We start from the raw sequence: 114,683 nt of genomic DNA on the forward strand, positions 1-114,683 counted from the left end.
TGATCATCCTCTCAGACCAGCTAGGGATCGTCGCCTTGGTGAGCCATTACCTCACCAACTAGCTAATCCCACCTGGGTTCATCCAATCGCGCAAGGCCCGAAGGTCCCCTGCTTTCCCCCGTAGGGCGTATGCGGTATTAGCTACCGTTTCCAGTAGTTATCCCCCTCGACTGGGCAGATCCCCAGGCATTACTCACCCGTCCGCCGCTCGCCGGCAAAAGTAGCAAGCTACTTTCCCGCTGCCGCTCGACTTGCATGTGTTAGGCCTGCCGCCAGCGTTCAATCTGAGCCATGATCAAACTCTTCAATTTAAGTTTGGTTGCTTCGAAAAGCGGCTCAATGAATTGCTGAATTAACTGCTGCAACTAAAGTTGCTTTGGTCACTTCATCAGACATTGAAAATCAAAAATTGTTTTTGATGCTCGATGCTGTGAGTGCCCACACAGATTGCTTGATTCAAATTGTTAAAGAGCGACGCAACAGTGTGTTGCTGCGGGAGTGGAATTCTACTCAACCGCCTTCTCGAGTCAAGCCTTATTTTCAAAGGCTTTTCGAGGTTACCGACGAGGTTGTTTGCGTTGCCGCTTGCCCTGTCGATGTGGCGCATTATAGAGATCCAGCTCACATTGGCAAGGCTTTACCGCAATAAAATTGCAAAAAAGTGCAACTTTTTGGTTATTCATATCAACACACAGCCTTTATACAGACTTATCCACAGCCAAGGGTAAAGTGAGGACGTTTTACACCGGATAAATGCCTTATAAGGGTACTGGCTTGGCATTCATCCACCATTGCCGCACTGTCGCGTCTAACGCGCAGCGCCCTCGACATCTTCTATATAAGAAGGCGTATGAGGCATATATAGAAGCGCTTATCCCAATCGAGCCTCTTTGACCCAGCACGCCATCAGCTCGCCAGCGGAAAGATCCCGGCAGCCCGATACATTCTGGCCAGCCCAGAGCGGAGAGAAGCCGCTGTCACCCCTCTTTTCGGCAGTGGCCCGCAGCGGTACCAGTGCACCACTGGCATAGGGGAAGTGAGGGACAAACTCCGAGAGCGGGCCCAGCTCCTTCATAAGACGGTTGACGATACCCCGCGCCGGGCGGCCACTGAACAGATTGGTCAGCGCCGTCTGCTGGCCTTGGGGTGAGTGAAGGATTGCGCGATGCAGCGCCGAGGTGGTCGCTTCATGGCAACAGAGAAAGGCAGTGCCCATCTGCACAGCGCTCGCCCCCATTTGCAGCGCGTTGGCTATCCCCTTGCCATCGACGATACCACCAGCGGCAATCACCGGCAGGTCGGTTGCCGCGAGGATCTGCGCCAACAGGGTCAGGGTGCTCTGCTGCAGCGCGAGATCCTCAGAGAGGAAATGACCGCGATGACCTCCCGCCTCCAATCCCTGAGCGATGATGGCATCGGCGCCGTGTTGAGCGAGCCATACGCCCTCCGCGACCGTAGTGGCGCTGGCAAATACCTTGGCCCCCGCATCCTTCACTTGGGCAAGCAGCTCGGGCGCGGGCAGGCCGAAGTGAAAGCTGACCACCGCCGGTCTGAACTCAGCCACCATGGCGGCATGCTCCTCATTGAAAGGTGCACGACTTGGCACCATCGTGACCGCTGGGGGAAGTATGCCGAACTCGATGTAGTAGGGAACAAGGCACTGCTGCCAGCGGGCCAGAGCAACGGGATCCGGTTCCCGTTGCCGATGGCAGAAGAAGTTGATGTTAAATGGCCCAAGGCCGCTGTGGGCAAGTCGCTCCAGTTCGCTGCGCAGCTCCGCTGGCGTGAGCATGGCGGCAGGCAAGGAGCCCAAGCCGCCCGCACGGGTCACGGCCAGCGCCAGCTCGCTACCCTGCACACCGGCCATCGGCGCCTGAATAATGGGATAACGCATCCCCAGTTCGCTAAAGAGGCTCATCCATTCACCCCTTTTGCAGCGTCCGCCGCCAGATGTGCGCGGGCCAGCGCAATGGCACCGTCGATGGCACTACGCGCCTGCGGGCTGTTCTGCCAGCAAGTCGAGCCCAGCATGCTGGCCACCAGCTGGACGATATGGGTGGTGTCGGCCTCGGCCAATCCGGCCAGGGTATGATAGCCCAGCTGTTCGAGCCGCCCGATAACGGGCGGCCCCACCCCTTTCACTCCGAGCAGCATTGCCCGCTCTTGTGGGGTAAACCGGTTATTGCCATCCATCTGTCAGACTCCTTTCTGATAACCGTGGTTAAACATCAGGCCCGCAAGGGGCCCGATGAAGAGAGTGGAGGCTTAACGCACGCTGCGCAGCAGGAAGTCCGGCTGACCACAGGAGCGGCGCTCGCGCTTTTGCATCTCGGCGGAGCAGGTGACCGCATCCGTCCCATCTTTATTGACGCAGATGTAGATCTCCCGCAGGAAGCGGCCACCATCGGCGCAAGCCACCGTGATGTTGTCGGGGGCCAGCCACTGGTTGGCGCTCGCCAAATCGGCCTTGAGCTGGAAGCTGGTTTTGCGCAGCGGCTCTTCCGGGGATTGATAAGCCGCCGGGATCTTCACCTTCTGGCGCAAATCACTCGCCAGCTGATGGAAGGCCTGCTGGCTCAGGCCGGAGCAGGTGCCATGTTTCTCCCACTCATGGCGATAGAGGAAACGGCTGGGGTAGAGGTCGGCAAACTCGCTCTCCATATCGGGATCGAGCCGTTCGCGAGTGCAGTTGCTGGGGTAACCGCGATCGTACTGGGGCCAAAGACCATGCAGCACAAAGCCCAGCTTGCGGGAACACTGGTCCCGATCCGCCGGTTTGACGGCGCAGTGCTCGGGCGACCAGGAGAGCGCCATGGCGTAATAGTCAAACTCCCCCGCCTCCCCTTTGGCCTGCACGGCCGAGGAGAGCAACAAACCACCCGCCAACAGGGCAATCATCTTCTTCATCTATATATGTCCATTTCAACCAACTCGGGAATGGCTGCAATGCTCCCATATTCCAGCGCGCGGAAACAGTGGTCCCGCCAAGGCTTGCGACAAGGGTCAGACCACTTCGGGGTTTCACCGGATAATAACGAGGCGTAAGCTGGCATCCTGGCGCCGGGTGCGCCACCGCATCATTTCAAGCAACCACAGGATGTAACATGATCCGCAAGAATCCCTCCGGCCATCTGCCTGTCATCGACGAATCCGCCTATATCGACAAGACCGCCATCATCTGCGGCAAGGTGATCATCAAAGAGAATGTCTTTGTCGGCCCCTATGCGGTGATCCGTGCCGACGAGGTGGATGAGAGTGGAGATATGGAACCCATCGTCATCGGCGCCAACTCCAATATCCAGGACGGGGTGGTGATCCACTCCAAATCCGGCGCCGCCGTCACCATCGGCGAGTACACCTCCATCGCCCACCGCAGCATAGTCCACGGGCCGTGCGAAGTGGGGAACCGGGTCTTTATCGGCTTCAACAGCGTGCTGTTCAACTGCCATATCGGTGACGGTGCCGTGGTGCGTCACAACTCGGTGATCGATGGCTGCGATCTGCCGCCGGAGTTCTACGTCCCCTCCACCACCCGTATCAACCAGCAGAGCGATCTGACCCATATCCCGCGGGTTTCGGTAGATGCCGCCGAGTTCTCCGAGGACGTGGCCCACACCAATATCGATCTGGTCAAAGGGTACAAGGCGCTCTCCAACGAGTTCTGATCCCTTTCTTTATTACCAGAGAACAAAACGGGCGCCGAGGCGCCCGTTGCTGTTTCTATCTCTACTTATATATGTGCTGGTCAGGAGCACCTCTTCAGGCTGATATGCCAGTTGGCGCCGGATTGCACCTGATGCTTGGCGGCGAAGCTGTCCATGTTCAGCGCCACCGACACCTGCAGCAGGCTGTTGAGGTAGACCAGCGGCTGACCTTCCGGCACGTCACCGAAGCTGCTGACGTAAGGCGCCTTGCCGTCATATTTGACCACATCCCCTTCGCGGATCTTGATGCAGGCGTTATCCCCCTTGTTGATCCCCGCCTTGGTAAGCAGGGCATCGTCGATATTGGTCCAGACGTTGCCGTACTGCACATCGAGGATCGGGATGGTGCCCTTGAGGGTGCCATCCTTCTCTGCTACCGCAGGCTGATAGGGGATCTTCACCACCTCGGCGGGCAGCTGCGGGCCGACCTGCTCGTAGCTGATGGCACCGGAGGCGAGCCGTGCGCCGGTATAGGCGTACACATCGCGGCCATGGAAGGTGTAAGACTTCTCGGATCCCTTGAGGCGGTTGAGTTTCTCGTCAATCTGGCGCACCGCCTCGATGCCGAAGTGCTCGGCCACTAGGGTCAGGGTGCCGTTGTCCGGGGTCACGATGTAGTGGCCGCTCTTGGTCTTGAGCACTACTGACTTGCGCTCGGTGCCGACACCGGGATCAACCACGCTGACAAACACAGTCCCCTTGGGCCAATACTGCAGGGTCTGGTAGAGGCGGTAGGAGGCTTCCCAGATGTTGTAAGCCGGGATCTCGTGGGTCAGGTCATAGAGCGGCAGGGTGCGATCCACCCCGAAGGCAACCCCCTTCATGGCCGACACAGCGCCATCTTTGAGGCCGAAATCGGTCTGGATCACCAGCGCTTCGTTGGCGGCGGCGATGCCGCTTGCCAGCATGAGGGCGAGCGCGATGGCGCGGGGAGCGGTGCGAATATCCATATCTGAACTCCTGAATCATCTGAGGATAACGAAACGGCGACAGCCATTTAGACATCCAGACTGCCACCAATGGATTTTTTTGCAAGGGATTTGCAACAAAGTGAGGGACGACTCGCAGAAATTGTGCTCGCCAAACGTCGGCGGCGGGGGTATCAAAGGCAGAACAGGAAAACGTTTACAATACAGGAGCTCAGCACCATGACACAACCCGTACCGGAGATGATGACCCTGCTGCTGGAGATTGGTGAACAGAGCAGTCAGCTATGGCTGAGCCTGCCAGATGCGGCCCCGTCACACTACCCGCTGGCCTTTGGCACCCACGCCATCCAGCCCGGACCGTTTCGCCACGCGCCGCCCACCCCGCTCGAACTGGAGCGGGCCATCATGGTGGTGGAAGATGAGCTGATGCGCATCGCCCCACAGATCCCGCCCGGCTTGCAGCTGACCCTGCGCAGCCAGCCATCGCTGGCCGAAGCGCTGGGGGACAATGAACTCAGCCGGGATCTGGTGGAGCAAGCCTTTGGCCAGCTGGCCGCGATGGCGGAAGGGGATCCCCTCACCGCCAGCTTGCTGCCACGCGACGAGCACTTTGCCGCCGTGCTGCTGATCGTCAGGGAGTGGCTGCACCATCTGGCCAGCGAGAGCGTGCTGATCGTGGAGTAGTGTCATGGCTGATGCCCCTTGCACTGCCGACTCGCGGTAAAACAGAAGCGCGGCGACGAGGTCCTGCGCCACCGCCATGCGCAGCATGCAAAACCGGGAGCTATGCGCCCTTGCTCATCATCGCCTTCTGCCGCGCCCCCAGCTTCTGTTACCATCGCGGCCACGATCACTCATTGCATCGCGGCCGCTGGCCACGATAACCCCGACTGGTGCCCCTATGTCCACAGCCTCCTTTGCCGAACTGGCCCTCTCCCCCCGTCTGCAGCAGACCCTGACCGAGCTCGGCTATGCCGCCCCCACCCCCATTCAGGCTCGTGCCATCCCCGTCATTCTGGCAGGGCGGGATCTGATGGCGGGGGCCCAGACCGGCACCGGCAAAACCGCCGCCTTTGTGCTGCCGCTGCTGGAGCAGTTGCTGGCGCAGCCGCAAGCAGAATCCCCGCGCCCAATCCGTGCGCTGGTGCTGGTGCCGACCCGCGAGCTGGCGGTGCAGGTCGCCGAGAGCGTCGCGCACTACGGTCAGGGCACCGGTCTCACCAGCACGCTGGTCTACGGCGGGGTGAGCATCGCGGCGCAGGTCGAGGCGCTTCAAGCCGGGGTGGATCTGCTTATCGCCACCCCGGGCCGTCTGCTCGACCATCTGCGGCAGGGGGCATTGAGCCTTGATAGCCTGCGCCATCTGGTGTTTGACGAGGCCGATCGCATGCTCGACATGGGCTTTATGGACGAGATCAAGGCGCTGCTCAAACAGATCCCGGTGGATCGTCAAACCCTGCTCTTCTCCGCCACCTGCGACGACAACCTGTTTGCCCTCTGCAAGGTGCTGCTGCGCGACCCCGAGCTGATTGAAGTAGCGCCGCGCAACACCACGGCGGCCGAGGTGGAACAGCGGGTCTACACGGTGGACAGCGATCGCAAGCTGGCGCTGGTCGAACATATGCTGAAAGTGAAAGGGTGGGCACCGGCGCTGATCTTCAGCCGCACCCGTCAGGGGGCCGACAAACTGGCCCAGCAGCTTGGCAAGGCGGGCATCAATGCGCTGGCCTTCCACGGCGATCTGTCGCAAAGCGCGCGAGAAAAAGTGCTGCTGGAGTTTCGCGCCGGCACCCTGCAGGCGCTGGTTGCCACCGACGTGGCGGCCCGCGGCCTCGATATCAGCGATCTCAACTATGTGATTAACCTCGAATTCCCGTTTGTGGCCGAGGATTACGTCCACCGTATCGGTCGCACCGGTCGCGCCGGCAACAAGGGGCTCGCCATTACCCTGTTCAGCCCGGAAGATGCGCCCCTGCTGGAGAAGGTGGAAGCTGTGCTCGACACCCGTTTGCCCCAGCAGTGGTTCCCGGGCTTTGAGCCGGATCTCACCCGCTTCGAGCCCGAGCCGCGCCGCAACAGCAAGGCGGCCCAGAAGCAGCGCGCCAGAAAGCAGGCCCTCGCTGGCAACAAGGGTGGCAAGGGCAAGCGTTAAGCCTGCCCAGCGCCGCCAATAAAAAAACGCCCGCACGGGCGTTTTTTGTTATCTGACAGGAGCCTGCTCTTGGCGAGTGATCCCCTAGCGGGTCGCCAGCACCAGTGGCAGGGATCGCAAGATCTGCCGCTCCGCCAGGGTCGAGAGGATAAACATCACCATATAACCGAGGCCCAGCGCCACGATAATTGCCACCACGTTGGCGGTGAACTCGGCCACCAGATAGTAGGCGGCGACCAGCGCCACTATGCCCGCCAGCCGGATCAGCAAACTCTGGGTAAAGTGACCGTGAGCCTTGATATAGGCGAGCTGATAGCCGTTAAGCATCATAAAGATGAAGAAGATGGAGAAGTGGAACAGCACAGGCACCGCCCCCACGTAGTCGGCGGGGAAGAACAACAGCACCAGCGGCTTGCCCGCCAGCAACATCAAGCCAAAGAAGGCCAGACTGACGATGGCGGAGAGACGGAAGATCCAGCGGCGAATAAGCCTTATCTGGCGGTGATCGCCGTTGCGCAGATTGACCGCCAGCTCAGGCAGCACAAAGCGGTAGATAGGGAAGACAAACAGGGTGGTCATATAGGTGAAGATGGGGCGCACCACCACCTGAAAATCCCCCAGCTCGTCGATGCTGAAGTGGCGGATGGTGAGCAGCACAGTGATGTAAATCATCAGGATGCTGGCCCCCGCCTCCAGCGAGGCGGTAAAGCTCTTCTTCACATAGCTCACCATCTCGGGGCCGAGCGCCACCTTGGCGAGCGGCTTGGTGGCGATGGCCCGGCGGCGCGAAACATACATATAACCGGCGATAGCGAGCGACGAGAAGGTCAGCCCGTAGAAGAGCGAAGCGAGCGCATCCATCCCGAGCCCAAAGTAGCAGGCCATAAACAGCAGACCGTTGGCCAGCGGCTCCAGCCAGGTGACCTTGTTGGAAATGTCATACATGCGGTACATGGCCACCAGATTGGTGAAGTAGACCTTGAGCCCCAGCCCGAAGATGACCCCCACCAGTTGCAGATACTCCACCCGGATATGGAGCCCGTGCTTGATATAGGGGATCACCGCCCCCCAGGTGAGCAGCACGATGCCGATGAGGAAGTAGCGAAAGATATTGATGATGTCCCGATCGTTTTTGGTCTGGGAGTAACTCACCACCATGGAAGAGCGAAAACCTGTCATCAGGATAAAGGAGAGGGAGATCAAATCCACCACGCTGTTGAACAGCGCCAGCTCCCCCTTGGCGACCCACTGCGCCAGCCATACCTTGAAGGCGAAGCCGATAACGATGCTGACCAGCGAGGCCCACATCCCGGTGATAAAGGCCTGCTTGAGGCGCGCGAGAGAGGCGTATTGCATAACGAAAATGGATAACTTTCAGGGAAAAGAGAGAGGGCCATCTTATGAAAGCCCACCCCCCTTGAACAGCCTTAATCTCGCAGTGCCAACGCCCGCAATAAGTGGCCGCAGAAAAGCCGCAACAGCAAAACCCCGCTTATTTCCTGAAAGCGGGCGTTTTGTGGTGTGCCGTTATGGCTGCTGATTGCAGCGATGGCACGGCTTGCTGCCAGTCTGTCGCGCAACCCTTATGACTGCGGCACCGCCTTGATCAACTCTTCATAGTGATCAATCAGCTCGGGGCCGTGCAGCGGCGAGTCGTGCCCGCCAATCACCGTCTTGATCGGCAGCTTCATCGCCTTGAGCCGCTCGATGGTCTGCGGATAGGCCTTCACATTGGCAAAGCTCAGGTTGCCCAGCTTCTCCTTGAGGATGCAGTTGCCATAGAGCACCTGCTCGTCGGGGAAGTAGACAAAGATGCCGTCCGGCGTATGGGCCGGGCCCGCGTAGAAGGCGCGCACCTTGCCCTCTTGCAGCGTGAAGTCGCCATCGTGCACCACGTTGGGCAACACCAGCGGCAGATCCGGGAACTCCGGCAGCCCCTTGCGGGTAAAGGCGACAATCTCGGCCCAGTCGCTCTTCATCAGATCCCGGGTCTGGCGCGTCGCTACCACCTTGGCCCCGATGGACTTCCAGTAGGCATTACCACCCACCCGGTCGGTGTGGTAGTTGGTGTTGATCACCTCCAGCACCGGCTTGCTGCTGACCCGTTTAATGAGCTTGTGCAGCTCGCGGGCGGTATCCGGCGTCCAGGTCGCCCCCACCACAGTCACCCCCTTGGCCCCGAAATAGACCATGGAGTTCTCTTTGACGTAGTAGTTGTCCTCCACCACATAGACAGGGCCGCTTACCTGCTTGAGCTCGATCCCCGCTGCCCGCACGCTGCCACCCCAGAAACTCGCCATCAGCACCACGGCCCCGGCCAATGTGCACTTCATCCAACCTTTCATCATCTTGCTCCCTCGAACCAACCGCCCCCTCGCCACCCCTGTGGCAAGCCGGGCCTTTTAAGCAGTGGGCAGAAGATACGGGGGATTTGTGAGGGGAAAATGAGGTTGTGTGAAGAGAAAGTGAAGTCTGGGGGAATTCAGAAAAATCAGGGGGAATCGGCGGCCTCTCGGCCACGATCTATTCGCAAACGTCCGAATACGCTTCGCTATTCGAACCTGCAACACAGATAGCGGCCCCTCACCCTAGCCCTATTCCGAGGGAGAGGGGATGGCCCGAGCCAATTCCACGCTGCTCATATTCACCCGAACCACAGAGCCAACACACAACTAGCGGGGCATATCTGCTCCCTTCTCCCACTTTTGATCACAAACAAGGGGAGAAGGGCTGGAGATAACAATAACTCCCACAATGTAGGGTCGATTAGCGCAGCGTAATCGTCCGTTTATCGCCACGCCTCGAGTCATGGCAAGGCCAACAGGAAACTCTGAATATCACCTGCTTCTCGGCCACTACTTGTTCGCGTTCGTCCGAATACGCTCACTATTATAACCAATGCCCTAAAGCTAAAGCAGACAGTATATACGGTCTATATCAACCGATTATCTCGTAACCAAGTTGATCTAGGGTTATATATGAGATACATATGTTATTGTCTTTTTCACTTTGACTTATTCTTTCTTTTTCATCGGCCTTCAATTCTGAATTCAATACCAAAATGAGATGTATTTCTGGTTTATGTCCAGTGATATCCTCATGAATTTGACATGCGTTTTTAATTCTACTAATGGAGAAGGCTAGGTATGCGGTCAACTGACTTGGATTCCTCAACCATTTCACTTCGAATATCTTGTTGTTTTTATTGTCTTTACTGGAAATGAATCCATCAAACTCTACAAATTTATTGTTTTGTGTTATCCGTACATTACGCTCTATCTCACCATGTGTTTGAGATACTAAATTCAAAGCCTTCTCTTCAATGTCCAATGCAAGCCTCATAGTAGCACCATGGCCTTGTTCATTAAGCTTTGCAATATTAATTGATGTGCTTTTAAATTTTTGTGGTGATGTGGGGGGAACCACTGATGCTATTTCTTCGGCTACAGCCTCTTCGACCTTTCTACGTAGATTATCTTCTTTGCTCAAAACTTCTTTTTTAAAATCAAAGTAATTTTTATCTTTGCTTATTATAGCGGCAAGATTTTGTAAAAACTCTAGTTCAGTGACTGCTGTTGCCACTATAAATATAGCTGCGAAGTATGTGGTCCAGTGAGAAGAGAAAAATGCAATAGATGTGACCAACATAATAGAGAACAGCTTTGTAGCATGGCCTCTTTGCTTTTCCATGAAGGTAATGCATAAACAAATGGCTGCCACTAGTAATGAGGCGGTTCCAATAAAATTTGGGTATGTATCTGGCGGAGGGAAATAGTTCATATTAAAAATAACCCCATAAATATATTCCCTTATCAGATTAACTATCTATAGTGGTGTTCAAATAGGCTCTATTGAAGCCTTTTATACGCGAAATTTATTGTTTTTTCTATAAGGATTTCAGTAATAAAATTAAATCTCAGATATCTTTCACACTTTTCTCAGCGCAAGGGGATTGGTCTCAATACTGGACCATCAGGAGGATAAAAAACCACCCGCATAGCGGGTGGTTTTGTGTTCGTTATCACAAGAAAAACTACTAATATTCAATCCCTGATGGCACTCACCCCAACGGCGGCGTGCGTGGCGGCACCATACGCTTGCTGCCGGTGGACTCGAAGGCCGAAGCAAAGCGCAGCAGGTTGTTGTCGTCATAGGCGCGACCGGCGAAGGTCAGGCCCACCGGCATACCGATATCGGCCATCACCCCCATAGGGACGGTAACGGTCGGCACGCCGAGATGGCGAATGGCGAGGTTGCCGTTGGCAACCCAGATGCCGTTGCTCCAGGCGATATCGGCGGAGGCCGGATTCACATCCGCATCAGCCGGGGCGACGTCAGCGACGGTCGGGAACAGCACGGCGTCGAGCTTGAGCCCGTCCATCCAGTCCTCCAAGTCCAGCTTGCGAGTTTTCTCCAGACCGCGCAGGCCGTCCGGCACTGTGGCGATCTCGTCCCAGGATTTCAGGCCGCGCTTGGCCATATTGACGTACTCGTCCATGCCCGCCGCCAGATCGCCCTCGCGGTTCGGCAGGGTGCCCGGGTCGTGGGGGAAGATCTTCGGCCCATCGACATCGGCCAGCTTGTTGAGCTTGGGATCACCGTTGGCGCGCAGGAAGTCGTCGAACGCCCAGCCGGAGAGCTCCCACAGCTCGTCGTTGAGAAACTCCGGGCTCACGATGCCGCGATTGAACACGGTCGGCGCGCCGGGTCTGTCCCCTTCGCAGTTGGATACCAGCGGGAAGTCCACTTCGATAACTTCAGCGCCCGCGGCTTCCAGCGCCTGACGGGCCTGCTCCCACAGCGCGATCACGGTCTCGCGGGTATGGATGCGCTGACCGGTCGGGCCGCCGATGCCGGGGTTTTCGCTGGTGCCGGCCAGTTCATCCTTGTTGATAAACATGCGCGGCACGCCGAGACGCTTGCCCTTGAGGGCATCGGCCTTGGCTGCCAGCTCCAGATAGGAGGCCGGACGCACCTCGGAGGCCTTGGGCAACTGCACCCAGGGCTGCATGCGCCACAGATCGCCACGGGTGTCGGTATCGTCGGCGACCACTACGTCGAGCACTTCCAAGAGATCGGCCATGGTGCGGGCATAGGGCACCACCACATCCATGGTCGGAGTCAGCGGCCAGTTGCCGCGCACCGAGATGACGCCACGGGACGGGGTGTAGGCACACAGACCGTTGTTGGAGGCCGGGCCACGGCCGCTCGACCAGGTCTCTTCCGCCAGACCAAAGGCGGAGAAGCTGGCGGCGGTGGCGGTACCGGCACCGTTGGAGGAGCCAGAGGCAAACGGTGCGGTCAGGTAGTCGGCGTTGTAGGGGCTCTCGGCACGGCCATAGACGCCGCGCTGCATGCCACCATTGGCCATCGGCGGCATATTGGTTTTGCCAAGGCAGATGGCACCGGCGGCGCGCAGGCGCTCAACGGTAAAGGCATCGCGCTGGGCCACCAGATCCTTGAAGGCCGGGCTGCCGGAGGCGGCAGTCAGCCCCTTGACCAGATAGCTGTCTTTGGCGGTGTAGGGGATGCCGTCGAGCGGGCTCAGGGTCTCGCCACGGGCACGGCGGGCATCGGAAGCCTCGGCTTCTTTCAGCGCATCGGGATTGGCGACCACCACGGCATTGAGTTTGGTGGCAGTCTCGGGGCCGTTGTAGGCCTCGATCCGGGCCAGATAGGCCTTGACCAGTTCGACCGCTGTGGTGCGGCCTGATTCGAGCGCGGCACGCAGCTCGGCAATGGAAACCTCGGTCACTTCGATCATGGGGATCTCCTGTAAAAGGGTGACTGTTTGTCATGATGATCGCCGCATCAGCGCCGGCGACCATCACACCATCAAGGGATAAAACCCCACTGAGTGGGGTTTTGAATTTCTACACTCTTCGACCAGCTTACTGACCTGAAGGGATCTGCTGGGTAATGCAGTGAATATTGCCACCGCCCAGCAGGATCTCGCGAGCCGGTACGCCGATCACGGTGTGCTCAGGGAAGATCTCTTCCAGAATGCGCTGGGCTTCGCCATCGGTGGCGGCATCCAGCAGCGGGTAGACGATGCGATCGTTGGTGATGAGGAAGTTCACGTAGGAACCGGCCAGACGGCCTTCTGCCTCGCGCGGCACACCGGTACCACTCTCGACACCGGCAGACTCCTCTTCGGTGCAGAACAGCGGGCCCGGCTGGGGCAGCTTCCACACTTTCAGCTTGCGACCCTTGGCATCGACCGCCGCTTCCAGCACCTTGAGAGCGGCTACGGAGCGGGCGTACTGGGGATCGTTCTGGTCGTCAGTCCAGTGCAGGGCCACTTCACCCGGACGCACGAAGCAGCACATGTTGTCGATGTGGCCGTCGGTTTCGTCCATGTAGACACCTTCGTCCAGCCAGATAAAGCTGGTAACGCCCAGATAGTCGCGCAGGTACGCTTCGATCTGCTCTTTGGTCAGGTGCGGGTTGCGGTTTTCGTTGAGCAGGCACTCGGCGGTGGTCAGGCAGGTGCCTTCGCCATCGACGTGGATGGAGCCCCCTTCCAGAATCAGCGGCGCATCGTAGCGAGCCATCTCGTGTTGGGTCAGCATCTGGGCTGCCACTTCCTCATCCTGATTCCACGGGTAGTAGAGACCGCCCTTGTGGCCGCCCCAGGCGTTGAAGCCCCAATCCACCCCACGGCACTCGCCAGCAGCGTTGGTCACAATGGTGGGGCCGGTATCGCGGGCCCAGCAGTCATCGCTGTTCATTTCAACCAGAGTGACGTGGGCGGGCATGATGGCGCGGGCCTGCTCCATAAACTGGGCTGGTACACCCATAAAGACCGGGGTGGCACCGCCGATGGCATCCGCCACCTTGGCGAAGGTCTCTTGCGCGAAGCGACCGGCTACGCGCCAGTTGTCCGGGCGAAATGGCCAGATCATCCAGACGGCCTGCTGGTGCGCCCACTCGGCGGGCATGGTGAAGCCGTCGGCGGCCGGCGTGGAGTTAATGGTCTTGATGCTCATCGCAAGGCTCCTTGCATGGATTGAGGCCCCGTTTACGCCAGATGCGGCGCGGGAACCCGGAAAAATAAGAGTGGGTCGCAGATTAAGACGTTGCGCCCCCATCCATCAAATGAATAGGATGGATTGTCCCATAAACACGGCGAATAATCCCCCCATGAAACTGCACCAGCTCGACCTCAATCTGCTGCTCGCGTTTGACGCCCTGATGACGCAAGGGAGCGTCACCCGCGCCGCCGAAGCGCTCTTTATCAGCCAGCCCGCCATGAGCCACTCCCTTAACCGGCTGCGCACCTTTCTCGGCGACCCGCTTTTGGTTCGCACCCCGCAGGGGATGCTGCCGACCCCGCGCGCCCAGCGGTTGCATCTTGGTGTACAGCAGGCGTTGCGGCTGCTGGAGCAGCAGCTCAGCGAAGAAGAGGAGTTCGAGCCGCGCCAGTCGAAGCGGCGCTTCGTGCTCTGCACCACAGATTACGTGGAATGTGTGCTGATCCCGCCGCTGATCCAGCGGCTCAGAGGGCTGGCACCGGGGGTCACCATCGAGATCCGCATCCTGCGCGACACCCTGCCCGAAGCCGAGCTGGCGAGCGGCGAGATCGATCTGGTGCTGGGCTTTGACGAGTACATGCAGGTGCCGGGGTATCTCGGCAAAGAGACCTGGCTCACCGAGCCGCTGGCCGGGCTGGTGCGCGCCGATCTGCCGATTGCCAAATCGGCCCCCGCCGGGGCCGAGGATGACCCCTCCCAGTGGCTGGAGCGCATCACCCTGCAGCAGCTCATCGCCATGCCCCATGTGTTCCACTCGCCGCTCGGCACCTCGGAGGCGAGCCTAGACCGCTATCTGAAGAGTCAGGGCTTTAGCCGCACCATCTCGGTCAACAGTCAGAGTTATATGTCCGCCGCCGCCATCGTCAGCCAGAGCGATCACCTGCTGGTGCTGCCCAGCATGGTGGCCGACCTGCTCGCCACCCACTGGCCGCTGAAAAGCCTGCCGCTGCCCGAGGATGTGCCAGATTATCACCTCAACTGCGTCTGGCATCCCGTGCATGCCCAGCAACCCGCACTGGTATGGCTGAAAGATTTGATGAAAGAGCTGGTGGGGCCGAGGTGAGGCCGCAGCGTCTGGCATACCCCATCGGCGCATACGCAACAACCGGCGCAGGTGTGGCTCAAGGATTTGATGAAGGAGCTTGTTGACCGACCATGATGCCCAAACCGAACCTCGATCAATTCCCTCTCCCTCTGGGAGAGGGTTAGGGTGAGGGCTGCTCCTGCTCCATCCCCTCATCCCCAGCCCTTCTCCCGCAAGGGGAGAAGGGAGCTGATCCAGTACAATCGGCAACATCACGGGTAACCAACTAGCAGGGCAATGCCCATCCACTCATCAGCTCATCAGCTCATCAGCTCATCAGCTCATCAGCTCATCAGCTCATCATTACCAAACACAACGATAGCTCGGTTGGGGTCAACAAATCCTGACAGCACCTAGATCTGTTCCCTCTCCCTTTGGGAGAGGGCTAGGGTGAGGGGACGCAATATCCAACCGGTAAACACAAAGGAAGCTGGCTATATCTATAGGGCCAAACAGAACTGGAGCCCTTTATGGAAAGCAACCGCTTTGCCAAACGACTGAGACGTGATGCCACGCTGGCAGAGCAGAAACTGTGGCAACACTTGCGCAATCGCCGTCTGGCGGGAGTGAAATTTCGCCGCCAAATGCCCATCGGCCCCTATGTGGTGGATTTCATCAGCCTTGAACAGGGATTGATCATCGAAGTGGATGGTTCGCAACATGGAACACTAGCGAACCAGATGCATGATGAGGCTCGGACAGCCTATCTCAATCAGCAGGGATTTCGGGTGATACGAGTGTGGAATAACGATGTACTGGGCAGGCTCAACTCCGTGCTGGATTTTATCCTGTTCTCATTACGTCAATCCGATTGACCCCTTCCCCTCAATTCAAAAAGCAAAAACGGAGAAGGGGAAACCTAACTTACGCCCGCAGGGCCCGCATCAGCTGGGCGACTACATCGTCGAGCAGGGGGCGATCGGGGCGGCACTGGGCGAAGGTAATAAGACCCTGCAGGTTGATCAGCAGCAGGGCGGTGAGGGTGTGGATATTGCTATCCGGGGCCAGCTCGCCCTTGGCCTGCGCCTGCGTCAGCAACTCGGCCAGATCCTGCTCCAGCTCGCCATAGATCCCCTTGACCCGCTGGGTCAGCTCCTCATCCTGCTCGCTCAGCTCCATCATGGTGCGAGTCACCAGACAGGAGCCGCAGAGCGCCTCCCCCACAATCCGGTCGAGATAGGCCGCAAGGCCCGCCAGCGGGCTCGGGTTGTCGAGCAGGGAGCGGCGCAGGGTGCGTTTGCCCTCGACATAATGATCCACCGCCGCCAGCAGCAGGCCTCGCTTGTTGCCAAAGGCGCCGTAAATGCTGCCCGGATGGAGGCCTGTGGCGGCCACCAGCTCCTGCATGGTGGTCTTGGCATATCCCTTGGCGCGAAACGCTTCCATGGCATTTCGCAGTACCTCGTCCCGATCAAACTCGGCTATGCGCATGGTTCCTCCCGTGGGAAATGGTTCACCGGCAAGGGGCAACAGGGCCCGCCGATAAAGAGTGGCTGGAAAGGGCGGCAAGTTTACCCCAGCCGCCTGCTCGGGCCAACCTTCTTGAACGCTCATTCAAAAAAAGCTTGCGCCCGACGTAAAAAACGTCTTGAATGCACGTTCAAGAATAACCCGTTCAGGACAACCTATCATGAATACCCTGTTTCAGCCGTATCGACTCAATGACACTCTGACCCTGGCCAACCGTTTCATGATGGCCCCGCTCACCCGCTGCATGGCAGGCCCAGGTCTGGTGCCGACCGAGCAGATGGCTGCCTATTACGGCCGCCGCGCCGACATCGGCCTGATTGTTTCCGAGGCCGTCATCATCCGCCCCGACGCGCAGGGCTACCCCAATACCCCGGGCCTCTTCACCCAGGCGCAGATCGATGGCTGGAAGAAAGTGACCAGCGCCGTACACGCCAAGGGCGGCAAGATCTTCGCCCAGCTGTGGCACGTCGGCCGCCTCTCCCACCCCTTCTTCCATCAGGCTGAAGTGTTGGCCCCCTCTGCCGTGGCGCACGAGGGCACTGTGCCCCGCATGCGCGAGCTGACCTATCAGGTGCCGCGTGCCCTGACCGAGGCGGAAATCGCCCAGCTGGTGCTGGATTACGCCCAGGCCGCTGCCAACGCCATCGAGGCGGGCTTTGACGGGGTAGAGATCCACGGTGCCAACGGCTACCTGATCGACCAGTTCCTGCACCACTCCACCAACCTGCGCACCGACAACTACGGTGGCAGCCCGGAAAAGATGAGCCGCTTCGCGCTGGAAGTGGTCGATGCCATCAGCGCCCGCATCGGTGGTGATCGGGTTGGCATTCGTCTCTCCCCTGGTGCCTATGTCCATCTGGCGGGCAGCCCGGAAGATCGCGCCGTGTTCGACTATCTGCTGGGCAAGCTCAACGATCGCCCGCTGGCCTATATCCACCTCGGCATCTTTGATGACAACCTCACCTTCGATTATCTGGGTGGCCGCGCCTCCGACTATCTGCGCGCCCACTACAAGGGCAATCTGGTCGGGGTGGGCAACTACGACGCCGAGCGCGCCGCAGCGGCCATCGAGGCTAACCGCTTCGATCTGGTGGCTATCGGCCGTCCGCTTATCGCCAACCCGGACTACCTCACCAAGGTGAAGAAGGGCGAAGCGCTGGTGCCCTACGCCGACACCATGCTGGCCGAGCTGGTATAACCGCAAAGCCATCACCAGACGACAGGCAATAAAAAACGAGGGGAGCGATTGCTCCCCTCGTGCTATCTGGCTGATGCGCTGATCAGCTGGTGCAGACTTAATTGGTGCGGATGCTTAATTGGTACGAAATAGCGCCTCGATGGAGAGCCCCTGGCTCAGCAGGATCTCCCGCAGACGGCGCAGCCCCTCCACCTGGATCTGGCGTACCCGCTCGCGGGTCAGGCCAATCTCGGCCCCCACATCCTCGAGGGTGGCCGGCTCGTAACCCAGCAGACCAAACCGGCGTGCCAGCACTTCCCGCTGTTTGGGGTTAAGCTCCTCCAGCCAGTGGACAATGCTGCTGCGCATATCATCTTCCTGAGACTCCAGCTCAGGCCCCATGCCGCGCTCGTCGGAGAGCACATCCAGCAGCGCCTTGTCGCGATCGCCACCGATGGGGGTATCCACCGAGGTGATCTTCTCGTTGAGCTTGAGCATGCGGTTCACGTCATCCACCGAACGATCCAGCGCGAAGGCGATATCCTCGGCGGTCGGTTCATGATCGAGACGGTGAGAGAGTTCGCGCGCGGTGCGTAGGTAAACGTTTAACTCCTTGACCACATGAATGGGCAGACGGATGGTGCGGGTCTGGTTCATGATGGCCCGCTCGATGGTCTGGCGGATCCACCAGGTAGCATAGGTGGAGAAACGGAAGCCGCGCTCGGGGTCAAACTTCTCGACAGCGCGGATAAGACCGAGGTTGCCCTCTTCGATGAGATCCAGCAGCACCAGGCCGCGGTTGTTGTAACGGCGGGCGATTTTCACCACCAGTCGCAGGTTGGACTCGATCATGCGCTTGCGGGCGGCTTTGTCACCTCGCAAGGCACGACGGGCGTAGTAGACTTCCTCTTCGGCAGTGAGCAGCGGGGAGAAACCTATCTCCCCCAGATAGAGTTGCGTGGCATCCATCACCTTGTTCAGCTCAGGTGCCAGCAACTCATCAGAGATAGTCTCGTCCGCCTCGGCGGCTACCTCCTGCAACTCTTCTACTTCATGAGATTCGGGTTCAGCGTCAAACTCTAACTCTGCATCCTGCATTACCAGTTGTTCTTGGCTCATGGTGTGTCTCCCTGACGTTACCAGAGTAAGACGGTCTCTCTGGGGTTAACGCTTTGGCAAATAGCTCATCGGATTGATCGACTTGCCTCTGTACCGGATCTCGAAATGCAATCGCACATCCGGCGCGTCCGTGCTACCCATGTTGGCAATGACCGAGCCCCCCTTGACGCTGTCCCCTTCCTTCACCCGCAACTCGTCGTTGTGTGCGTAAGCGGAGAGATAGTCATCATCATGCTTGAGGATAATCAGCTTGCCGTACCCCCTTAAAGCACTGCCAGCGTATACCACTTTACCGCTGCTGGCGGCGTAGACGGGTTGCCCCTTCTGGCCGGCTATGTCGATCCCTTTGTTACCCTGTTCTGCAACAGAGAACCCCTCGACAATCCGGCCTTTTGCGGGCCAGTGCCAAGCAAGTCTCGACTGGGAGTTGTTTATTTTTTGTTCTTTGGACTGAGCGTATTCCTTCGGTGCTGCCGGAGCAACGGATTTCTGAGAGATGAACGGCGTGGTCTGACCAGATCCACTCGGCTCGGCCAACGGACGCGGACCGCTGCTCGGACGGCTCACGGCCACCGGCGTCACGGTTGCCGGACGAGTCGCAGCCACCATCTGGGTCGAACCGCCGCCTGCGGTCTGGACATTGAGCACCTGACCCGGTTGCAGCGCATAGGGGGCGCTCAGGTTATTGCTCTGGGCCAGCGCCTGCGGCGTCATGCCGAACTGGCGGCCGATGCTGCTCAGGGTATCGCCGCGGCGCACCTCATAGGTACCGGCACTGCGGCTGCTGCCAACACTGGCGCTGGAACCATCGAGTCGCAGTCGCTGCCCCGGATAGATGTTGTAGGGCGGGCTGATGTTGTTGAGGCTGGCCAGCGACGGCACGTCGTTGCCGGAGTTGAAGGCGATGGAGTAGAGGGTATCGCCCCGTTTCACCACATAGCTGCCGCCCTGAATGGGGGCGCTGACCTGGGCACCGCTTTGGCGAGCCGGAATGGTCGAGACAAACTGCCCCTCATCAACACCATCTACCGGAGCTGCATTTTTACTGGAGGAGCAGGCAAGCAGCAGCCATGACAACACCACGACACTGCTTCCTTGCCAAATACGCGAACGCATAATGGATCCTTAACGACTAAACCAGAAATAGGCCACCACGGCCAGACCAATACAGAGCCAACCGAGCACATCTACGTAGTGCATCAGTTTGCGTTCCATCTTCTCGCCACCCCAACGCATCAGGCCCGCAACCAGGAAAAAGCGCATGCCACGACCGATGAGGGAGGTGATGATGAAGGGCAGCAGAGCCATTTGCAACAACCCTGCCGTCACGGTAAACACCTTGTAGGGGATAGGGGTGAAGCTGGCAATGAAAATGACCCAGATCCCCCACTGCTCAAACCAGTTGCGAGCAATCTCGATCTTGTCCTGATAGCCCACAGACTCCACCAGTGGCAGCACGACCGGATCCCACAGCGCATAGCCAAGGGCATAGCCAAACAGGGCGCCCAGCACAGAGAAGAGGGTGGCCAGCGTGGCGTAGTGCCACGCCTTGTTTGGCTTAGCGAGCGCCATCGGTGCCAGCATCACGTCCACCGGGATGGGCCAGAATACCGACTCGATGAAAGCGGTGATGGAGAGATACCAGGGGGCATGCTTGTGGCGAGCCCACTGCATCACCAGTACGTACAAACGGGAAAACAACTTCACTCAACATCTCCGTCAATCAGGGGAACAAATCGTACCGGCTCCAGAATACGGCTGGTCAGCTGGGATCCGGATCGTTCGATCAGTTGCAGGGTCTGCTGGCTGTCACCCACGGGCAACACCAGTCGGCCCCCTTCGGCCAGCTGATCGGTGAGTGCCGTCGGGATCTCGCTCGCCGCGGCCGTCACCAGAATGGCATCATAAGGCCCCTTATTGGGCCACCCCAGCCAGCCGTTGCCGTGCTTGGCCGAGACATTGTGCAGATCGAGCTGGCGCAGTCGGCGTCTGGCCTGGAACTGCAGCGACTTGATCCGCTCCACGGTATACACATGCTCCACCAGATGGGCGAGGATCGCCGTCTGGTAGCCCGAGCCAGTGCCAATCTCCAGCACATGGGCCGGATTGTTTTGCATCAGCAACTCGGTCATTCGCGCCACCATATAGGGCTGCGAAATGGTCTGGCCGTGGCCAATGGGCAGGGCGGTGTTATCCCACGCCTTGTGCGCCATGGCCTCGTCCACGAACAGCTGGCGCGGCACTTTCGCGATGGTCGCCAGCACGCGAAAATCGCGAATATCCTGCGCAATGAGCTGATTTAACAGGCGCTGTACTATCACACCACCCTCATCCCTGCAGATCTAACCAGGCCCCCAGACCGGCGAGACTGTCATAGGCAGTCATATCGATGGTCAGGGGGGTAATCGAGACATAGCCCTGCTCGATGGCAGCAAAATCGGTGCCTTCACCGGCATCCTGCTGGCTACCGGGGGGGCCGATCCAGTAGATGGGCTGGCCACGGGGATCCTCGGTGCAGATCACCGACTCCGCCCGGTGGCGATTGCCAAGGCGGGTGGTCTTGATCCCCTTGATCTGCTCGAGGGGCAAGTCCGGCACGTTGACGTTGAGGATCTGATCGGCAGGCAGGGGGTGCTTCATCAACCCTTTCACCAGCAGGGCCGCATAGTGGGCCGCAGTGGCGAAGTGGGTCTTGCCCACCAGCGAGATGGCGATGGAAGGGTAGCCAAGATGGCGCCCCTCGGTGGCCGCGGCGACCGTGCCCGAATAGATGACATCATCCCCCAGGTTGGCACCGTGGTTGATACCGGCCACCACCATGTCGGGTTCAGGGCGCACCAGCTCGTTGACCGCCAGATGCACGCAGTCGGTCGGCGTCCCCTTCACCGCATAGCTCTCGCACCCATTAAAGCCGTTTTCTGCAATGCGGGTAACCCGCAGCGGTACTTCCAGCGTCAGGGAGTGACTCGCGCCGCTGCGGTTGCGATCCGGTGCCACCACAATGACCTCGCCGCAGGCGCGCAGCGCCTCGCTGAGGGCACGAATGCCCTCGGCATGCACACCATCATCATTACTGACCAGAATTCGCATCGGTCTGATTCCTGAAACCGTGATCGGCCTCTTCGGCCTGCATTAACTCGCGCACCACGCTGGTGGCAAACGCGCCCGCCGGCAGGAAGAAGGAGAGGGTCAGCGCCTCGCCGTCCAGCTGCCAGCTCATCTGCTCCGGCTTGAGCAGCAGCGGGCGGCGATCCTGCTCCAGCCCGGCTTTCTCCAGCCCGTCACACCAATCGCTGTAAGGAGCCAGCACGCCCTGTTCGAACTCGGCAGCGGCGCCCTGACTGGCCAGACGGCCACGGCCCCACTGGGGCGCAGTAAGCTGCACGTCGCCGGAGGCAAGACGCGCTTCCAGCTCGGGGGTCACGCTCTCTTCGCTGAAGATGGAGTGGCTGCCCTTGAGCATCACGCAATCACCGGCCAGCAGCTGATGAGCCAGCCCCTGCTCGATACGGGCGCTGACGATGGCGTTGAACAGCATGCTGCGGGCGGCAGAGAGGTAGAGGGAGCGCTTGTTGCGATCCTTGATCCGCTTGCCGGCAAACATCGCCTTGGCCGCTTCCAGGTTGTTGCCATCGCGGCCAAAACGCTGCTCACCATAGTAATTGGGTACGCCCTGAGTGGCGATGGCCTGCAGGCGCGCTTCCAGCCCGTCGGCCTGTTCCAGACCGGTGAGACGCAGGGTGAAATGGTTGCCCTTGAGGTAGCCGACCCGCAATTTGCGGTTGTGACGCCTGGCTTGCAGGATCTGGATGCTGTCGCTCTCGATAACCGACAAGTCCGGTTCGGCCTTGCCCGGCAGGTGAATGCCGAACCACTGCTCGGTCACCGCGTGGCGATCCTTCAGGCCCGCCCAGGTCACCGCATTGCGGTTGACACCGGCCGCATCGGCCAGCAGACCCGCCACCCAGGCGGTGTTCTCGCCGGTTTTGCGCACCCGGACGAAGATATGCTCCCCTTCCCCGCAAGGCTCGAAGCCGAGATCTTCATTGACCACGAAGTCGGCGGCCTCGGCCTTGAGGATACCGCGGGCGGTGGGCGCCCCGTGCAGATAGGCAAGTTGTTCCAGCATTATTGTTTCACCAGTAGGACGACGGCTTCGGTGGCGATCCCTTCCTTGCGCCCCGTAAACCCAAGCTGTTCGGTGGTGGTCGCCTTGACGTTCACCCGGTTCAAATCACATTGCAGATCGGCGGCCAGCACGGCGCACATGGCGTCGATATGGGGGGCCATTTTGGGGGCTTGGGCGATGATGGTCACATCCAGGTTGCCGATGGCATACCCCGCCTGCTGTACCCGGGCAAAGACATCCCGCAGCAGAATGCGGCTGTCGATCCCCTTGAACTCGGCAGCGGTATCGGGGAAGTGGCGACCGATGTCACCGGCACCGATGGCCCCCAGCAGGGCATCGCTCACCGCGTGCAGCACCACATCGCCGTCAGAGTGGGCAACCAGCCCCCGCTCGTAGGGAACCGGCACGCCACCCAGCATGCAGGGGCCAACACCACCAAATTTATGAACATCAAAACCATGACCAATGCGCATCATCAGCGGCAACCTCCCAACATGCTGAAACCAACCCCATCAATTTTGTGTACGTCCACACCATGTCCAATCCGGATCATGCTAACTCCTTGTTCGGGCCTGTTTGTTCGAGACGCTCTGCTCTGAACGGTCTGTTCTGACTGAGAGGCTTATGCTTGCTGGCTTAAAAACAGCCCCGCCAGCGACAAATCTTCCGGCCGGGTCACTTTGATATTGTCGGCGCGCCCCTCCACCATCCGCACCGTGAATCCGGCCCGCTCCATGGCGGAGGCCTCGTCGGTGATGGTGGCGCCCAGCAGCAGCCCCTCTTCGAGCGCCCGTTTCAGGGCTCGGGTCGGGAACATCTGTGGCGTCAGGGCATGCCAGAGCTGCTCGCGCTCGACGGTGGCGATGATATTGCCCTCCCCATCGGAGCGTTTCATGGTATCGCGCACCCGACTGCCGAGAATGGCACCGCCGCAGTTCATGGCCGCGGCAATCAGCGCATCGAGATCGCCGTGAGTCAGACAGGGGCGGGCCGCATCGTGCACCAGCACCCACTCCCCTTGCGCCACCTGGAGACCATTGAGGACGGAAAAGGCGCGCTCGGCGCCTCCCTCTACCCGCACAATTCGCGGGTCGGCCGCCACGGGCAGGGCCTCGAACCAGCGGTCATGGGGTGCCAGCGCCACGATCACCTGGGCGATAGCCGGGTGGGAGAGCAGCCGCTCCAGGGTATGTTCGAGAATGGTTTTACCCGCCAGTTGCAGGTACTGCTTGGGGCAATCGGCCCCCATCCGGCTGCCGATACCGGCGGCAGGGACGATCGCCGTCAGGCCGGATACCCGGCTGGCATCAGTCATCGTAGGGCTCATCGTCCGGCGCTGTCTCTTTGTCTTTCTCTTTGGGGATGATCCGGTAGAAGGTCTCCCCCTGCTTGATGTAACCCAGATCGTTGCGCGACAACTCCTCGATGGCCTCGAGGCCAGAGGTGAGATCATCTATCTCGCGGTAAATGAGGTCGTTACGATCCTTGAGAGTCTGGTTGTCCCGCTGTTGCTGCGAGATGGCCTCCGACAGGTTCTGATAATCGGATAGCCCGTTCTTCCCCAGCCAGAGGTCATATTGCAGTCCCCCCAGCAGGAGGATCAGGATCAGGGTGAATAGCCGCATGCACTAGGTCTCCTTCAGGCGGCCTAGTGTCCCATATTCGGTGCCAAGACAAAAGAAAGCGAGCACCCGGGAGCCACTGGCCGAACATAAAAAAGTGCCCAAGAGTGAATCAGATAGCACAAAGCCCCGCCAAACCGGTGCAAGGATGGCCAACCAGGGCGCTCCTTGTCCGGGGGCGGGGCTCTCAATCAGAAAGCGGTAAGGGGGATCAGTTCACCGCGACCGGCTCTCCCGCGCTCTCGGCCGGGGTGTTGTACTCCTCCTCGGCATCGCGGAAACGCTCCAGCATCGCTTTTGAGGGCGCTTCGCCCAGCAGACTGCCCACCACGATGGCCAGCAGTGCGAACAGGAAGCCCGGAATGATCTCATACAGCCCCAGCCAGCCGAACTGCTTCCAGACGATGACTGTGATAGCACCGACCAGCATGCCGGCCAGCGCGCCGTTGCGGGTCATTCTCGGCCAGAGCACCGAGAGCAGCACCACGGGACCAAAGGCGGCACCGAAACCGGCCCAGGCGTAGCTCACCAGCCCCAGCACCCGGTTTTCCGGATTCATGGCAACGGCGATGGCAATCACGGCGATCAGCAGCACCATCAGGCGACCCACCCACACCAGCTCAAGCTGGGAGGCATTCTTGCGCAGGAAGGGCTTGTAGAGATCCTCGGTAATGGCGCTGGAGCAGACCAGTAATTGACAACTTAGAGTGCTCATCACCGCCGCCAGAATAGCGGAGAGCAGCACACCGGCGATCCAGGGGTTGAACAGGATCTTGGAGAGCTCGATAAAGACCCGCTCCGGGTTGCCGGTCACCCCAGCCGCCACTTCCGGGAAGCGGGCGAAGTAGGCCAGCCCGAAGAAGCCTATGGCCACCGCGCCTGCGAGGCAGAACACCATCCAGGTCATGCTGATACGGCGGGCATTGGCCATGGAGTGGTGGGAATCCGCCGCCATGAAACGGGCCAGAATGTGGGGCTGACCAAAGTAGCCAAGACCCCAGGCCATCAACGAGACAATGGCGATCACATCCAGATTCTTGAACATGTCGAGGTTGGTGGCGCTCTTGGCGGCCACCTCGATCATGGCGCTATCCACCCCGCCGACGGCGATGATGACGAAGACCGGGGTCAGGATCAGGGCGAAGATCATCAGGGTCGCCTGCACCGTATCGGTCCAGCTCACCGCGAGGAAACCACCGAAGAAGGTGTAGGTGATGGTGGCGGCCGCACCAACCCAGAGGGCGGTGTTGTAATCCATGCCGAAGGTGCTCTCGAACAGGCGGGCACCGGCCACCACGCCGGAGGCGCAGTAGATGGTGAAGAAGAGCAGGATCACCAGCGCCGAGAGGATGCGCAGCACCTTGCTGTGATCTTCAAAGCGGTAGGTGAAGTAGTCCGGCAGGGTCAGGGCATTGCGGTTCTTCTCGGTATGTACCCGCAGGCGACCCGCTACCCAGCGCCAGTTGAGGTAGGCGCCGATGACCAGACCGATGGCGATCCAGCTCTCGGAGATGCCGCTGACGAAGACGGCGCCGGGCAGGCCCATCAGCAACCAGCCGCTCATGTCGGAGGCGCCGGCAGAGAGAGCTGTGACCCAGCTCCCCATCCGGCGGCCGCCCAGAATGTAGTCATCAAAGTTGCGGGTGGCGCGATAGGCGACGAAGCCGATCAACACCATTCCGAGGATATACACCAGGAAGGTGATTAACATGGGTGTGCTAGCTGTCATGCAAAACTCCGTTTTGTGTCATTTTCTGCCCGCTCTGGTGACGGGCTCATCCCTAAAAAACCGGCCTAGCTTAATCAGCCGTTCGCGCCAGCTCAACCACTTTTAACAAACGCAAAACACAATAAAAACCTTTGCGCATCAAATCATCTGCCGCATCAAGAGGATGGCGCCAGATTTCCTGCCGTGGCCGTGACGGCCATATCGTCGCAACGGCGGCTATTGAGCGTTATGTTTTCACATTTTGTTACTATCCATTTTTTACAAGCCGGCGCCCCGCTCCTACACTCCCCGCCCTGTCTCATCACTCCAGTCAGAGGTCGGCACCATGTCATCTCATCTGTCACACCTGCGTACCCTCGCCCGCCGCCTTCACCCGGTGGAGGAGTCGGGTCATCTCATCCGACGGGCCAAGTATGTGGGGCGTCTCTGGCTCAATCCCGGCGCCCGTGCCCTCTATCGCCAGCAGCAGGAGCAACCGCTGCTGGCGCAGGCGATCAGCCGCTTCCCCGATATTCTGGAAAAGCCGATCCACCCCTATCGCCACAAGGGGCTCCGCAAGCGCTTGCGAGCGGGGCTTATCAGCGGCCACTACCAGCAGCTGGCTCGCCAGCTGCCCAAGGCGCAACAGCTGGCGATCTACAGCGGGCGCGGCCTGCTGCTGGCACAGTGGCAGAGCGACAAGCTGACGGCACCGCTGACCCTGCAACTGGATTACCAAACCCACATGGGCAAAGAGGGGGAGATGAGCCTGACCCTCAAGCTGGGTGACGCGGCCCTCTATTACATGGCCCTCAATCTGCGCCCCGCGCCGAACCCGACCCTCGAGATCTGCTCGCTGCAGGGCGGCAAGGGGCAGAGCGAGGAGATCAAGCAGGTCACCAAGGCGTGCGGCGGGCTGCGCCCCATGTCCCTGCTGGTCTATATGGCCGCCGAGCTGGCCCGGGGGCTGGCATGCAAGCGCCTGCTCGGGATCCGCACCCAAAGCCACGTCTATCAGAGCAGCAAGCGCACTGCCGATCGGGTCAAGTTCGACCTCGACGGCTTGTGGCAGGAGCATCAGGGCTGTGTGCTGGATGAACTCTGGATGAGCCTGCCGCTGGAGGTGCCCCGCAAGACATTGGAGGAGATCCCCTCCCGCAAGCGGGCCAGCTACAAGGCGCGCTATCAGCTGCTCGATCAGCTCGGCAGCGAGCTGCAGGCAAATCTGCTGCGAAGCTGAGTCAACGCAGCAGAAACAAAAAGGGCGAACAGCTTGCTGTTCGCCCTTTGTCGTGACGGGGATTTGCCCTTAGCGGTTGATCGCCATCGGCATGCCGTTGCGCTGCTCCAGCGCCTGCTTCACCAGTTGGGAGTCACTGTCGGCGTGGGCAATGAAGCGGGTCACCGCCGGAGTCATCGGCAGCGGTGCCGGCAGCTTGGAGTTGAACTCCTCTTCGCTGCGCGACAGCGGCTGATGCACTTCCAGATAGCGGACACCGTTGGGCTCGAGGGAGGCCTTGATCGGCTGGTTGACGAACTGGACGCGGGTACCGACCGGTACCTGCTTGAACAGGTAGGCGATGTCGTCGTTGCGCAGACGCACGCAACCGTGGCTCACCCGCAGGCCGATGCCGAAGTTGGCATTGGTACCGTGGATGGCGTACATCTTGCCGATGTAGAGGGCAAACAGACCCATAGGGTTGTCCGGGCCGGCAGGCCATACCGCAGGCAGGCTCTCGCCACGGGCGGCGTATTCGGCATGCATCTTGGCGGTCGGGGTCCAGGTCGGGCCCGCTTTCTTGCGCTGCACGCTGGTCACCCAGTTTTCCGGGGTGTCGGTGCCGAGCTGGCCGATGCCGATGGGCAGCACTTCCACCACTTTTTTACCCTTGGGGTAGTAGTAGTAGAGGCGCATCTCGGCCACGTTCAGCACGATCCCTTCACGGGGTGCATCCGGCAGGATCAGTTGCTGGGGGATCACCAGCTTCTCGCCGGTCTGTACCAGCAGGGGATCCGCATCGGGGTTGGCTTCGGTCATGTTGGTCAGCCCCAGCTGGAATTTGGCCGCAATGGCCTCCAGCGGCTGGCCGTTCTCTTCGGCCGGAACCACGTATTCCAGATTTTCCCCTACCAGACGGCTGTTGGCCGCAGGCAGAGCATATTCAACAGCGAAAACCGGCGCAGCGGTCAGCAGCAGGCTGTAGCAGAGTGTTGCCACACTATTGCGAAGGAGCTTCATAACTTTCCCATGATGATGACTTGAAGTGACGTCTCTGGGCTGGCAGCTGATCAAGAGGGGATCAGGGGCGCGAAGAGAAGGCCGCCATTTTTCTCCTCTGCACGGCAAATTTCAACTGACAAGTGGCGACGGGTCGATGATTAATATGCGGTTTTTTCCGCGTCCCCGACCCGCCCGGTTTCCCTGTTTATCCCCGTTGCCAGGCACGCATATCGTAACCTGTGGGAGATTGATGCAACCGCAGATGAAATTGCTCAATGATGGCGAAGATATGGTCGAAAATATCGGCCTGGATCCCTTCGTAATCGGCCCATACCGTGGTCGCGGTAAAGCAGTAAATTTCCAGCGGCAGACCGTCTGACGTGGGCGCCAGCTGACGCACCATCAGGGTCATGTCCTTGCGAATGCCGGGGTGGGCGCGCAGGTAGGCATCAAGATAGGCGCGCAGGGTGCCGAGGTTAGTGAGGTGACGGCCGTTGATGGGGCAGCTCAGGGCATCGCTCAGCTGCTGGTTGTAAGCGCTCAACTCCTGCTCCTTGCGACTGAGATAGGGAGCCAACAATTGCGCCTGCTTGAGCTGCAACTGCTCCTCGGCCGTCAGAAAACGCACACTGGTCATGTCGATATTGACGCTGCGCTTGATGCGGCGGCCGCCCGACTCGGTCATCCCCTGCCAGTTCTTGAAAGAGTCGGAGATCAGGGCATAGGTGGGAATAGTGGTGATGGTCTTGTCCCAGTTCGACACCTTGACCGTGGTAAGCCCGATGTCGGTCACCTCACCATCGGCGCCATACTTGTCCATCTGCAGCCAGTCACCGACGCTCAGCATCCGGTTGGCGGAGAGCTGAATCCCCGCCACCAGCCCGAGGATGGGGTCCTTGAATACCAGCATCAGCACTGCGGTCATGGCACCCAGACCGCTGAACAGGAACAGCGGCGACTTGCCGAGCAGCAGGGCGATCATCAGGATGCCCACCAGAATGCTGCCTACCAACTTGGCCCCCTGGAAGATGCCGCGCAGGGGCAAATCCCGGCCAAGGCGGGTGTAACGGCTCACCGACAACAGGCAGTCGAGCAGGGCGAAGAAGGCCAGCAGCAGGAACAGCAAAATCCAGAGCTGGGCCACCATCTCGATAAGCTTGAGGCTATCCGATTGGCGGGGTAGCCAGATCTCCGCCTGACCGAGCAGCACGGCCCCCTGCAACACGAAAGCGAGCCGGTTGAAGAGGCGCTGTTGCAGCTGGGGCGGCAACCATACCTGCTTGGCCTTGCCGAGGATCCCCACCAGCCGGACCAGCAGCACCCGGTGCAGCGCCATATGCAGCAGCAACGAGGTGATGACGATAAAGCCCAGCGCGATCACCAGCGCCATCAGGCTGGTCACTTCCACCCCAAGGCCCGACAACCAGTTAAAAAACGCCTCTTTCATTGCTCTCTCCCGAACCGAGCAGCCCGCTGGCTGCAAAAACAGTGGTGGTCAGGGTACCGCTCCCCTCCCCCATGTCAAATCGGCGTACGCCAGAAATGACAACGCCCGGCACAGGCCGGGCGTTGTTTCAAAGCGAGGCTGACTTAGCAGACCAGGCTCAGGGCATCGCGAGCGATGACCAGCTCTTCGTTGGTCGGGATCACCATGGCGCAACGGCTGTCGGCGGTGGTGATACGACCTTCGCCACCCAGTACCGCGGCGTTGTTGGCCTCTTTGTCCACCTTGAAGCCGAACAGAGCCAGACGCGCCAGCACCATCTCGCGCACCATGGCGGCGTTCTCACCGATACCGCCGGTGAAAACCACGGCGTCCAGACGACCGTCCATCGCAGCGGCATAGGCACCGACATACTTGGCCACACGGTAGGTGAAGACATCCAGCGCGCGCTTGGCACCGGCGTCGGTGGCGTAGTTGGTGGTGACGTAGCGGCAATCGCTGCTCACTTCGGTCATCCCCAGCAGACCGGACTCACGGGTCAGGGTGTGGTTGATCTGCTCAACGCTGTAACCGAGCTGGTCGTGCATGAAGAAGACCACGGCCGGATCGATATCACCGGAGCGGGTACCCATCGCCAGACCTTCCAGCGGAGTCAGACCCATGGAGGTGTCAACGGATTCGCCGTTCTTGATGGCGCAGACAGAGGCACCGTTACCCAGGTGGCAGTTGATGATGTTCAGCTCATTCAACGGCTTGCCCAGCTCTTTTGCCGCTTCTTCCGCGATGTAGCGGTGAGAAGTACCGTGGGCACCGTAACGACGGATGCCGTGTTCGCGGTAGAGCTTGTGCGGCAGCGCATAGAGGTAGGCCTCTTGCGGCAGGGTCTGGTGGAAGGCGGTGTCGAACACGGCCACGTTCTTCTCGGACAGCTGCGGGAACACTTTCAGCGCGGCGCGAATACCGATGAGGTGCGCCGGGTTGTGCAGCGGAGCGAACGGAATGGCGGCTTCGATACCGGCGATCACGCCGTCATCGATACGCACGGAGCGGGAGAACTGCTCGCCACCGTGTACGATTCGGTGACCGATGGCCACCAGTTGCTCGGCAAGAGTCGGATCCTGCGGCAGGATGTGACCCACGATATGGTCGAGGGCCTCCTGGTGAGCGGCACCCGCTCCCAGCATGGCTTCGCCCTTCACCCCGTGGAGTTTCCATTTGATACGTGCATCATCCAGATTGAAGCATTCGGCCAGGCCGGACAGCATGTCCTCACCTGTTTCGGCGTCCATTACGGCAAATTTCAGGGAAGAGCTACCGCAGTTAAGGATCAATACCAACTTGCTCATTTTCTACATCTTCCTGTGCTTCGGCTTTATGCCGACAGTGTCGTGTCATCCAAAAGAGGATGGGATTCCCCTGCCGGGGGCTTATGGTCGCAGGAGGGTGCGTCCAATTTTTCAATTCTTGCTCTTGAAAGAGTGATCGCAACTTGTGGTGCGTATCACTGGTTTCAATGCTTGCGAGTCTCAACGCATCAGCTGCGCAGGGCTCGCCTCAATGGGAATGCTCAGGCGATAGCCAGCAGATCCCGATGTACCTTGACCACCAGCTTCTTCACCTTGGCGGGCTGGTTGAAGGTACAGAGCGGGCGGTGCAGCTCGCCCGGCCAGAAGATGGCGAAATCGCCCGGTTGCAGCGCCAGATAGCTGGTCTGCTCGTCATCGACAAACCAGAGGTCGGGATGGGGATGGTCGGCGCCGTCGCTCACATAGTCGTGGGGGCCCACACCTATCCACTCTTCACCGCACAGCAGCAGCTGGATATCGAGATACTGCTCATGAAATTCGCCACGGCGATCCCCGGCTGGCTCGGTCAGCTCCTCGCTCACCAGACAGAACAGGTTGAGGCCATCGATCTCGGTCTTGCCGAGCGGAGCGTCACCCCAGTGAGCCACGCTCTTCACCACCTCGGCCATGATGCGGGCCAGCGGGGCGGGCAGCGGCGTCCGCTGCAGGGTGTTCAGGCTACCGGTGATCATGGCGTCTGTTTCCTGTTAGGTATATCTGGGCGGCATCTTTGCCAGCCAATGAAAAAGGACCTGTGACAGGTCCTTCAATAATGCCGTCTGCAATCCGTGCAAACCGGTTTAGAGCTTTTGCTCATGTTCAGCTATATGGGCACTGTTACACACTCGTCAGCACCTTGCCAAGAGACATAATCCCATTTTCATAGTGATCGTACCAGCTGAAACCATATTATTCACCACCCTTTCCCCCTCGACTTTGACCAGACGCAAAAACGGGCGCATCAGCGCCCGTTTTTTTCGCAAAACCGTTTAACAACCGGTTTCATTCAAGCCTTTTTGGCGTTTTCCACCGGTTTGGCGTACATGGCACGCCAGATCGCCTTGTGCTCTTCCGGCACCTCTGACTGACGGGTCAGGAAGGCCGCCTGTTCGATGGTGTTGGCCTTGCCGGAGACATCGGCCGCCAGATAGTTGCTGGGAAACAGGTGGTAACTGCTCCAGATCGCCTTGTCGATCAGCGCGGCCAGTTCATCCGGATCGCTGAAGCCCTCGGTGATCGGCGCGCCGAAGGAGACATGTACCCGCCCCTTCATGCCGACGATACCGGCGACGATACTCTCGATATCCTCGAACTCGCCCTTCTCGTAGCTGCCGTTGACCGACTTCTCGTAGAGCTCGCGCGCCTTCGCCTTGTCGGTCGGATCCAGCTCGTAGCTGATGCTGACCGGCACGATATTGAGGCTGCGCATGTAGTCGACGAAGTCGATCTTCTGCTTCTTGCCGTCAACGTAGAACATCTTGAGGATGGCGGGATCTGTCTTGTCATCGCCATTCTTGGCGCGCCCTTCCTTCTGTGCGATCCAGATGGAGTGACCTTCGTGGACCGAGTTGCCAATATAGGCAGACAGCTCGCCGAGCGCCTTCATCATCTCCCGCGGCCCCTTGGCGGAGCGTTTGACGATAAAGCTCTTGTTGAGCTTCATCAGCTCGGTGGCACAGGGTTTGCGCAGCAGGTTGTCACCGATGGCGATGCGCACGGTATCGAAACCGTGGGTGTGCAGCCCCCAGTTGACGAACGCCGGATCCATAGCGATGTCTCTGTGGTTGGAGACAAACAGATAGCCCTGCTCTTTCTTAAGATGCTCGATCCCGGAGAAGGTCACCCCCTTGGTGGAGGTGGCGATCATGCGGGACATGTACCGGGTGACCCCCATCTGGACCTGATGCACTGTGGTCACTTTTGACCATTTGCGGCGCAGGAACAGGCGGATCATCGGGCGGATGGCCCAACCCAGCCAGCTCATCAGGGAACCGAAACGATACTTGGCGATGGCGCCGATAAATTCATCATCCTGGATCAGCCGTTCGATGGCTGCCGGCACTTCTTCATCGCGGTAGGGGCGAATATCCGCGAATCTATCTACTTCAGTCACAATGTCAGCCTTGCATGCTAGGAAACCGCAGCCAACCCGCGTTGGCCGGGGAAAATTCAGGGCGCAATTTTACACGCTTTTATGGCAAGGGGTATGAGACAAGCATGAATAGTGAGATCTGACCAGTTTATTAATCAGCTGCCAGTGCCAGCGCGACCGCCGCTTCGGCATGGATGGCAGTGGTGTCGTAGAGCGGCACCGCCGCCCGGGCATCCCCCACCAGCAGGGCAATCTCGGTACAACCGAGGATCACCGCCTCGGCACCCGCGGCCGCCAGCCCCTCGATAATCGCCAGATACTCGGCCCGCGATGATTCACGGCTCTCCCCCAGACAGAGCTCGTCATAGATGATCCTGTGTACCCGCTCCCGCCCGGCCTCATCGGGTACCAGCACCGCCAACCCGAAGCGCTCCTGCAAGCGCCCCTTGTAAAAATCCTGCTCCATGGTGAAGCGAGTGCCGAGCAGGCCGACCCGGGTTATCCCGTCCGCCTGCAATTTGGCCGCGGTAGCATCGGCGATATGGAGCAGCGGGATATCGATGGCCGCCTCAATCTCGGGGGCGACCTTGTGCATGGTGTTGGTGCCGATCAGCAAGAAATCGGCGCCGCCATCCTGCAACTTGCGCGCCTCCGCCGCCAGCTGACGGGCGGTAGCGGGCCAGTCACCGGCATGCTGCAACCGCTCGATACCGGCAAAGTCGACGCTATTGAGCAGCACCCGCGCCGAGTGCAAACCACCGAGCTGTGCCCGCACCCCGCGATTGAGCGCCTGATAATAACTGACGGTGGACTCCCAGCTCATGCCACCCAGCAGACCGATACATTTCATATGAACTCCTTTCATCCCAAGGGAGGGCAGAACCACGCAACCTTGCAGGCAAGGTCACGCGGGCGAGATAAAAAAGGCCCCGCAGGGCCAACAAGACAGCCGGTAAAGGCCCGGGTCAACCCCGGGCTAAATCCAGATCATCCCGACACAGGCGGCCGTCGCCAGCCCCATGCCCAGATTGAAACGCCGCCAACCCTGGGCGGTGCGAATGATTTGCCGCACCTGGGCACCAAAAAGCACCCAGAACGCCCCTGTGTAGAGGCCGGTAATAAAGAAGATCACCAACACCCAGAGCGCGGAGGGCCAGTAAGCCTCCCCCGCCAGAGTGAAACCGCTGATGGCGGAGAGCGCCATCATCCACGCCTTGGGGTTGAGCAGTTGCAGCATGGCCCCCTGATGGGCGGGAATGAGCGGCCGGTTGCCCTCGGCCGGGCCGCTGGCGGTCGCCACCTTCCACGCCAGCCAGAGCAGATACGCCGAACCGATAAGCTTGAGGCCGTCGTGCAGCAGCGGCACCTTCTCGAACACCACGCCAAGCCCCAGCGCGGTAGCGAGGATCATCAGATTGATCCCCCCGACCACCCCAACCAGCAGGGGAATCGTGCGGCGAAAACCCTGCGCCGCCCCGGCGCTGGTGAGCAACATATTGTTGGGCCCCGGCGTGCCGCAGGTAACCAGGGCAAACCCCGCCAGGGGCAGTAACCAGTTCAGATCCATCTCAACCTCTTGTCGATACAACGCCCCCGTTATGGGGAAAGCCTTCTAATATGCAGAGCCAACCCCTTGGCGACAAGTCAGAAATGCCTCTTTCTCGGCCACCTCCCCCATCAGCGCAGCACGGCTCAATACCAGAGCATCACCACGCAGAGCGCCGTCAGCAGACCGAGAGAACCGTTGAGTCGCCGCCAGCCCCGATCCGAGCTGATCCAGTTGCTCAGCTGATGGCCGAACAGTACCCAGACAAAGCAGACCGGCAGGGCCACCAGCACAAACATGACCATCACCGCCAGCTGACTCGACCAGTAACTGGCGCCGGGCAGGCTGAACAGACTGATGGCGGAGATCCCCATCATCCACGCCTTGGGGTTTAGGAACTGAAAGCCCAGCCCCTCCAGCATGGTCAGCGGACGGGCCCTACGGGCCGGATCCCCCGGCGCCCCGGCCACCGCGATACGCCACGCCAACCACAGCAGATAGAGGCTGCCGAAGATCTGCAAACCGAGCCGTAGCAGGGGCCAGCGCTCGAACAGCGGATAAAGCCCCAGCGCCAGCACCAGTTGCAACACCGGCTGCCCCAGCCCCACCCCGAGCAGATGTGGCAGAGTGCGACGCACCCCGAAGTTGGCGCCGGAGGCCGTCAGCATCAGGTTGTTGGGCCCCGGCGTACCGCAGGTGAGTACGGCAAAACCGAACAGGGTGACATACCACTCCATCGTCATATTGTGACTCCTTGCCTGCCACATTGTATCGATACAATATGTGCTATTTGGTTGTTATCAGGTTGAAATTCACGCTATATTGACAATGAATTTGGATCAATGGATTTATTGTCACCATGACAATCTGGACGCCCGACCTTGCGGCCTTCGATGGCCCCCTCTACCTCAAGCTGGTCAAAGCGATCGAACAGGGGATCGTGAATGGCGAGCTGCCACCGCAGACCCGATTGCCTACCCACAGATCCCTGGCGGATCGTCTGGGTGTCACCGTCGGCACCGTCACCCGCGCCTACAGCGAGGCGGAGCGACGCGGCCTGCTGGCCGCCCGGGTGGGCCACGGCACCTGGGTCAAGGGAGCGAACACGGATCCCGCCAATGAGTGGGTGATCCGCCAGGAGGAGGGGCACCGCATCGAGCTGTGGCAGAACCTGCCGGTACAGCTGGATCGGGCGGCCATCATTCGCCCCATGCTGGGGGAAGTGGCAGACGGGGATCTCAACGCCCTGCTCGGCTACGACAAGGAGGCGGGACGACCGGATCAGCGCCAGCAGTTCGTCAACTGGCTGGCGGAGCAAGGGGTGGCCTGTAGTGAGGATCGCCTGCTGTTCAGCCACGGCGCCCAGCACGGCATCATGCTGGCGCTGCTGGCGACCGGCTGCGTGGGGGAAACCATCCTGTGCGAGGGGCTGAGCTACCCCGGTATGCTGGGCAATGCCCGCCAGCTGAAAAATCAGGTGGTGGGGCTCGCGATGGATGAGGAGGGGCTGCTGCCCGAGGCGCTGGACACCGCCTGCCGCACCCGCCGGGCCAAGCTGCTCTACCTCACCCCGACCCTGCAAAACCCCACCACCGCCATTATGAGTCTGGCGCGACGGGAGGCAATCGTCGCCATCGCCCGTAACCACGATCTGCTGATCATCGAAGATGACGTCAACGGCCTGTTGCCCCAGCAACCGGTGATCCCTCTGGTCAATCTGGCGCCGGAGCGGGTCATCTATCTGGGCAGTCTGGCCAAGATCGCCTGCGGCGGCCTGCGGGTGGGCTTCGTGCTGACGCCCCCTGCCCTGCGCAGCGCCTTCGCCCAGACCATGCGGCTGTCGAGCTGGATGGTGAGCCCGCTGCTGATCGAGCTCGCCTGCAAAATGGTCAGTCAGCGCCAGATCATGCCGCTGGTCGAGCAGCAGCGGGAGATCCTCAAACGCCGTGGCGAACTGCTGCGCCACCTGCTGCCTGCCGCCCGCTGGCAGCCTGGCAGCATGCACGCCTGGCTACCGCTGCCTGAGCCTTGGCGCAGCCAGCAGTTTGCCGCTGCCGCCGACGCCCTTGACGTTGGCGTGGCGAGCGGGGAACACTTCGCCGCCGGTCAGTTTGCCGCTCCGCAGGGGGTGCGCCTGAGCCTGAGCCAACCCGCCACCGACGCCCGGGTCGGCGAGGGGCTGGCCCGTCTGGCCCAACTGCTGCAGGGGACGCCCCCCAGCAATCCCCTGCTATAGTCAGGGCCAACCGACCTGACCTTCACGCTTCATCGTCATAGCCAAGGAGATGCCGTGCCCCCCATCAGAGCCGCCCTGCTGCTTGCCACCCTGTTGCTGGGTGGCTGTGCCTCGTCAACGACCCACCAGCAGCTGGGGGCCGCGCTCAATGGACTGGAAGGGGAGTTGCAACGGCTGGAAGAGGAGCTGGCGGCGATGAACGGCCTGCACTATCAAAAGGCGATCGATGCGCCGCTCAGTTTGCGCCGCGCACTCGGGGCGCCGCAGCCCACCCCAGAGGGGCTGGTGCCGGTGGCCAGCAAGCTGGAAGATGGGCCACTCCTGCGCTATCAATACCGACTGCCAGCGGGGATGGCGAGCCTGCCTCAGGACAACCTCTGCCAGCGCTACGAGTTCGAGCTGCGCCATCTGGGCCGCCTCGGCAAGCTCGAAGTCAGCTGGCAAGGGAAACTAGGGAGTGGTTCACACCTGATCCGTCAAACAGAGTGCGTCTTTCTCACCGGGGTACATGGCTCCCGGTAACCACCTATAGTGCCCTCTCCCTTCCCGCGCTGACTACTGTCACTTTTCCTCCCTCCGCAGAGTTGTCGCCATGTTCCTCTTGGGTCTAATCTGATCTACTCGTGGAGTATTGAAAGGACGCGTGCATGACGATACTGCTGCTCGAAGAGGATCCCCTGCTCCGTAGCGCCATCACCAGAGAACTGACCGAACAGGGTATTCCTGCTGAACGGATCCACCACCACAGCCATCCGGGTCAGGAACGCAGCGGTCTGCTCACCCTGCTGCAACAACAGCCATTCGATGCCATTGTCTGCCAGCAAAATAGAAAACTGGGCCATGACGGCGCCCGCCTGCTGCATGAGGCACACTACCTCGGCCTGCTGCAACCCGCCTGCGTCCTGTTGTTGCTGGATGCGGACCAGAACGAGCAGGATTTTCTCCCCTCGGACCTCTACTTCTCCCTCCATCTGCCACTCCCCTTCATGGCAGGAGAGCTCACGACTGTGCTCAAGCAGTTGGCACAACTGAGCAAAATGACCCACACCCTCGCCCCTCCGGCCCTGCTGCGGGAGTGGAAACTGGCGACCGCACTCTGTGAAGACCTGCTCTATCAACGGGACAACCGCCCCCTTGCCCCCTGGCTGGATCGGTTCAAGGGCTACCTGCTGCTGCAATCCAGCGAACAGCTCACTGCCGCTCAGCATTATGCCCTCTGCGCCAACGAGTATCGGGCAAGCTGGCCAAGGGTCGGACTGTTTTACGCCATGTTGGGATTGGGCAAACTGCAGAGTGCCGAAACTGACTTGCAGCGTCATCAGGCCATATTGCCGACCGCCACCCGACTGGAGCTGCAACTCGCCAGCCAGCTGCACCAACATCAGTGGCAGGCAGCCTGGGAGACCATGGTGCAGCTGCAGCAAGTCCGCCCTCATCAACCACGCTGGCATCAGCTGGCCATGATTCTGGGACTGTTACAGCAAGACGAGAGGAAGGTACTGGAACAAGCCAGCACCCTGAATCTTCACTATTTCAGTGAGCTGCGCGTCCGGTTGGCCATCGACCACTTCATGATCAATGCCATGCTGGCGGTACTGTGGCATGCACCGTCCAGCAACCGGATCCGCTCCCTGAAACAGGAGTGGACCCACCTGCAGCGAACAGTGAACCTGCCTCCCCAGGAGTACGAGCTGCTGCAAGCACTGATGCAGGGACTGGATTACTGCTTCGACGAGGCGTTGATCCTGATCGCCCACCATCAACCCAACCAGGCGAGCGAGAACCATCTCACCCTGTTGTTGGGCTTTGCCGTCTGTCAGTTTTGTGGCCTGCCCCATCATGCCCAGCGTTATCTCGCCCAACTGGCACACTACCGTGACCGTGTCGCGCCCCACCCACTGACCCGTAAACTGTTTCACCATCTGCTAACGGAACTGGGCCAACGGTTGACGACGCGGGAGCAGCGCCTGACCAGCTTGCGCCAGACCCGCCATCAGGGGATACAAAAAGGTGATTATCAACTGGCTCTGCAGGCCGGCTTGCAGTTGCTGGAGGAGTTCCCTGCCCTGCCCGGCGATGCCTGGCAATTGCTGGAACTGCTGCAACACAGCTGGCCGACGGGCATGGCTGCCCCTAAGGTAGCGCTGCTGGTCGATACCCTGGAGCGGCGCCTCAAGCACAGCCCTGCGTTTCTGGATCAACATGCCCAGCAGTACCAGCGTACTCTGCAGGAGATCCGCACCCACTTGCAGCCGCACCTCTCCGGCAGTGGCCCATCCAGCCTGGCCAAGGGGCCCCCGGAGTCATGATGAAGCAGCAGGGGGTGCACTTACCTGCGCCACCAGCCACCACATAGAGAGAGGGGAGCCTTGGCTCCCCTCTATTCATTTCGTGTACCCTTATGGCCCTCAAGGACGGGCACAAGCAGCTACGGTGACAGATGACTGTTATGTACCCGGGCTCAGCCCAGCGCATCACTCTCCAGCGCCGCCTTGAGAAAATCCTTCCAGCTGATGATGCCGACCAGGGCGCCATTCTCCAGCACCGGCAGGCAGGATACCCCCTTCTCCAGCATCAGCTTGACGCCGTCGCGCACGGTGAGATGGGGAGCGATGGTGACGAGCTGACGACTCATGATCTGGTGGGCCCGCTTGTTGAGGGTTTCGGTATCGCGGCTCATCTCAGCTTCGGAGTCGAGATAGGGGCTGATGGCGCGGAACAGATCCCGATCCGAGATGACCCCTACCAGCTCCTCCTCTTCCAGCACCAGCAGATGGCGAAAGTGTGCCTGCTCGAAGATATCCCTGATGACTCGGAGTCGATCATCCATTGAAACGGTGGCGACCCGGGTCGTCATAATATCCCTGATATGCATGCTAACCTCCCGTAACCAAACTGGTTTCTCTGTTATGGCATGTTTTTGCAGCGCCAGCCAGTGGCCAGCCCTTCGCTACAGTGCAAATCAGCGTCATTTCACGTAAGATCCGCGCCAGTTTTTCTCCTCCATTTTGAGCAAGCAGATCCCACCCATGATAGTTGCCAGTCAAATCGAACTGATCCGCGGCGGCCGCAAGCTGCTGGACAACGCCTCCGCCACCATTCACCCCGGCCACAAAGTGGGTCTGGTGGGCAAAAACGGCTGTGGCAAGTCCACCTTTTTTGCACTGGTACGGGGCGAGCTGGCCATCGACAGCGGCACCTTCAGCCTGCCCGCTGGCTGGCAGATCGCAGGCGTGGCGCAGGAGACCCCGGCGCTCGACTGCTCCGCGCTCGAGTATGTGATCGACGGCGACAAGGAGTTCCGCTCGCTGGAAGCACAGCTGGTACAGGCCGAGCAGGATGACAATGGTCTGCTGGTGGCCGAGCTGCACGGCAAACTCGACACCATCGGCGCCTACAGCATTCGCGCCCGCGCCGCCGAGCTGCTGCACGGCCTCGGTTTCAGCGACGAACAGCTCAGCTCGCCGGTGCGCAGCTTCTCCGGTGGCTGGCGCATGCGTCTGAACCTCGCTCAGGCGCTGCTCTGCCGCTCCGATCTGCTGCTGCTCGATGAACCGACCAACCACCTGGATCTCGATGCGGTGATCTGGCTGGAGAAGTGGCTCAAGGGCTATCAGGGCACGCTGGTGCTGATCTCTCACGACCGCGATTTCCTCGATTCGGTCATCAGCCGCATCATCCATATCGAGAACGGCAAGCTCAACGAATACACCGGCGGCTACTCCGACTTCGAACTGCAGCGCGCCGAACAGCTGGCCCAGCAGCAGTCGATGTACGAGAAGCAGCAGCGGGAAATGTCCCACATGCAGGCGTATGTGGACCGCTTCCGCTACAAGGCCTCCAAGGCCCGTCAGGCCCAGAGCCGCCTGAAAGCGATGGAGCGGATGGAGAAGATCCTGCCCGCCCACGCCGACTCCGAATTCAGCTTCGAGTTTCGCGAGCCGTCGGCCCTGCCGACCCCGCTCATCGCCATGGAGAACCTCTCTGCCGGTTACGGTGACAAGGTGATCCTGGAGAAGATCAAACTCAATCTGGTACCGGGTTCGCGCATCGGTCTGCTCGGTCGCAACGGCGCCGGTAAATCGACCTTTATCAAGATGCTGTCGGGCTCCAACCCGCCGCTGTCGGGCAAGCTCGAAGTGAGCGCCGGGGTGAGCATCGGCTACTTCGCCCAGCATCAGCTGGAGACCCTGCGTCTCGATGATTCCCCGCTCGATCATCTGGCCCGCCTCGCGCCGGACAAGACCGAGCAGGAGCTGCGCAACTATCTGGGCAGCTTCGGCTTCCACGGTGACAAGGCGCTCGACAAGGTGGCCCCCTTCTCCGGCGGCGAAAAAGCGCGGCTGGTGCTGGCGCTGATCACCTGGCAAAAGCCGAACCTCTTGCTACTGGATGAACCGACCAACCACCTGGATCTGGAGATGCGCCACGCCCTGACCATGGCGCTGCAAGGCTTCGAAGGGGCCATGGTAGTGGTCTCCCACGACCGTCACCTGCTGCGCACCACCACAGATGACTTCTATCTGGTGCACGGTGGCCGGGTCGAACCGTTCGACGGCGATCTGGACGACTACCACAAGTGGCTCGGCGAGCAGGAGAAAGAGGCCAACGCCAAACCGGCCGATGGCCCCGTCTCTGCCAACTCGGCGGTGGCGCGCAAGGATCAGAAGCGGCGCGAGGCGGAATTCCGCCAGCAAACCCGTCCGCTGCGCCAGAAGCTCGAAAAGCTCGAAGTGAGCATGGAGAAGCTGCAGGGCAAGCTGGCCGACATCGAGAGCCAACTGGCCGACCCCGCCATCTACGAAGAGAGCGCTAAAACCAAGCTCTCCGAACTGCTCAAATCCCAGGGTCCCCTCAAGGAGCAGCTGGAAGAGGTGGAGCTGGAGTGGATGAGCCTCAGTGAGGAGCTGGAAACCATGGAGCAGGCCTTCTTTGCGTGACGAACAGCTGATGGCCAGCGAGCGGGTCGCGGTCCACGAATTGCCGACGCCAATCGGCTTCTGGCACTGGAGCGGCAAGGTCTATGGTGAGCGCAGCCAGGATTGGCTCACCGTGCAGGAGCAGGGGGGCAACGTCAATCTGGCGCTGCTGCTGCACCGGCTCGATCAACTCGGCATCGTAGTCGATCTCACCGACCTGCAACCGGCGCTGGTGCAGACCGAGGCGGTGCTGACCCCGTGGCGCGCCCTGCGCCAGAGCGCCAAGGCGCGACTCGACGAGCAGCAGTATCAGTCGATGCTGGCCCACGAGCTGGAGCTGGAGCGGCTGCAACAAGGCGTCCTGTTGCAGACCCTGCGCAGCCTCTCCCTGTTTCGCGGCAACAGCCGCAATTTGTTGAACTATCTATCGTTACTGGGGGCCCAGCAGGGCCCCCTCAGAGATCTAATATGCTGAGCTATCGCCACGCCTTTCACGCCGGCAACCATGCCGACGTGCTGAAACACGCCGTTCAGGCTCTGATCATCGAGTCCCTCAAGAAGAAGGAGAAACCCTTCATCGTGCTGGACACCCATGCCGGTGGCGGTCTCTACGACCTGCGCGGCGACTGGTCCCAGAAAAAGGCCGAGTATGCCGACGGCATCGGCCGCCTGTGGGACGAGCGGGCCCAGTGGTCTGCCATGGCCCCCTATCTCGGCGTCATCGAAGAGATGAACAGCGATGGCCAGCTGCACTACTACCCCGGCTCGCCGGAGCTCTCCCGTCGCCTCACCCGCGAGCAGGACAAGCTGGCACTGATGGAGCTGCACAACAACGAGGTCGAAGACCTGCGCGCCAACATGGGCTATGACCCCCGCGTCGCCGTCCACCACCGTGACGGCTTCGAGGGGCTGATCGCTCTGCTGCCGCCGACCCCGCGCCGCGGGCTGGTGCTGATCGACCCGCCCTATGAGCTCAAAGAAGATTACTTCGCCGTGGTCGACACCCTGAAAAAGGCGCAGAAACGCTGGGCGACCGGCATCTACGCCCTCTGGTATCCGATCCTCGGGCAGGAGGCGGACAAATCCCGCGACATGCTGCGCGCCATCAAGCGGGAAAACTTCGGCAACGTGCTGGTGGCCGAGCTGGAAGTGGCCGGTCAGACTGCCGACTGGGGCATGAACGGTTCAGGCATGCTGATCATCAGCCCACCCTGGATGCTGGACGAGCAGATTGAAGCCTTCCTGAAACCGCTCTGTGCCAAGCTGGCGCAGGGCGCCGGTGCCCAGTACAAGGTGGAGTGGCTCAACAAGGCCGCAGAGTAGGCCCGCTCTGGCGCACGGTCAAGGCGCCAGCCAAGCCGTTCACAGTGACGGCATGGCCAGCAAAGAGAAGCCCCGTTCAGGGGCTTCTTGTTTTTTACCCGCTACCGCTTTACCCACCAACCCTTTCCCCACTAACTGTTTTCCTTACTAATGGCAACTACGCGCCCCATCTGCACAGCAGATCAGTTGTTATTGACTAATTAATCGATCCAGATCAGAAATCGGCCATCTGGTCCTTTCCCTCCGCCTACCCGCCGCTAATATACCCGATTGGCAACAAAGCCTCGTAGGAGTCACCCCATGAGCCATGCCAACCCCATCCCGTTGGTTAAACGCAGCAGACTGGAGGCTGAAATTCAGGGGCGGTAGCCATGCCGGATGGAATGGATAAGCGAGAGTTGCCTACGACCCACTCAACATGGTGACGACCCCATTTTTATTTCTTACCTGCTCATGCAGGCATGCTTTGGCGGCGCTTGCCAAGAGTGCGCTGAGCACTGATTTTTCACACAGTAGTAACGGTGGCGCAAGAAAAGGGGGGCAAGCGAATACGCCCAGCATACGAAGAAAGCTGATGACGTTATGATTTAATGATTATTTTTACTTGGCGGCAGTAAGAATGTTACGGAGTTATATGGAATTCTCTGCTAACGGATTAATGCCGCCTTCCATCTAATCACTGTTATGTGCCAGAGTGTAGTGGTCAAAATAGATAATATAGAGAGTGGTCAAAATGTTTATCGAGAGTGTTGCATCTAGGATTGTAGCGACTTCAATTTTTGAGTTTGCACGCAGTGTATTTGTTTCCAAGTCTGATGACCCAATAGCAGATGATTTGTATAAATGCTTTGATAAAGCTGCAGAAAAATACTGCAAAAGTATCGAAAGAAATGTTGAAGGTGGCTTCGAAAACCTGTTTATTTGGCATGTAGAAAATTGGCAAAAAATATACGATTTGTTGAGTTTCAAGGTTTATGATTTGCAGCCATCAGACTTTATTAAAACTAGTATATGTGGAAATTATCATGCTACTGATGATATGGTGCGGGCATTTATTGAGCATGTGAAAGTTGAAATTTCAAAAAATGGACGTGTTGCTAGAGAAATAAATGCCATTAAGGTATCAATGGATAGCAATCATAAAATCAACGAAGTGCTTATTAAATTAAGTGTTTTACAAGATAGTTTGGAGTCAAAGAAAGAAACAAGGCGTCTTCCGAATGTCAAACACTCTCTAAAAATAAACAAAGAAGACTTGGAAGTTAAGATTTCGTCTATTCTGTCATCTCAAGAGAGCCTAAGTTGGATAGAAAATAGCTTTTACAAGCAATCTAAAAAGCTGCTCTTAGAGCTCGCTGTAAACGCATTTTACCATGGGAATGCTAGCGAGTGTGCAGTGAAAATAGATGGAAAGAAATTTATTTTAGAAGATGATGGTGAACAGTTTAATACAAAAAGTGAGTTTCTTAATCGTGTAGATTTTGGTGGTGGTGCTGCGTATTTTAAGAGTTTTTTGGATGAATATGCCTCTTATGTCACTGTAAATTATGAGTATGAAGGTGGGAAAAACAAACTTTCTTTAATATTCAATAATTATGATCAAATACTGAGAGATCATTGTTTAATTTCTGTTGACAATAGTACCCCTCCTCCACCTAAGGGTGTTGTGTTCTTGGAAGAATGTAATCGTTATTTCGTTGATGCAGGTAATTATCAACTGACAAGCAAAGCGTTCAGAGTTATTGACTATGTATTACCCCAATTACCAGAAGGAAAGCAGCTAGTTGTCTTTACTTCAGACCCAATCGAACGAAAAGTATTAAAACAACGCTTCATTTCTGACCGCAGAGTAATAGTTGAGGGCTAAGGCACATAACAAAGCATTTAAGAGTGATTCGCAACGCTTGGCAGTTTCGCTTCGCTCAAGTATAGCCAAGCGCCGCTCACACCTTAATGCGGCGTTAGACATCAAGGAGAACACCTTGGAATTTCCCGGTGAAAAACTCGTCATCAAGCTTTGGGAAACCCTTGCAGAGAAGGGCATTGGGTCCCTACTCACACCTTGGCAAACCATCAGAGAAGGTCGTGCTCGGAATGAGGTGCGACATCAAGAACTTCTTATGCTCGCACAGGCGGAGAAAGATGCTGCCGATGTACGAGCGGGTCGCAAGCAGTTGCGGAGCGACGGCACTCTCATGCTTACCTCCGTCGACCAGTCAAGCACGGACATAACAATCGAAAGCCGCATTGAGCCGACACTCGGGCTTCCAAACGCACTCAACGCCGCAGTCACTTGCAGCGCCGTCAATGCTGCTCGCATTGAACTTAACTCGGCCAAAGCTGTTATCTACGCCGAAGAGCAACTGGCGAACGATCCACAAACTCCACCAGATCGGGAAATTGATGAGGATTGGCTGTTCGCTTGGCGGGACTATGCCGGGAAAGTTTCGGCTGAAGATTTGCAGCGGCTATGGGGAAGTGTTTTGGCCGGTGAGATCAAATCTCCAGGCAGATATTCCATCCGAACACTTGAGTTCCTGAAAACACTATCTAAGCCAGAGGCCGATGTCATCAGCAAGATCGCCCGGTATGCAATCGACGGAAGAATAGCGAGAGGGCAGAAACAGTACCTCGACGAACGAGGTTTGACTTTCGGGCTATTGCTTCGACTGCAAGAGATGGGCGTTGTGTCTGGTGTTGAGGCTGTGGGCCTAAACACCTCGTACAAAACGGTTGTCGAAGGAAAATTCATCAAAGCGTTGTTATCCAACGGCAAAGCATTGATCGTGGAGCATGACGACCCGACCAAGGTTCTAAAGCTAGAGGTCTACCTACTCACCGAGGTGGGGTCACAGATTCTTGGCCTAGGTTCCTTCGAGCCTGACCTAGACTATTTGCGCCTAGTTGGAAAGCAAATCGTCAGCCAAGGATTTACTGTTCAACTCTGCGATTGGCTTCAGGTCTCAGAATACGAGGGCCGCTACTTCAATGAGGAGCGCATTGATGCCTAACATTGCGGTCAGTAATGGCAAATCTGGGACACCCACCTTTTTGAGCAAGGCGTAGCAGAGCCCGAACCCAAAAGATGGGTGTCCAAGGTCTTCTGCTCACCGAGTTCAAAAGAAAAAGCCCCGTCACGGGGCTTTTTCTATTGGTGCGGCCGGTGTGTGCGGCAGCCTGAACCTGCGCGCCCTATGAACGGGTGGGCAGATCCTGTTTCAGCGCAACCAGCAACAGGGCCAGCAGGCCAAAGGGCGGAAACAGACAGAGCAGGGAGCAGATAAGGGTGATCAGCGCCGGATGCTCGCTCTTGCGGCGCGCCAGTCGCCAGGCGATGAGACCGACGATGACCATCAGCAACGCAATGAACTGGCCAAGCAGAGTGGCATTGATATTCATGAAAGATCCTTTTTCATGGGCAAGTGTGAAGAACCTGTACTTTATCGCCTTGGTTGCGATTGGCAACCGCTGAAGCGCACCGGCCACTCGCCCGTTGATAGGTTCTCTCTATTTCGGCAATAGATGAGAATAGTTTTCATTTAATCTCATTTCGGCGGATACTCTCATCATCAACAGAGGGAGCCGCCATCATGAAAAAGACCATCAGCTTTGCCATCCTGCACTTCGGTGTCGCCTTTACCGTGGCCTACCTGCTGACCGGTGAGCTGCTGACCGCCAGCCTGATCGCCCTGATCGAGCCCGCAGTCAACACAGTCGCCTTCTACTTTCATGACCTTGGCTGGCACAAGCTCAAGCCAAATCACAGCCTGCAGGCCAAGACCAGCAGCTTCGCGGTGGTCCACTTCTCGGTGGCCTTCGGGGTGGCCTTCCTGCTGAGCGGCGAGCTGCTCACCGGCGGCGTGATGGCGATGATCGAACCGGCCATCAACACCGTGGTGTTCTTCTTCCACGAGCGGCTGTGGCGCGCCCGCAGTCAGCAACTGGCGCTGGCCTGATCGACCGGGCAACCCGCCTCCCCCTTTATCGCGGCCACAAAAAACCCGACATTCCGGCCAGGAGTGTCGGGTTTTTCCGTTTGGCAGCCATTCAGCAGTACAAGTGGGCTCGGCTCCCCTGCTGCATTGCCCTGTAGAGTGTGCTGTAGTAGGCAGATATGCCCTCCTCATTGCTGGAATCTATCGATGAACAAGACCTTGCTTGCCACCCTGCTGTTTGCTCCTCTGCTGGCCAGTGCCGCAACCCCCTCCTTTGACTGCACCAAAGCCTCCGGGTCGGTCGAAACTCTGATCTGCAAGGATGCCGGACTGGCCGCCCTTGATAACGAACTGGCGGCCCTCTACCCCAAGGCGATTGCAGCGCTCTCTCCCGAACAGCTCAAGACTGAGCGCGCTATGCAGCGCGGCTGGATCAAGGGGCGTAACGACTGCTGGAAGGGGCAGGATCTGCGCCAGTGTGTGGAGGATAACTACCTGCTGCGGATCACCGAACTGCAGATCAGCGGCGGCCAGCTGATGGTGCCGGCACCGGTCAACTACAAGTGCGGCAAGAACGTCATGCTCTCTACCTACTTCTATAACGATGCCAAGCTGCCCGCCGCGGTGATCAACCTGAGCGAGGGCGGCAAGCAGCAACAAGTGCTCGCCTATGAAGCCCCCAGCGCCAGCGGCGCCCGTTATGAAGGGCAAAACCTCACCTTCTTCACCAAGGGGGACAAAGCCACGCTGGAGCGTTACGGCCAGCCAACCCTCAACTGTATGGAAAATCCAACCAAGGGCTGAGGCTGACAGGGGCGGCTCGTCATGCCGCCCCACCTTGACTAGATAGCGATATTCAGCGGTTTTCCTTCCCGCACAATTCGCAACTTGAGCGACCCCGGCTTGCTGGTGCTGAGCAACTCACGCACCTTGTCGATCTCGAGGGGACGATAAGCCACCCCGTTGATCTGTTCCAGAACGTCGCCGTTGGCCAGACCATAGGGGGCAAGATCCCGTTCGTCGCTGTAGTAGACCTGCAGATGCTCGCCATCAAAACGCACCCCGATATTGCGCAGGATTGGCGGCACTTTGCGCGCCAGGCTGTCAGCGTCGTAGCAGAGCATCATCCGCCCGGGCATGATCGCAAAGCGATTGAAGCGGTTAACAAAATCCAGCCCCAGACCATACTGCTCATTGCTGTTTTCCGACACGCGCAGTTCACCGAGCTGGCGCTCATCAAAGTGCAGGCCGGTGAGGATATGTTCACGCCCCTCCACCATACCGCTGGCGTCCACCCCTTTGCGTGGCATCGCATCTTCGCCAGAGATCGCCTTCTGACTGGCCATAAAGTCGATAAAGGCATGGTCGGCATAGCTCTGATCGGCCCCGGTATCCAGATACATGCGCACACTGCTCTCGCCGTGGGTCAGATACACTGCCGGGGAGCGGTTGTAGCTGTCTTCATAGCCGATGCAACGCTCGAACGTGGCTGCCGACGGTGCGGTCAGCAAAGCCGTGAGCTGATGCCTGTCGCGATCAAACACCCAGTTGAAACGGCGGATGGTGTCGATCCCGAGGATGCCATCGATACGGCTGCCGAGAGACTGGGAGAAAAGATCGAAATCAATAGTTGCCCACAGATCGCTGTCATCAATGGTGACCGACCCCAGCGAGAAGGGCTGCGGCTCAACAAAGCCAAGCTGCTCGCTGCCCAGTTGGCTCGAAACGCTGCTTACACTGGCAAAATCAGCCTGATAGGCCCTGGGCAATTCGCTTAAGGTCAGCGCCTTGAAGCGGCTGGCCAGACGACGATCGATAAAGGTGATACTGGCCCCGGTATCCAGCAAAAACTGGTACTGCTCACCGGCGATGGTGACGGGGATCAGGGGGGCACTTTCGTAATGTACTGTCAGCAACGGGCCGGGTGCATTGCGTTTGGCGGATGAATCCGGGGCTGTGCAGCCTTGGACGACGAACAGGGCCAACATGGCCAGCGCCACTTTGAACTGCGACTTCATAACTCTCCTTCCCGATAGCAGATGCCCCCGCGACGCCACCACATAATGCTATCTTGTTGATTTATAGATAAATAAGCTATTTCGGCGGGGGAGGCGGACAATAACAAAGAGTTTTATGCTGGTTCAAGCCGGATATGACCATGAATATTCTATGGGGATAGCTCAAGAATGGTTGTTCACGCTATCTCGGCGCGTCATCAATCGTTGGCGAGATTTGATTAATTTATTGATCTTGAACAGAAATCCTCAATATTGAGCTTTCTCTCCACAGCGCCATGGTTAATATTGCCATTTGGCAACAATTGCCTCGTCGGAGTCTCCCATGAGCCATGCCAACCCCATCCCGTTGGTAAAATGCAGCAGACTGGAGGCTGAAATTCAGGGGCGGTAGCCATGCCAAATCATGCCCGCCTTTTTTGTCAAAGCCAGCCAACCGGCAAGCGGCTGACTCATCCACAACATGCAAATCAAGGTGGTGTATGGAAACACAAACCCTGCATCGTGGTCGGCTGATCGACCATATCCAGCTGGTGGTCAAAGATCTGGTCGCCAGCCAGCGCTTTTATACGGCCATTCTCACCACCCTCGATATTCCGCTGGGCGGCACAGGTGAGGGCTACTTCTGGGCAGACGAACTGTTTGTCACCTCTGTCGACAGCCCCGCCGCGCTGGGGGTGTTGACTGGTCGCCACCATCTCGCCTTTCAGGCAAAAGATCGCGCTATGGTGGATCGCTTTTATCAGGCCGCGCTGACCCACGGCGGCAAAGATAACGGCTCTCCCGGTGAGCGTAATTATCATCCCGGCTATTACGCAGCTTTTGTCCTCGACCCGGACGGCAATAATATCGAAGCGGTTTATCACGGTGAGGCAAAGCGCAATGTGGAATCAGTTAAAATTCAGTTTTAGCAATATAGTGAAATACTATTAATATGAGGTCCGTAATGAACTATGAGGTAATTAAATTTTGCTAAAAATGGTGGTGTTATAATTTCATTATTACAGCACTTTTACATTGCCAAAGGTAAAGCAAAGTTATAATTTCAAGCTAAAATTACAATATTATTATAAATTAATTTTTCAGCTTATTGACAATATAGCAATGATCATACAGAAGGATCAAACATAAAAGCATCGCCTCTTTATGTCTAATCACTGTTATACATATTATTAGGAATAGCAATGACAAAAATGAACGTAAAAACAGAACTAGAAAACCTGAAAAAAGACTTTTCTGAACTCATGGACTTATTTGATAATTCACATGTAAATATCGCGTTGATATCTGAAAAATACGCTAAAATCAAAACTCTGGTAAATGATAGACTCGTTTTTCTAGAAAAAGAAGAAAAAGTTAAAAAATTAAATAGATATGAGGTTTGTTTTTTACTACCTGCTATCAGGGAGGTAAGTCTGCACTGTACCGCTAGAATTGGTTCAAAAAACATCGAACAATTGAGTTCTTCTATTTATGACGGAGAAGACTATTGCTCTTACTGGCTTACTGCACTAGGTACATAAAAATATTCGAGAGATACTATCAAGTACTCTGCCATTTAAATCTCGATGGCTATCTTTATTTTTTGATCTTGAGTTTAGTACCAATAAGTTAATGGCAACGTAAATTAGCATTATATTAAATTCAATAACTCAGCATGGAGACTAGTAATGAAATACGAAGAGATTGCTAAAATATGCGAAGAACTTAGCTACCGAGATAAGTTCAGGCTTGCCCAACTTCTAATTCAATTAGCAAGAAAGCAGGAAGAAGAAGAGTATCCAGTGCAAAGAAAACCGGAAGGACCGGCCAATGACATAAACAATATCACCTATGTCGCTGAGCGACTGCTGAAACTAAAGCCGGCAAAGAAAAGTACCCTTCTAAACTCCATCGGCGCAATGTTTCAATTCCAGGGCGGAATATCTGATGCAGATAAAGAGAAAATTGCCATAGTACTTCAAAAGAAAAAATAATTACCATTACAGAAACAGGCAAGGTTTTATACCCAGAATAATGTGTAATCAAGGAGTGACAATTTTTGCCGACAATCACTGAAATAGAAGAGGAAGCAACTAAATTCAGGGGTTTACTTGAGAGGTGTGATAAGAAAAACACAAAGCTAGTAATTGAGTGCTTTCCAATTATGAGTTGTAAGTTATCTTCTATGCTTTTAGCCTATCATTTTCTTTTGTTATGGCCAAATATGGAGATTAAAGGTATAAGTGGAGCCACAGGAAAAAATAAAAACATAACCCATTACTGGCTAGAAATAAATGATGTTGCAATTGACATAACAGGCGATCAATACAATATCATTAGTGAAGAAGAATTAAATAAAGAAATTATAATGAATCGGCCATTTGGAGTTGTACATGTTTACAATAAAGCTAGCAGCTACCTGTATGATCTATTCAAGATCATAGAAAGCGAGCCTCTCGTATATGGATTTCCTACAATTGGGGAAGATTTTATTGAAGATCTAGCTCTTGGTTACAGTCAAATAATTTATCAGGCAACATGTGAGAATAACAAAAAAAATTAGGCCAATAGTTTTTATTAGCAATAATGTAATCGGACTTTCACGATAACAATATTCGTGATAGCAGCAGTTTCCTTTAGAGACCGACTTTCACATGATCTCTGTATTCACCTGTATCTTTGCTGGCTAACACCCGCGCCAAGGAGATTTATGAAGCCCGACTTAACCGGCACACGGATTGCGCTGCGCACCATTGGCCCGCACGATACAGCCGATCTGTTCGAGATTTATGGCAATCCATTGACCATGGAGTTTGCCTCTGATCCCTGCTTTACCTCACCCGCCATGGTGGCGCAGATGATGGCGAGCGTGGTGCGGCTGGAGCAAACGGGGGAGTCGCTGGAGTGGGCGATTGTCGAGCGGGAGGAGAACAAGGTGATCGGCACCTGCGGCCTGCACAATTTCAGCGAGGCGGGCCACAGCTGCGAGGTAGGTTGCCTGCTCAATGCGGCCTATTGGCGCAGAGGGTTTATGTCAGAGGCGCTGGGATTGCTGTTCGCCCACGCCACCACACTGGGGGTCACCTGCCTCACCGCAGATATCGATGCAGATAACGTCCGCTCTATAGCCCTGTTTGAAAAGCTGGGTTTCAAAGCGCGTGCAGGGCGCTATCAGCGCATGCTCCCCTTTATCTGACCCAGAGACCAGAGGCACAACGCCCGCGCCTCTCAGGCCGTTGTGGCAAGGCTCAGGCATAAAAAAACCGGAACCCAAGGGTTCCGGTTTTTTTCATTCCAGCCGAGGCTGGCAAACCAGCAAATTAAGCCTGGTTTTTAACTTCTTTCAGACCGCGGAAAGGAGCTTTGGCACCCAGAGCTTCTTCGATACGGATCAGCTGGTTGTACTTGGCAACACGGTCAGAACGGCTCATGGAACCGGTCTTGATCTGGCCAGCAGCGGTACCAACAGCCAGGTCGGCGATGGTTGCGTCTTCGGTCTCACCGGAGCGGTGGGAGATGACGGCAGTGTAGCCAGCGTCTTTGGCCATCTTGATGGCAGCCAGAGTTTCGGTCAGGGAACCGATCTGGTTGAACTTGATCAGGATGGAGTTGGCGATGCCGTTGTCGATACCGCGCTTCAGGATCTTGGTGTTGGTTACGAACAGGTCGTCACCAACGATCTGGATTTTCTTGCCCAGTTCGGCAGTCTGGTAGGCGAAACCTTCCCAGTCAGATTCGTCCAGGCCATCTTCGATGGAGACGATCGGGAACTTGGTGGTCAGGTCAGCCAGGAAGTCGGAGAAACCGTTGGAGGTGAAGACACGACCTTCGCCTTTCAGGTTGTACTCTTTCTTCTCTGCGTCGTAGAACTCGGAAGCAGCGCAGTCCATAGCCAGGGTGATGTCGGTGCCCAGTTTGTAACCGGCAGCGGCAACGGCTTCAGCGATAACTTCCAGCGCTTCGGCGTTGGATTTCAGGTTCGGAGCGAAACCACCTTCGTCACCAACTGCAGTGTTGTAGCCCTTGGACTTCAGCACTTTGGCCAGGTTGTGGAACACTTCTGCGCCCATGCGAACGGCTTCTTTCAGGGTCTTGGCGCCAACCGGCTGGATCATGAACTCCTGGATGTCGACGTTGTTGTCGGCGTGCTCACCACCGTTGATGATGTTCATCATCGGCAGCGGCATGGAGTAAACACCCGGGGTGCCGTTCAGCTCGGCGATGTGGGCGTACAGCGGCATGCCTTTGGCAGCAGCGGCAGCTTTGGCGTTAGCCAGGGAAACAGCCAGGATGGCGTTGGCGCCGAACTTGGATTTGTTCTCGGTACCGTCGAGGTCGATCATGATCTGGTCAACGGTGGCCTGGTCCTTGGCATCTTTACCCAGCAGAGCTTGAGCGATCGGGCCGTTTACGGCTTCGATGGCTTTCAGCACGCCTTTACCCAGGAAACGGCTCTTGTCGCCGTCACGCAGTTCCAGCGCTTCGCGGGAACCGGTGGACGCGCCAGACGGAGCGGCTGCCATACCAACAAAACCACCTTCCAGGTGAACTTCGGCCTCAACGGTCGGGTTACCACGGGAGTCGATGATTTCACGACCGATCACTTTAACGATCTTGGACATGTGTATTTCCTCAGGTTTCGTAAAAAAACAACAAAAATATGCCAAAAAAAGCGGCTGTGGCACAGTGCCCCAACCGCATTTATTTTCAATTACTTCAAATTACGCTTCTGATACTCGCCTGCCGCCTTCACAAAACCGGCGAACAGAGCGTGGCCATCACGAGGAGTAGAGGTGAACTCCGGGTGGAACTGCGCAGCCACGAACCAGGGGTGATCCGGGATCTCGATGATTTCCACCAACTTCTTGTCGGCGGAGAGACCGGTCACTTTCAGACCTGCCGCTTCAATCTGCGGCAGCAGCTTGTTGTTGACTTCATAACGGTGGCGGTGACGCTCGTAAATGGTCGGGCTGCCGTACATCTGACGCACCTTGGAATCTTCGACCAGGTGGCAGAGCTGGGAACCCAGACGCATGGTACCGCCCAAATCGGACTTCTCGGTACGGGTCTCGACGTTACCCTCTTCATCCACCCACTCGGTGATGAGGCCGACGACCGGATAGGCGCAATCTTTCTTGAATTCGGAGGAGTGAGCCCCTTCCATGCCCGCCACGTTGCGAGCGAATTCGATCATGGCAACCTGCATGCCGAGGCAGATACCCAGGTAGGGGATCTTGTTCTCGCGGGCATACTGGGCAGCCAGAATTTTGCCTTCCACACCGCGCTCACCGAAGCCACCCGGCACCAGGATCGCGTCCAGACCTTCCAGCAGCTCGGCGCCACGAGTCTCGATATCCTGAGAGTCGATGTACTTGATGTTGACGGAGTGACGGGTCTTGAGACCACCGTGCTTGAGCGCCTCGTTGACGGACTTGTAGGCGTCCGGCAGGGAGACGTACTTGCCGACCATACCGATGGTCACTTCACCAGTCGGGTTGGCCTCTTCGTAGATAACCTGTTCCCACTCGGACAAGTCAGCCTCTTTGCACTCCAGACCGAAACGCTCGGTGAAGTAGGAGTCCAGATTCTGGGATTTCAGCAGTGCCGGGATCTTGTAGATGGAGTCGACGTCTTTCATGGAGATGACGGCGCGCTCGGGCACGTTGCAGAACAGGGCGATCTTGGCGCGCTCGTTGGCCGGAATGGCACGGTCAGAGCGGCAGATCAGCACATCCGGCTGGATACCGATGGAGAGCAGCTCTTTAACGGAGTGCTGGGTCGGCTTGGTCTTCACTTCACCGGCAGCGGCCAGGTAAGGAACCAGCGTCAGGTGCATGAACATGGCATTGTTGCGGCCCACTTCGGCAGCCAGCTGACGAATGGCTTCGAGGAACGGCAGGGACTCGATGTCACCCACGGTACCGCCCACTTCGACGATGGCAACCTGATGGCCTTCGGCACCGGCAATCACCCGCTCTTTGATGGCGTTGGTGATGTGCGGGATAACCTGAATGGTGGCGCCCAGATAGTCACCACGACGCTCTTTACGCAGTACGTCGGCGTAGATACGGCCGGTGGTAAAGTTGTTGCGACGGGTCATCTTGGTGCGGATGAAACGCTCGTAGTGGCCCAAATCCAGATCGGTTTCGGCCCCGTCCTCGGTTACGAACACTTCACCATGCTGGGTCGGGCTCATGGTGCCCGGATCCACGTTGATGTACGGGTCCAGTTTCATGATGGTCACATCCAGACCACGGGCTTCCAGAATGGCTGCCAGAGAAGCTGCGGCAATGCCTTTGCCGAGGGATGAAACAACGCCACCAGTAACAAAAATATATTTGGTCGTCATGCTGAACCTGAAAGAAGTTTAGGGAATTTTAAGGGGTGCTTCGGGGATGAAGCAGGACGGGGAAACAGTATACCAAAAACCCCTCTCCCAAACAATGAGCAAAAATCTATCAGGCTCACCGCCCCCCCATCTTGCGCCAAATCAACTTTGCTCGGTTTCCTTCGCCTTATCCCAAGCGGCATCGAGCTTTTCGAGGGTGCAATCGGTCATTTTCAAGCCTTCTGCGGCGATTATCTGCTCAACCTGACGAAAACGACGTTCGAACTTGGCGTTGGCGCCTCGCAGTACCTGCTCCGGATCCTTGCCCAGATGACGCACCAGATTGACGGTGGCAAACAGCAGGTCGCCGAGCTCGTCGCTCACCCGCGCCTCGTCCACATCGGCCATCAATGCCTCTTCCATCACCTCGTCGATCTCTTCGTGGATCTTGTCCACCACAGGTCCCAACGTCTTCCAGTCAAAACCGACGGTGGCGCAACGTTTCTGGATCTTGGCGGCGCGGGTCAGGGCTGGCAGCGAGAGCGGGATATCGTCCAGCACGCTCTCTTTGTCGAGGGCCGCTCGTTCTTTGGCTTTTTCCGCCTCCCAGTTCGCTTTTACCGCCTGCTCGTTGGCAAGGTCTGCATCGGAAAAAACGTGGGGGTGACGGCGAATGAGCTTTTCGCTCACCGTATCGACGATATCGGCAAAGTCGAACAAGCCCCGCTCTTTACCCAGCTGGGCGTAAAACACCACCTGAAACAGCAGGTCACCCAACTCCCCTTTCAGCCCCTGCCAATCTTCGGTCTCGATGGCATCGGCCACCTCGTAGGCCTCTTCCAGAGTGTGCGGCACTATGGTCTGGAAGTCCTGTTTCAGATCCCAGGGGCAGCCGTTTTGCGGGTCACGCAAACGAGCCATGATGTCGAGCAGTTGGGGCAGATCGTAACGTTGGGACATGAGATATTCGCTTGTTGATTCGTACCGCAGGGGCAAAACAGTGACCGACCTGGCGGTCGGTCACAAGTTGGTTCTTGATGACAATCAGAGGCGCTTGGCGCTAATTACGTCATTGAGCTGACTGAGCTTGGCCAACGCCCGGTTGAAAGCGTTGATGTTGTAAATCTCCAGCTCCATGTCGATCTCCGCGGTCTGCTCGCGCACGTTGGAGCGCGAACGCACCCCCATCACATTGATCTTCTCGTTGGCCAGCACGGTAGTGATATCGCGCAGCAGGCCGGAGCGATCGTTGGAAATGATCCGGATAGTGAGGCCATAGCCGCCGGAGTAGTTCTCCCCCCATACCGCATCGATCAGCCGCTCGGGGTTGCGACGTGACAGCTCCTTGAGCTGCTCGCAATCTTCACGGTGAATGGATACGCCGCGCCCCATGGTGATAAAGCCCTGAATGGAGTCCCCCGGAATGGGCTGGCAGCAGCGGGCAATATGGGTCATCAGGTTGCCGACCCCTTCCACCACTATGTGGTCTTTGGGCTTGTGGCGCATCGGCGCATTGGCCTTCTGCTCCAGTTTCTCCAACAGGCGGCGATCTTCCTCTTCCGCCGTCGGCTTGTTGTAACAGGTGTCGAGATAGTTGAGCACCTGGTTGATGCGGATATCGCCGCTGCCGATACCGGCCAGCAGATCGTCGGTGCTCTCCAGATTGAATCGCCGCAGCATGTTGCCCTTGTCGATCTTGGACATGCTGAGGTTGTGGCGATCCAGCTCCTTCTCGAACAGCTCGCGACCAGCCACGATATTCTTGTCCCGATCCAGTTTTCTGAACCAGGTCGCCACCTTGGCCCGCGCCCGGCTGGAACGCAGGAAGCCGGCGTTGGGGTTCATCCAGTCGCGGCTCGGGTTCGGCTCTTTCTGGGTGATCACCTCCACCTGATCGCCGGTCTGCAGCGCGTAGGTAAACGGCACGATGCGGCCGTCAATCTTGGCGCCGATGCAACGGTGACCAATCATGCTGTGGACGTGATAGGCAAAATCAAGCGGGGTAGCGCCAGCCGGCAGGTCGATGACATCCCCTTTCGGGGTGAAGACGTAGACTCTGTCCTCGAACACCTGACTGCGCAAATCTTCCAGCAGGGAGCCGCTCTCGGAGAGATCCTCCTGCCAGGCGAGCAGCTTGCGCAGCCACTCGATCTTGTCTTCGAAGGTGTTAGCCTTGCCGCCAGCCTGCGCCCCTTCCTTGTAGCGCCAGTGCGCCGCAACGCCGAGTTCGGCATCCTGATGCATCTGGTCGGTACGGATCTGGATCTCGACCGTCTTGCCCTCAGGCCCCACCACTACGGTGTGGATCGACTGATAGCCGTTGGGTTTGGGGTTGGCGACATAGTCGTCAAACTCGCGAGGAATGTGGTGGAACTGGGTATGGACGATACCGAGCGCCGCATAGCAATCCTGCAGCCGCTTGGTCACTACCCGCACCGCGCGCACGTCGAACAACTCGTTGAATTCGAGGTGCTTCTTCTGCATCTTGCGCCAGATGCTGTAGATGTGTTTCGGCCGACCGTACACCTCGGCGTCAACTCCCGCCTCTTTCAACCCATTACGCAGGGATTGCACAAACTCGCGGATATAGCGCTCGCGGTCGAGCCGCTTCTCGTCGAGCTGCTTGGCGATCTGCTTGTAGGTATCCGGGTGCAGGTAACGGAAGGCGAGATCTTCCAGCTCCCACTTGAGCTGGCCGATGCCCAGACGGTTGGCGAGCGGCGCATAGATGTTGGTGATCTCCTGGGCCATCAGCACCCGGGTCTCTTCATCTGCCGTCTTCGCTTCCCGCAGGCAGGCGATCCGCTCCGCCAGCTTGATCACCACGGCGCGCACATCCTCGACCATGGCGAGCAGCATGCGACGCACGTTGTCGACCTGCTCCGGCGAGGTTTCGCTGCGATGAAGGGTTTGCAGGGAGCGGATGGCCTCCATCTCCAGCACCCCTTCCACCAGCTTGGCGATCTTGGAGCCAAAGTCCTCGTCCATCCGCTCCTGGCTGATGAGACCGGCTTCGACGAAGGGGTAGATGATGGCGGCCTTGAGGGTGCCGATATCCATGCTGAGCATCTGCAGGATGCCCACCATTTCGATGCCACGCACCAGCAGCTTGCTGGTCAGCGCCTCGTCACCGAGCGTCAGACAATACTGATAGACGGTTCGCAACTGATCCTTTTCACTGTCACTCAAGGAGAGCGAGCTGACCCACTCTTCCAGGGTGAAGTTGTCTTTCAAATGAATATCGCGAACCGCAACCATGGTATCAATCCTTTAAATTATCGGGCCGAAAGCTGTCACTTTTTCTCCCCTCATGAGATTGCCTCAAATGGGGATATGCAGCGCACTTTTCAAGGCATATTGTCCAGAAAGACAATAGAGCGCACCAACAGGCCCTGCCGAACGACGAGGGTCTAGATTACCCCAATCACATCAGCTCAAACAGACGCAGACATGCCAGATTACATATCCGCATCGCCGTACTGATGAGCAGGATTACTTCATATACACACCTGCTCAAAGAGTAACGAACATGCCGGATGACCTATCCGGCATCGCCGAACTGATGAGTCATTTACTCCCGTTCAAACAGCGCCATGGACTCCAGATGACCGGTGTGAGGGAACATGTCGAGCATGCCGAGGCGCACCAGACGGTAACCCCCTTTCACCAGCACCTGACTGTCCCGTGCCAGGGTGACCGGGTTACAGGAGACGTAGACCACCCTCTTGGGTGAAAGTTTCACGACGTGTCCCATCACTTCCAACGCGCCGGGGCGAGCCGGATCCAGCAGCACCAGATCAAACCCTTCCCGCGCCCAGGACATGCCGACGATGTCATCGCTCAGGTCGGCTTTGTAGAAACGGGCATTGCTGATGCCGTTGCGACGGGCGTTCTCTTCGGCCCGCTGCACCATGGCCAGTTCACCTTCCACACCCACCACTTCGCGAGCCTGACGGGCCAGCGGCAGGGTGAAGTTGCCGATACCGCAGAAGAGATCGAGCACCTTGTCATCCTTGCTCGCCCCGAGCCATGTCAGCGCCTGCTCAACCATGCTCTGGTTGATGGGGCCGTTGACCTGAATGAAGTCACCCGGAGCAAATGCAAGAGACAGGCCATCCAGCGAATAGGATGGGGAAAATTGTTGCTGCAGCGCTTCGATGCGATCATCGGCCGCTTGCAGATAGAGGTCGATCCCCTGCGCTTTTGCAAACGCCACCAGCAGGGCGCGATCCGCCTCATTGGGGCGGCCGATGTGGCGCAGCAGCATCATGATCCCCTGCTCGGCCTGGATAAGCTCCGCATGGCCCAGCTCGCGCTGGCTCTTGAGGCGATTGAGGCATTCACGCAGCGGGGCAATCAGCGCAGAGAGCGGTTCGGCCAGCACAGGGCAACTGTCGATCTCCACCAGATCGTTGCTGTTGCGGCGGCGGAAACCGACCCGGGTGCAGCGACCATTCTTGTCAAATTTGATGGCCAGACGACAGACCCGGCGGTAGGCGCGATCTTCACCGGTCAGTACCGGCTCCAGCGCCGGCGCCTTGATGTTGCCCAACCGCTCGAACAGGCTGACCAGTCCCGCCGCCTTGGCGGCTTGCTGATCGGCAACCGACATGTGCTGGGCACTGCAACCGCCGCACTCGCGATAGTGGCTGCAGAAGGGGGCGATACGGTTGGCCGCCGGGGTCACCACCTGCTGCAAGGCGGCGTGACCATACTGCTTTTTCTCTTCGGTGATGCGTGCCTTGACGGTCTCGCCGGGCAGAGCCCCTTCGACGAAGATCGCCTTGCCCTGATGGCGACCGATACCGACGCAGTGGTGATCGAGGGTGTCTATCGTAAATTCAATGCGTTGGAGCTGGGTGGACTTCTTTTGGGGCTTGAAAAACTGGGCCATAAAACTTGGTGCCTATAGGTGGCTATGTCATGATTGTGGAATCTGCTGCCGGGTATTGTCCCACAAGAATAATAGTATGACCAAATACGGCCACAGAGCCCGTGTATTGCCATCAACCCTATCGCCAACCCTGTTCACTGGTGGCCTGTTCGTATGACCAAATATGGCCTGAGAGCACGCGTTCTCGCCTTCACCATCCTGCCAACCCTGATCATCGGTGGCCTGATGGCCGGTTACTTCACCTTCCACCGCTACCAGCAGCTGGAAAACAATCTCATTGATCAGGGGATCAACATTATCGAACCGCTGGCGATCGCCAGTGAATACGGGATGACCCAGCACAGCCGAGAATCCCTCAAGCGGCTGATTGGCCTGACCCATCGCAAGAACTCCCCCTTCATCAAGTCCATCGCTGTCTTCACCCAGGACAACCAGCTGTTCGTTACCTCGAACTATCACCGGGATTTCACCCGACTCAGGCTGCCCGATGGCGAGCCCATTCCGGATCTGACCAGCGTGACGTTTCAGGGGGACGACATCATTTTGCGCACCCCGATCCAGGCTGAAACCAGTCTGGATGGCTTCCCGCTGCCCAGCGATGTAGAGCCGCCGATGATCGGCTACATCTCGATGCAGATGGCGACCGATCGGGCCATGCTGCTGCAGTACCGCGATACCTTCTTTGCGGTGATCATGGTGCTCATCGGGGTCGCATTCAGTACCCTGTTTGGTTTCCGGCTGGTCAAGAGCGTGACCCAGCCCATCACCAACATGGTGCAGGCGGTGCACAAGATCCGGGAGGGGCGGCTCGATACCCGGGTCAGCGGCCAGCTCACCGGCGAGCTGGATATGCTGAAAAACGGCATCAACGCCATGGCCAAGGCGCTCTCCGAATATCACGAAGAGATGCAGCAGAATATCGATCAGGCAACCTCTGACCTGCGCGAAACCCTGGAGCAGATCGAGATCCAGAACGTCGAACTCGACATGGCCAAGAAGCGGGCGCAAGAGGCCGCGCGGGTCAAGTCGGAGTTTCTGGCCAACATGTCCCACGAATTGCGTACCCCGCTCAACGGGGTCATCGGTTTTACCCGCCAGTTGCTGAAAACCAGCCTGACCCCGAGCCAGACCGACTACATGCAGACCATCGAGAAGTCGGCGCGCAACCTGCTTGGCATCATCAACGACATCCTCGACTTCTCGAAGCTGGAAGCGGGCAAGCTGCAGCTGGAGCATATCCCGTTCAGCCTGCGCGACACCCTCAACGAGACCATGCACCTGCTCGGCCCCAGCGCCCACGACAAGCAGCTGGAGCTCTCCTTGCGGGTGGATGCCGATGTGCCGGACTACCTCACCGGCGACCCCATGCGTCTGCAACAGGTGCTGACCAACCTCACCGGCAACGCCATCAAGTTCACCGAGCAGGGCAACGTGGATGTCCATATCGAGCAGACCGGCAGTGGCAACCACAAGGTGAGGCTCAACGTCCAGATCCGCGATACCGGCATCGGTATCTCCCAGGAGCAGCAACATCAGCTGTTCCAGGCCTTCAATCAGGCCGACTCCTCCATCTCCCGCCGTTATGGCGGCACGGGTTTAGGCCTTGTCATTACCCAGAAGCTGGTGCAGCAGATGGGCGGCCAGATCCGCTTTGAATCGGAGCTTGGCAAGGGCTCCATCTTCTCCTTCAGTCTGGATGTAGAGGTCTCCCCCCTGCCCCAGACCGATCAATTGCCGCTGGATCGGATCCGTGGCAAACGGCTCTGGCTGCTGGAACCGGATCCCTTCGCGCAAGCCTCTCTGCTCGCCCTGCTGGCGGAGTGGCGCCTCGATGTGCACCCACTGACCAGCGATGATCCCTGGCCCGAGATGAGCGAGCAGGAGATGGTGATCATCGGCAGCAGCACCCTGCATACGCCGCAGCAAGTGCTCGGCCGTCTCGACAAACTGCACGGCCAGCAGCAGAACACCATAGTGCTGCTCAGCAGCCACGAGCCGGCGCTCTATGAAGCTATGCTGGCCCATGGTGCCCAGCACTGTCTCTCCAAACCGGTCAACCACCGCAAGCTGCTGCACGCCCTGCTCTCGCCGGAATCGAGCCGCCAGAAGCTGCCTGCGCAACCTGCGCCGCGCCAGTTGCAGCCAATCAAGGTGCTGGCGGTGGATGACAACGCCGCCAACCTCAAGTTGATCGCCGCCATGCTCAAGGAGATGGTGAGTCAGGTGGTGGTGTGCAAAAACGGCAAGGAGGCGGTCAAACAGGCACAGAGCCAGCCGTTCGACATCATCTTCATGGATATCCAGATGCCGATCATGGATGGCATCAGCGCCACCCAGGCGATCCGCAACCAGTCCCTCAACACCACCACCCCGATCGTGGCGGTGACCGCCCACGCCATCCCCGGAGAACGGGAACGGCTGATCCGGCAGGGGATGGACGACTATCTGGCCAAGCCCATCGACGAGAGCATGCTGGCCCAGCTCATCACCGACTTTGCCCATCGCCGTCACCAGAATAATGGTGCCCAACAGATCGACTGGGCACTTGCGGTGCGGCAGGCGGCGGGGAAAGAGCATCTCGCCAGAGAGATGCTGACCATGCTGCTGGCCAGTTTCGAGGAGGTGGAACCTGTGCTGGATAGCGCGTTGGCGGGCGAAATTGAAGATAGCGAGGTGCTGGCCCAGCTCCATCGCCTCAACGGCGGCTGTGCCTATTCCGGGGTGCCGGGGCTGCAACGGCTGCTCTCCCAGCTGGAGCAACAGCTGCGTGACGGCGTGCCGGTCAGCGAGCTGGAACCCGAGCTGCTGGAGCTGCAAGATGCGCTGGAACTGGTGCGCCAGGAGGCGCCCCGCTATCTCGGCAAAGCTTGATGAGCTTGACCTGAACTGTATCGGCCCCCGCTTTTTCTGACGCGAGGGCCGCCAGATGGTAAAGTTGCGCCGTTTACACAGGAGTCAGCATGACCAACAACGATATTCTGCGCCGTCTGCGCTACGCCCTCACCATCAGCAACGACCAGATGGTCGAGATGTTTGCCAAGGGCAACCTGACGGTCACTCACGCCCAGCTGCACAGCTGGTTGATGAAAGAGGCAGCGGAAGGTGAAGAGCAAGAGGCAGGCTATGTCGCCTGTCCCGACTCGGCCCTGAGCCAGTTCCTCGACGGTTTCATCATCGCCCGCCGCGGTGTGCGGGAAGATGCACCGGCCCAGGTGATCCCGAACCGGATCAACAACAACATGATCCTGCGCAAGCTGCGCATCGGTCTCAACTTCAAGGAAGAGGACATGCTCGGCACCCTCAAGCTCGCCGACTTCAACCTCTCCAAGTCCGAGCTCAGTGCCCTGTTCCGCTCCAAGGATCACAAGCACTATCAGGATTGCGGGGATCAGATCCTGCGCAACTTCCTGATCGGCCTCACGGCCAAATACCGCGGCTGACCAGCCGCGCGACTGACCAGACTGGGCCTTCGACATGTGCCAGCGACTCACACCTCCCACGTTCAGCAGCCTAGCTGCGGCAGGGGGATGGCGCTGGCGCTGTCTTCTTCCCCTCTTCTTTCTGCCACTGGTTCTGCTGCTGGGTGGTTGTACCCCGTCCGAGTACCAGCTCTCGACCCGCTATCAGAGCGCCAACCAGAACGAGCGGATCGCCTTTCTGATCCTCCACTACACCGACGAAGATGATGCCAACTCCTTGCGCCTGCTGACCGAGCCGGAGCACAAGGTGAGCGCCCACTACCTGATCCCCCGCAACAGCCACGAGACCCCGCTACCGGTCTATCAGCTGGTGCCGGACAGCGCGCGCGCCTGGCATGCCGGACGCAGCCGTTGGCACCAATATGCCGGGCTCAATGCCAGCTCCCTTGGCATCGAGATCGTCAACCTCGGCTATCCAGCAGAAGATGAGCCGCTGGCCCCCGATGCCCGCCGCTGGCAACCCTATACCCCGCAGCAGATTGCCGCCGTCGGCGCCCTCAGCCGGGAGCTGGCCGCCCGCTACCAGATTCCACCGACCCAGGTGCTGGGCCACAGCGATGTCGCTCCCGAGCGCAAGCAGGATCCCGGCCCTCACTTCCCCTGGCGCCAGCTCTATCTGACGTACGGAGTCGGCGCCTGGCCAGATGAAGGTCGGGTGGCCGAGTTACTGGCCAGCCCCTTGCCCGATTGGGATGCAGCCATGTGGCAACAGCAACTGGCCCGCTATGGCTATGGCCTGCCCCAGACTGGCCAGTGGGATGAGCAGAGCCGCGCCGTCATGGGCGCCTTTCAGCTCCACTTTCGCGCCAGCAGGGTCGATAGCAAACCGGACCGCGAGTGTCAGGCCATCCTGATGGCGCTGCTCGAAAAATACTTCCCCTAATACTCATCCATTGCCCCTGTTGCTGCGTACTGTTTGATAGCCTTTAGCTATCAAACAGTTAGGCACAAGCAATTGTCCCTGCATTTTGCAAGGCGTTACTCTGACTGCGTTCCGAAAGAGAATTTCAAACCGATTTCCAAATCTGGAGGTGAATGATGAAAAGCCCGATTGGTCTTGATACTGCTCAATCACAAGCCCTGGCAGCCGAGTTGAACAAATTGCTGGCCAGCTACCAGATCCTCTACATGAACGTGCGCGGCTTCCACTGGAATATCCGTGGCAACCAGTTCTTCGAACTGCACCTGAAATTTGAAGAGATTTACAACGACCTGCTGTTGAAAGTCGATGCACTGGCCGAGCGGATCCTGACTCTGGATGGCGTGCCAATGCACAGCTTCAGCGACTATCTGAAAGTCTCTGCCATCCCGGAGCAAAAAGGGCTGCACGATGGCCGCGCCTGTGTCGAATCCCTGCTGGAGAGCTTCCGCGAACTGCTGGTCGCCCAGCGCCGTATTCTGGGTCAAGCAGCCGAAGCTGGTGATGAGGGCACTGCCTCCATCCTCTCCGACTATGTGCAGCAGCAGGAAAAACTGGTCTGGATGCTGCGCGCTTATCTGGCCTGATAGTGAACCAAGCCGACTACAGCGTACGTATGCTGGGTTGAGTAAGTTCCGGGCCGAAAGCTCCTGACCAGACCACGGCCCAATCCGTCTGATTGTTATGTTCTGTTGCAAACCTGAGTTGTCTCTCCTTTTATCCACCCGCTTGCCGCCCTGTTTGGGCGGCTTTTTTTGTTTTTGATCTGCATCAAGGGAATCTTAATTGGCAAATTGAATGCCTATTAAGTTTTCCGCGAGAGGAATAGAATCGCCACAAAACAGACAACTGAAATGTCCAATTAGGAGAGGCATGATGTTTTGTGTGCAATGTGAACAGACAATTCGTACCCCGGCTGGCAACGGCTGTGCCTACGCACAAGGTATGTGCGGCAAGACGGCTGAAACCTCGGATCTGCAGGATGTGCTGATCTACACCCTGCAGGGGCTCAGCGCCTGGGCGCTGGCCGCCCGCGAGCAGGGCATCATGGATCGCGAGATCGATGCCTTCGTGCCCAAGGCCTTCTTCGCCACCCTCACCAACGTCAACTTCGACTCGAATCGCATCGTGGCCTACGTCAATCAGGCCCTCGCCTATCGCCAGCAGTTGGCCGATCGTCTGACCGCTATGGCGGTGCAGGTGAACGATTTGCCACAGTCCGCTTACTTCGAACCCGGTGCCGAACTGCTGGAACAACTTGCCCATGCCGCACCAGCCGCACCCAATCGGGGCAAGAGCGAAGTGAACGAAGACATCATGGGGCTGCGTCTGCTCTGTCTTTACGGCCTCAAGGGCGCCGCCGCCTATATGGAGCACGCCCGGGTGCTGGATCAGCAGAGTGACGAGGTGGCCGCCGAATTCCACCGCATCATGAGCTGGCTCAGCACAGATCCGAGCGAAATGGGTCGGCTGTTCAGCTGTGCCATGGAGATCGGTCAGCTCAACTTCAAAATCATGGAGATGCTGGATCTCGGTGAAACCAGTGCTTTCGGCCACCCGGAACCGACCCGGGTCAGGGTCACGCCGATCCCCGGCAAGTGCATTCTGGTCTCCGGCCACGACATGATGGATCTCAAGCTCATTCTGGAGCAGACCAAGGGGACCGGTATCCATGTCTACACCCATGGTGAGATGCTGCCTGCGCTAGCCTACCCCTTCTTCAAGCAGTACCCCCATCTGGTGGGCAACTACGGATCCGCCTGGCAGAACCAGCAGAAGGAGTTTGCCAACTTCCCGGGCGCGGTGGTGATGACCTCCAACTGCATCATCGACCCGAACGTGGGCAACTACTCGGACCGCATCTTCACCCGCTCCATCGTCGGCTGGCCGGGCGTCACCCATCTTGAGGGGGATGATTTCTCCGCCGTGATCGCCAAGGCCCAAGCGCTGGAAGGCTTCAAACACACCGAACTCGAACACTTCATCACCATCGGCTTTGCCCGCAACGCTCTGATGCAGGCAGCACCCGCGGTGATCGAGAAGGTCAAGGCCGGGGAGATCAGCCACTTCTTCCTGGTGGGTGGCTGTGACGGCGACAAGGCCGAGCGCGCCTACTTCACCGAGTTTGCCAAGGCGGCACCGCGCGACAGCCTGCTGCTCACCCTGGGCTGCGGCAAATACAAGTTCAACAAGCTCGACTTTGGCGACATCGGCGGCATTCCGCGTCTGCTGGACGTGGGTCAGTGCAACGATGCCTACTCCGCCATTCAGTTGGCGCTGGCACTCTCCGAGGCGTTCGAGTGCGGTGTCAACGATCTGCCGCTGACGCTGGTGCTCTCCTGGTTCGAGCAAAAAGCCATCGTTATTCTGCTCACCCTGCTCTCTCTCGGGGTGAAGGACATTCGTACCGGCCCGACCGCCCCCGCCTTCCTCACTCCGGCTCTGCTCAAGGTGCTGGAAGAGCAGTTCGGTCTGAAAGGGACCACCACGGCCGAGGCTGACTTGGCCGAGATCCTGGCGGCCTGATCGGCACCTCATGTTGTAAGCGTTTGGCGAGCCGCCCGGCTCGCCTTTTTTCTGGACCCGGCTTTTTCACCAGACGTTTTTCAAACCGTTTCAAACCTTATCAAACCCAAGGAGCCTTGTGATGACCTCTCTCACGCTCACCTGCATTGGCCGCCAACAGAGCACCCACGACGTCGTGAGCTGGCAGCTGGCGCCGCTTTCCGGCAGCCTCCCACCCGTACTGGCTGGCCAGTGCATCACCCTGCACACCGAGATAGACGGCCAGCCGGAGTGCCGCGCCTATACCCTCTCCTCCAGCCCGCAGGATGCATGCTGGCAGGTCACCATCAAGGATGTGGGACGGGTCTCTCGCCATCTGCACCAGACCTTGCAGGTGGGAGACAAGATCCGGGCCGATGGTCCGTTCGGCGATTTCAACCTGACCACCTTGCCTTGCGAACGGCCACTGCTGCTCAGTGCCGGTTCCGGCATTACCCCCATGTGGTCCATGTTACGGGACGAGCTGGCCAAACGGCCGGATGCCGATATCCGCTTTATTCACAGCGCCCGCTCGCCAGCAGATGTGATCTTCGCAGAGAACTTGGCTACGCTGGCAGCGGCTCATTCAGGCGTACGTCATGCCCTGATTCTGGAAGAGGCCCCAGCAGATCACCCCTGGATTGGCCGACTCACCCCAGCCATGCTGGCCGAATTGGCCCCAGACCTTCACGAACGCCATGTCTATCTCTGCGGTCCGGCCCCCTATATGGCGGCGGTCAGAACCATGCTGACGAAGCTGGGATTGCCGCCGGAGCAGCTGCATCAGGAGTCCTTCGGTCTTCCTCCCGCAGAGCCCATCAAGACCACCAGCGACCACTTCTGGCTGACCCTGAAAAAAAGTGGCAAAAAGGTGAAGATCCTGCCGGGTCAGACCCTGCTGGCGGCGCTGGAAGCGGCGGGCGAAACCATAATGGCGGCTTGTCGCGCCGGGGTATGTGGCAGCTGTCGTTGCACCACCACTGGTGACATCGAGCGCCAGAGCGTGATGACCCTGAGTGCGCAGGACCTGGAGAGCGGCATTGCTCTGGCATGCTCCTGCACTGCGAAAGGGGATATTAGTCTCGATTATTGAGGTGTGGTGAAGGCTTCTGTGAGGTGCGGTGAACGCGTTATCGGTATCCCAATCTTTTCCCAAGTAGACAGGGGCGCTAGACTCTGCCCCAGTTTCACCAGAACACGGGATAAAAAATGACAATACTGGTCACAGGCGGCGCCGGCTATATCGGCTCCCACACCCTGGTTGAGCTGCTCGGCGCGGGGCAGCAGGTCGTGGTACTCGACAACCTCTCCAACTCCTCACCGGAGTCACTCAAGCGGGTCGAGCAGATCACCGGCAAGCCGGTCACCTTCGTCGAAGGGGATGTGCTGGACAGAGCCTGCCTGCAGCAGCTGTTTGCCAACCACCAGATCGAATCGGTCATTCACTTCGCCGGCCTCAAGGCGGTCGGAGAGTCGAGCCAGATCCCGCTCACCTACTACCAGAACAACATCAGCGGCACTCTGGTGCTATGCGAAGAGATGGCCAAGGCTGGCGTTTTCCGGCTGGTATTCAGCTCCTCGGCCACCGTCTATGGCGATCCCGCCTCGGTGCCGCTGCGGGAAGATTTCCCCACCAGCGCCACCAACCCCTACGGCCGCTCCAAGCTGATGGTGGAGGAGATCCTGCGCGATCTCGCCAAATCCGATCCCCGCTGGGCTATCGTACTGCTGCGTTACTTCAACCCGGTCGGCGCCCACGAGAGCGGCCTGATTGGTGAAGATCCCAACGGCATCCCCAACAACCTGTTGCCCTATATCAGCCAGGTGGGTGTCGGCAAGCTCAAGGAGCTGGGGGTATTTGGCAACGACTACCCGACCCTGGATGGCACCGGCGTACGCGACTACATCCATGTGGTGGATCTCGCCATCGGTCACCTGAAAGCACTGGCACGCATCAAGAGCGACACCGGCGTCTTCACCTACAACCTGGGCACAGGTCAAGGCTACTCGGTACTGGAGATGGTCAAGGCGTTTGAAGCGGCCAGCGGCCGACCCATTCCCTACCAGATCAAACCCCGTCGCCCGGGCGACATCGCCGAATGCTGGGCAGAGCCGACGCTGGCCCGTGCCGAGCTGGGCTGGCAGGCAGAGCGCGGTCTGGAGCGGATGATGATCGATACCTGGCGCTGGCAAAGCCAGAATCCGAACGGCTATCAAAGCTGATCTCTAGCGGACTGATAACAAAACGCCCCGATATCAAGATATCGGGGCGTTTTATTTTGTGGCACTCAATCAGTGAGTCTGACTACGTAATAGTGGTAATGGCGCGAGATAGGGAACGATGCGTCCAATCAGCCGATCCGCCAGGGGGGTCAGCAGCAACCAGGGCAGGCAGAGGGTCGCCAGCCCAAGCGCGCCGACGTAGACATCGGTAAACCAGTGAGCGCCCGCCAGAATGCGTGGTGCGGAAAAGAGCGGCACCATCAACAATGCGGTGAGACCCGCCCAACGCGGCAGATAACGCAAGGCGTAGCCCGCGAAGATCATCAGGAACAGGGCATGATCCCCCGGGAAACTATCGCCCGAAGAGTCCTTGGTCGGAATACCGCTTAGCTGGGTAACCCGCAGCGCATCGGCCACCATCAGGGTCGGGCTGGGTCGCTCCACCGGCAATCGGTGACCAAGCTGGTTGATCACCAGTGCACTCAGCAGCATGACAATGCCCATCGCCACCAGTTGGCGACGCCCCGCCAAATCCCGGGCAAAGAAACAGCGGGCCAGGATCAACCCCATACAGGTCAGTACTGCCAGATCGAACAGCCGGTTATTAGTGATGGCCACCAGATCGGCCCACAGCGCCGACTGCCCGAGCCAGCCATTGACGGTATGAAAAATCGCGAGGTCCCACTGATCCCAGGGACCATGAGCGGGCAGCGCAGCCCAACTGATGGCCACCAGACCACCGACCAGATAGCAAAGCAGGAACTTGCCCATGGGGACTCTCCGTTTGAAAAGGGCGATATCGTAAAACTGTAGGGTGCGTCACAAAACCGAAGAATTGTAAGAAAGTGCGACACAAAATCAAGCCTCAAATAAAACCCAACAACCCACTCCAGCCTCGCACACCGCGACAGCGACAATATTTCTGCCTCCAGTGCGTCATCTGTGGGCCTCTCACCATGAGTGCGGCTTGTGCCACCACCGCAACACCCCCTAGAATGCCCACTTCCCTTTACTGCGAAAGGAAGCGGTATGCATATTCACATTCTCGGGATCTGCGGCACCTTTATGGGTGGTCTGGCGGTGTTGGCAAAACAGCTTGGTTATCGGGTGACCGGTTCGGATGCCAATGTCTATCCCCCCATGAGTACCCAGCTCGAGCAACAGGGCATCGAACTGACCGAAGGCTATGACCCCTCCCAACTCGATCCGGCGCCGGATCTGGTGGTGATTGGCAACGCCATGAGCCGTGGCAACCCCTGTGTTGAATATGTGCTGGATCGCAATCTGCCCTACATCTCCGGCCCCCAGTGGCTGCTGGAGCATGTGCTGCAAGATCGCTGGGTTCTGGCCGTTGCCGGCACCCACGGCAAGACCACCACCGCCAGCATGCTGGCCTGGGTGCTGGAGTATGCCAAGCTGGAGCCCGGTTTCCTCATCGGCGGCGTGCCGGGCAACTTCCCGGTCTCGGCCCGTCTCGGCTCCGCCCCCTTCTTCGTCATCGAAGCGGACGAGTATGACTGCGCCTTCTTCGACAAGCGCTCCAAGTTCGTCCACTACCATCCACGCACCCTGGTGATGAACAATCTGGAGTTCGACCACGCGGACATCTTCCCGGATCTCGCCGCTATCCAGCGCCAGTTCCACCACCTGATGCGCACCGTGCCGAGCAACGGCCGGGTGCTGTTCCCGCAAGCGGATGACAACCTCACCGCCGTACGCAAGATGGGCTGCTGGAGCGAAGTGGAGCTAGTGGGTCAGAACGACGCCAAGTGGAAGGCGGTCAAGCTGGCCGACGACGGCTCCGCCTTCGAGGTGTGGCTGGATGGCGAAAAACAGGGCGAGGTGCACTGGGAGTGCATCGGCGAACACAACGTCAACAACGGTCTGATGGCCATCGCGGCCGCCCGCCATGCCGGTGTCATGGTGGAGCACGGTATTGCGGCGCTCTGCCAATTCAAATCCCCCAAACGGCGGATGGAGCTCAAAGGCGAGGTGGCTGGCATCAGTGTCTATGACGACTTTGCCCACCACCCCACCGCCATCGAGACCACTCTCGGCGGCCTGCGCGCCAAGGTGGGAGAAGCCCGTATTCTGGCGGTGCTGGAGCCTCGCTCCAACACCATGAAGCTGGGGGTTCACAAGGAGGAGCTGGCTGGCTGCTTCGATGGCGCCGACGAGGTGTTCTTCTTCCAACCCCCCAACATCGGCTGGGATCTCGGCGAGGTGACGGCCCATATGACCCGTCCGGCCAAGGTATTCAACGATCTGGAGACCCTGATCAACCGGCTGGTGGCCGAGAGCCGCGATGGCGACCATATTCTGATCATGAGCAACGGCGGCTTCGGTGGCATTCATGACAAGCTGATCGCCCGCCTCAAGGATTACCACGGCGAACTATGAACAAAGCGATCACCCTGGCGCTGACCGGCGCCTCCGGCGCACCCTACGCCCTGCGCCTGCTCCAGTGTCTGGTGCAGGCGGACTATCGGGTCTACCTGCTCGCCTCATCGGCGGCTCGTGTGGTACTCAAGACAGAGCAGCAGCAGGATTGGCCCGGCTCCCCGAAAGAGCTCTCAGCCTATCTTTGTCGCCAATATGGCGCCAAAGAGGGTCAGATAGTCGCCTGTGGCAAGGAAGAGTGGTTCTCGCCGGTGGCCTCCGGCTCGGCCGCGCCCAAACAGATGGTGGTCTGCCCCTGCTCCATGGGCACCGTCTCGGCCATTGCCAACGGCACCTCCGACAACCTGCTGGAGCGGGCGGCGGATGTGGTGATCAAGGAGCGCGGCCAGCTGATCCTGGTGCCCCGCGAAACCCCCTTCTCTGCGATCCATCTGGAGAACATGCTGAAACTGGCTCGTCTTGGCGTGACCATCATGCCTGCCGCCCCCGGTTTCTATCATGAGCCGAAAAGCATCGCCGATCTGGTGGACTTTATGGTCGCCCGCATCCTCGATCATCTGGGTGTCGAGCATGAGCTGACCCACCGCTGGGGCTATGGCCACCAGTGAAGTGACCGCCACATTCGGCCATAAAAAAACGGCGCCACTCAATGAGTGACGCCGTTTTTTCGTTAAGCCGTGTTAGCGAGCCTGAATTGGCGCAGTCACGTACTTGAACAGGAAATCAGTCACCTCTTGGCGCGCCGGGCGCTGAGGTTGATTGATCATCTGCATCATCACATAGCCAAAACCGGTCAAAGAGCGGGCCAGATCCTGTGCCGACAGCACGCTGGTGATCTCCCCTGCATCCATGGCGGTTTGCAGCTCGCTGGCGATCAGCTCAAGGCACTGATCGAGCAGCCGGGTATAGCGGGGCCATACCTCTTCCCGAACCGATGAGCTCCACTCCAGCCAGATACCGGCATAATCCGGTTGATCGTAGGCGGCATCGACAGAGAGGCGTACATGACGCTGGATCTTGTCGAAAATGGAGCCCTGGTCACCGTATGCCTGCGACAGCATCTGGTTCACAAAGCGTTCGATCTCGGCCAGCACCTCATCTACCAACTCCTCGCGGGTGTTGAAATAGTTGAAGACGGTAGCCACAGAGACCTTGGCCTGTTCGGCTATCTCGGCGTGACCTGCACGGCCAATGCCGCGACGGGAGAACACCTCGATGGCACATTCCATCAATTGGGAGCGACGAGCTTCCGGCGACAGCCGGGTACGACGTCTTATTTCTGCGCGTGGTTCCATAGTTTTTATCATCTAATAGTTATTGATTATGGTGTTTATAGTATTTTAACTAATCATGCCTGAGTGCCTGCTAACTCTATCAATTAAAATAAGCTGATAAAAGCACCACGTATCTCTAGCACCCTTCGACATGAGTGGTAGAATCATCGGTTTTGATATTCATGAACGGCCAAATCCCCTTTGGCCTTATGGGAGTAAGTGATGAAACACACCGTCGAGGTGATGATCTCCGAGGCTGAAATCGCCGCCCGGATCGCCAAATTGGGTGAAGAGATCACCGCCCGCTATCAGGGTTCTGACGAAGTCGTGATGATTGCGCTGCTGCGCGGTTCCTGCATCTTCCTGGCCGACCTCTGCCGCCAGTGCCAGCTGCCCATCACTCTGGACTTCATGACAGCCTCCAGCTACGGCTCCGGCATGCACAGCACCCGTGACGTCCGCATCCTCAAAGACCTGGACGATGACATCAAGGGCAAGGATGTGGTGATCGTGGAAGACATCATCGACACCGGTTACACCCTCAACAAGGTGCGCGAGATCCTCTCCCTGCGCGAGCCGAAATCCCTGGCCATCTGCACCCTGCTGGACAAACCCTCCCGCCGCGAAGTGCAGGTGCCGGTCGACTGGATTGGCTTCGCCATTCCGGACGAATTCGTGGTCGGCTGTGGCATCGACTACGCCCAGAAGTACCGCAACCTGCCGTTTATCGGCAAAGTGGTACCCCAGGAGTAAGCCAGGTTCAGGAATATCACGGGTGAAGCGGTCTTGCGCCCTTTACTCTGTGCAGGCGGCCTTGGCCGCCTTTTCTGTATCGAGCCGGATTCAACCATCACAGAGGTTGCAATGAACGCATTGGAAATCAGCGGCCTGAAAAAGACCTATCAGGGGGGCGTCGAAGCCCTTAAAGGCATCGATCTTACCGTCAGGCAGGGGGATTTCTTCGCCCTGCTCGGCCCGAACGGCGCGGGCAAGTCCACCACCATCGGCGTCATCAGCTCGCTGGTGAACAAGAGCGCCGGCAAGGTGAAGGTGTTTGGCTACGACATCGACAGCGATCTCGAACAGGCCAAGGCCCAGCTCGGACTGGTGCCGCAGGAGTTCAACTTCAGCCAGTTCGAGAAGGTGATCCAGATTGTCACCCATCAGGCCGGTTTCTATGGCGTGCCCAAGGCGGAAGCCAAGATCCGCGCCGAGAAGTACCTGCGCCAGCTCGATCTGTGGGAGAAGCGCGACATGCCAGCCCGCACTCTCTCAGGCGGCATGAAGCGTCGCCTGATGATCGCCCGCGCCCTGATGCACGAGCCCAAGCTGCTGATCCTCGATGAACCGACCGCCGGGGTCGATATCGAGATCCGCCGCTCCATGTGGACCTTCCTCAAAGATCTCAACGAGCAGGGTGTCACCATTATTCTCACCACCCACTATCTGGAAGAGGCGGAGATGCTCTGCCGCAACATCGGCATCATCGACAAGGGTCGTCTGATCGAGAACACCAGCATGAAGAATCTGCTGGGCAAGCTGGGTCGCGAGACCTTCCTGCTCGACCTTGCGCCAGGTTCTGCCGTACCCGAGGTGCCAGAGTTCAACGGCCGCATGCCGGATGAGCGCACCCTTGAGGTGGATCTCGACAAGAGCCAGTCACTCAACAGCCTGTTCGAGCAGCTGTCGAACCAGCAGGTGCAGGTCGTGAGCATGCGCAACAAGGCCAACCGGCTGGAAGAGCTGTTCGTCAATCTGGTCGAAGAGGGGAGAAAAGCATGAATCTGGCCATCTATTACATCGCCTTCAAGAGCATTCTGGCCAAAGAGGTGAGCCGCTTTACCCGGATCTGGATCCAGACCTTGGTGCCACCGGCCATCACCATGAGCCTCTACTTCGTCATCTTCGGCAACCTGATCGGTTCGCGCATCGGTGACATGGGTGGCTTCACCTACATGGAGTTCATCGTGCCCGGCCTCATCATGATGTCGGTGATCACCAACTCCTACTCCAACGTCGCCTCCTCCTTCTTCAGCGCCAAGTTCCAGCGCAATATCGAGGAGATGCTGGTGGCGCCGGTGCCCAACTACGTCATCATCGCCGGCTACGTGGGCGGTGGCGTGGCGCGCGGCCTCTGTGTCGGCCTTATCGTCACCCTGGTGTCGCTGTTCTTCGTGCCGCTGCAGGTCCACCATCTGTTCAGCGTCTGCTTCACCGTACTGCTCACCGCCATCCTCTTCTCGCTGGGGGGGCTCATCAACGCGGTGTTTGCCAAGACCTTCGACGATATCAGTATCATCCCCACCTTCGTGCTGACGCCGCTCACCTATCTGGGCGGAGTGTTCTACTCCATCAGCCTGCTGCCCCCCTTCTGGCAGAGTGTCTCCCAAGTGAACCCCATCATCTACATGGTGAACGCGTTCCGTTACGGCTTCCTCGGCATCTCCGACGTGCCGCTCGGCACCGCCTACCTCATCATCATCGGCTTTATCGTGGCCCTCTACGGTATCGCCTGGTGGCTTATCTCCCGGGGTACCGGACTGCGCCACTGATGACCAGAACGGGCACCTCGCGGTGCCCGTTTTTTATTCCCCCTGTAGCCCCTTCAACCTGCCAGCCCCCTTCCCAATAACCAGCCTGTCATTAAGGAGTTACCTGACACCTTGTGATCCACCGCAATTTTCGAATTACCCCCAAAGGTATAATTCTCGCGGTTGGATGTGCCGTCACGGATGGCCCGTCCGTCTCTTCATTTCTCTCATCAGGGCAGGATCGCCTATGTCACTTATCACCGAGTTGCCAGCCATATTCGATAGTTTTTCAGATGCCCGTCGGCAGGGCTTTCTGGCTGTAATGGCACTCAAGGAGCGACAGATCCCCCTGATCGGTACCTACTGCACCTTTATGCCGCAGGAGGTGGCGATAGCCGCCGGCGCCGTGGTGGTATCGCTCTGCTCCACCAGCGACGAGACCATCGAGGAGGCCGAAAAGGATCTGCCCCGCAACCTCTGCCCGCTCATCAAGAGCAGCTACGGGTTCGGCAAGACCGACAAGTGCCCCTACTTCTACTTCTCCGATCTGGTGGTAGGGGAAACCACCTGCGACGGCAAGAAGAAGATGTACGAGTACATGGCCGAGTTCAAACCGGTGCATGTGATGCAGTTGCCCAACCGCGCCGATGACGAGGCCTCCCGCACCCTGTGGCGCAGCGAAATCGTCCGCTTCAAGGAGTTGCTGGAGCAGCAGTTCGGCAAGCCCATCAGCGAGCAGGCATTGCGAGACGCCATCGTGCTGAAAAACCGCGAGCGCCGCGCGCTGGCCGATTTCTACCGGCTGGGCCAGCTCAATCCGCCGGCACTCAGCGGTACCGACCTGCTCAAGGTGGTCTATGGTGCAACCTTCCGCTTCGACAAGGAGCAGCTCATCAGCGAGCTGCAGGAGATGACCCGCAGCATCAAGGTCGAGTATGCCGAAGGCAAGCGGCTTGATGCCCGCCCGCGCATCCTCATCACCGGCTGCCCCATCGGCGGCGCGGCCGACAAGGTGGTGCGCCTTATCGAGGAGCACGGCGGCTGGGTGGTGGGTTACGAGAACTGCACCGGCGCCAAGGCGACCGAGCAGTGCGTCAGCGAAGAGGGCAACCCGTTCGATGCGCTGACCGACAAGTATCTGGCCATAGGCTGCTCCTGCATCTCTCCCAACCACCAGCGCATGAATCTGCTGAGCCAGATGGTGGAGGAGTATCAGGCGGACGGAGTGATCGATGTGATCCTGCAGGCTTGCCACACCTATGCGGTGGAGTCGCTCGCCATCAAGCGCCATGTGCGCGAACGCCACGGTATCCCCTACATGGCAGTCGAGACCGACTACTCCAGCGCCGACAAGGGACAACTGGCGACCCGGCTGGCCGCCTTTATCGAGATGCTGTAAGGAGGCGCCGTGTCACTCTCCATCGGGATTGACTCGGGCTCCACCGCGACCAAGGGGATCCTGTTCGACAGCCGGGATGGCGGGCGTATCGTCCGCCGTTTTCTGGTGCCGACCCCCTTTCGTCCGCTGGCTGCCATCGAGCAAGGCTGGGAGGAGCTCTCGGCCGATTTGCCCCAACGACCTTATCTGACGCTGACCGGCTATGGCCGGGATCTGGCGTCGTTCGCCGATCGCCGAGTCACCGAGATCTCCTGCCACGGGCTGGGCGCTCGCCTGCTCTGCCCATCGGTACACACCGTCATCGACATCGGCGGGCAGGACAGCAAGGTGATCCAGCTCGATAGCGACGGCAACCTCACCGATTTTCTGATGAACGACAAGTGCGCCGCCGGCACCGGTCGCTTTCTCGAGGTGATCACCCGCACTCTGGGTGCTCGGGTCGAGCAGCTTGACGAACTGCTGCAAGGGGCCGAGCCCCACGACATCAGCAGCATGTGTACCGTGTTTGCCGAATCGGAGGCTATCAGCCTGCGCTCGGCGGGCATTCCGGCCGAGTCAATCCTGGCCGGTATCGTCCGCTCCATGGCCCGGCGCAGTGCCAACTTTATCGGCCGCCTCGGCGCCCGACCGAGCGTACTCTTTACCGGCGGTGTCAGCCACTGCGCCACCTTCCGCCACTATCTGGCCGAAGGGTTGGGCTGCGAAGTGGCCACCCACCCGGATGCCCAGTTTGCCGGTGCGCTGGGTGCCGCCCTGTTCGGCGCGCGCGCCAGCACGGGAGGCAAATCATGAATCAGGAGTTTCTCTACCTGTTCCACTCTACCCTCGGCACGGTCAGACTGCGCAAGCGGCTGGAGCAGCACAACCAGTCGTTTCGGGTCTGCGACGTGCCGCGCCTGCTCAGCGCCGGCTGTGGCCTCGCCATTCGCCTCCACTGCCCGCCAGATGAGTGGCAACAGTGGTGTCAGAACGGTGAAACCGCTGCCGTCTTTCGCTGCGAAGCGGACGGCGACTATCAGGAGCTGGCCCGCTATCCGGCCGATAGCCCGGACATGGCGAAGCAAACGCCTGTGGCTGGCAGTCGGAGTCATGGATGATAAAGAGCTCTCCCATGGCCGTTTATCTGCGCATGCTGGCCAATCTGGCGCTGGGGGGATTCTTCCTCGCCTCCGCCGGGTTCAAGCTGATATCCTCCGCCCTGTTTGTCGAACAGATCGCGGCCTTCGGACTGATCTGGCCACCGCTGATCCCGTTTGCCGCCTGGGGGCTGATTGCCCTTGAGCTCTGCGCAGGCCTCGCGGTGATCGCCAACCAGCGCTGGGGGCTCTGGCTGGTGATCGGGCTGCTCGCCCTGTTTATTCCGGTGTTGGGCTATGGCGTTGCCATCGGGCTCGACATCTCTTGCGGCTGTCTGGGCAGGGCTGATCTCAGCTCATTGCCGGAGGCCATTGTGCGGGATCTGCTGCTACTGACGCTTGCGGGCGCCCTGCTGCGAACTTCCCGCCCCGTTTTTCCCGTTCCAAAGGAGTAGTGACATGATGACATTGCGATCCCGCACTCTGCTGGCCTCGCTGATCGCCGCCAGCTTTGCCCTCGCGGGCTGTGGCGACAACCAGTTCGAGCAGGAGGTGAAGCTGGAACAATCGGCTGTACAGCTGGCACAGGAAGCGCAGCAGGGGGGCTATCAGCTGCTGACCGTGGCCGAGCTGAAGACCCGGATGGACAAGGGCGAGGAGCTGGTGATCATCGACACCATGCCCTATGAGGACTCCTACAAGAAGGAGCACATCCCGGGCGCCAAGAACTTTGCCTTTGTGAAAGAGGCCAAGGCTGGTGACAACTGGAGCGAGATCGTCGAGGGAAGCGGCACGGCGGAACAGTTCCAGGCACTGCTGGGTGAAGACAAGTCCCGCCCGGTGGTGATCTACTGCGGCTTCGTCAAGTGCGGCCGCAGCCACAATGCCGCCGCCTGGGCGGTGACTCAGGGCTATCAGCAGGTCTATCGGGTGCCGGGCGGCATCTTTGCCTGGAAAGGGGCCGGTTACACCGTCTCTGCCGAGTAACCGCGTTTGCTCACAAGGCAACACAGCCGATATGAAAGAAGCCCGCAACTGCGGGCTTCTTTCATATTGGGCAACACTCGGGGTTAGCTGGCGGCCTGCACCTGCGGCTGCTCCGCTTGGGCCAGCTGTTGCTTGCCCAGCAACCGCTTGGTGATCATCGCCGCCATGATGGAGCCGTTGACGTTGAGGGCGGTACGGCCCATGTCCACCAGCGGCTCAATGGCGATCATCACCCCCACCAGCGCGATGGGGAAGTTGAGGGTGGAGAGCACGATAAGCGCAGCGAAAGTGCCGCCACCGCCGACGCCAGCCACCCCGATGGAGCCCAGCGCAATGACCGGCAGCAGAGTCAGCAGGAACAGGGGATCAAACGGGTTGATGCCGAGCATGGGGGCAATCATCGCCACCATCATGGCCGGATAGATGCCGGCGCAGCCGTTCTGGCCGAGGTTGGCACCGAACGAGGCGGCAAAGTTGGCGATGCTGGCGGGCACGCCAAGACGTTGCTGGGTCTCGATGCTGAGCGGGATGGAGGCGGCGCTGCTGCGGGAGATAAAGGCGAAGGTGAGCACGCCCCACACTTCCCGCAGATAGTGGAGCGGGTTCTGACCGATCAGCAGCAGGATCACCATGTGCACCGCAAACATCGCCAGAATGGCGACATAGCAGACCAGAATAAAGCCGAGCAGGCTGAGGATCTCGCTCAGGGGATAGTGGGCCACCACCCGGGCGATCAGCGCCATCACGCCATAGGGGGTGAGCGCAATCACCACCCGCACCATCTTCATCACCCACAGTTGCAGGGTGTCGATGGCGACGGCGGCGCGAGCACCAGTCTCTGGATGCTCCGCCTTCAACTGCAGCAGGGCAACCCCCGCCAGCACGGTGAAGATCACCACCCCGATCACCGAGAGGCCGCGGCTACCCGCCATATCGGCGGCAAAGTTGGTGGGCACCAGCGAGAGCAGCAGAGCCGGCAGGGTCTGGGCACTGTCGATGGTGCTCATATTCTGTTGCAGCGCTGCGCTGTCGCTGCCGTGGCTCAACAACCCGGCTGCGGTGAGACCGCTCAGGTGGGTCACCGTCATTCCCACCACACCGGCGATCATCACCAGAGTCAGCATGGAGCCGATCAGCACGGCGCTGATCTTGCCGAGAGACTGGGCCTGCTCCAGCTTGTTGATGGCGGAGAGGATGGAGGTGAACACCAGCGGCATCATCACCACCTTGAGCAGGCTGACATAGCCGCCGCCGATGATATTGACCCACTCCAGGGTCTGCTGAACGCCGGCATCATCGGCACCCCAGCCCAGTTGCAGAACCAGCCCGAACAGGGCGCCAAGCAGCAGACCCGCAAGCACCTTGCGCGAGAGCGGCAAACCGGTAGGCAACCGGGTAAGAGCAAAACAGAACAGACAGAAAACAAGCGATGCAATCAGGACAAACATCATGAATACCTGTAGCGGCCATCAGGCCGAAAGTGGATAGAAACGAAGGGAAATGCGGGCTGGGCCGCAGAACAAAACGCCGGAATGCAGGAGAGTGCAGGCGTGAAAAAGCAGCGGACGCCCAAGAGGGCGCCCGCTGGCAATCGGGGGTATTACTTCTTTACGGGGGCGTCGTACTGTTCGGGTTCGTCGCTATAGACGCAGACATTCCACTTCGCGGCCAAACCATCTTCCGCCAGACAGTAACGCTCGAAGAAAGCCTTGATCTCCGCGCGCTGGCAGTGCGCCTCGAAAGAGGCCATATCTTGCCAAATCTCGTTGAACACGATGGGGAAACTCTCCCCCTCGGCAAACGGGCTGGCGATGTGGCGGGTCACCCGATATTGCAGGCAACCATCTTCACGCAGGGTGTTGGGCTCGAGCGCCTGCAGCACCTGAAACAGGGCCTGCTCCTGACCGGGTTTGGGCAGGAATTGGGCAATGCAGTAAACCTTCTTGGACATGGGGTCCTCCTGGTTGTGGCGGGCTCAGGCTTGCTGCAGCGTGACCACTTGATTGTCGATAAGGCGGGCCTTGCCAAGATAAGCGGCCATCAGGATCACCAGCTGCGCGCTCTCGTCAGTGGCGGATTCGAGGGTGGCGGCATCGACGATGTCGATGGCATCGGTACGAAAACCGGCGTTGTCGAGACGCTGGCTGGCCTGCGCCACCAAGGAGGGCAGGTGGTGATCACCCGCTTCGATCTGCTCGGCGATCCAGTTCATTGTGCGCGCCAGCTCGGGTGCAATGGCCCGCTCGGCGGCAGTCAGGTAGCCGTTGCGGGAAGAGAGTGCCAGCCCGTCTTCGGCCCGCACGGTGGGCACGCCGACGATCTCGATGGGCATCGCCATGTCGGCCACCATCTTGCGAATAAGCGCCAGCTGCTGGTAATCCTTCTGGCCAAAGCAGGCCACATCCGGCTGTACCAGATTGAACAGCTTGGTAACGACGGTGCTGACCCCACGGAAGTGACCCGGACGCAGCGCCCCCTCCAGCAGATTGGAGAGACCCGGCACCTCGACGAAGGTCTGGCTGGCCAGCCCCTGCGGATACATGATCTCCGGGGTCGGGGTGAACACCATATCGACCCCGGCCGCTTCCAGCGCAGCGCAATCCTGCTCCAGAGTGCGCGGGTAGTTGGCAAGATCCTCGGCCTTGTCGAACTGCATCGGGTTGACGAAGATGCTGACCACCACTTTCTCGGCGTGGCTGTGCGCCTCTTTCACCAGCGTCAGGTGGCCCTGATGCAGGTTGCCCATGGTGGGCACGAATGCGATGGCACGCCCTTCACGGCGCCATTGGCTGATCTGCTCACGCAGAACGACGGGATTATTTACGACCAACATCAGCAGTTCACCTTCCGATAAATCAAAAAGAGAGACGGGTTGCATCTACCGGTAGCACTCGGGCGGGATGAAGCACGAAAATGGCTATCAGCAGTTCACCTTTAGATGAATCAATAAGATACGGATTAGCTATACGGGTTAACTGTGCGAGGCTGAGAAGCAGAGACGGGGGCCGCAGCCCCCATCATGCAACTGCCAGGGTCAGTTGAAGCTGTGCTCCGGGCCGGGGAAACTCCCCTCGCTCACCTGCTGGACATAGAGGCGGATGGCGGCACGCACATCGCCGGTCTCGGCCAGGAAGTTCTTGGTGAACTTGGGCACATAGCCAGAGGTGACGCCAAAGGCATCGTGCATCACCAAAATTTGACCATCGGTCGCGGGGCCGGCACCAATGCCAATCACCGGGATGCGAAGCGCCTTGGTGATGCGCTCGGCCAGCGCAGTGGGCACACACTCGAGCACCAGCAGCTGGATACCGGCCGCTTGCAGTTCGAGGGCCTGGCGGTAGATCTCCTGCGCCTGAAACTCGTCACGCCCCTGCACCTTGAAGCCGCCAAAGACATGAACGGATTGCGGGGTGAGACCGAGGTGACCACACACAGGCACCCCGTTGCGGGTAAGGTGACGGATAGAGTCACAGAGCCAGTCGCCCCCTTCCATCTTGACCATGCGGGCACCGGCCGCCATCAGGCGGGCAGCGTTCTGGTAAGTCTGCTCGGGGGTGGCGTAGCTCATGAACGGCATGTCGGCGACCACCAGTGCCTTGCTGGCACCGCGCGCCACACAGCGGGTGTGATAGACCATCTCATCCATGTTGACCGCCAGGGTATCCTGACCCCCTTGCAGCACCATGCCCAGCGAATCGCCGATAAGCAGCACGTGGGCCCCCTCGTCGTCGAACAGCTTGGCAAAGGTGGCATCATAGGCGGTGATGGCGGTGAACTTTTGACCTTCCTGCTTCATCTTCAGCAGGCTGGCGGTGGTGATCTTGCTCATAGAGGCTCCTGTACGTCTGCACGCGGGGCAATGATGGCCAAATCATTGTGCGGGCAGCGGGCAACCAGTCGGGCGAGCGGGGTGCCGCAGGGCAGCACCAGAGCAGGCGCAATTTCGGCAAGAGGCAGCAGCACGAACTCCCGCTCCTTCATGCCGTAGTGGGGTACGATCAGGCGCTCATGGTTGATCACCTGATCCCCATAGAGCAGCAGATCGAGATCCAGAGTTCTCGGCCCCCACCGCTCATCTTTGCGCACACGTCCCTGTTCCAGCTCGATTTTTTGTAATTGATCCAGCAGCGCAAGGGGTGCGAGCCGGGTGTTGAGCCGGACCACGGCATTGACGTAGTCCGGTTGGTCAGCAGGCCCCATGGGGCGGCTGCTGTAAAACGACGAGGCCTGCACCAGCACAGATTCCGGCAACCTTGCCAGGGCGGCAACGGCGCGACGAGCCTGACCCAGCGGATCAGACAGGTTGGAACCAATGGCGATGAAGACCTCGGTCATCACGTCTGTGGTCACTCGGCCGTTTTCGGTTTACGACGGCGCGGGCGGCGGCGGTTGCGGCTGTTGCTGCTGCGCTTCTCGCCATCTTGGCTACGGGCTTCGCCGGCCCGACCGCGCTCACCGCCGGCCGGGCGACGGGTCGCTTCACGCTGCAGTTGCGGGCGCACATCCGGATTGGAGGCAACATAGCGCTCCCACCAGCTGGCCAGCTCGCCGAGACCGCGCTCGACCCGGTTGCGCAGCAACAGGAAGTCGAACGCCGCGCGGAACTTGGGATGCTCCATGGCGCGCTCGGGATGCTTGCCCTGACGACGGGTCAACCGCTGTTGCAGTGCCCAGATGTCGCGGACATCGGTGGTGAAACGGCGGGGAACGGCGATGATCCGCACCTGATTGTCCAGCACCTCGTTGATCGCCAGCATGAACGCGTCATACCAGGGCAGGCCGCTCTCGTTCTCCAGCACCCGACCACGGGCCTCGACGCAGCCCCACAGCAGGGTGGCGTAGAGGAAGGCGGGAGTGACGCGTTTATCTTCACGAACGCGGGTATCGGTATCGATCAGTGCCTGCTCGATAAACTGCTCGTAGGGCGAGTTGCCGTGCGGGGTAAACAGCGCAGCCACTTGCGGGAAGAGCTGTTGGAACAGGCCATACTCACGCAGCAGCTTGTAGGTCGCCAGACCGTCGCCAGCCAGGAACAGCTTGAGGGTCTCCTCAAACAGGCGGGCTGCAGGGATGTCTTGCAGCAGAGGCGCCAGCTCCTTGATGGGGGCGGCGGTACGCGGGCTGATGGTCATATCCAGCTTGGCGGCAAAGCGCACGGCGCGCAGCATACGCACCGGATCTTCACGATAACGGGTCTCGGGATCGCCGATCAGCTCAAGCTTGCGCTCGGCCAGATCTTCCAGACCCCCTTCGAAATCGTGCAGGGTGAAATCTTTGGCGCTGTAGTAGAGGGCGTTGACGGTAAAGTCGCGGCGCTCGGCATCCTCTTCGATGGTGCCGTAGACGTTGTCGCGCAGCAGCATGCCTTCATCAGACTGGGCCGACACATGTTTGCTGGTATTGACCTGATGGTGGTGACCCCGGAAGGTGGCCACTTCGATCACGTCACGACCAAAGACAATGTGGGCCAGGCGGAAACGACGGCCAATCAGGCGGCAGTTGCTGAACAGCGCCTTGATCTGCTCCGGCGTCGCATCGGTTGCGATGTCGAAATCCTTGGGCGTCTTCCCGAGCAGCAGATCCCGGACTCCGCCGCCGACCAGGTAGGCCTCATAGCCCCCTTTGTTCAGGCGATAGAGCACCTTGAGTGCATTCTCGCTGATCTCTTTGCGCGAAATAGGGTGCTGATCACGGCTTAAGGTACGACGTTGACCGGCGACACGGGCTGGAATGGGGGATTCCACCGACTGCTCGCCGTCTTCCTTGCCGAGCACCTTGCGGCAAAAGTTTGCGATCTGGGAAAAAATGGTACACCTCTTCATGACTTCTAAATTGACGGGAGGCCAAAAAATAGCGGCCTATCATAGCTCACGCCTAACCAAATGAAAAACCGTGCTGACAATTGATCCCGCATGAAACCGTCCGCCAGCGAAAATAGCGGTCAATCTGCACATAGCTCACACCTGACCAAATGAAAAACCGTGCTGAAAATTGATCCCGCATGAAACCGTCTGCCAGCGAAAATAGCGGTCTATCAGCGCCCAGCTCACGTCCTATTACACGAAAACCGGCTCTCTTTACTCTATGTCCAGCGGGATTTTCTCGCTGGCGGGCACCCGTTCGAGCTGCCAGTTAGCGATACCCCACCGGATGATCTCGTCGATCCGGCTCGCCATCAGCTCGGGCGGCGGGCACTGGCCGAGGAAGTGCAGCGCCTGCCACAGGGCCGGTCGCACCTCATCGAGCGCCAGGGCCGGCGCATGGTTCTGCTTGGAGAGCTTGTTGCCATCGGCCAGTACCGCCAGCGGCAGGTGCACCCAGTCGGGCACCGGCGCCCCCAGGGTCTGGTAGAGGGCAATCTGGCGCACCGTGGGCTCCAGCAGATCGGCACCGCGCACTATCTCGGTGATGCCGCTGTCCATATCATCCACCACCACTGCCAGATTGTAGGCGTAAAGCCCGTCGCGGCGGCGGATAATAAAATCCTCCTCGGCAAGCGCCGCCGGGACCGCGATATGGCCCTGCAAGCGATCGTCGAAGTGGTAGACCGGATGGTGCTGGCGCAGCCGGGCGGCGCAACCTTCGGCCGCAAGCCCGAGGGTGCGGCAGTGGCCGCTGTAGAGACCGCCCGCGGCCATGATTTCTCGCCGGGTGCAGCGGCACCAGTAGAGATCCCCCGCCCGATAGAGCTGGTCGATGATCTCGTCATAACGACTATGGCGCGCGCTCTGGAACATCACCTCCCCATCCCACTCGAGGCCATATGCCTCAAGGGTTTTGAGGATCAGGTGCGCTGCCCCCGCCATTTCCCGCGGCGGATCGATATCTTCGATGCGAACCAGCCAGCGCCCCTGCTGCGCTCTGGCCTGCAAAAAGCTGCCGAGGGCGGCGATCAGCGAACCGAAATGAAGCGGGCCTGAGGGTGAGGGGGCAAAGCGGCCGACATAGGGGCGCACAAGGGGTGAGGACGGGAAATTCACTGGCATGACTATTCGGGTAAGCGATTCATTGAGGCTGCATTCTGGGGCGCGACCGCCAAAAGCTCAATAAAAAAGGGAGCCCGCGAGCTCCCTTTTTCATATACCAGAGGGTCGGGATCAACCGGCCATCTGTTTTTCCTTGATCTCGGCCAGCGTCTTGCAATCGACACAGAGGTCGGCAGTCGGACGGGCTTCCAGACGACGGATACCGATCTCGATACCGCAGTGTTCGCAGTAACCGAAATCATCGTCTTCAAGCAGCTGCAAGGTCTTCTCGATCTTCTTGATCAGCTTGCGTTCACGGTCGCGGGTACGCAGTTCAAGAGCGAACTCTTCTTCTTGCGCGGCACGATCCACGGGATCCGGGAAGTTGGCAGCCTCGTCTTTCATATGGTCGACGGTACGATCAACTTCCTGCATCAGTTGGTTGCGCCAGGCACCCAGGATCTTGCGAAAATGCGCCTTTTGTTGGTCATTCATGTACTCCTCACCCGGCTTTTCCTGGTAAGGCGCGACACCCGCAATGGCCAGGGGGCCCAGAGATTTCCTGTTTTCGCCTGTTGGCATGCCCTGTCTCCTAATTCAGCACGCTACCCGTGCCATCCATAAATTGAGGGCGACATCTATAGCAGAAGGGTAACGGGTAAGCAAACGAGCCGTACCAATAATGTTACCCACTCCAATATTTATGCACTCCCCTCGGGTAACAGGTGACCAGATTCAAACGGGATAAACCCTTGAGCCACCATGCCTTGCACCCCAACATGGGGCCGATAGCATAAAATTTCAACCCCCGCCGCGATTGCCTGCTCAATTAGCAGACTATAGTGCGGATCTATATGGGTTGCAGGGCGCATCCGGCTTATTCCGGAGTGCAACACCATAAAGAGCAGCACGGCCCTGTGGCCCGCCGCTTTCATCGCCATCAACTCGCGCAAATGCTTGGCACCACGGGCGGTGACCGCATCGGGGAAGTAGCCCATGCCAGCCTCCTCCCGCTCGTCGAGCAGGGTGACCGATTTTACCTCGATGTAACAATTGCCCTTTTCGTCATCTTCCAGCAACAGATCGATGCGACTGTTCTCTTCGCCATACTTCACCTCGGTGCGCAACCGGCTGTACCCCGCCAGCGGAGCGATAGCCTCCTGCTCGATCAGCTCGCGGGCGATCTGGTTGGCGCGCGCCGTGTTGACGCAGATAAAGTGGCCCGCCGGGCTCTCGGCGATCTCCCAGCTGTTGGGCAGCTTGCGCTTGGGGTTATCGGAAGTGGAGTACCAGACCCGGGTGCCCGGATCGGCACAACCGGTCATGGCACCGGTATTGGCGCAGTGGATAGTGATGACCTCGCCGTTATCGAGTTGCACATCGGTCAGAAAGCGCTTGTAGCGGGCCACCAGCTGGCCCGATTGCAGGGGGGGATCAAAGATCACGGGTTAGCCCTCCGCGCATCTTCTTTTACCCGGGCGCGCAGCGGCCAGCAGGCAAGCGGCTCGTAGCGCACCCCGTCCGGGGTCGAGATGGATTGATAGAGGCAGAACTCATCGGCCTGCAGCAGAAAATTTGGGGCAGGCAGGATGGCAGGCGCCTCGACCGCCTTGCGCGACAGGGTGACATGGGGGCGATAACCCTGCTCGCCATTGCCAAGACGCAACTTCTCGCCGTGGCGGCGCAGCGCCTTTGCCAGCACGGTCAGCTCGTTGGGCCACTCCTTCGGGCCAATCCAGGCAGCCTTGGCCCGGCTGAACCAGCCGGTCTCATCCAGCCTGATGGAGAGCGGCGGACAGTGCTGGCGCTCTACGGCGGCGATCAGGCGGCGGGTAGTCAACTCGTCAGCCTCACCCAGAAATGCCAGGGTCAGGTGGAGGTTGGCTTGCGGCACCGGCTGACCGGGCCAGGGCTGCTGATCGCGCCAGGCGATGAGCTCGGGGGCGAGCTCCTTGACGGGCAGGGCAAAGAAGAGTTTGGCCATGTGGTGATAATGCCTTTTTCACGCTCATTGGATGGGCCCATTCTATGGCAGCCATCCGGCCATGTCTCGCCACCCTCCCGCCCGAGTGACCATCTGCGCACATCCACTCACGGTGGCGCGGGTGGCTGTGGCAGAATAGGCTCCGTTTTACCGGTTGCCACAGAAGGTGCTCATCGCTTTGTCCCAGCTCCCCATCGTTTCGGTATTACCCGAACTCTTTGCCGCCCTCGACAGCCACACCAGCGTGATCCTGCAGGCGCCACCCGGCGCGGGCAAATCGACCCTGCTGCCGCTGGAGCTGGTGCGTCAGAACCGGCTGCCCGGCCGCATCATCATGCTGGAGCCAAGGCGCCTCGCGGCGCGCAATATCGCCACTTTTCTGGCGCGCCAACTGGGGGAGAAGGTGGGCGAGCGCATCGGCCTGCGGGTGCGTGGCGAGAGCCGCACCAGCTCAGCGACCCGGCTCGAGATCGTCACCGAAGGGGTGCTGACCCGTATGTTGCAGCAAGACCCTGAGCTGAATGGCGTCTCGCTGGTCATCTTCGATGAGTTCCACGAACGCAGTCTGCACGCCGATACCGCGCTGGCCTTCGCCATCGAGAGCCAGCAAGGGCTGCGCGATGACCTAAAGCTCTTGGTGATGTCCGCCACCCTGGATGGCATGGCACTCGAGACCTTGTTGCCGGATGCCCCTGTGGTTCGCTCCGAGGGGCGTGGCTTCCCTATCGATTACCACTACCGCCCCGCCAACCGCCAGCAGTGGCTGGAGCCGCAGGTCGGCGCCGTGGTGCTCGAAGCGCTGGCCGAGCAAGATGGCAGCCTGCTGGTCTTTCTGCCGGGACAGGGTGAGATCGAGCGGTTGGCGCAATGGTTGGCAGACAAACTGCCGGACGACGTGACCCTCGCCCCCCTCTACGGCCGCCTCGACATGGCGGCGCAGCAGGCAGCCATCGAACCGGCGCCTGCCGGCCGCCGTAAGCTGGTGCTCACCACCAATGTGGCGGAGACCTCCCTCACTATTGAGGGGATTTCGGTGGTGATCGACAGCGGGCTGGAGCGACGCGCCTCATTCGATCTGAAAAGCGGTGTCACCCGACTGGAGACCCGCCAGATAGCCAAATCCTCCGCCACCCAGCGAGCCGGTCGCGCTGGTCGCCTCGGCCCCGGTGTCTGCTACCGGCTCTGGAGCAGCGAGGTGCAGGAGCGGCTCGCCGAGCAGAGCCCGCCAGACATCCTCACTCAGGAGCTGACCGGCCTGCTGATAGATGCCGCCCAGTGGGGGGCAAAGGTGGAAGATCTGCCGCTTCTCGATATGCCTCCCGCCGCCGCGGTGGCCAGCGCCCAGCGGCTGCTGGTGGCCCTTGGCGCCATGAAGCCGGAGGGTGAGCAACAACTCACTCCCGCTGGCCGCGCCATGGCCGCCTTCGGTACTCACCCTCGCCTCGCTCGCATGCTGCTGCGCGCCCGCGAGCTGGAGTCCGAGGGTCTGACAGGGATTGTCGCCGATGCCGCTTATCTGGTGGCGTTGCAGGAAGAAGATCTGCGAGGATCGGAGCGCCTCTCTGTGCTGTTCCACCGCCGTCAAAGTGCCCTGCGCCAGAGCGCGGCCCGCTGGTTTGAACGGCTTGGCGCCCGCCAAGCCACTGCGCAGGGTCAGTGGCTGGAGCTGCTCTCCGCCCTCGCCTGGCCGGATCGCATCGGCAAACTGCGTAGCGGCAGTCGTTATCAACTCAGTGGTGGGGTGAGCTGCGATCTGGTAGAAGGTCATCCCTGTCAGGGACAAGCCGCCCTTCTCGCCATCGAGATGGGGCAGAACGATCGCGGCAGCCGCATCTTTATCGCCGAACCGGTCGAGCTGGACGAGCTGGTACGCCTGCTGCCGGAACTGGTAAGCGAACGGCAGTGGTTCGACTGGGACGAGCGCGAGGAGCGGGTGCGCGCCGAGCGCCAGCAGGTGATCGGCGAGCTGGTGCTGAACCAACGACCGCTGACCGAACTCTCTGACGAGCAGAAAGGGCGCTGCCTGCTGCAAGGCATTCGCCGCAAGGGGCTGCATGTACTGCCTTGGGACGAGAGCAGCGAAGGGCTGCTGGCCCGCCTGCGCTGCGCCCGCGACTGGCTGCCCGATGAGGGGTGGCCCGCGATGGATGACGAGAGCCTGCTGGCCACGCTGGAACAGTGGCTGCTGCCAGCGGTGAGCGGCATGACCCGGCTGGAGCAGTTGAAAAAGCTCAATATGAGCGACATCCTGCGCCAATCCCTGCCCTGGCCGTTGCCCAAACGGCTGGACGAGGCGCTGCCGAGCCACTTTGCGGCACCGACCGGCAGCCGGGTACGGATCCGCTATCAGCCAGGGCAGGCACCGGTGATCCCGGTACGTATTCAGGAGATGTTCGGGCAAGGCTCGACCCCCTGCGTGGCCGATGGCCGGGTGCCGCTGGTAGTGGAGCTGCTCTCCCCCGCCCAGCGACCGCTGCAGATCACTGCCGATCTGGCCGCTTTCTGGGCAGGATCCTACGAACAGGTGAAAAAAGAGATGAAGGGGCGCTATCCCCGCCACTACTGGCCGGAAAATCCGCTGGAAGCGATGCCGACCAAAGTCACCAAGAAGAAGATGGGCATCTAGGTTCGGCGGGTTAATCCCGCTCGAACGTTCGCGAATGCGACATAACAAGTAGAAAGGAAAGCAAAGAGGATTTATGGCAACCCAACGACGCAAGCGTGCCCCCAAGAAGGCAGCGCCCAAACGCACCATCTGGCGCAAGCTGTTCTGGCTGGGCTTCAAGCTCTCCCTGGTGGTGGCGGCCTTTATGGTGGTGTTTGGCATCTACCTCGATACCAAGGTGCGCGAGCGCTTCGATGGCGAGAAGTGGCAGCTGCCGGTGATGGTCTACAGCCGCCCGCTGGAGCTCTACCCCAGCCAGCGCCTGTCGCGGGACCAGATGCTGCGCGAGCTCAACATGCTGAGCTACAAGCAGGTGCGCCAGCCTCACACGCCGGGTGAATACACCATCAACGGCAACCGCATCGAGCTGATTCGCCGTCCGTTCGAGTTCTATGACGGCGCCGATGGTGCCCGTGGCCTGCGCCTCACCTTCAACGGCCCGCGCCTTGAGGGGATCCAGTCGCTGGAGAACCAGCGCCAGCTCGGTTACGCCCAGATGGACCCGGTGCTGCTCGACCGCCTCAATACCGAGGATCGGGAAGATCGCCTGCTGGTACGCATCGCCGAGGTGCCCGACAGCCTGCTGGTGACCCTGCTCACCACCGAAGATCGCGACTTCTACCAGCATGGCGGCGTCTCGCCGGTGGCCATCATGCGCGCCATGTTCGCCAACCTGATCGCGGGTCGTACCGTGCAGGGGGGCAGTACTCTGACCCAGCAGCTGGCCAAAAACTTCTTCCTGACCCGTGAACGCAGCCTGTGGCGAAAACTGCAGGAAGCCTACATGGCAGTGCTGATCGACTATCGCTACAGCAAGGACGAGATCCTCGAGTCCTACCTCAACGAGGTCTATCTGGGGCAGAACTTCTCGCAAGGGGTCTATGGTTTCGGCCTCGCCTCCTACTTCTACTTCGGCATTCCGGTCAACGAGCTGGATATCGATCAGGTCGCCCTGCTGGTCGGTCTGGTGAAAGGCCCCTCCTATTACGATCCCTGGCGCTTCCCGGAGCGGGCCAAGACCCGCCGTGATCTGGTGCTGAAGCTGCTGATGGATCACGGCAGCCTGACTCAGGCAGAGTATGAACTGGCCAGCCGCCAGCCCCTCGGCATCATCGCCCGCGGCCAGATGAGTTATGGCCGCACCCCGGCCTTTATGGGACTGCTCAAGCGAGAGATCCAGAGCCGCTTCGGCGCCGATCTGCTCAAGCAGTCCGGCCTCAAGATCTTCACCAGTCTCGACCCCATTGCCCAGCACGCGGCCGAGCGGGCGGTCGAATCGGGCCTCGCCGATATCGAGAAACTGCGCGGCAAGAAAAAGCTGGAGGCGGCCATGGTGGTCTCCGACTGGCATAAGGGCGAAGTCGTCGCGCTGGTGGGTGGCCGGGATCCCCGCTACGCCGGGTTCAACCGGGCGCTGGATGCCCGCCGCCAGATCGGCTCGCTGGTGAAACCGGCGGTCTACCTGACCGGTCTCTCCAACGGCCTGACCCTGGCGACCCCGCTCAAAGATCAGCCGATCCGCATTCGCGGTCAGGATGGTCAGGTCTGGACACCGCAAAACTACGATCGCAAGTTCCGCCAGAGCGTGCCGCTGATGGATGCCCTGGCCAGCTCCCTCAACGTACCGACCGTCAATCTGGGTCTGCAGGTGGGGTTGGAGAAGGTAGTCGACACCCTGCACAAGCTGGGAGTCCAGCAGGAGATCCAGCCCTATCCGTCGCTGGTGCTGGGGGCGGTTGCCCTCTCCCCGCTGGAGGTGAACCAGATGTATCTGCCCATCGCCAATCAGGGACTGACCCAGCCGCTGTCGGCCATTCGCGCCGTGGTGAACGGAGATGGCAGCCTGCTCTATCAGCATGATCAGACCGCCAAGCGGGTCACCGACCAGCAAGCAAGCTGGCTGACCCTGTTCGCCATGACCAAGACGGTGAGTCAGGGCACGGCCCGCGCCCTCAGTGCCAAGTTCCCCGGCGCCACCATGGCGGCCAAGACCGGCACCACCAACGAGCTGCGCGACTCCTGGTTTGCCGGGATGGACAACAACGAACTGGTCAGTATCTGGGTCGGTCGCGACGACAACACCCCGGCGGGCTTGACCGGTGCCAGCGGTGCCCTGCAGCTCTTTAGCGGCTACATGAGCCAGCGCGGCGTCAACAGTCTTGGATTGAAGATGCCGGAAGGGGTCACCTGGGCCAACTTCTCCCGCGCCAGCGGCACCCGCGTCGCCAGCGACTGCCCGGGCAGCCTGCAGGTGCCGGCCAAAGCCTCCACCATGGGCTCCCCGGCCGGTTGCGCCAGCAGTGCGACGCCACGCAGTGCGCTGGATGACTGGTTCGGCGGTTTCTTCAACTAGATCAACGATACGGGCAACGCAGGCTGTCCGTTCACTATGCTGCTGACAAGGAAACACCATGACCTTTCCGCTGTTTGACGCCATCCACCATGTGGCTATCATCGCCAGCGATTACCCACGCTCGCGCCACTTCTACCACGAGGTGCTGGGGCTTCCCATCATCGCCGAGACCCTGCGCGAGGCGCGCCAGTCGTGGAAACTGGATCTGGCCCTGCCGGACGGCAGCCAGCTGGAGCTGTTCAGCTTCCCCTCGCCTCCCGAGCGCCCCTCCCGCCCCGAGGCGTGCGGCCTGCGCCATCTTGCCTTTCGGGTCAGCGATCTTGACCGGGTCATCGCCCATCTGCTGGCCCATCGGGTCGAGATAGAGCCGGTGCGGGTAGACGAGCTGACCGGCAAGCGTTTTACCTTCTTCGCCGACCCCGACGGCCTGCCGCTGGAGCTCTACGAAGCGCCGCGCTGAGCCTGAGTCGGTCAAACAGTCGGCCAAACAAAAAGCCGCCCGGCGAAACCGGGCGGCTTTTGTTATTGCTTCAGATTATCAGGCGGTAGTCAGCATAACGACTGCCAGCGCCATCACCATCATGCCAGCCCAGCCGATGGGCTTGAGCCGCTCACCGAAGAAGAGCAAACCGCCCAGCGCCGTACCGACGATGCCGATAGCCCCCCAGGTGGCGTAGGCAACAGCCAGGTCAATCTGGCCGCCACTTACCGCTTCCGAGAGCAGGGTAAAGGCGCCGAGTACCAGCATGATCCCCAGGAATCCCCACCCCTTGTAACGAAAACCCTTGGAGCGGTTGATGGCCATGTTGGCGCCGATATCGATCAGTGCGGCACCCAATACAATCACAAACGGACTCATGCTGTGGCCTCCGCTTCTACTGACTTGTCTGCGGGCTCATCATGGGTCTCCCCCATGGTCACCATAACAATCCCCACTATCGCGAGAGCCAGGCCAATCAGCTCCTGAACGGTCACATCGTAACCAAGGAACATGACCGACACTATGGTGATCAAGGTGATCCCGAGCCCCTCCCAGAGCGCAAACGCAATACCAATGGAGATTGTTTTGGCGGCTTTCGCCAGCAACCAGTACGAGAAGCCGATCAACAGCCACATCGGGATGTAATTCATCCAGCCAGCTCCCTGCTCGGGGATCATGGCCATGCTGGAGGTACCGGCGACCTCGGTCACGATGGCGCCGGTCAAAAACAGCCGGGCCAGAAACATACGACTTAATAACATATAAGATGCCTTTGTTGCTTCGACGGGAGAGATGGTAAACGGGGAGAAGCAACTCGCGACAATCGCTCAGCGTCGATTATTCCGACGCCACAGGTTTGCCTTGCCTTGGTTCGGCACGCTAAGGTGATGGTGAAAAAATCCGTCATGGCCTGTAAAAGATGAAGCTATATCAGATAGAACTCTTTGTAGAGTCAGCCAATAGCGGTTCTATTGCCAACACCGCCCGTCGCCTCGGCAAAAGCCGCAGCGCCGTCAGCACCGCCATCGCGGCGCTGGAAGTTGAGCTTGGCGTCGAACTTTTTGAACGAGGCGCCAATCAGAGTCGCCTGACCGAGATCGGCGAGCTGGTGCTTGATGATTGCACTCGCCTGCTGCAGGCAGCCAACAGCCTGCAGCAGAAGTGCAAACATTACGCCTCGGGGGCCGAAGTGGCGCTGCGGGTTGCCCGCGATGACGCCATTCCCGAGCCGGTGTGGCGCGAGATGCTGGCCAGCCTGCACAATCAGTTTCCCGGTACCAGTATCTCTCTGGTGCTCGCCTCCCCACCCGAACTACCGGCGCTGGTGGAAGAGGGGTTCGTCGATGCCGCCTTTGGCCTTATTACCGAGGATCAGGAGCGCAGCGGCCTCAACATCGATCTGCTCAACCCGATCCGCACCCTGATGGTGGTGGCGCCCAGCCATCCGCTGGCCGGACTGAAGCGGGTCAAACAGCAGGATCTGACCGATCACACCCAGGTCACTCTCTCGTATGTAGATGAATTTTCTGTAAAAAGCCTGCTACCTGTGGGAGGCCAGCATATAGGTCTCTCCAGCTTCGAGTTGATGCGCAACGCGGTCCTCGATGGGCTGGGCTGGGCAGTTCTCCCCTCGCCACTTATCCAGAGCCAGCTGCGACAAGGCACCCTGCTGACCCTGAAGCACAAGTTCAGCCTGCAGTGGCGAGACTATGGCGTCTATCTGGCAGAAAATGCCTATCACGGCAAAGTATTGGCCTGGTTGAAAAAATCGATCCAGAGTTATCTTGAGCCTTTCGAGTAAAGATGAAAGAGGCGGTGCCAGCTCACGATATCTGCTTATCCTGATGATCCTGACAGAGGTGATCGTGCATACTCTTCACATACTCATTGAGCGCCGGAGGCGTAACCGATATGAGCAGTGCCCAAGACAAGGACGATATCTGGCTGGATGACGACATCATCGAACTCGATGATGAAGAGGTCGTGGTCCCCAAGGCACTCAATCCCTGGCAAGTGCTGATCGTGGATGATGAGCCGGATATTCATCACGCCACCCGGCTTGCCCTCTCCAATATTCAATACAAATCTCGCCCGCTCGAGCTGCTCAACGCCTATAGTGGTGCAGAAGCCGCCACCATGCTGGAGGCCAATCCCAGGATTGCCCTGATCCTGCTGGATGTGGTGATGGAGACCGAAGATGCCGGTTTGCGGCTGGTGCACCGGATCCGCAACGAGATGCGCAACTCGCTGGTGCGGATCGTGCTGCGTACCGGCCAACCCGGTCAGGCACCGGAACAAAGGGTGATCCTCGATTACGACATCAACGACTACAAGACCAAGACCGAGTTGACGGTACAAAAACTCTTCACCACCGTCATCGCCTCCCTTCGCTCCTACGAAACCCTCAGCGCCATCGACAAGAGCCGACAGGGACTCGGCAAAATTCTGGAGGGCGCGGGCGATCTCTACCATCTCCATTCACTCAAGGAGTTTGCTTCCGGCGTGCTCAAACAGATCAGCGCCATTCTCGATGTGGGCACCGAAGGGGCCATCTGTGCCGAACGCCGTCCAGGCGAACATGGGCTTGAGATCCTGGCGGCAACCGGAGACTACGAGGCGCTGCTGGAGGAGAAGAGCCTTGATGAATTTTCTGCCCTGAAAGAGTCGGTCATGAAGGCGTTAAACGAGCGCTGCAACCGCTTTGAACACCCGCAGGACTCTCTCTATATTGCAGCCCAGAATGGCCGCGAGTTCGTGTTGAGCTTCACCCCGACCCAGCCTCTGGATCCTCTCGAGTGCGACCTGCTGGATGTCTTCTGCCAGCGCATCTCGGCGGCCTACGACAATCTCTATCTCTACAACCAGCTGCTTCGTGCCCAGGAGGCCACCGTGGTGGCGCTGGCGGCGCTGGCGGAGTTTCGTGATTCCGATACCGGCGAGCATGTCTTGCGGGTGCAGAAGCTCTCGGATGCCATCGTGGCCGAATTGAAGCAGATGGCGGTCTACCCGGAGCAACTGACTCCGGAGTTTGTCGAAATGATCGGTATGGCTTCCATCCTGCACGATGTGGGCAAGGTGGGCACCCCGGACCATATCCTGCACAAGCCCGGCCGTTTCGACCCGGAAGAGCGGGCCATCATGGAGCAGCACGCCGGCATCGGCGCCAATATCCTGCACAAGGCGGGCGAAATGGTGGAGGGAACCAGTTACCTCTCTCTCGGCGCCGAAATCGCCCGGGGCCACCACGAGCACTTCGATGGCAAGGGCTATCCGCTGCAGCTGGCTGGCCAGCAGATCCCGCTGTCGGCGAGGATAGTGGCGGTGGTCGATGTATTCGATGCCCTGCTCAGCAAGCGCCCCTACAAGGAGCCCTGGACGCTGGCGCAGACCATGGAGTATATCCAGTCCCGCTCCGGTACCCAGTTTGACTCTCATGTCGTAACAGCCCTGTCGCGACTGGTCAACGAGTCGAGACTCCCCTACTCGCTCTGACTCTCTGCACTTGCCACTCAGCATCCCTTGCCGGTGACCAAGGTCACCGGCAAGGCATCAAAACAGCTGTTTTGTTGCATCCTGCACACATCAACGCGCCGCAAACCGGCAACATCACCCTTCTTTGGCTGCGATATCAGCTGAAATATGGTCATTTAACATCACATCGCTATAATATCGGCCTGCAATCCTGATACTAACAACGAAGGAAATATCATGAGCCTGAACCTGGTACCGGCCGGCAAGAGCCTGCCCGACGATATCTATGTCATCATCGAAATCCCGCAGAATGCCGACCCGATCAAATACGAAGTCGACAAGGACAGCGGTGCTATTTTCGTCGATCGCTTCATGTCTACCCCGATGTTCTATCCGTGCAACTACGGCTACGTGAACGCGACCCTCTCTCTGGATGGTGACCCCGTCGACGTACTGGTTCCGACCCCCTACCCGCTGCTGGCCGGCTCCGTCATTCGCTGCCGCCCGGTTGGCGTGCTGAAGATGACCGACGAATCTGGCGAAGATGCCAAGATCGTTGCCGTGCCGCACTCCAAGCTGACCAAGCAGTACGACCACATCCAGGATGTGAACGATCTGCCGGAACTGCTGAAAGCCCAGATCCAGCACTTCTTCGAGCGCTACAAAGAGCTGGAAGCGGGCAAATGGGTCAAGGTGGAAGGTTGGGGCGACAAGGCCGCTGCCGAAGCCGAGATCAAAACCTCTGCCGAGCGTTACGCTGCCAAGTAAGCATCACTCGGTTTGTAAAAAAGGCGCCTTATGGCGCCTTTTTTGTCGGTGTTTGCGGCAGCAGACCGGCCGCATCTTCGGCAGGATTGCCCTGAATGTATATTTCACGGCCATCTTTCTGGTAGGGACGATAGTAATCACCGCCACAGCGATAGCCGCCGCCCGGCTGGCTCATCAGCTCGCAGTTGACCGGCAACACCTCCAGCCACTTGATGGCCTGCTGGTAGCGCAGCCACTCCTGCCATTCGTGTTCGCGCGCCAGCTGGTCACGCAGAGCAAAGGTATCCGCAACGGACATCCCCTTGTTGACGATCACCTGACCCGCCATGGCTGGCAGGCTGAGCAGCCCAAACAGCACTATGATCCAAGGCTTCATAACCCCTCCAGAGTGACTTAATTTCACAATTAAATTAAAAGTCACATCAATCTGTTATCCAGATCACAAAACGAAACATCACCAAAGTGGTGCCGGCTCACCTAGTTGTTAATTATCGTCCACGGCAGGAAGCACCACCATGAAGCTGACCCCCGCGCTGTTGCTCAGCCTCACTCTCTGCACCACCCTTGGTGCTACAAGCAACGCCAGCGAGATCAACATGAGCTGGCAGTGGCAATCCACCGATGGCCAGCGCAAGCACTTCCAGCTGACCACCGACGATCAGGTGATGGCCGCCAGTCGCCACGAGATGAGCCTGCTGAAGGCCTCTCTCACCAATCCGCTGGAGACCCTTTACGCCTACATCAGCCCGCGGCTCTACAACAGCATCAACCTGATCAATCAGAGCAGCCCGGAGACCGCTACCAAATTTCGCAATCTGGAGCAGGCCTTCACCCTGCGGGACGACAGCATGGAGTCGCTGCTGTTCTGGCAAGCCTACCAGCAGTATCAGGAGGATGCCTTCTACCAGATGAGGGTGATCCCCTGCGTCCATCCGGCCAATCGCAAACTGCCTTGCGTGCGACCCGATTACTCCCAGCTCTTCTACCACTTCAAGGGGCATCTCAAGCCGCTGGCGCAGCAATTTGCGGCCAAGGATCTCGCCACCAGCGTCAGCCTGCTGCAGGAGTGGCTAAACGCCATCCCCACCCAGCCGGAGCAGCTGGATCACTTCGCGCCGCCGCTGCAGGCACTGCAAGATAACAAGGCCGACAGCGACGAGAAGGCGTTGCTGATGGCCAGTCTGCTGGCGGAGCTGGCACCGCAATATGTGCTCAGCATCATCTATCCGGATATCAGCATCGGCAGCGTCTCCCCTGCCTGGCTGGCCATTACGGCAGACAGTGGCGTACCCGGTGATGTTGTGGTGATCAACAATCAGCGCCATGTGCTGCTGACCGGCTCGTCCCTGCTGGCCCAGCAGATGACCATGGCCAAGATCCCCCTCATCAGTGAGTCGCTCTACTGACGCAGACAGCTCAGACCAGCAGCCAATTCATTGATTTTTATCGATGTCATGCCATCCTAGCCGCCCTTGCCAGCCAACCACCTGGCTGGCGGGGCGCCGACGCTTCTGAATTGCGATCTTATTTAACACTTTTTAAACAGATCCGATCAGTTTAGGATGAAGCTCGCCCATTCCCTCAATCCGAAACTCGTTATAACATAACAAATGGAGTGTCATCAGGATGAAACATCTCGTACTTACTTTGGCGCTGCTGCCATCTCTGGTCTTTGCTCACAACTTCAAGGATGGCAACCCGGTGCCGCTGGTCAATGTCAGCGACAAGGGTGAGCTGGTACTGAATGGCAAGGATATCGGTTACCAGCCGTGGCAGAGCACCTCGCTCACCGGCAAGGTGTTTCTGATCCAGCATATTGCCGGTCGCTCCAGTGCCAAGGAGCTGAACGCCCCGATGATCGAGGCGATCAAGGCCGCCAAACTGCCGCAAGACAAGTACCAGACCGTTACCGTCATCAACAGCAATGACGCCATCTGGGGCACCTCCGGCTTCGTGAAGAGCAGTGCCGAGGACAGCAAGAAAGAGTTCCCCTGGTCCGCCATGGTGCTGGATGCCAAGGGCATGGCGCGCAACGCCTGGGATCTGACGCCGGAAAGCTCGGCGATCATCCTGCTGGATAAAGAGGGCAAGGTGCTGTTTGCCAAAGATGGCCAGCTCGATGCCAACAACATTGCTACCGTGATGGGGCTCATCAAGTCCCATCTCTAAGTCAGAGAGAAAGGGCGCTGATGGCGCCCTTTCCATAAGGGTCTATGGGTCGTATCAAGCTGAAAATCTGGATCTTGCTGCTGGGCTGGTTATGGCTGCAGCCAGCCCTTGCCCGGCACCAGTTTGAATCTGCCCTACCCGGCCACGACGACCATCACTGCCTGGTCTGCGCCCTCCATCTGGATGGCAAGCAGATCATCACCGCTACCCCCTATTGTTTCCCCGGTTCGACCTCTGTTCTGCCCGTAGTTGCAACCATGCAACGATCGGCGGATACCGCCACGCTTCACAGCTATGCCATCCGTGCGCCGCCCGCCTCTGCTTTTCTCTATCCCTTTGTTTAATTTCGCTATTTGTTTTGAAAAAGGATTAAAGATGAAAGCAGTTACTCTGTTGCTGGCCGCTGCGGCCTTTGGCGCACACGCAAATCACGACGAACACGAGAGCCACAGCCACGGTGCCCACGAGCATGGCCACGGCCACCTCAATCTGGTGGTCGATGGCGACCAGTTGATGATCGAACTGCAGGCCCCCGCAGCCGATCTGGTGGGCTTCGAGCACGCTGCCAAGAGCGATGAAGAGAAGGCGCAATATGCCAAGGCGGTCGCCCGCCTCCAGCAGCCTGATGCCCTGTTCCGCTTCGACCCGGCCGCTGGCTGCAAACTGACCCAGCAGGAGCTGCAAGCCGCCAAAGAAGAGCATGATCACGACCATGACCATGACCATGACCATGACCATGACCATGACCATGACAAGGCTGCCAGCGACAAACATGAAGACCACCATGATCATGACGAAGCGGGTCACGCCGATATGGGCGCCATGTACACCTACACCTGCGCTACACCAGCCAAACTGACCGGCCTTGAGGCGACCCTGTTCAGCGTCTATCCGAGCCTTGAGAAGCTGAGCGTGCAGGGGATCCTGCCCACCGGCCAGACCGCTGGCGAGCTGACCCCGTCCGCCAACAAGCTGAGCTGGTAACGCCATGAAAAAAGCCGTGGTTGAGATCCGCGATCTGGCCTTTGCCTGGCCAGGTGGCGACGCTGTACTCGATCTGCCCGCCCTCACCATCCGCGAGGGTGAGCGGGTCTTTATCAAGGGCCCGTCGGGCTCTGGCAAGTCGACCCTGCTCGGGTTGCTGGCCGGGATCCAGACCGCCAACCACGGCACCCTGGAGGTGCTGGGCCAACCATTGGCCCGGCTCTCTGGCCGTGCCCGTGACCACTTCCGGGCGGCCAATCTGGGTTATATCTTCCAGCAGTTCAATCTGCTGCCTTTTCTCTCGGTGCAGGACAACGTGACCGCTGCCCTCACCTTTTCGCCCGCCAAACGGGCTCGCCTGCAAGGGAGTCCGGAGCAGGAGGCGCGCCGTCTGCTGACGGAGCTGCAACTGCCGGATGACGCACTGCATCGCCCCGTCCATGCCCTCAGCATCGGCCAGCAGCAGCGGGTTGCCGCCGCACGGGCGCTGATCGGCTCGCCACCGCTGGTGATCGCCGACGAGCCCACCTCTGCACTCGACACCGACAACCGGGCGGCCTTTATCAAGCTGTTGTTCGAGGAGTGTGACAAGCAGGGCTCGACCCTGATCTTCGTCAGCCACGACCCTTATCTCGAACCCCTGTTCCCGCGGGTCGAAAACCTGCAACAGCTCAACCGGAGGGCATCATGCTAAAGCTCGCCCTGCAAAGTCTCTGGGCCCGCCGCCTCACCGCCGGGCTCACCCTGCTGGCCGTCGCCATCAGCGTCACCCTGCTGCTCGGGGTGGAGCGGGTGCGCACCCAGGCCCGTGAAAGCTTCTCCAACACCGTCTCGGGGACCGATCTCATCGTTGGCGCCCGCTCCGGCCAGGTGAACCTGCTGCTCTACTCGGTGTTTCGCATCGGCAACCCCACCAACAACGTGGGATGGGACTCCTATCAGGCCATCAAGCAGAAACCGGGCGTCGCCTGGACCATCCCGCTCTCCCTTGGTGACTCCCACAAGGGATTTCGGGTGCTCGGCACCAATGGCGACTACTTCACTCACCTGAAATACGGTCAGCAGCAGTCGCTGCAATTGCGGGAAGGGCGGCCATTCGACACGCCGTTTGAAGCGGTACTCGGTGCCCAGGTGGCCGAGAAGCTCGGCTATCACCTTGACCAATCCATCGTTATCGCCCACGGTGCTGGCAACACCTCGTTCAGCCAGCACGACAACCTGCCGTTCAAGGTGGTGGGCATTCTGGCGCCAACCGGTACGCCCATCGATCGCACCATCCATGTGCCGCTGGCGGGGATCGAGGCGATCCATCTTGGTTGGGATACCGGCCGCCACAGCAAGAACGTGACACCGGAGCAGGCGCTGGCGCAGGATCTCACCCCGAAAACCATCACCGCCTTTATGGTGGGGCTGAGCAACCGGATCCTGGCGTTCCAGCTACAACGCAGCGTCAACACCTATCCCAAAGAGCCGCTGATGGCGATCCTGCCGGGCGCCGCCCTGCAGGAGCTGTGGAGCCTGATGAGCGTGGCGGAAACCGCCCTCTCGGTCATCGCCGGTTTTGTGGTAGTCGCGGGCCTGATCGGCATGCTGACTACCCTGCTGGCGGGGCTTAACGAGCGGCGCCGGGAGCTCGCCATCTTGCGATCCCTCGGTGCGGGCCCTGCCCACCTGTTCCTGCTGCTGGCGCTGGAAGCCATGGCGCTGACCACGGTCGGCATCGCCCTCGGGGTCGCCGTGCTCTATCTGGGGCAGGGGCTTGCCTCGCCCTGGCTGCTCAGCCACTATGGCCTGCAACTGAGTCTGGGGCTGCCGAGCACCTACGAGTGGCAGTTGCTGGGGGTGGTCTGGCTGGCAGGCATGGTGATCGGCCTGCTCCCTGCTGCCCGCGCTTACCGCTACAGCCTGAGCGATGGCATGAGCATTCGCGTCTAGCGAGACGCCCTAAATAGAAACAGAAGGACAGATGATGAAGTGGAAAATTGTGGCGCTGCTCGCCAGCCTGCTGGTGCTGCCCGCCCTGGCCGCCGATTACAAGACCATCGACTGGGATGTGCTCATCCCGGAAGGGGAGAAACTGCTGCCACCTCCGCAGGTGAACCACGATGGGGATCTCGCCTCCGTGCCGCAACCGGTGGGCGGGGTAAACAAGAAGCTGGACAACCAGGATGTGCGCATTCCGGGCTTCGTGGTGCCGCTGGAGGGGGATGCCAAGAAGATCACCGCCTTCCTGCTGGTGCCCTACTTCGGCGCCTGCATCCATGTACCGCCGCCCCCCACCAATCAGGTGATCTATGTGAGCTACCCCAAGGGTGCGCCGGTGGATGACCTGTGGGATGCCATCTGGGTGAAGGGCAAGATGCGCACGATCAGCTCCAGCCACGAGATGGCCACCGCCTCCTATTCGATGGAAGCGGTCGAGGTGAGCGTCTACGAGGAGTAATCCTCCCGTTGCAAAAAAAGCGGCCTCCACGGAGGCCGCTTTGTTATCTTGGCATCCCGGTTGGAGTAACATTCAGCTCCAGAACCTGTGCGAATGGAGTCAGCATGGCAGACCTCCCCCCCCCGAAAAAAGAGAGTTCGATCCTGAGCAGCCAGGAGCAGACCCTGCGTCTGGCCCGCAGTCGCGGCATCGACGGCATGCTCACCCGCAATACCGACAGCACCTTCGAACAGCGCGCCACCTTTCGCCATCTGGCGGATCAGGCTGCCCGCCAGCGCAATCTGGAAGCCATCATGGTGATGGCCTCCCGCCACTGCGAAGAGACCGCGGCTGGCGGCGAGATGGACAGCGACTGGCTGACCCGCTTCCTGCAACTGGCGGAAGATATCAGCATGGTGCCGATGCAGCAGCTGTGGGGGCGGATCTTCGCGCTGGAAGTAGCCACCCCGGGCCGCTTCTCCATCCGGGCGCTCGCCACCCTCAAAGAGATGACTCAGCGCGAGGCCCAGCTGTTCCAGCGCATCTGTTCACTGACTTGCCACTACACCGGCAGCGACGAGCAGCGACTGCTGCTGGGGCTGCACAAGGGGGCCAGCTTGCTGAGCCGCGCCAAGGCAACGCGGCTCGGCCTTGGCAAATACCGCCTCCCCTACAACGCCCTGCTGCAACTGTTTGAGCTCGGGCTGCTGCATCGCGCGGAGCTGGAGTCCGGCCCGCTGCCCGCCGATGGGGTCGAGCTGGAGTTCGGCAACCAGCGCTGGCGGCTGCAGTGCAAGCAGCACAACATCACCCTGCTCTACTACCGCCTCACCCCGGTGGGCAACGAGCTCGCCCAGCTGCTGCAAGAGTCGCCGCTGGAGGAGTACCTGCAGGATCTGAAAACCGTGCTGGTGCAGAGTATCCAGATCGAGGTCCAGCATCAGGTCAGTGAGACCACACCGCCCCCCCCTGACGCCGCGCCCTGATCGTCGATGGGGGAACACGCCCACCGACGCGCCACAGATCCCGCTCACAGCACCTCACTCAGCAAAGTGAGGTGCAAAATGCAGCTCCCCTCGCACCTTGCCGCCGCTTTTTGCACATTGCAACGACAGCAGCGCCACATTCAGTGGCTGCGCCCCTTTATTGACACAAAAATCACTTAACGTGATTGATGGCCCGCCCTTTGCTTTGAAGCTTGATGCAGATCAATTTTCAACCACCACAGCCCGGAAGCATGGCTATGAGAATCAATCAACCGGTTACCCAAAGAGAACGTCTCTATCCAGACCACCAGAGCCTGATCTCCACCACGGATCTGGAGAGCCGCATCACCTACGCCAACGATGAGTTCTGCGAGATAGCAGGCTTCCAGCTCGACGAGCTGCTGGGGGAACACCACAATCTGGTACGTCATCCTGACATGCCGAAACAGGCCTTTGCCGATCTGTGGAACCATATCCGCGAAGGCAAGAGCTGGATGGGGCCGGTGAAGAACCGCTGCAAGAGTGGCGATCACTACTGGGTCAGCGCCTTTGTCACCCCCATCAAGGATGCCAGCGGCCGGGTGGTGGAGTATCAGTCGGTGCGCACCGCCCCGAGCGAGGAGATCAAACAGCGGGCCGAGAAGGTCTATGCCGACCTTCGCAACAACAAGCTGCCGCTGGCGCTCAAGCTGCCCACCTTCTCCCATACCCTGACCATCAACCTCTGCCTGCTGCTGAGCCTGCTCGTCATGTTTGCCCTGGGCTACAACCACGACATGAACTGGCAACTGGCGCTGGTCGCCCTGCCGCTGGCGATAGCGGCCATCACCCTGAATGCCCTCTCCCGCCGCCTCGGCAAGCTCAACAAGATGGCCCGCAGCCACTTTGACAACCCGCTGATGCAGCTGCTCTACACCAACAAGGTGGACAACATCGCCGCCATCGAACTCTTGATGGTGATGAATCAGGCCGAGTTCAACGCCGTGCTGGCCCGTACCCAACAGACTTGCAGCAAGATCCTGCAAGCCGCCGAGGGGGATCTGCGCAACGCCGAATCCATCACTGACAACCTGCAACAGCAGCAGGCCGAGACCAATCAGGTAGCGACCGCCGTGACCGAGATGTCGGAATCCATTCGCGAGGTGTCGCAAAGTTCGACAGACTCCTCCAGCCTGCTGGATGAAACGGCCGTGCTGTTCAAGAGCGGCAACCACAGCGTGGCCGAAACCGTGGCCGCCGTGGCGGGCATGAACAGCGAGCTGACCACCTCCAAGAGCGTGATCAGTGCGCTGGTCGGCCACTGCCGCGATATCGATGGCATCCTCGATGTGATCAACAACATCGCCAACCAGACCAACCTGCTGGCCCTCAATGCCGCCATCGAAGCGGCCCGGGCTGGCGAAGCGGGTCGGGGTTTCTCGGTAGTGGCTGACGAGATCCGCACCCTCGCCATCAAGACTCAATCCTCGACCAGCGAAATCCAGAAGATGATCACCGAGCTGCAAACCAGCGCCGGGGATGCAGAACAGGCGATGGAGAAGGGCTGCCAACTCTCCGAAAGCTGCCAGCAAAAAGCCTCGGCGACCGGCACCATACTCCAGCAGATCAACGATATGCTGCAGCAGGTCGCCTCCGGCAGCGGCCAGATTGCCCAGGCGGTGCAGGAGCAGTTCCACGTCACCGCCGAGATCAACCGCAACGTGCTCAGCATCAAGACCCTGGCCGATGACTCCAGCGTTGGCAGCCAGCATGCCGTGCACGGCATCACCCAGCTGGTCAACCAGTTGAGCGATCTCGACCGGCTGGTACGCCAGTTCCAGAAAGGGGCTCCAGCACCCCAGAGCCGCTACGAAGTGGCCACCACCCGCGCCGTGCCGGTTCGCCAAGCCAGATAACCACTACCCAAACAATCACCGCAGCAAAACCCTATGGGCCTTTGGGTCCATAGGGTTTATTAATGCCCGCTAACAAGAGGACGACATCCTCGCTTCACTGTCCGATTTCCCTCTGCGCTGATGGGCCTAAGCGGTTGAGCGACCACATTTAAACCCATTACTGATTAATTTATTGATCTTGCTCAGAAAACGGCCCGCTTGCGCTTTTCACCCCAGCCCCGTTCGGTAACATAGCCGCTTGGCAACCTCTCGCAGGAGTCAGCCATGAGCCAAACCAGTGCCAAAACGCAGGTAACAAGCAGCAGACTGGAGGCTGACATTCAGGGGCGGTAGCGTGGTTTTTGCTGGTTGGCGCAGAGCGTAGCCAAACCCAGCAGACGAGAATTATCACCTCAACCAGAACGGAATAAACACGGATTGGAGCGCTCGGTAAAACAGATGTGCAGATACGTTTCGCGGTAAACGTTGGGCTTCACTTCGCTCAGCACCAACCTACGATTTTTAGCCAAAAGTGCAAGATATCAAGGACGATAAGGAAATAACAATTTAATTACGTTCACCTAGAGAATCATAAATGACAAAAAACAAACGTATTGGACTAGTTCTATCAGGAGGTGGAATTAGAGCTATGGCCTTTCATGCTGGAGTGATACGGTACATGGCAGAGCAAGATGAGCTTGAACAAGTAACCTGTCTCTCTACAGTATCTGGTGGGAGTCTTGTTGTAGGTCTAATAATGCAACTATCTGGGGGAAAGTGGCCAAGCTCAGAATATTACCTAACTCATGTTTCAACTAGATTAAAATCCCTGTTAACTCGACAACAGAGACAACCTTTTACCAATGTCTTTTCCAGATTATTCTTAGGCGACATAGAAGGTGCCAAGACTTCATTGCGCCAAAACTTTCCCATGCAAGACATAATTCTTACAACTATTTCTTATATCTTGCGAAAGCCTTGGCTATTCAGAGAACGACTACATTTATTAGCCAAGGCATACCAGAATTGTTGGGGAGTTAATTCCACTCTTGGAGAACTTTCACCAAAGCCTGAATGGAGAATTAATGCTACATCTGCGGAGTATGGTGTCAGATTTAATTTCAAGCATAATGTGATGGGCGACTATAAATCTGGATATTCCTTATGTAAGGATATGTTATTGGCAGAAGCAATGGCAGTATCGTCTGCAGTTCCAGGGGTTTTTGGGCCATATCGATTGCCCACACGTAAAGGAGAGTGGTTTGAATGGTCATCAAATATTTTAAATGATATAGAGTCCAATATGGCCACCCCCAAAGAGTTAGAATTTGACTGGCTAGAGTTATATGATGGAGGGGTCTATGACAACTTAGGCTTAGAGCCATTCTTTGACTGTGGCACTCAGCTTATAAAAAAAGACATAGATATCTCTCATTTAGTTGTCTCTGATGCAGGCAAGCCTCTAGGATCTCGACATCTTGGCGATAAATTACAACCAGTAATGCGTATATACGACATTGCATCAAATCAATCTAGGTCTCTACGCGTTCGCGCATTAATAAATTTCTTTAAACAAGATAGTACGCGCGGTAGATACCTCATGATAGGAACGAACCCATATGAATGCATAAGACAAAATAGGTCATTACACACATGTGATGCATTCATACTTAGCAAAGAGGACAGAGAAGCTGCAGCTGCTTATCCAACACATCTATCATGCATGCTACTTGATGATTTTAGGCGTATAGAACAACATGGGTATGAGACCGCGCTAGCCAATTCACTTGCTTTCTCTTGATATAATAAACGAACAATCATATAACCAGCTAATCATTAAATAGAGTATTAAAAATGCATTTAAATGAATTATTCGGAAAATCCTCTCCCTCCGCAAAATCTGTGCACACACGATTTCGTGCATATAAATTAGATAAGGCAGGATCATTATACTCCTATTTTTCAGGGAACCATTTCACTCTTGTTGAAGCTATGGATAGCGAAACTAGTCGATATAACTTGATAGAAGAAATGCAGATCTGTGGAAAAAAATATATAGATACCTTGCATATCACAAGTTGGGATAATGACCATTGCGAAGCAAAAGCTCTTGAATGGATATTAGATGAGCTAAAACCTAAAAAAATTGAAATCCCAGGATACTCACATGATTCAGATAGCACCAAGGAATGTAAGAGAATAATAAAAAAATACAAGGAAAACATATCACGAAACTCTAATATAATATCAATCACGCCTGAATATATATCTAGTTTAAAAAGTAGCTCATCCTTAGGTTATCAAAATATTCTTTATCATCCCAAAACAATATTCAAGAAATCCAACAATAACTCTACCGTGAAATTTTTCCGCTCTGGTTCATTCAACGTATTGAGCACCGGTGATATCGAACATCACGACATAGGATCCTATCTTAAAAATTGTAAAAAATTGAAGCGAGAAATAGATGTACTAATTCTTCCCCATCATGGGGGACCAGTAGACCTAATGACGAGAAACTTCTTAGAGTGTTTAAATCCTAGTTTAGCTATATGTACATCAAATACAGGAAATCAGCATGAACACCCTGCGAACTCGATTAGGGATCTACTGAAGAACTTGGATATACCGCTGATGACAACCAAACGTGGAGATGTTTTAATAGAATCGATTGGTAACCACATAAATAAATATAAATGCTATGACTTACTATCTGATGGTATCTCCAGTCAGGAAATAAAAACGCTCACTCCTCGAAAATATGAACTCATGTCAATGAATGCTGATACCATTAGAGACAGACTAAATCATCGAAATACATGGCCTCGCCGACGTTAAAAATACACGATAGCTTCATTATTCGAGTGCTACGGAGCCAGTTTTTACAGCAGGCATAACATTGTGCCACCGAATAAAAAAGGTCGAGTAATATAAATAAAGGTCTAATTTGATGTGAAATAAATAATATTATCCCGTAGGTTCGAATAGCGCAGCGTATTCGGACAATCGCGAATATCCCCGCTGCAATATAAGTAAGGATCGGAAGATCCCCTTGCGGGGTTGCTATCGACCGCCTCGGAGTGGCTCAAGACTCGCCGGTGCCACTATAAGAAGCTGTATTTATGGGGTTTACGATAATGACCCAGCTTTTGCTTATAGTGGCTGCCGTCAGCTCATCAACGCCTGTGGTAGCTAACTGGCCGGCTGCCGGGCGCTTGTTATAGGTTCTTCCGATCCAGCTACAGGTAGTTCCCCTGCCGCAGGGCGGTCAGCAGCTCATCCACCAGCACTTCCACCGGTTTACCGGCATTCAGAAGATGGATCTCAGGCTGCACGGGGGCCTCGTATGCGGAGTCGATACCGGTAAAATTCGTAATTTCCCCTGCCCGCGCCTTTTTATAGAGCCCCTTGGGATCGCGCTCTTCACAGATGGCGAGCGGCGCATCCACAAACACCTCGACAAACTCCCCTTCACCCACGAGATTGCGCACCAGATCCCGCTCGGCACGGAACGGCGAGATAAAGGCGGTGAGCACGATCAGGCCCGCATCCACCATCAGTTTCGCCACTTCGCCGACCCGGCGGATATTCTCCTGCCGCGCAGCATCATCGAAACCGAGATCGCCACACAGGCCGTGGCGCACATTGTCCCCATCCAGCAGATAGGTGTGCTTGCCTTGTGCCGCCAGCGCCTGCTCCAGCGCCCCCGCCAGGGTCGATTTGCCCGCCCCCGACAGCCCGGTAAACCAGATCACCAGCGGTTTTTGCCCTTTCAATTCGGCCCGGCTCTGTTTGTCCACGGCATGCTTGTGCCACACGATATTGCTCATCCCACACTCCTTGCTTGGCGCTCACGCCTCAAAACTTAAACGGTCCGGAACCACGGGGAGCCGCCTCAGACTATCAGCCGACAACGTGCTGGTGCCATGGCATTGCTCATCCCACACTCCTTGCTTGGCGATCACGCCTCAAAACTTAAACGGTCCGGAACCACGGGGAGCCGCCTCGGACTATCCGCCGACAACGTGCTGATGCCATGGCATTGCTCATCCAACACTCCTTGCTTGGCGCTTACGCCTCAAAATGGAAACAGCAGGGGCACCATCACAATCACCCCGAGGCTATAGGCCAGCGAGACCGGCAGGGCCAGCTTGAGGTAGTCCGGCATCTTGTAGTTGCCCGCGGCATAGACCATCAGGTTGGTCTGGTAGCCGTAAGGCAGGATAAAGCTGGAGCTGGCCCCGAACAGCACCGCCAGAATAAACGGCATGGTCGAGACATCCATGCTGAGCGCCAGCTGGTAACCCATGGGGAAGGCCAGCGCGGCCGCTGCGTTGTTGCTCATCAGCTCAGTCAGCACCAACGTAAACACATAGATACCGATAAAGGCGATGATGGGGCTGGCACCGTTGAACTCCCCCATCAGCCAGTCGGCGATAAGCTTGGCCAGCCCGCTCTTTTCCAGCTGATCGGCAATGGCCAGCGCCCCGCCCACCACCAGCCAGATATCCAGCGGGAAGCGGCGGCGGATCTCGTCCAGGGTCAGAATACGGGTGAGCAGCAGCGCCACCAGCATCAGCAGCAAGCCCTTGAACAGCGGCACCAGATCGAATACCGAGAGCGCCAACACCCCGAGAAAGCCCAGCACCACGGCGGCGCTACGCTTGCCATCGAGACGGGTGGAGGCTTCCAGCCCGCTCACCACCACAAACTCCCGTCCCAGCGATTTGTTGCGGGCAAACTGGGGGCCGGGGGCCAGCAGCAGGGTATCACCGGCATGCAGCTCAATCTGGCCGAGGCCACCGGTAAGCTGGGTTTCACCGCGGCGCACCGCCAGTACCACCGCATCGAAGTGGGTGCGAAACTCGGCATCCTTGATGGTCTGACCCACCAGCCGCGAGCTGTGGCTGACGATCACCTCCACCAGATGCTGGCCGTTGAGGCGGTGCTGGCCGTAGAGATCCAGCCCCTTCATCTCCTGCAACACACCGACGCTCTCCACATCGCCGCAAAACAGCAGTACGTCCCCTTCGTGCAGCTCGTGTTCCGGCTGCACCGGGCAGATCACCTCATCGCCGCGAATGATTTCCGCCAGATAGAGGCTTTTCAGGCTGCGCAGGCCGTTTTCCTTGACGCTGCGCCCCGCCAGCGGCGAACCGGCGCCCACCTTGGCCTCGAGAAAGTAGCCGGATTCGCGGCTCATCTCGGTATCCTGCACCGGCAGGTGACGGGCAAACAGCAGCACGGCCACCAGACCGGTCAGCAAGGTGCCCGCCCCCACCATAAAGAAGTCGAACATGCCGAGCGGCGGCGCCCCCATCTTGATGAGGAAACTGTTGACGATCAGGTTGGTGGAGGTGCCGATCAGGGTCAGCACCCCGCCAAAGGTGGCCGCGAAACACATGGGTAGCAGCAGCCGCGACGGCGCATGGTTGGGGTTGCGTTTGACCGCTCCCAGCATGGAGGCCACCACGGCAGTGTTATTGACGAAAGCCGACAGGAAAGCGGTGGAGAACCACACCTTCACCAGCACCTTGTTGAATGAACCTGTGCCCACCAGATTGGCGAACCAGCTCATGATGCGGGTCTTCTCCACCGCCAGCGACACCAGCAACAACAGCACCAGCGTCAGCAGGGCACTGTTGGTGTAGCCCGCCGCCACGGCGTTGATATCCGCCAACCCGCTCAGGTAGGTGATGAGCACGGCGCCCGAGAAGAGCAGCGCCGGGCGGAGTTTGCCCTGGATCAGCAGGGCCACGAGAGCAGCCAGCAGACCCAGCACCAGGAATTGTTGCCAGGTCATGGGCTTACTCCTTGCTTGTGTCGTTACCGATGGCAAGGGCTTGCCAGTGCGGGAAGTGCTTGCGCACCAGCGCGTTGAGCTCGATCTCGAACTCGCTGTAATGCCCTTTTACCGCTTTGGCGGCCAAGCCTTCCACTATCATGCCGGCGCCGACGGTGACGTTGGTCAGCCGGTCGATCAGGATAAAGCTGCCGGTATCACGGATCTCCTGATACGGGTCGAACGCCACCGGGTCGGTGAGGCTCAGCTCGCACAGGCCGATCTCGTTGAGCTTGAGTTCGCTCGCAGGCAGCTCGTCCAGCTTGTTGATCTCGACGCGGTGGCGGATAGCCTCCACCTGACCGCGACTCTTCTTGGTGGCCAGTTTGACGTCGTAGACCCGACCCGGTTGCAGGGACTCCTCCCCCATCCAGACGATATGGGCCAGCACATTCTGGGTCACTTGCGGCTGCTTGGCGGCATCCACCAGCAGGTCGCCGCGGCTGATGTCGATCTCGTCGGCGAAGGTGACCGTGATGGCCTGACCCGGCAGGGCGTACTCCAGATCGCCGTCGAAGGTGACGATGCGGGTCACTGTGCTCTCCTTGCCCGATGGCAGCACCGCCAGCTTGTCGCCCACCCGCAGGATGCCGGAGGCGAGCGTCCCCGCGAAGCCGCGAAAATCGAGGTTGGGGCGGTTCACATACTGCACCGGCAGGCGCACTGGATGGCGCTCCAGCTCGCGCTCCACTTCCGCAGACTCCAGCAGGGAGAGCAGGGTTTCGCCCTGATACCAGGCCAGCTTGTCGCTCGGGTTGACCACGTTGTCACCGTCCAGCGCCGAGACCGGCACGATATGAATGGTGTCGACGCTGAGCTTCTTGGCGAACTCGCGGTAATCGGCGCTGATGCGCTCGAACACCTCTTGGCTGAACTCCACCAGATCCATCTTGTTGACCGCCACCACGAACTGCTTTATGCCGAGCAGGCTCGCGATAAAGCTGTGGCGGCGGGTCTGATCCAGCACCCCTTTGCGGGCGTCGATCAGAATGATGGCCAGATCGCAGGTGGAAGCGCCGGTGGCCATGTTGCGGGTGTACTGCTCGTGGCCTGGGGTATCCGAGATGATAAATTTGCGCTTGGCAGTGGAGAAGTAGCGGTAGGCCACGTCGATGGTGATGCCCTGCTCGCGCTCCGCCTGCAGGCCATCCACCAGCAGTGCCAGGTCCAGCTTCTCGCCGGTGGTGCCGAGCTTCTGGCTGTCGGACTCCAGCGCTTTGAGCTGATCTTCATAAATCTGCTGGGAGTCGTGCAGCAGGCGACCGATAAGGGTGCTCTTGCCGTCATCCACGCTGCCGCAGGTGAGAAAACGCAGCAGACTCTTGTGCTGCTGGGCGTGCAGATAGGCTTCAATGCCCTGTTCGGTGATGGCGGTCTGAATATGGCTGTTCATGCTGACGACTCCTTAGAAATATCCCTGACGCTTCTTCTGCTCCATGGAGCCGGCCTGATCGTGGTCAATCAGCCGCCCTTGCCGCTCGCTCGAGGTGGTGAGCAGCATCTCTTCAATAATTTCCGGCAAGGTGGTGGCATCGGATTCGATGGCCCCGGTGAGCGGGTAGCAGCCGAGGGTACGGAAACGCACCAGCTCCTGCTTCACCTCATCCTCGGCGGTCAGCGGCATGCGCTCGTCATCCACCATGATCTTGATGCCGTTGCGCTCCACCACCGGACGGTAAGCGGCGAAGTAGAGCGGCACTATGTCGATGTTCTCGAGATAGATGTATTGCCAGATATCCAGCTCGGTCCAGTTGGAGAGCGGGAACACCCGGATGCTCTCCCCCTTGTTGACCTGGCTGTTGTAGACCCGCCACAGCTCCGGGCGCTGGTTCTTCGGATCCCAGCGGTGGGACTTGTCACGGAAGGAGTAGACCCGCTCCTTGGCGCGAGACTTCTCCTCGTCGCGGCGGGCACCGCCGAAGGCGGCATCGAAGCCATATTTGTTGAGCGCCTGCTTGAGCCCCTCGGTCTTCATGATGTCGGTATGCTTGCCACTGCCGTGGACGAAGGGGTTGATGCCCATGGCGAGCCCTTCCGGGTTCTTGTGGACGATCAGATCCAGCCCGTACTTTTTGGCGGTCTCGTCGCGGAACTTGATCATCTCCTTGAACTTCCAGTCGGTGTCGACGTGGAGCAAGGGGAACGGGATCTTGCCCGGATAGAAGGCCTTGCGGGCCAGATGCAGCATGACGGAGGAGTCCTTGCCGATGGAGTACATCATCACCGGGTTTTCAAATTCGGCAGCCACCTCGCGGATGATATGGATGCTCTCGGCTTCCAGCTGCTGCAAGTGGGTCAATCTTTCACGGTCCATGTTGGTCCTCGGGTCATTGCTTATGCGCCTGCTCGGGGCGCTGGGTGGTTCAGTGCGCGGCCGCACCGGCAGCCGCATCAAATATCTCTTTCCGGGTCAGGCCAGCTGCACCAGCTTGAGGTCGCAGCCATCGAGATCCGGGTTAGCGTTCTGCTGGCCGCTTT

General features: G+C 58.8%; 112 protein-coding genes and 1 rRNA gene (1 of these 113 running past the window's edge). 56 read left to right on the plus strand and 57 right to left on the minus strand.

From position 1 onward, the window contains the following. The 4 genes from G5179_RS09615 to G5179_RS09630 form a co-directional block, all read right to left on the minus strand. Positions 1–311 (minus strand): 16S ribosomal RNA (locus tag G5179_RS09615); the annotation flags it as partial. A gap of 560 nt (positions 312–871) precedes the next feature. Next, positions 872–1,918: an NAD(P)H-dependent flavin oxidoreductase gene (locus G5179_RS09620; RefSeq protein ID WP_158112851.1), complete on the minus strand. Its 1,047-nt coding sequence runs from the start codon at positions 1,916–1,918 to the stop codon at positions 872–874. Continuing rightward, positions 1,915–2,193 carry a helix-hairpin-helix domain-containing protein gene (locus G5179_RS09625; protein ID WP_216951994.1) on the minus strand — a complete coding sequence of 93 codons (279 nt, stop codon included), beginning with the start codon at positions 2,191–2,193 and terminating at the stop codon, positions 1,915–1,917. Before G5179_RS09625 ends, G5179_RS09620 begins: the two co-directional genes overlap by 4 nt. 72 nt (positions 2,194–2,265) lie before the next feature. Then, positions 2,266–2,907: a ribonuclease T2 family protein gene (locus tag G5179_RS09630; protein ID WP_421258270.1), complete on the minus strand. Its 642-nt coding sequence runs from the start codon at positions 2,905–2,907 to the stop codon at positions 2,266–2,268. Between the two features lie 197 nt (positions 2,908–3,104). Between G5179_RS09630 and G5179_RS09635 the strand changes: the two genes are divergently transcribed. Continuing rightward, a complete protein-coding gene (locus G5179_RS09635) occupies positions 3,105–3,665 on the plus strand; it encodes a carbonate dehydratase (RefSeq protein WP_005335471.1) in 561 nt (186 codons plus the stop codon). Between the two features lie 80 nt (positions 3,666–3,745). On the opposite strand, the gene G5179_RS09640 is transcribed toward G5179_RS09635, so the two are convergent. Then, positions 3,746–4,654 carry an SAM hydrolase/SAM-dependent halogenase family protein gene (locus tag G5179_RS09640; RefSeq protein ID WP_421258271.1) on the minus strand — a complete coding sequence of 303 codons (909 nt, stop codon included), beginning with the start codon at positions 4,652–4,654 and terminating at the stop codon, positions 3,746–3,748. Between the two features lie 198 nt (positions 4,655–4,852). Between G5179_RS09640 and G5179_RS09645 the strand changes: the two genes are divergently transcribed. Further along, positions 4,853–5,317 carry a hypothetical protein gene (locus tag G5179_RS09645; protein ID WP_421258272.1) on the plus strand — a complete coding sequence of 155 codons (465 nt, stop codon included), beginning with the start codon at positions 4,853–4,855 and terminating at the stop codon, positions 5,315–5,317. Positions 5,318–5,534: 217 nt separating this feature from the next. Further along, positions 5,535–6,785 (plus strand): DEAD/DEAH box helicase, encoded by a 1,251-nt coding sequence (locus tag G5179_RS09650; RefSeq protein ID WP_421258273.1) that lies wholly within the window; start codon positions 5,535–5,537, stop codon positions 6,783–6,785. 84 nt (positions 6,786–6,869) lie between these two features. On the opposite strand, the gene G5179_RS09655 is transcribed toward G5179_RS09650, so the two are convergent. From G5179_RS09655 to aguA, 5 genes are all read right to left on the minus strand, one after another. After that, positions 6,870–8,141 carry a hypothetical protein gene (locus G5179_RS09655; RefSeq protein ID WP_421258274.1) on the minus strand — a complete coding sequence of 424 codons (1,272 nt, stop codon included), beginning with the start codon at positions 8,139–8,141 and terminating at the stop codon, positions 6,870–6,872. A 227-nt stretch (positions 8,142–8,368) separates the two neighbouring features. Continuing rightward, positions 8,369–9,133, minus strand: coding sequence for a CphA family subclass B2 metallo-beta-lactamase (locus tag G5179_RS09660; RefSeq protein ID WP_421258275.1), 765 nt, complete (start codon positions 9,131–9,133; stop codon positions 8,369–8,371). Between the two features lie 589 nt (positions 9,134–9,722). Further along, on the minus strand, positions 9,723–10,475 hold the full coding sequence (locus tag G5179_RS09665) for a hypothetical protein (RefSeq protein WP_368172550.1): 753 nt from the start codon (positions 10,473–10,475) through the stop codon (positions 9,723–9,725). 370 nt (positions 10,476–10,845) lie between these two features. Further along, positions 10,846–12,549: an amidase gene (locus G5179_RS09670; RefSeq protein ID WP_421254542.1), complete on the minus strand. Its 1,704-nt coding sequence runs from the start codon at positions 12,547–12,549 to the stop codon at positions 10,846–10,848. A 127-nt stretch (positions 12,550–12,676) separates the two neighbouring features. After that, positions 12,677–13,774, minus strand: coding sequence for an agmatine deiminase (gene aguA / locus G5179_RS09675; protein ID WP_421258276.1), 1,098 nt, complete (start codon positions 13,772–13,774; stop codon positions 12,677–12,679). A 154-nt stretch (positions 13,775–13,928) separates the two neighbouring features. On the opposite strand from aguA, the gene G5179_RS09680 reads away from it, so the two are divergent. Together G5179_RS09680 and G5179_RS09685 are read left to right on the plus strand one after the other, a co-directional pair. Continuing rightward, complete coding sequence (locus G5179_RS09680; RefSeq protein ID WP_421258277.1) at positions 13,929–14,882, plus strand: LysR family transcriptional regulator; 954 nt, start codon at positions 13,929–13,931, stop codon at positions 14,880–14,882. A 491-nt stretch (positions 14,883–15,373) separates the two neighbouring features. Next, entirely contained in the window at positions 15,374–15,718 is a 345-nt protein-coding gene (locus G5179_RS09685; RefSeq protein ID WP_139406923.1) for an endonuclease domain-containing protein, read from the plus strand. Positions 15,719–15,767: 49 nt separating this feature from the next. Here G5179_RS09685 and G5179_RS09690 read toward each other — a convergent pair whose 3' ends face one another. Further along, positions 15,768–16,334 carry a TetR/AcrR family transcriptional regulator gene (locus G5179_RS09690; RefSeq protein WP_021229505.1) on the minus strand — a complete coding sequence of 189 codons (567 nt, stop codon included), beginning with the start codon at positions 16,332–16,334 and terminating at the stop codon, positions 15,768–15,770. 199 nt (positions 16,335–16,533) lie between these two features. Here G5179_RS09690 and G5179_RS09695 point away from each other — a divergent pair, with 199 nt between their 5' ends. Then, positions 16,534–17,571 (plus strand): alkene reductase, encoded by a 1,038-nt coding sequence (locus G5179_RS09695; protein ID WP_160881992.1) that lies wholly within the window; start codon positions 16,534–16,536, stop codon positions 17,569–17,571. Positions 17,572–17,685: 114 nt separating this feature from the next. Here the strand turns inward: G5179_RS09695 and rpoS are convergent, their stop codons facing one another. From rpoS to putP, 10 genes are all read right to left on the minus strand, one after another. Further along, positions 17,686–18,669, minus strand: coding sequence for an RNA polymerase sigma factor RpoS (gene rpoS, locus G5179_RS09700; protein ID WP_005335504.1), 984 nt, complete (start codon positions 18,667–18,669; stop codon positions 17,686–17,688). Between the two features lie 45 nt (positions 18,670–18,714). Then, the gene (locus G5179_RS09705) at positions 18,715–19,785 is read right to left on the minus strand and encodes a LysM peptidoglycan-binding domain-containing protein (RefSeq protein WP_042081491.1); all 1,071 of its coding nucleotides are present in this window, start codon (positions 19,783–19,785) and stop codon (positions 18,715–18,717) included. A gap of 9 nt (positions 19,786–19,794) precedes the next feature. Further along, positions 19,795–20,376 carry a YqaA family protein gene (locus G5179_RS09710; RefSeq protein WP_047439434.1) on the minus strand — a complete coding sequence of 194 codons (582 nt, stop codon included), beginning with the start codon at positions 20,374–20,376 and terminating at the stop codon, positions 19,795–19,797. Next, a complete protein-coding gene (locus tag G5179_RS09715; protein WP_005335507.1) occupies positions 20,373–20,990 on the minus strand; it encodes a protein-L-isoaspartate(D-aspartate) O-methyltransferase in 618 nt (205 codons plus the stop codon). The genes G5179_RS09710 and G5179_RS09715 overlap by 4 nt, the downstream gene beginning before the upstream one ends. Positions 20,991–20,997: 7 nt before the next feature. Then, on the minus strand, positions 20,998–21,759 hold the full coding sequence (surE, locus tag G5179_RS09720) for a 5'/3'-nucleotidase SurE (protein ID WP_005335515.1): 762 nt from the start codon (positions 21,757–21,759) through the stop codon (positions 20,998–21,000). After that, the gene (gene truD / locus G5179_RS09725; protein WP_040068370.1) at positions 21,740–22,798 is read right to left on the minus strand and encodes a tRNA pseudouridine(13) synthase TruD; all 1,059 of its coding nucleotides are present in this window, start codon (positions 22,796–22,798) and stop codon (positions 21,740–21,742) included. The genes surE and truD overlap by 20 nt, the downstream gene beginning before the upstream one ends. Further along, positions 22,798–23,274, minus strand: a complete 477-nt coding sequence (gene ispF / locus G5179_RS09730; protein ID WP_265343906.1) for a 2-C-methyl-D-erythritol 2,4-cyclodiphosphate synthase — start codon at positions 23,272–23,274, stop codon at positions 22,798–22,800. Before ispF ends, truD begins: the two co-directional genes overlap by 1 nt. Positions 23,275–23,420: 146 nt before the next feature. Next, positions 23,421–24,113, minus strand: a complete 693-nt coding sequence (ispD, locus tag G5179_RS09735; RefSeq protein WP_236353991.1) for a 2-C-methyl-D-erythritol 4-phosphate cytidylyltransferase — start codon at positions 24,111–24,113, stop codon at positions 23,421–23,423. Next, the gene (gene ftsB, locus G5179_RS09740; RefSeq protein WP_005335520.1) at positions 24,106–24,423 is read right to left on the minus strand and encodes a cell division protein FtsB; all 318 of its coding nucleotides are present in this window, start codon (positions 24,421–24,423) and stop codon (positions 24,106–24,108) included. The genes ispD and ftsB overlap by 8 nt, the downstream gene beginning before the upstream one ends. Before the next feature lie 208 nt (positions 24,424–24,631). Next, the gene (putP, locus tag G5179_RS09745) at positions 24,632–26,149 is read right to left on the minus strand and encodes a sodium/proline symporter PutP (protein ID WP_421258278.1); all 1,518 of its coding nucleotides are present in this window, start codon (positions 26,147–26,149) and stop codon (positions 24,632–24,634) included. A gap of 325 nt (positions 26,150–26,474) precedes the next feature. On the opposite strand from putP, the gene G5179_RS09750 reads away from it, so the two are divergent. Then, positions 26,475–27,368, plus strand: a complete 894-nt coding sequence (locus G5179_RS09750; protein WP_236317195.1) for a VirK/YbjX family protein — start codon at positions 26,475–26,477, stop codon at positions 27,366–27,368. Between the two features lie 69 nt (positions 27,369–27,437). Here G5179_RS09750 and G5179_RS09755 read toward each other — a convergent pair whose 3' ends face one another. The 8 genes from G5179_RS09755 to G5179_RS09790 form a co-directional block, all read right to left on the minus strand. Continuing rightward, positions 27,438–28,367 (minus strand): L,D-transpeptidase family protein, encoded by a 930-nt coding sequence (locus tag G5179_RS09755; protein WP_421258279.1) that lies wholly within the window; start codon positions 28,365–28,367, stop codon positions 27,438–27,440. A 187-nt stretch (positions 28,368–28,554) separates the two neighbouring features. Then, a complete protein-coding gene (locus G5179_RS09760; RefSeq protein ID WP_374996515.1) occupies positions 28,555–29,796 on the minus strand; it encodes a mechanosensitive ion channel family protein in 1,242 nt (413 codons plus the stop codon). 143 nt (positions 29,797–29,939) lie between these two features. Further along, positions 29,940–31,139 (minus strand): acetate kinase, encoded by a 1,200-nt coding sequence (locus G5179_RS09765; RefSeq protein ID WP_107682697.1) that lies wholly within the window; start codon positions 31,137–31,139, stop codon positions 29,940–29,942. A 221-nt stretch (positions 31,140–31,360) separates the two neighbouring features. Continuing rightward, entirely contained in the window at positions 31,361–31,831 is a 471-nt protein-coding gene (locus G5179_RS09770; protein ID WP_421258280.1) for a YhcH/YjgK/YiaL family protein, read from the minus strand. Between the two features lie 314 nt (positions 31,832–32,145). Continuing rightward, positions 32,146–33,252: a 1-acyl-sn-glycerol-3-phosphate acyltransferase gene (locus G5179_RS09775; RefSeq protein ID WP_005362790.1), complete on the minus strand. Its 1,107-nt coding sequence runs from the start codon at positions 33,250–33,252 to the stop codon at positions 32,146–32,148. Between the two features lie 130 nt (positions 33,253–33,382). Next, a complete protein-coding gene (locus tag G5179_RS09780) occupies positions 33,383–34,081 on the minus strand; it encodes an aspartate/glutamate racemase family protein (protein ID WP_421209670.1) in 699 nt (232 codons plus the stop codon). 126 nt (positions 34,082–34,207) lie between these two features. Continuing rightward, on the minus strand, positions 34,208–34,798 hold the full coding sequence (locus tag G5179_RS09785) for a LysE family translocator (protein ID WP_124928593.1): 591 nt from the start codon (positions 34,796–34,798) through the stop codon (positions 34,208–34,210). Positions 34,799–34,923: 125 nt separating this feature from the next. Beyond that, the gene (locus G5179_RS09790; protein ID WP_005335536.1) at positions 34,924–35,520 is read right to left on the minus strand and encodes a LysE family translocator; all 597 of its coding nucleotides are present in this window, start codon (positions 35,518–35,520) and stop codon (positions 34,924–34,926) included. 116 nt (positions 35,521–35,636) lie between these two features. Here G5179_RS09790 and G5179_RS09795 point away from each other — a divergent pair, with 116 nt between their 5' ends. The 3 genes from G5179_RS09795 (at position 35,637) to G5179_RS09805 (ending at position 39,322) form a co-directional block, all read left to right on the plus strand. Continuing rightward, entirely contained in the window at positions 35,637–37,013 is a 1,377-nt protein-coding gene (locus G5179_RS09795; RefSeq protein ID WP_421258281.1) for a PLP-dependent aminotransferase family protein, read from the plus strand. Positions 37,014–37,067: 54 nt separating this feature from the next. Next, positions 37,068–37,535: a hypothetical protein gene (locus G5179_RS09800; RefSeq protein WP_421258313.1), complete on the plus strand. Its 468-nt coding sequence runs from the start codon at positions 37,068–37,070 to the stop codon at positions 37,533–37,535. A gap of 125 nt (positions 37,536–37,660) precedes the next feature. Further along, on the plus strand, positions 37,661–39,322 hold the full coding sequence (locus tag G5179_RS09805; protein ID WP_216952011.1) for a hypothetical protein: 1,662 nt from the start codon (positions 37,661–37,663) through the stop codon (positions 39,320–39,322). A 152-nt stretch (positions 39,323–39,474) separates the two neighbouring features. Here G5179_RS09805 and G5179_RS09810 read toward each other — a convergent pair whose 3' ends face one another. Continuing rightward, the gene (locus G5179_RS09810; RefSeq protein WP_227341361.1) at positions 39,475–39,888 is read right to left on the minus strand and encodes a CBS domain-containing protein; all 414 of its coding nucleotides are present in this window, start codon (positions 39,886–39,888) and stop codon (positions 39,475–39,477) included. 154 nt (positions 39,889–40,042) lie between these two features. Here G5179_RS09810 and G5179_RS09815 point away from each other — a divergent pair, with 154 nt between their 5' ends. The 5 genes from G5179_RS09815 (at position 40,043) to G5179_RS09835 (ending at position 46,266) form a co-directional block, all read left to right on the plus strand. Then, entirely contained in the window at positions 40,043–41,953 is a 1,911-nt protein-coding gene (locus G5179_RS09815; protein WP_421258282.1) for an ABC transporter ATP-binding protein, read from the plus strand. Then, complete coding sequence (locus G5179_RS09820; RefSeq protein WP_042052355.1) at positions 41,946–42,407, plus strand: DUF2390 domain-containing protein; 462 nt, start codon at positions 41,946–41,948, stop codon at positions 42,405–42,407. The genes G5179_RS09815 and G5179_RS09820 overlap by 8 nt, the downstream gene beginning before the upstream one ends. Beyond that, the gene (locus G5179_RS09825; RefSeq protein ID WP_302246311.1) at positions 42,401–43,255 is read left to right on the plus strand and encodes a 23S rRNA (adenine(2030)-N(6))-methyltransferase RlmJ; all 855 of its coding nucleotides are present in this window, start codon (positions 42,401–42,403) and stop codon (positions 43,253–43,255) included. Before G5179_RS09820 ends, G5179_RS09825 begins: the two co-directional genes overlap by 7 nt. A gap of 733 nt (positions 43,256–43,988) precedes the next feature. Then, the gene (locus tag G5179_RS09830; protein ID WP_421258283.1) at positions 43,989–45,122 is read left to right on the plus strand and encodes a hypothetical protein; all 1,134 of its coding nucleotides are present in this window, start codon (positions 43,989–43,991) and stop codon (positions 45,120–45,122) included. A 115-nt stretch (positions 45,123–45,237) separates the two neighbouring features. Beyond that, positions 45,238–46,266: a DUF2806 domain-containing protein gene (locus tag G5179_RS09835; protein WP_421258284.1), complete on the plus strand. Its 1,029-nt coding sequence runs from the start codon at positions 45,238–45,240 to the stop codon at positions 46,264–46,266. Between the two features lie 181 nt (positions 46,267–46,447). On the opposite strand, the gene G5179_RS09840 is transcribed toward G5179_RS09835, so the two are convergent. Then, a complete protein-coding gene (locus G5179_RS09840) occupies positions 46,448–46,654 on the minus strand; it encodes a hypothetical protein (RefSeq protein ID WP_064335507.1) in 207 nt (68 codons plus the stop codon). Between the two features lie 191 nt (positions 46,655–46,845). Here G5179_RS09840 and G5179_RS09845 point away from each other — a divergent pair, with 191 nt between their 5' ends. Then, on the plus strand, positions 46,846–47,211 hold the full coding sequence (locus G5179_RS09845) for a DUF2061 domain-containing protein (protein WP_042084552.1): 366 nt from the start codon (positions 46,846–46,848) through the stop codon (positions 47,209–47,211). Between the two features lie 186 nt (positions 47,212–47,397). Then, positions 47,398–47,994, plus strand: a complete 597-nt coding sequence (locus G5179_RS09850) for an MliC family protein (protein ID WP_421258285.1) — start codon at positions 47,398–47,400, stop codon at positions 47,992–47,994. A gap of 38 nt (positions 47,995–48,032) precedes the next feature. Here the strand turns inward: G5179_RS09850 and G5179_RS09855 are convergent, their stop codons facing one another. Beyond that, the gene (locus G5179_RS09855; RefSeq protein WP_421258286.1) at positions 48,033–49,208 is read right to left on the minus strand and encodes an aspartyl protease family protein; all 1,176 of its coding nucleotides are present in this window, start codon (positions 49,206–49,208) and stop codon (positions 48,033–48,035) included. A 479-nt stretch (positions 49,209–49,687) separates the two neighbouring features. On the opposite strand from G5179_RS09855, the gene G5179_RS09860 reads away from it, so the two are divergent. From G5179_RS09860 to G5179_RS09880, 5 genes are all read left to right on the plus strand, one after another. After that, entirely contained in the window at positions 49,688–50,116 is a 429-nt protein-coding gene (locus tag G5179_RS09860) for a VOC family protein (RefSeq protein ID WP_245132984.1), read from the plus strand. 273 nt (positions 50,117–50,389) lie between these two features. Next, entirely contained in the window at positions 50,390–50,728 is a 339-nt protein-coding gene (locus G5179_RS09865) for a hypothetical protein (RefSeq protein ID WP_201904500.1), read from the plus strand. Positions 50,729–50,875: 147 nt separating this feature from the next. Continuing rightward, positions 50,876–51,181: a hypothetical protein gene (locus G5179_RS09870; protein ID WP_421258287.1), complete on the plus strand. Its 306-nt coding sequence runs from the start codon at positions 50,876–50,878 to the stop codon at positions 51,179–51,181. 65 nt (positions 51,182–51,246) lie between these two features. Continuing rightward, positions 51,247–51,750: a hypothetical protein gene (locus tag G5179_RS09875; RefSeq protein ID WP_042052365.1), complete on the plus strand. Its 504-nt coding sequence runs from the start codon at positions 51,247–51,249 to the stop codon at positions 51,748–51,750. A 147-nt stretch (positions 51,751–51,897) separates the two neighbouring features. Beyond that, positions 51,898–52,383, plus strand: coding sequence for a GNAT family N-acetyltransferase (locus G5179_RS09880; RefSeq protein ID WP_245132981.1), 486 nt, complete (start codon positions 51,898–51,900; stop codon positions 52,381–52,383). A 124-nt stretch (positions 52,384–52,507) separates the two neighbouring features. Here G5179_RS09880 and eno read toward each other — a convergent pair whose 3' ends face one another. The 5 genes from eno to rlmD form a co-directional block, all read right to left on the minus strand. Further along, complete coding sequence (gene eno / locus G5179_RS09885) at positions 52,508–53,809, minus strand: phosphopyruvate hydratase (protein ID WP_005335583.1); 1,302 nt, start codon at positions 53,807–53,809, stop codon at positions 52,508–52,510. 89 nt (positions 53,810–53,898) lie between these two features. Continuing rightward, positions 53,899–55,536: a glutamine hydrolyzing CTP synthase gene (pyrG, locus tag G5179_RS09890; RefSeq protein ID WP_005335584.1), complete on the minus strand. Its 1,638-nt coding sequence runs from the start codon at positions 55,534–55,536 to the stop codon at positions 53,899–53,901. A 141-nt stretch (positions 55,537–55,677) separates the two neighbouring features. After that, a complete protein-coding gene (gene mazG / locus G5179_RS09895; RefSeq protein ID WP_005335587.1) occupies positions 55,678–56,475 on the minus strand; it encodes a nucleoside triphosphate pyrophosphohydrolase in 798 nt (265 codons plus the stop codon). Between the two features lie 84 nt (positions 56,476–56,559). Continuing rightward, on the minus strand, positions 56,560–58,773 hold the full coding sequence (gene relA / locus G5179_RS09900; RefSeq protein ID WP_005335588.1) for a GTP diphosphokinase: 2,214 nt from the start codon (positions 58,771–58,773) through the stop codon (positions 56,560–56,562). Positions 58,774–59,086: 313 nt separating this feature from the next. Next, positions 59,087–60,409 carry a 23S rRNA (uracil(1939)-C(5))-methyltransferase RlmD gene (gene rlmD, locus G5179_RS09905; RefSeq protein ID WP_270905591.1) on the minus strand — a complete coding sequence of 441 codons (1,323 nt, stop codon included), beginning with the start codon at positions 60,407–60,409 and terminating at the stop codon, positions 59,087–59,089. A gap of 153 nt (positions 60,410–60,562) precedes the next feature. On the opposite strand from rlmD, the gene barA reads away from it, so the two are divergent. The 7 genes from barA (at position 60,563) to galE (ending at position 69,574) form a co-directional block, all read left to right on the plus strand. Next, entirely contained in the window at positions 60,563–63,280 is a 2,718-nt protein-coding gene (gene barA, locus G5179_RS09910; RefSeq protein ID WP_421258288.1) for a two-component sensor histidine kinase BarA, read from the plus strand. A gap of 89 nt (positions 63,281–63,369) precedes the next feature. Beyond that, positions 63,370–63,849 (plus strand): DUF1456 family protein, encoded by a 480-nt coding sequence (locus G5179_RS09915; protein ID WP_005335594.1) that lies wholly within the window; start codon positions 63,370–63,372, stop codon positions 63,847–63,849. Between the two features lie 34 nt (positions 63,850–63,883). Beyond that, the gene (locus G5179_RS09920) at positions 63,884–64,771 is read left to right on the plus strand and encodes an N-acetylmuramoyl-L-alanine amidase (protein ID WP_266135262.1); all 888 of its coding nucleotides are present in this window, start codon (positions 63,884–63,886) and stop codon (positions 64,769–64,771) included. 155 nt (positions 64,772–64,926) lie between these two features. Then, positions 64,927–65,394, plus strand: coding sequence for a Dps family protein (locus G5179_RS09925; RefSeq protein WP_021229540.1), 468 nt, complete (start codon positions 64,927–64,929; stop codon positions 65,392–65,394). A 289-nt stretch (positions 65,395–65,683) separates the two neighbouring features. Further along, on the plus strand, positions 65,684–67,333 hold the full coding sequence (hcp, locus tag G5179_RS09930; protein WP_216949340.1) for a hydroxylamine reductase: 1,650 nt from the start codon (positions 65,684–65,686) through the stop codon (positions 67,331–67,333). A gap of 121 nt (positions 67,334–67,454) precedes the next feature. Next, on the plus strand, positions 67,455–68,444 hold the full coding sequence (locus tag G5179_RS09935) for an FAD-binding oxidoreductase (protein ID WP_421258289.1): 990 nt from the start codon (positions 67,455–67,457) through the stop codon (positions 68,442–68,444). A 116-nt stretch (positions 68,445–68,560) separates the two neighbouring features. Further along, positions 68,561–69,574, plus strand: coding sequence for a UDP-glucose 4-epimerase GalE (gene galE / locus G5179_RS09940; RefSeq protein ID WP_421258290.1), 1,014 nt, complete (start codon positions 68,561–68,563; stop codon positions 69,572–69,574). 69 nt (positions 69,575–69,643) lie between these two features. Here galE and G5179_RS09945 read toward each other — a convergent pair whose 3' ends face one another. Further along, a complete protein-coding gene (locus tag G5179_RS09945) occupies positions 69,644–70,345 on the minus strand; it encodes a phosphatase PAP2 family protein (RefSeq protein WP_421258291.1) in 702 nt (233 codons plus the stop codon). A 258-nt stretch (positions 70,346–70,603) separates the two neighbouring features. Between G5179_RS09945 and mpl the strand changes: the two genes are divergently transcribed. Both mpl and G5179_RS09955 read left to right on the plus strand, forming a co-directional pair. Beyond that, positions 70,604–71,974, plus strand: coding sequence for a UDP-N-acetylmuramate:L-alanyl-gamma-D-glutamyl-meso-diaminopimelate ligase (gene mpl, locus G5179_RS09950; protein ID WP_118854605.1), 1,371 nt, complete (start codon positions 70,604–70,606; stop codon positions 71,972–71,974). Beyond that, positions 71,971–72,582 carry a flavin prenyltransferase UbiX gene (locus G5179_RS09955; RefSeq protein ID WP_042052375.1) on the plus strand — a complete coding sequence of 204 codons (612 nt, stop codon included), beginning with the start codon at positions 71,971–71,973 and terminating at the stop codon, positions 72,580–72,582. Before mpl ends, G5179_RS09955 begins: the two co-directional genes overlap by 4 nt. 72 nt (positions 72,583–72,654) lie before the next feature. On the opposite strand, the gene G5179_RS09960 is transcribed toward G5179_RS09955, so the two are convergent. After that, entirely contained in the window at positions 72,655–73,269 is a 615-nt protein-coding gene (locus tag G5179_RS09960) for a TetR/AcrR family transcriptional regulator (RefSeq protein ID WP_005362858.1), read from the minus strand. A 201-nt stretch (positions 73,270–73,470) separates the two neighbouring features. Between G5179_RS09960 and hpt the strand changes: the two genes are divergently transcribed. The 8 genes from hpt (at position 73,471) to G5179_RS10000 (ending at position 79,241) form a co-directional block, all read left to right on the plus strand. Beyond that, entirely contained in the window at positions 73,471–74,001 is a 531-nt protein-coding gene (gene hpt, locus G5179_RS09965; RefSeq protein ID WP_368166394.1) for a hypoxanthine phosphoribosyltransferase, read from the plus strand. Between the two features lie 111 nt (positions 74,002–74,112). After that, complete coding sequence (locus tag G5179_RS09970; RefSeq protein ID WP_005354634.1) at positions 74,113–75,030, plus strand: ABC transporter ATP-binding protein; 918 nt, start codon at positions 74,113–74,115, stop codon at positions 75,028–75,030. Beyond that, on the plus strand, positions 75,027–75,800 hold the full coding sequence (locus tag G5179_RS09975) for an ABC transporter permease (protein WP_421258292.1): 774 nt from the start codon (positions 75,027–75,029) through the stop codon (positions 75,798–75,800). The genes G5179_RS09970 and G5179_RS09975 overlap by 4 nt, the downstream gene beginning before the upstream one ends. Positions 75,801–76,026: 226 nt before the next feature. Continuing rightward, positions 76,027–77,178 (plus strand): double-cubane-cluster-containing anaerobic reductase, encoded by a 1,152-nt coding sequence (locus G5179_RS09980; RefSeq protein ID WP_337073495.1) that lies wholly within the window; start codon positions 76,027–76,029, stop codon positions 77,176–77,178. Positions 77,179–77,187: 9 nt separating this feature from the next. Further along, positions 77,188–77,970, plus strand: a complete 783-nt coding sequence (locus G5179_RS09985; protein WP_320545803.1) for an acyl-CoA dehydratase activase — start codon at positions 77,188–77,190, stop codon at positions 77,968–77,970. Next, on the plus strand, positions 77,967–78,275 hold the full coding sequence (locus G5179_RS09990) for a DUF3343 domain-containing protein (RefSeq protein WP_421258293.1): 309 nt from the start codon (positions 77,967–77,969) through the stop codon (positions 78,273–78,275). Before G5179_RS09985 ends, G5179_RS09990 begins: the two co-directional genes overlap by 4 nt. A 14-nt stretch (positions 78,276–78,289) precedes the next feature. Continuing rightward, positions 78,290–78,709 carry a MauE/DoxX family redox-associated membrane protein gene (locus tag G5179_RS09995; RefSeq protein WP_421258294.1) on the plus strand — a complete coding sequence of 140 codons (420 nt, stop codon included), beginning with the start codon at positions 78,290–78,292 and terminating at the stop codon, positions 78,707–78,709. A 4-nt stretch (positions 78,710–78,713) separates the two neighbouring features. After that, positions 78,714–79,241, plus strand: coding sequence for a rhodanese-like domain-containing protein (locus G5179_RS10000; protein ID WP_421258295.1), 528 nt, complete (start codon positions 78,714–78,716; stop codon positions 79,239–79,241). Positions 79,242–79,324: 83 nt separating this feature from the next. On the opposite strand, the gene G5179_RS10005 is transcribed toward G5179_RS10000, so the two are convergent. The 10 genes from G5179_RS10005 to thpR form a co-directional block, all read right to left on the minus strand. Then, on the minus strand, positions 79,325–80,689 hold the full coding sequence (locus G5179_RS10005) for a cation:dicarboxylate symporter family transporter (protein WP_421258312.1): 1,365 nt from the start codon (positions 80,687–80,689) through the stop codon (positions 79,325–79,327). Positions 80,690–80,841: 152 nt separating this feature from the next. Beyond that, positions 80,842–81,192 carry a putative quinol monooxygenase gene (locus G5179_RS10010; protein WP_005335638.1) on the minus strand — a complete coding sequence of 117 codons (351 nt, stop codon included), beginning with the start codon at positions 81,190–81,192 and terminating at the stop codon, positions 80,842–80,844. A gap of 24 nt (positions 81,193–81,216) precedes the next feature. Then, a complete protein-coding gene (panC, locus tag G5179_RS10015) occupies positions 81,217–82,074 on the minus strand; it encodes a pantoate--beta-alanine ligase (RefSeq protein ID WP_005335639.1) in 858 nt (285 codons plus the stop codon). Between the two features lie 201 nt (positions 82,075–82,275). Continuing rightward, positions 82,276–83,070 (minus strand): 3-methyl-2-oxobutanoate hydroxymethyltransferase, encoded by a 795-nt coding sequence (gene panB, locus G5179_RS10020; protein WP_128815565.1) that lies wholly within the window; start codon positions 83,068–83,070, stop codon positions 82,276–82,278. Continuing rightward, positions 83,067–83,576, minus strand: a complete 510-nt coding sequence (gene folK, locus G5179_RS10025) for a 2-amino-4-hydroxy-6-hydroxymethyldihydropteridine diphosphokinase (RefSeq protein ID WP_216980231.1) — start codon at positions 83,574–83,576, stop codon at positions 83,067–83,069. The genes panB and folK overlap by 4 nt, the downstream gene beginning before the upstream one ends. Before the next feature lie 11 nt (positions 83,577–83,587). Further along, complete coding sequence (gene pcnB / locus G5179_RS10030) at positions 83,588–85,063, minus strand: polynucleotide adenylyltransferase PcnB (RefSeq protein ID WP_421258296.1); 1,476 nt, start codon at positions 85,061–85,063, stop codon at positions 83,588–83,590. Between the two features lie 255 nt (positions 85,064–85,318). After that, the gene (gene gluQRS, locus G5179_RS10035) at positions 85,319–86,227 is read right to left on the minus strand and encodes a tRNA glutamyl-Q(34) synthetase GluQRS (RefSeq protein ID WP_421258297.1); all 909 of its coding nucleotides are present in this window, start codon (positions 86,225–86,227) and stop codon (positions 85,319–85,321) included. 111 nt (positions 86,228–86,338) lie between these two features. After that, the gene (gene dksA / locus G5179_RS10040; protein WP_005335644.1) at positions 86,339–86,788 is read right to left on the minus strand and encodes an RNA polymerase-binding protein DksA; all 450 of its coding nucleotides are present in this window, start codon (positions 86,786–86,788) and stop codon (positions 86,339–86,341) included. Between the two features lie 119 nt (positions 86,789–86,907). Next, positions 86,908–87,651 (minus strand): DNA/RNA nuclease SfsA, encoded by a 744-nt coding sequence (gene sfsA / locus G5179_RS10045; protein ID WP_019444756.1) that lies wholly within the window; start codon positions 87,649–87,651, stop codon positions 86,908–86,910. Further along, complete coding sequence (gene thpR, locus G5179_RS10050) at positions 87,648–88,190, minus strand: RNA 2',3'-cyclic phosphodiesterase (protein WP_236373814.1); 543 nt, start codon at positions 88,188–88,190, stop codon at positions 87,648–87,650. Before thpR ends, sfsA begins: the two co-directional genes overlap by 4 nt. Before the next feature lie 178 nt (positions 88,191–88,368). On the opposite strand from thpR, the gene hrpB reads away from it, so the two are divergent. The 3 genes from hrpB to G5179_RS10065 all read left to right on the plus strand — a co-directional run bounded on the left by hrpB (position 88,369) and on the right by G5179_RS10065 (position 93,668). Next, positions 88,369–90,816 carry an ATP-dependent helicase HrpB gene (hrpB, locus tag G5179_RS10055; RefSeq protein WP_421258298.1) on the plus strand — a complete coding sequence of 816 codons (2,448 nt, stop codon included), beginning with the start codon at positions 88,369–88,371 and terminating at the stop codon, positions 90,814–90,816. A gap of 73 nt (positions 90,817–90,889) precedes the next feature. After that, positions 90,890–93,208, plus strand: coding sequence for a penicillin-binding protein 1B (mrcB, locus tag G5179_RS10060; RefSeq protein ID WP_100652841.1), 2,319 nt, complete (start codon positions 90,890–90,892; stop codon positions 93,206–93,208). Positions 93,209–93,266: 58 nt separating this feature from the next. Next, positions 93,267–93,668, plus strand: coding sequence for a VOC family protein (locus G5179_RS10065; RefSeq protein WP_342401193.1), 402 nt, complete (start codon positions 93,267–93,269; stop codon positions 93,666–93,668). Between the two features lie 78 nt (positions 93,669–93,746). Here the strand turns inward: G5179_RS10065 and G5179_RS10070 are convergent, their stop codons facing one another. Both G5179_RS10070 and G5179_RS10075 read right to left on the minus strand, forming a co-directional pair. Then, the gene (locus tag G5179_RS10070) at positions 93,747–94,067 is read right to left on the minus strand and encodes an SMR family transporter (protein ID WP_005335659.1); all 321 of its coding nucleotides are present in this window, start codon (positions 94,065–94,067) and stop codon (positions 93,747–93,749) included. Beyond that, positions 94,064–94,450 carry a DMT family transporter gene (locus G5179_RS10075; RefSeq protein ID WP_005335660.1) on the minus strand — a complete coding sequence of 129 codons (387 nt, stop codon included), beginning with the start codon at positions 94,448–94,450 and terminating at the stop codon, positions 94,064–94,066. The genes G5179_RS10070 and G5179_RS10075 overlap by 4 nt, the downstream gene beginning before the upstream one ends. Positions 94,451–94,608: 158 nt before the next feature. On the opposite strand from G5179_RS10075, the gene G5179_RS10080 reads away from it, so the two are divergent. The 3 genes from G5179_RS10080 (at position 94,609) to ppa (ending at position 97,928) form a co-directional block, all read left to right on the plus strand. After that, positions 94,609–95,490, plus strand: coding sequence for a LysR family transcriptional regulator (locus tag G5179_RS10080; protein ID WP_421258299.1), 882 nt, complete (start codon positions 94,609–94,611; stop codon positions 95,488–95,490). Positions 95,491–95,600: 110 nt separating this feature from the next. After that, entirely contained in the window at positions 95,601–97,181 is a 1,581-nt protein-coding gene (locus G5179_RS10085; protein WP_421223911.1) for a DUF3369 domain-containing protein, read from the plus strand. A 216-nt stretch (positions 97,182–97,397) separates the two neighbouring features. Continuing rightward, positions 97,398–97,928, plus strand: coding sequence for an inorganic diphosphatase (gene ppa / locus G5179_RS10090; protein WP_005335667.1), 531 nt, complete (start codon positions 97,398–97,400; stop codon positions 97,926–97,928). Positions 97,929–97,956: 28 nt separating this feature from the next. On the opposite strand, the gene G5179_RS10095 is transcribed toward ppa, so the two are convergent. Next, on the minus strand, positions 97,957–98,304 hold the full coding sequence (locus G5179_RS10095) for a hypothetical protein (RefSeq protein WP_371178944.1): 348 nt from the start codon (positions 98,302–98,304) through the stop codon (positions 97,957–97,959). A 139-nt stretch (positions 98,305–98,443) separates the two neighbouring features. On the opposite strand from G5179_RS10095, the gene G5179_RS10100 reads away from it, so the two are divergent. The 11 genes from G5179_RS10100 to G5179_RS10150 all read left to right on the plus strand — a co-directional run bounded on the left by G5179_RS10100 (position 98,444) and on the right by G5179_RS10150 (position 109,201). After that, complete coding sequence (locus G5179_RS10100) at positions 98,444–99,334, plus strand: hypothetical protein (RefSeq protein ID WP_005335678.1); 891 nt, start codon at positions 98,444–98,446, stop codon at positions 99,332–99,334. Between the two features lie 220 nt (positions 99,335–99,554). Beyond that, the gene (locus G5179_RS10105; RefSeq protein ID WP_005343253.1) at positions 99,555–100,097 is read left to right on the plus strand and encodes a YtfJ family protein; all 543 of its coding nucleotides are present in this window, start codon (positions 99,555–99,557) and stop codon (positions 100,095–100,097) included. A 44-nt stretch (positions 100,098–100,141) separates the two neighbouring features. Beyond that, a complete protein-coding gene (locus G5179_RS10110) occupies positions 100,142–100,441 on the plus strand; it encodes a DUF2607 family protein (protein ID WP_005343252.1) in 300 nt (99 codons plus the stop codon). 31 nt (positions 100,442–100,472) lie between these two features. Further along, positions 100,473–101,081 carry a DUF2796 domain-containing protein gene (locus G5179_RS10115; RefSeq protein WP_421258300.1) on the plus strand — a complete coding sequence of 203 codons (609 nt, stop codon included), beginning with the start codon at positions 100,473–100,475 and terminating at the stop codon, positions 101,079–101,081. Positions 101,082–101,085: 4 nt separating this feature from the next. Continuing rightward, a complete protein-coding gene (locus tag G5179_RS10120; RefSeq protein WP_421212663.1) occupies positions 101,086–101,775 on the plus strand; it encodes an ABC transporter ATP-binding protein in 690 nt (229 codons plus the stop codon). Beyond that, on the plus strand, positions 101,769–103,016 hold the full coding sequence (locus G5179_RS10125; protein ID WP_043821722.1) for an ABC transporter permease: 1,248 nt from the start codon (positions 101,769–101,771) through the stop codon (positions 103,014–103,016). The genes G5179_RS10120 and G5179_RS10125 overlap by 7 nt, the downstream gene beginning before the upstream one ends. Before the next feature lie 31 nt (positions 103,017–103,047). Continuing rightward, positions 103,048–103,524: a DUF3299 domain-containing protein gene (locus G5179_RS10130; RefSeq protein ID WP_041234071.1), complete on the plus strand. Its 477-nt coding sequence runs from the start codon at positions 103,048–103,050 to the stop codon at positions 103,522–103,524. Positions 103,525–103,628: 104 nt separating this feature from the next. Next, positions 103,629–104,489: a TIGR03899 family protein gene (locus tag G5179_RS10135; protein WP_421244571.1), complete on the plus strand. Its 861-nt coding sequence runs from the start codon at positions 103,629–103,631 to the stop codon at positions 104,487–104,489. A 257-nt stretch (positions 104,490–104,746) separates the two neighbouring features. Further along, on the plus strand, positions 104,747–106,384 hold the full coding sequence (locus G5179_RS10140; RefSeq protein ID WP_421258301.1) for a PAS domain-containing methyl-accepting chemotaxis protein: 1,638 nt from the start codon (positions 104,747–104,749) through the stop codon (positions 106,382–106,384). A 574-nt stretch (positions 106,385–106,958) separates the two neighbouring features. Next, positions 106,959–108,164 carry a patatin-like phospholipase family protein gene (locus G5179_RS10145; protein ID WP_323916022.1) on the plus strand — a complete coding sequence of 402 codons (1,206 nt, stop codon included), beginning with the start codon at positions 106,959–106,961 and terminating at the stop codon, positions 108,162–108,164. A gap of 53 nt (positions 108,165–108,217) precedes the next feature. Beyond that, positions 108,218–109,201, plus strand: a complete 984-nt coding sequence (locus tag G5179_RS10150; RefSeq protein ID WP_139461053.1) for a hypothetical protein — start codon at positions 108,218–108,220, stop codon at positions 109,199–109,201. Between the two features lie 401 nt (positions 109,202–109,602). Here the strand turns inward: G5179_RS10150 and cysC are convergent, their stop codons facing one another. From cysC to cysG, 5 genes are all read right to left on the minus strand, one after another. Then, positions 109,603–110,193 carry an adenylyl-sulfate kinase gene (gene cysC / locus G5179_RS10155; protein WP_421258302.1) on the minus strand — a complete coding sequence of 197 codons (591 nt, stop codon included), beginning with the start codon at positions 110,191–110,193 and terminating at the stop codon, positions 109,603–109,605. 248 nt (positions 110,194–110,441) lie between these two features. Next, entirely contained in the window at positions 110,442–112,166 is a 1,725-nt protein-coding gene (locus tag G5179_RS10160) for an SLC13 family permease (protein WP_268012053.1), read from the minus strand. A 4-nt stretch (positions 112,167–112,170) separates the two neighbouring features. Beyond that, a complete protein-coding gene (gene cysN, locus G5179_RS10165) occupies positions 112,171–113,598 on the minus strand; it encodes a sulfate adenylyltransferase subunit CysN (protein ID WP_421258303.1) in 1,428 nt (475 codons plus the stop codon). 12 nt (positions 113,599–113,610) lie between these two features. After that, the gene (cysD, locus tag G5179_RS10170; protein WP_332104822.1) at positions 113,611–114,543 is read right to left on the minus strand and encodes a sulfate adenylyltransferase subunit CysD; all 933 of its coding nucleotides are present in this window, start codon (positions 114,541–114,543) and stop codon (positions 113,611–113,613) included. Between the two features lie 72 nt (positions 114,544–114,615). Further along, positions 114,616–114,683 carry the end of a siroheme synthase CysG gene (gene cysG / locus G5179_RS10175; protein ID WP_421258304.1) on the minus strand. Its footprint extends 1,366 nt past the window's final position, so 68 of the gene's 1,434 nt are visible here — the last part of the coding sequence; the start codon falls outside the window, past its right edge — the gene reads right to left on this strand; the stop codon is at positions 114,616–114,618.

This window comes from Aeromonas sp. 600886 (genome assembly GCF_049174935.1).
In the GTDB taxonomy this organism is placed as follows: Bacteria; Pseudomonadota; Gammaproteobacteria; order Enterobacterales; family Aeromonadaceae; genus Aeromonas; species Aeromonas veronii_A.

Bases quoted from the DNA above. Each gene is read 5' to 3' on its own strand.
- G5179_RS09620 (WP_158112851.1), bottom strand. From the start codon at position 1,918: ATGAGCCTCTTTAGCGAACTGGGGATGCGTTATCCCATTATTCAGGCG.
- G5179_RS09625 (WP_216951994.1), bottom strand. From the start codon at position 2,193: ATGGATGGCAATAACCGGTTTACCCCACAAGAGCGGGCAATGCTGCTC.
- G5179_RS09630 (WP_421258270.1), bottom strand. From the start codon at position 2,907: ATGAAGAAGATGATTGCCCTGTTGGCGGGTGGTTTGTTGCTCTCCTCG.
- G5179_RS09635 (WP_005335471.1), top strand. From the start codon at position 3,105: ATGATCCGCAAGAATCCCTCCGGCCATCTGCCTGTCATCGACGAATCC.
- G5179_RS09640 (WP_421258271.1), bottom strand. From the start codon at position 4,654: ATGGATATTCGCACCGCTCCCCGCGCCATCGCGCTCGCCCTCATGCTG.
- G5179_RS09645 (WP_421258272.1), top strand. From the start codon at position 4,853: ATGACACAACCCGTACCGGAGATGATGACCCTGCTGCTGGAGATTGGT.
- G5179_RS09650 (WP_421258273.1), top strand. From the start codon at position 5,535: ATGTCCACAGCCTCCTTTGCCGAACTGGCCCTCTCCCCCCGTCTGCAG.
- G5179_RS09655 (WP_421258274.1), bottom strand. From the start codon at position 8,141: ATGCAATACGCCTCTCTCGCGCGCCTCAAGCAGGCCTTTATCACCGGG.
- G5179_RS09660 (WP_421258275.1), bottom strand. From the start codon at position 9,133: ATGATGAAAGGTTGGATGAAGTGCACATTGGCCGGGGCCGTGGTGCTG.
- G5179_RS09665 (WP_368172550.1), bottom strand. From the start codon at position 10,475: ATGGAAAAGCAAAGAGGCCATGCTACAAAGCTGTTCTCTATTATGTTG.
- G5179_RS09670 (WP_421254542.1), bottom strand. From the start codon at position 12,549: ATGATCGAAGTGACCGAGGTTTCCATTGCCGAGCTGCGTGCCGCGCTC.
- aguA (WP_421258276.1), bottom strand. From the start codon at position 13,774: ATGAGCATCAAGACCATTAACTCCACGCCGGCCGCCGACGGCTTCACC.
- G5179_RS09680 (WP_421258277.1), top strand. From the start codon at position 13,929: ATGAAACTGCACCAGCTCGACCTCAATCTGCTGCTCGCGTTTGACGCC.
- G5179_RS09685 (WP_139406923.1), top strand. From the start codon at position 15,374: ATGGAAAGCAACCGCTTTGCCAAACGACTGAGACGTGATGCCACGCTG.
- G5179_RS09690 (WP_021229505.1), bottom strand. From the start codon at position 16,334: ATGCGCATAGCCGAGTTTGATCGGGACGAGGTACTGCGAAATGCCATG.
- G5179_RS09695 (WP_160881992.1), top strand. From the start codon at position 16,534: ATGAATACCCTGTTTCAGCCGTATCGACTCAATGACACTCTGACCCTG.
- rpoS (WP_005335504.1), bottom strand. From the start codon at position 18,669: ATGAGCCAAGAACAACTGGTAATGCAGGATGCAGAGTTAGAGTTTGAC.
- G5179_RS09705 (WP_042081491.1), bottom strand. From the start codon at position 19,785: ATGCGTTCGCGTATTTGGCAAGGAAGCAGTGTCGTGGTGTTGTCATGG.
- surE (WP_005335515.1), bottom strand. From the start codon at position 21,759: ATGCGAATTCTGGTCAGTAATGATGATGGTGTGCATGCCGAGGGCATT.
- truD (WP_040068370.1), bottom strand. From the start codon at position 22,798: ATGCTGGAACAACTTGCCTATCTGCACGGGGCGCCCACCGCCCGCGGT.
- ispF (WP_265343906.1), bottom strand. From the start codon at position 23,274: ATGATGCGCATTGGTCATGGTTTTGATGTTCATAAATTTGGTGGTGTT.
- ispD (WP_236353991.1), bottom strand. From the start codon at position 24,113: ATGACTGATGCCAGCCGGGTATCCGGCCTGACGGCGATCGTCCCTGCC.
- ftsB (WP_005335520.1), bottom strand. From the start codon at position 24,423: ATGCGGCTATTCACCCTGATCCTGATCCTCCTGCTGGGGGGACTGCAA.
- putP (WP_421258278.1), bottom strand. From the start codon at position 26,149: ATGACAGCTAGCACACCCATGTTAATCACCTTCCTGGTGTATATCCTC.
- G5179_RS09750 (WP_236317195.1), top strand. From the start codon at position 26,475: ATGTCATCTCATCTGTCACACCTGCGTACCCTCGCCCGCCGCCTTCAC.
- G5179_RS09755 (WP_421258279.1), bottom strand. From the start codon at position 28,367: ATGAAGCTCCTTCGCAATAGTGTGGCAACACTCTGCTACAGCCTGCTG.
- G5179_RS09760 (WP_374996515.1), bottom strand. From the start codon at position 29,796: ATGAAAGAGGCGTTTTTTAACTGGTTGTCGGGCCTTGGGGTGGAAGTG.
- G5179_RS09765 (WP_107682697.1), bottom strand. From the start codon at position 31,139: ATGAGCAAGTTGGTATTGATCCTTAACTGCGGTAGCTCTTCCCTGAAA.
- G5179_RS09770 (WP_421258280.1), bottom strand. From the start codon at position 31,831: ATGATCACCGGTAGCCTGAACACCCTGCAGCGGACGCCGCTGCCCGCC.
- G5179_RS09780 (WP_421209670.1), bottom strand. From the start codon at position 34,081: ATGAAATGTATCGGTCTGCTGGGTGGCATGAGCTGGGAGTCCACCGTC.
- G5179_RS09785 (WP_124928593.1), bottom strand. From the start codon at position 34,798: ATGGATCTGAACTGGTTACTGCCCCTGGCGGGGTTTGCCCTGGTTACC.
- G5179_RS09790 (WP_005335536.1), bottom strand. From the start codon at position 35,520: ATGACGATGGAGTGGTATGTCACCCTGTTCGGTTTTGCCGTACTCACC.
- G5179_RS09795 (WP_421258281.1), top strand. From the start codon at position 35,637: ATGACAATCTGGACGCCCGACCTTGCGGCCTTCGATGGCCCCCTCTAC.
- G5179_RS09805 (WP_216952011.1), top strand. From the start codon at position 37,661: ATGACGATACTGCTGCTCGAAGAGGATCCCCTGCTCCGTAGCGCCATC.
- G5179_RS09810 (WP_227341361.1), bottom strand. From the start codon at position 39,888: ATGCATATCAGGGATATTATGACGACCCGGGTCGCCACCGTTTCAATG.
- G5179_RS09815 (WP_421258282.1), top strand. From the start codon at position 40,043: ATGATAGTTGCCAGTCAAATCGAACTGATCCGCGGCGGCCGCAAGCTG.
- G5179_RS09825 (WP_302246311.1), top strand. From the start codon at position 42,401: ATGCTGAGCTATCGCCACGCCTTTCACGCCGGCAACCATGCCGACGTG.
- G5179_RS09830 (WP_421258283.1), top strand. From the start codon at position 43,989: ATGTTTATCGAGAGTGTTGCATCTAGGATTGTAGCGACTTCAATTTTT.
- G5179_RS09840 (WP_064335507.1), bottom strand. From the start codon at position 46,654: ATGAATATCAATGCCACTCTGCTTGGCCAGTTCATTGCGTTGCTGATG.
- G5179_RS09845 (WP_042084552.1), top strand. From the start codon at position 46,846: ATGAAAAAGACCATCAGCTTTGCCATCCTGCACTTCGGTGTCGCCTTT.
- G5179_RS09850 (WP_421258285.1), top strand. From the start codon at position 47,398: ATGAACAAGACCTTGCTTGCCACCCTGCTGTTTGCTCCTCTGCTGGCC.
- G5179_RS09855 (WP_421258286.1), bottom strand. From the start codon at position 49,208: ATGAAGTCGCAGTTCAAAGTGGCGCTGGCCATGTTGGCCCTGTTCGTC.
- G5179_RS09860 (WP_245132984.1), top strand. From the start codon at position 49,688: ATGGAAACACAAACCCTGCATCGTGGTCGGCTGATCGACCATATCCAG.
- G5179_RS09865 (WP_201904500.1), top strand. From the start codon at position 50,390: ATGACAAAAATGAACGTAAAAACAGAACTAGAAAACCTGAAAAAAGAC.
- G5179_RS09870 (WP_421258287.1), top strand. From the start codon at position 50,876: ATGAAATACGAAGAGATTGCTAAAATATGCGAAGAACTTAGCTACCGA.
- G5179_RS09880 (WP_245132981.1), top strand. From the start codon at position 51,898: ATGAAGCCCGACTTAACCGGCACACGGATTGCGCTGCGCACCATTGGC.
- eno (WP_005335583.1), bottom strand. From the start codon at position 53,809: ATGTCCAAGATCGTTAAAGTGATCGGTCGTGAAATCATCGACTCCCGT.
- pyrG (WP_005335584.1), bottom strand. From the start codon at position 55,536: ATGACGACCAAATATATTTTTGTTACTGGTGGCGTTGTTTCATCCCTC.
- mazG (WP_005335587.1), bottom strand. From the start codon at position 56,475: ATGTCCCAACGTTACGATCTGCCCCAACTGCTCGACATCATGGCTCGT.
- relA (WP_005335588.1), bottom strand. From the start codon at position 58,773: ATGGTTGCGGTTCGCGATATTCATTTGAAAGACAACTTCACCCTGGAA.
- rlmD (WP_270905591.1), bottom strand. From the start codon at position 60,409: ATGGCCCAGTTTTTCAAGCCCCAAAAGAAGTCCACCCAGCTCCAACGC.
- barA (WP_421258288.1), top strand. From the start codon at position 60,563: ATGACCAAATATGGCCTGAGAGCACGCGTTCTCGCCTTCACCATCCTG.
- G5179_RS09915 (WP_005335594.1), top strand. From the start codon at position 63,370: ATGACCAACAACGATATTCTGCGCCGTCTGCGCTACGCCCTCACCATC.
- G5179_RS09920 (WP_266135262.1), top strand. From the start codon at position 63,884: ATGTGCCAGCGACTCACACCTCCCACGTTCAGCAGCCTAGCTGCGGCA.
- G5179_RS09925 (WP_021229540.1), top strand. From the start codon at position 64,927: ATGAAAAGCCCGATTGGTCTTGATACTGCTCAATCACAAGCCCTGGCA.
- hcp (WP_216949340.1), top strand. From the start codon at position 65,684: ATGTTTTGTGTGCAATGTGAACAGACAATTCGTACCCCGGCTGGCAAC.
- G5179_RS09935 (WP_421258289.1), top strand. From the start codon at position 67,455: ATGACCTCTCTCACGCTCACCTGCATTGGCCGCCAACAGAGCACCCAC.
- galE (WP_421258290.1), top strand. From the start codon at position 68,561: ATGACAATACTGGTCACAGGCGGCGCCGGCTATATCGGCTCCCACACC.
- G5179_RS09945 (WP_421258291.1), bottom strand. From the start codon at position 70,345: ATGGGCAAGTTCCTGCTTTGCTATCTGGTCGGTGGTCTGGTGGCCATC.
- mpl (WP_118854605.1), top strand. From the start codon at position 70,604: ATGCATATTCACATTCTCGGGATCTGCGGCACCTTTATGGGTGGTCTG.
- G5179_RS09955 (WP_042052375.1), top strand. From the start codon at position 71,971: ATGAACAAAGCGATCACCCTGGCGCTGACCGGCGCCTCCGGCGCACCC.
- G5179_RS09960 (WP_005362858.1), bottom strand. From the start codon at position 73,269: ATGGAACCACGCGCAGAAATAAGACGTCGTACCCGGCTGTCGCCGGAA.
- hpt (WP_368166394.1), top strand. From the start codon at position 73,471: ATGAAACACACCGTCGAGGTGATGATCTCCGAGGCTGAAATCGCCGCC.
- G5179_RS09970 (WP_005354634.1), top strand. From the start codon at position 74,113: ATGAACGCATTGGAAATCAGCGGCCTGAAAAAGACCTATCAGGGGGGC.
- G5179_RS09975 (WP_421258292.1), top strand. From the start codon at position 75,027: ATGAATCTGGCCATCTATTACATCGCCTTCAAGAGCATTCTGGCCAAA.
- G5179_RS09980 (WP_337073495.1), top strand. From the start codon at position 76,027: ATGTCACTTATCACCGAGTTGCCAGCCATATTCGATAGTTTTTCAGAT.
- G5179_RS09990 (WP_421258293.1), top strand. From the start codon at position 77,967: ATGAATCAGGAGTTTCTCTACCTGTTCCACTCTACCCTCGGCACGGTC.
- G5179_RS09995 (WP_421258294.1), top strand. From the start codon at position 78,290: ATGGCCGTTTATCTGCGCATGCTGGCCAATCTGGCGCTGGGGGGATTC.
- G5179_RS10000 (WP_421258295.1), top strand. From the start codon at position 78,714: ATGATGACATTGCGATCCCGCACTCTGCTGGCCTCGCTGATCGCCGCC.
- G5179_RS10005 (WP_421258312.1), bottom strand. From the start codon at position 80,689: ATGTTTGTCCTGATTGCATCGCTTGTTTTCTGTCTGTTCTGTTTTGCT.
- G5179_RS10010 (WP_005335638.1), bottom strand. From the start codon at position 81,192: ATGTCCAAGAAGGTTTACTGCATTGCCCAATTCCTGCCCAAACCCGGT.
- panC (WP_005335639.1), bottom strand. From the start codon at position 82,074: ATGTTGGTCGTAAATAATCCCGTCGTTCTGCGTGAGCAGATCAGCCAA.
- panB (WP_128815565.1), bottom strand. From the start codon at position 83,070: ATGAGCAAGATCACCACCGCCAGCCTGCTGAAGATGAAGCAGGAAGGT.
- folK (WP_216980231.1), bottom strand. From the start codon at position 83,576: ATGACCGAGGTCTTCATCGCCATTGGTTCCAACCTGTCTGATCCGCTG.
- pcnB (WP_421258296.1), bottom strand. From the start codon at position 85,063: ATGAAGAGGTGTACCATTTTTTCCCAGATCGCAAACTTTTGCCGCAAG.
- gluQRS (WP_421258297.1), bottom strand. From the start codon at position 86,227: ATGCCAGTGAATTTCCCGTCCTCACCCCTTGTGCGCCCCTATGTCGGC.
- dksA (WP_005335644.1), bottom strand. From the start codon at position 86,788: ATGCCAACAGGCGAAAACAGGAAATCTCTGGGCCCCCTGGCCATTGCG.
- thpR (WP_236373814.1), bottom strand. From the start codon at position 88,190: ATGGCCAAACTCTTCTTTGCCCTGCCCGTCAAGGAGCTCGCCCCCGAG.
- mrcB (WP_100652841.1), top strand. From the start codon at position 90,890: ATGGCAACCCAACGACGCAAGCGTGCCCCCAAGAAGGCAGCGCCCAAA.
- G5179_RS10065 (WP_342401193.1), top strand. From the start codon at position 93,267: ATGACCTTTCCGCTGTTTGACGCCATCCACCATGTGGCTATCATCGCC.
- G5179_RS10070 (WP_005335659.1), bottom strand. From the start codon at position 94,067: ATGAGTCCGTTTGTGATTGTATTGGGTGCCGCACTGATCGATATCGGC.
- G5179_RS10075 (WP_005335660.1), bottom strand. From the start codon at position 94,450: ATGTTATTAAGTCGTATGTTTCTGGCCCGGCTGTTTTTGACCGGCGCC.
- G5179_RS10080 (WP_421258299.1), top strand. From the start codon at position 94,609: ATGAAGCTATATCAGATAGAACTCTTTGTAGAGTCAGCCAATAGCGGT.
- G5179_RS10085 (WP_421223911.1), top strand. From the start codon at position 95,601: ATGAGCAGTGCCCAAGACAAGGACGATATCTGGCTGGATGACGACATC.
- ppa (WP_005335667.1), top strand. From the start codon at position 97,398: ATGAGCCTGAACCTGGTACCGGCCGGCAAGAGCCTGCCCGACGATATC.
- G5179_RS10095 (WP_371178944.1), bottom strand. From the start codon at position 98,304: ATGAAGCCTTGGATCATAGTGCTGTTTGGGCTGCTCAGCCTGCCAGCC.
- G5179_RS10100 (WP_005335678.1), top strand. From the start codon at position 98,444: ATGAAGCTGACCCCCGCGCTGTTGCTCAGCCTCACTCTCTGCACCACC.
- G5179_RS10105 (WP_005343253.1), top strand. From the start codon at position 99,555: ATGAAACATCTCGTACTTACTTTGGCGCTGCTGCCATCTCTGGTCTTT.
- G5179_RS10110 (WP_005343252.1), top strand. From the start codon at position 100,142: ATGGGTCGTATCAAGCTGAAAATCTGGATCTTGCTGCTGGGCTGGTTA.
- G5179_RS10115 (WP_421258300.1), top strand. From the start codon at position 100,473: ATGAAAGCAGTTACTCTGTTGCTGGCCGCTGCGGCCTTTGGCGCACAC.
- G5179_RS10120 (WP_421212663.1), top strand. From the start codon at position 101,086: ATGAAAAAAGCCGTGGTTGAGATCCGCGATCTGGCCTTTGCCTGGCCA.
- G5179_RS10125 (WP_043821722.1), top strand. From the start codon at position 101,769: ATGCTAAAGCTCGCCCTGCAAAGTCTCTGGGCCCGCCGCCTCACCGCC.
- G5179_RS10130 (WP_041234071.1), top strand. From the start codon at position 103,048: ATGATGAAGTGGAAAATTGTGGCGCTGCTCGCCAGCCTGCTGGTGCTG.
- G5179_RS10135 (WP_421244571.1), top strand. From the start codon at position 103,629: ATGGCAGACCTCCCCCCCCCGAAAAAAGAGAGTTCGATCCTGAGCAGC.
- G5179_RS10140 (WP_421258301.1), top strand. From the start codon at position 104,747: ATGAGAATCAATCAACCGGTTACCCAAAGAGAACGTCTCTATCCAGAC.
- G5179_RS10145 (WP_323916022.1), top strand. From the start codon at position 106,959: ATGACAAAAAACAAACGTATTGGACTAGTTCTATCAGGAGGTGGAATT.
- G5179_RS10150 (WP_139461053.1), top strand. From the start codon at position 108,218: ATGCATTTAAATGAATTATTCGGAAAATCCTCTCCCTCCGCAAAATCT.
- cysC (WP_421258302.1), bottom strand. From the start codon at position 110,193: ATGAGCAATATCGTGTGGCACAAGCATGCCGTGGACAAACAGAGCCGG.
- G5179_RS10160 (WP_268012053.1), bottom strand. From the start codon at position 112,166: ATGACCTGGCAACAATTCCTGGTGCTGGGTCTGCTGGCTGCTCTCGTG.
- cysN (WP_421258303.1), bottom strand. From the start codon at position 113,598: ATGAACAGCCATATTCAGACCGCCATCACCGAACAGGGCATTGAAGCC.